This window comes from Nemorincola caseinilytica (assembly GCF_039540515.1).
In the GTDB taxonomy this organism is placed as follows: Bacteria; Bacteroidota; Bacteroidia; order Chitinophagales; family Chitinophagaceae; genus Nemorincola; species Nemorincola caseinilytica.
This window is the reverse complement of record NZ_BAABFA010000014.1, coordinates 57,672-141,266: the sequence shown is the minus strand read 5'-3', so window position 1 is coordinate 141,266 and position 83,595 is coordinate 57,672. Positions and strand designations below refer to the sequence as shown.

The 83,595-nt window shown below is 48.0% G+C and carries 69 protein-coding genes and 1 tRNA gene (1 of these 70 cut by a window edge); 24 read left to right on the top strand and 46 right to left on the bottom strand.

Annotated features, from left to right (window positions below; genetic code table 11):
- The first annotated feature begins 241 nt into the window (after positions 1 to 241).
- The gene (gene pcaF / locus ABD843_RS11195; RefSeq protein ID WP_345083078.1) at positions 242 to 1,447 is read left to right on the top strand and encodes a 3-oxoadipyl-CoA thiolase; all 1,206 of its coding nucleotides are present in this window, start codon (positions 242 to 244) and stop codon (positions 1,445 to 1,447) included.
- Positions 1,448 to 1,449: 2 nt separating this feature from the next.
- On the opposite strand, the gene ABD843_RS11190 is transcribed toward pcaF, so the two are convergent.
- On the bottom strand, positions 1,450 to 2,424 hold the full coding sequence (locus ABD843_RS11190; RefSeq protein WP_345083075.1) for an endonuclease/exonuclease/phosphatase family protein: 975 nt from the start codon (positions 2,422 to 2,424) through the stop codon (positions 1,450 to 1,452).
- 76 nt (positions 2,425 to 2,500) lie between these two features.
- Here ABD843_RS11190 and ABD843_RS11185 point away from each other — a divergent pair, with 76 nt between their 5' ends.
- Positions 2,501 to 3,019, top strand: coding sequence for a DinB family protein (locus ABD843_RS11185; RefSeq protein ID WP_345083072.1), 519 nt, complete (start codon positions 2,501 to 2,503; stop codon positions 3,017 to 3,019).
- An 83-nt stretch (positions 3,020 to 3,102) separates the two neighbouring features.
- On the opposite strand, the gene ABD843_RS16450 is transcribed toward ABD843_RS11185, so the two are convergent.
- A complete protein-coding gene (locus ABD843_RS16450) occupies positions 3,103 to 5,583 on the bottom strand; it encodes a DUF7948 domain-containing protein (protein WP_345083069.1) in 2,481 nt (826 codons plus the stop codon).
- 333 nt (positions 5,584 to 5,916) lie between these two features.
- A complete protein-coding gene (locus tag ABD843_RS11175) occupies positions 5,917 to 8,376 on the bottom strand; it encodes a PIG-L family deacetylase (RefSeq protein ID WP_345083066.1) in 2,460 nt (819 codons plus the stop codon).
- A gap of 127 nt (positions 8,377 to 8,503) precedes the next feature.
- On the opposite strand from ABD843_RS11175, the gene asnB reads away from it, so the two are divergent.
- Positions 8,504 to 10,342: an asparagine synthase (glutamine-hydrolyzing) gene (gene asnB / locus ABD843_RS11170; protein ID WP_345083063.1), complete on the top strand. Its 1,839-nt coding sequence runs from the start codon at positions 8,504 to 8,506 to the stop codon at positions 10,340 to 10,342.
- Between the two features lie 3 nt (positions 10,343 to 10,345).
- Here asnB and ABD843_RS11165 read toward each other — a convergent pair whose 3' ends face one another.
- The 7 genes from ABD843_RS11165 to ABD843_RS11135 form a co-directional block, all read right to left on the bottom strand.
- A complete protein-coding gene (locus ABD843_RS11165) occupies positions 10,346 to 11,275 on the bottom strand; it encodes a DUF5777 family beta-barrel protein (RefSeq protein WP_345083060.1) in 930 nt (309 codons plus the stop codon).
- A gap of 73 nt (positions 11,276 to 11,348) precedes the next feature.
- Positions 11,349 to 11,909, bottom strand: coding sequence for a YceI family protein (locus tag ABD843_RS11160; protein WP_345083057.1), 561 nt, complete (start codon positions 11,907 to 11,909; stop codon positions 11,349 to 11,351).
- 30 nt (positions 11,910 to 11,939) lie between these two features.
- The gene (locus ABD843_RS11155; protein ID WP_345083054.1) at positions 11,940 to 12,311 is read right to left on the bottom strand and encodes a hypothetical protein; all 372 of its coding nucleotides are present in this window, start codon (positions 12,309 to 12,311) and stop codon (positions 11,940 to 11,942) included.
- A 29-nt stretch (positions 12,312 to 12,340) separates the two neighbouring features.
- Positions 12,341 to 12,730 (bottom strand): OB-fold protein, encoded by a 390-nt coding sequence (locus ABD843_RS11150; protein WP_345083051.1) that lies wholly within the window; start codon positions 12,728 to 12,730, stop codon positions 12,341 to 12,343.
- Positions 12,731 to 12,771: 41 nt separating this feature from the next.
- Positions 12,772 to 13,203: a hydroxyphenylacetyl-CoA thioesterase PaaI gene (gene paaI, locus ABD843_RS11145; RefSeq protein ID WP_345083048.1), complete on the bottom strand. Its 432-nt coding sequence runs from the start codon at positions 13,201 to 13,203 to the stop codon at positions 12,772 to 12,774.
- 411 nt (positions 13,204 to 13,614) lie between these two features.
- A complete protein-coding gene (locus ABD843_RS11140; RefSeq protein ID WP_345083045.1) occupies positions 13,615 to 16,680 on the bottom strand; it encodes a T9SS type B sorting domain-containing protein in 3,066 nt (1,021 codons plus the stop codon).
- A 245-nt stretch (positions 16,681 to 16,925) separates the two neighbouring features.
- On the bottom strand, positions 16,926 to 18,980 hold the full coding sequence (locus ABD843_RS11135; RefSeq protein WP_345083042.1) for a M13 family metallopeptidase: 2,055 nt from the start codon (positions 18,978 to 18,980) through the stop codon (positions 16,926 to 16,928).
- Positions 18,981 to 19,148: 168 nt separating this feature from the next.
- Between ABD843_RS11135 and ABD843_RS11130 the strand changes: the two genes are divergently transcribed.
- Both ABD843_RS11130 and ABD843_RS11125 read left to right on the top strand, forming a co-directional pair.
- Positions 19,149 to 20,159, top strand: coding sequence for a metal-dependent hydrolase (locus ABD843_RS11130; RefSeq protein WP_345083039.1), 1,011 nt, complete (start codon positions 19,149 to 19,151; stop codon positions 20,157 to 20,159).
- Between the two features lie 47 nt (positions 20,160 to 20,206).
- Positions 20,207 to 21,946 (top strand): hypothetical protein, encoded by a 1,740-nt coding sequence (locus ABD843_RS11125; RefSeq protein WP_345083036.1) that lies wholly within the window; start codon positions 20,207 to 20,209, stop codon positions 21,944 to 21,946.
- A gap of 15 nt (positions 21,947 to 21,961) precedes the next feature.
- Here the strand turns inward: ABD843_RS11125 and ABD843_RS11120 are convergent, their stop codons facing one another.
- From ABD843_RS11120 to ABD843_RS11065, 12 genes are all read right to left on the bottom strand, one after another.
- Positions 21,962 to 22,801: a carboxylesterase family protein gene (locus tag ABD843_RS11120; RefSeq protein WP_345083033.1), complete on the bottom strand. Its 840-nt coding sequence runs from the start codon at positions 22,799 to 22,801 to the stop codon at positions 21,962 to 21,964.
- A gap of 113 nt (positions 22,802 to 22,914) precedes the next feature.
- On the bottom strand, positions 22,915 to 23,388 hold the full coding sequence (locus ABD843_RS11115; protein WP_345083030.1) for a DinB family protein: 474 nt from the start codon (positions 23,386 to 23,388) through the stop codon (positions 22,915 to 22,917).
- Between the two features lie 73 nt (positions 23,389 to 23,461).
- Positions 23,462 to 24,016 carry a DUF4256 domain-containing protein gene (locus tag ABD843_RS11110; RefSeq protein ID WP_345083027.1) on the bottom strand — a complete coding sequence of 185 codons (555 nt, stop codon included), beginning with the start codon at positions 24,014 to 24,016 and terminating at the stop codon, positions 23,462 to 23,464.
- Between the two features lie 72 nt (positions 24,017 to 24,088).
- Positions 24,089 to 24,670 carry a YdeI/OmpD-associated family protein gene (locus tag ABD843_RS11105; RefSeq protein ID WP_345083024.1) on the bottom strand — a complete coding sequence of 194 codons (582 nt, stop codon included), beginning with the start codon at positions 24,668 to 24,670 and terminating at the stop codon, positions 24,089 to 24,091.
- A gap of 37 nt (positions 24,671 to 24,707) precedes the next feature.
- Positions 24,708 to 25,091, bottom strand: a complete 384-nt coding sequence (locus ABD843_RS11100) for a DoxX family protein (RefSeq protein WP_345083021.1) — start codon at positions 25,089 to 25,091, stop codon at positions 24,708 to 24,710.
- Positions 25,088 to 25,564 (bottom strand): SRPBCC family protein, encoded by a 477-nt coding sequence (locus ABD843_RS11095; RefSeq protein ID WP_345083018.1) that lies wholly within the window; start codon positions 25,562 to 25,564, stop codon positions 25,088 to 25,090. Before ABD843_RS11095 ends, ABD843_RS11100 begins: the two co-directional genes overlap by 4 nt.
- A gap of 3 nt (positions 25,565 to 25,567) precedes the next feature.
- Positions 25,568 to 25,888 (bottom strand): ArsR/SmtB family transcription factor, encoded by a 321-nt coding sequence (locus tag ABD843_RS11090; RefSeq protein WP_345083015.1) that lies wholly within the window; start codon positions 25,886 to 25,888, stop codon positions 25,568 to 25,570.
- Positions 25,889 to 26,904: 1,016 nt separating this feature from the next.
- The gene (locus tag ABD843_RS11085; RefSeq protein WP_345083012.1) at positions 26,905 to 28,107 is read right to left on the bottom strand and encodes a UvrD-helicase domain-containing protein; all 1,203 of its coding nucleotides are present in this window, start codon (positions 28,105 to 28,107) and stop codon (positions 26,905 to 26,907) included.
- Entirely contained in the window at positions 28,088 to 29,092 is a 1,005-nt protein-coding gene (locus ABD843_RS11080) for an ATP-dependent nuclease (protein WP_486348211.1), read from the bottom strand. Before ABD843_RS11080 ends, ABD843_RS11085 begins: the two co-directional genes overlap by 20 nt.
- Before the next feature lie 34 nt (positions 29,093 to 29,126).
- Positions 29,127 to 29,990 (bottom strand): AAA family ATPase, encoded by an 864-nt coding sequence (locus tag ABD843_RS11075; RefSeq protein ID WP_345083009.1) that lies wholly within the window; start codon positions 29,988 to 29,990, stop codon positions 29,127 to 29,129.
- Positions 29,991 to 30,030: 40 nt separating this feature from the next.
- Positions 30,031 to 31,356, bottom strand: a complete 1,326-nt coding sequence (locus ABD843_RS11070; RefSeq protein WP_345083007.1) for a hypothetical protein — start codon at positions 31,354 to 31,356, stop codon at positions 30,031 to 30,033.
- Positions 31,357 to 31,521: 165 nt separating this feature from the next.
- Positions 31,522 to 32,373 carry a hypothetical protein gene (locus ABD843_RS11065; protein WP_345083005.1) on the bottom strand — a complete coding sequence of 284 codons (852 nt, stop codon included), beginning with the start codon at positions 32,371 to 32,373 and terminating at the stop codon, positions 31,522 to 31,524.
- A gap of 247 nt (positions 32,374 to 32,620) precedes the next feature.
- Between ABD843_RS11065 and ABD843_RS11060 the strand changes: the two genes are divergently transcribed.
- Both ABD843_RS11060 and ABD843_RS11055 read left to right on the top strand, forming a co-directional pair.
- Positions 32,621 to 34,237 (top strand): PDDEXK nuclease domain-containing protein, encoded by a 1,617-nt coding sequence (locus ABD843_RS11060; protein WP_345083003.1) that lies wholly within the window; start codon positions 32,621 to 32,623, stop codon positions 34,235 to 34,237.
- A gap of 246 nt (positions 34,238 to 34,483) precedes the next feature.
- Complete coding sequence (locus ABD843_RS11055) at positions 34,484 to 35,557, top strand: hypothetical protein (protein ID WP_345083000.1); 1,074 nt, start codon at positions 34,484 to 34,486, stop codon at positions 35,555 to 35,557.
- Between the two features lie 33 nt (positions 35,558 to 35,590).
- Here the strand turns inward: ABD843_RS11055 and ABD843_RS11050 are convergent, their stop codons facing one another.
- The 4 genes from ABD843_RS11050 to ABD843_RS11035 are packed head-to-tail and all read right to left on the bottom strand — an operon-like array spanning position 35,591 to position 43,211.
- Positions 35,591 to 36,907, bottom strand: coding sequence for an McrC family protein (locus ABD843_RS11050; RefSeq protein WP_345082997.1), 1,317 nt, complete (start codon positions 36,905 to 36,907; stop codon positions 35,591 to 35,593).
- The gene (locus ABD843_RS11045) at positions 36,904 to 39,291 is read right to left on the bottom strand and encodes an AAA family ATPase (RefSeq protein WP_345082994.1); all 2,388 of its coding nucleotides are present in this window, start codon (positions 39,289 to 39,291) and stop codon (positions 36,904 to 36,906) included. Before ABD843_RS11045 ends, ABD843_RS11050 begins: the two co-directional genes overlap by 4 nt.
- A gap of 34 nt (positions 39,292 to 39,325) precedes the next feature.
- Positions 39,326 to 42,235, bottom strand: a complete 2,910-nt coding sequence (locus ABD843_RS11040) for a type I restriction endonuclease subunit R (RefSeq protein ID WP_345082991.1) — start codon at positions 42,233 to 42,235, stop codon at positions 39,326 to 39,328.
- A gap of 49 nt (positions 42,236 to 42,284) precedes the next feature.
- On the bottom strand, positions 42,285 to 43,211 hold the full coding sequence (locus ABD843_RS11035; protein ID WP_345082988.1) for a tyrosine-type recombinase/integrase: 927 nt from the start codon (positions 43,209 to 43,211) through the stop codon (positions 42,285 to 42,287).
- Between the two features lie 73 nt (positions 43,212 to 43,284).
- Here ABD843_RS11035 and ABD843_RS11030 point away from each other — a divergent pair, with 73 nt between their 5' ends.
- Positions 43,285 to 44,463: a restriction endonuclease subunit S gene (locus tag ABD843_RS11030; protein ID WP_345082985.1), complete on the top strand. Its 1,179-nt coding sequence runs from the start codon at positions 43,285 to 43,287 to the stop codon at positions 44,461 to 44,463.
- On the opposite strand, the gene ABD843_RS11025 is transcribed toward ABD843_RS11030, so the two are convergent.
- From ABD843_RS11025 to ABD843_RS10990, 8 genes are all read right to left on the bottom strand, one after another.
- Complete coding sequence (locus ABD843_RS11025) at positions 44,456 to 45,037, bottom strand: restriction endonuclease subunit S (protein WP_345083081.1); 582 nt, start codon at positions 45,035 to 45,037, stop codon at positions 44,456 to 44,458. The two genes, ABD843_RS11030 and ABD843_RS11025, sit on opposite strands and share 8 nt — an antisense overlap.
- A 15-nt stretch (positions 45,038 to 45,052) precedes the next feature.
- Positions 45,053 to 46,282, bottom strand: coding sequence for a restriction endonuclease subunit S (locus ABD843_RS11020; protein WP_345082982.1), 1,230 nt, complete (start codon positions 46,280 to 46,282; stop codon positions 45,053 to 45,055).
- A 47-nt stretch (positions 46,283 to 46,329) separates the two neighbouring features.
- Complete coding sequence (locus ABD843_RS11015) at positions 46,330 to 47,898, bottom strand: type I restriction-modification system subunit M (RefSeq protein ID WP_345082979.1); 1,569 nt, start codon at positions 47,896 to 47,898, stop codon at positions 46,330 to 46,332.
- Between the two features lie 466 nt (positions 47,899 to 48,364).
- Complete coding sequence (locus tag ABD843_RS11010; RefSeq protein WP_345082976.1) at positions 48,365 to 49,093, bottom strand: phospholipase D-like domain-containing protein; 729 nt, start codon at positions 49,091 to 49,093, stop codon at positions 48,365 to 48,367.
- A 42-nt stretch (positions 49,094 to 49,135) separates the two neighbouring features.
- The gene (locus ABD843_RS11005; RefSeq protein WP_345082973.1) at positions 49,136 to 49,468 is read right to left on the bottom strand and encodes a hypothetical protein; all 333 of its coding nucleotides are present in this window, start codon (positions 49,466 to 49,468) and stop codon (positions 49,136 to 49,138) included.
- 53 nt (positions 49,469 to 49,521) lie between these two features.
- On the bottom strand, positions 49,522 to 51,606 hold the full coding sequence (locus ABD843_RS11000) for an AAA family ATPase (protein WP_345082970.1): 2,085 nt from the start codon (positions 51,604 to 51,606) through the stop codon (positions 49,522 to 49,524).
- Positions 51,593 to 52,063, bottom strand: a complete 471-nt coding sequence (locus ABD843_RS10995; RefSeq protein ID WP_345082967.1) for a hypothetical protein — start codon at positions 52,061 to 52,063, stop codon at positions 51,593 to 51,595. Before ABD843_RS10995 ends, ABD843_RS11000 begins: the two co-directional genes overlap by 14 nt.
- The gene (locus ABD843_RS10990) at positions 52,044 to 52,928 is read right to left on the bottom strand and encodes a hypothetical protein (protein WP_345082964.1); all 885 of its coding nucleotides are present in this window, start codon (positions 52,926 to 52,928) and stop codon (positions 52,044 to 52,046) included. Before ABD843_RS10990 ends, ABD843_RS10995 begins: the two co-directional genes overlap by 20 nt.
- A gap of 696 nt (positions 52,929 to 53,624) precedes the next feature.
- Between ABD843_RS10990 and ABD843_RS10985 the strand changes: the two genes are divergently transcribed.
- Positions 53,625 to 54,365 carry a recombinase family protein gene (locus ABD843_RS10985; RefSeq protein WP_345082961.1) on the top strand — a complete coding sequence of 247 codons (741 nt, stop codon included), beginning with the start codon at positions 53,625 to 53,627 and terminating at the stop codon, positions 54,363 to 54,365.
- Positions 54,366 to 54,415: 50 nt separating this feature from the next.
- Complete coding sequence (locus ABD843_RS10980) at positions 54,416 to 54,832, top strand: hypothetical protein (protein WP_345082958.1); 417 nt, start codon at positions 54,416 to 54,418, stop codon at positions 54,830 to 54,832.
- Positions 54,833 to 55,186: 354 nt separating this feature from the next.
- Here ABD843_RS10980 and ABD843_RS10975 read toward each other — a convergent pair.
- Positions 55,187 to 55,261 (bottom strand) — tRNA-Arg (locus ABD843_RS10975).
- Positions 55,262 to 55,433: 172 nt separating this feature from the next.
- Here ABD843_RS10975 and ABD843_RS10970 point away from each other — a divergent pair.
- The 4 genes from ABD843_RS10970 to ABD843_RS10955 all read left to right on the top strand — a co-directional run bounded on the left by ABD843_RS10970 (position 55,434) and on the right by ABD843_RS10955 (position 60,094).
- Entirely contained in the window at positions 55,434 to 56,015 is a 582-nt protein-coding gene (locus tag ABD843_RS10970; RefSeq protein WP_345082955.1) for an LOG family protein, read from the top strand.
- 176 nt (positions 56,016 to 56,191) lie between these two features.
- Complete coding sequence (gene glmM / locus ABD843_RS10965; protein WP_345082952.1) at positions 56,192 to 57,586, top strand: phosphoglucosamine mutase; 1,395 nt, start codon at positions 56,192 to 56,194, stop codon at positions 57,584 to 57,586.
- Between the two features lie 42 nt (positions 57,587 to 57,628).
- Positions 57,629 to 58,189 (top strand): hypothetical protein, encoded by a 561-nt coding sequence (locus ABD843_RS10960; RefSeq protein ID WP_345082949.1) that lies wholly within the window; start codon positions 57,629 to 57,631, stop codon positions 58,187 to 58,189.
- A 105-nt stretch (positions 58,190 to 58,294) separates the two neighbouring features.
- Entirely contained in the window at positions 58,295 to 60,094 is a 1,800-nt protein-coding gene (locus ABD843_RS10955; protein WP_345082946.1) for an ABC transporter ATP-binding protein, read from the top strand.
- Position 60,095: 1 nt separating this feature from the next.
- On the opposite strand, the gene ABD843_RS10950 is transcribed toward ABD843_RS10955, so the two are convergent.
- The 3 genes from ABD843_RS10950 to ABD843_RS10940 are packed head-to-tail and all read right to left on the bottom strand — an operon-like array spanning position 60,096 to position 62,497.
- On the bottom strand, positions 60,096 to 60,464 hold the full coding sequence (locus tag ABD843_RS10950) for an SxtJ family membrane protein (protein WP_345082943.1): 369 nt from the start codon (positions 60,462 to 60,464) through the stop codon (positions 60,096 to 60,098).
- 1 nt (position 60,465) lies between these two features.
- Entirely contained in the window at positions 60,466 to 60,615 is a 150-nt protein-coding gene (locus tag ABD843_RS10945) for a DUF5989 family protein (RefSeq protein ID WP_345082941.1), read from the bottom strand.
- Between the two features lie 10 nt (positions 60,616 to 60,625).
- Positions 60,626 to 62,497 (bottom strand): carbamoyltransferase family protein, encoded by a 1,872-nt coding sequence (locus ABD843_RS10940; RefSeq protein ID WP_345082938.1) that lies wholly within the window; start codon positions 62,495 to 62,497, stop codon positions 60,626 to 60,628.
- Between the two features lie 128 nt (positions 62,498 to 62,625).
- Here ABD843_RS10940 and ABD843_RS10935 point away from each other — a divergent pair, with 128 nt between their 5' ends.
- The 4 genes from ABD843_RS10935 (at position 62,626) to ABD843_RS10920 (ending at position 65,513) form a co-directional block, all read left to right on the top strand.
- Positions 62,626 to 63,579 (top strand): UDP-3-O-(3-hydroxymyristoyl)glucosamine N-acyltransferase, encoded by a 954-nt coding sequence (locus ABD843_RS10935; RefSeq protein WP_345082935.1) that lies wholly within the window; start codon positions 62,626 to 62,628, stop codon positions 63,577 to 63,579.
- A 12-nt stretch (positions 63,580 to 63,591) separates the two neighbouring features.
- Entirely contained in the window at positions 63,592 to 64,149 is a 558-nt protein-coding gene (locus ABD843_RS10930; RefSeq protein WP_345082932.1) for a GNAT family N-acetyltransferase, read from the top strand.
- 128 nt (positions 64,150 to 64,277) lie between these two features.
- Positions 64,278 to 64,460 carry a hypothetical protein gene (locus ABD843_RS10925; protein ID WP_345082928.1) on the top strand — a complete coding sequence of 61 codons (183 nt, stop codon included), beginning with the start codon at positions 64,278 to 64,280 and terminating at the stop codon, positions 64,458 to 64,460.
- Between the two features lie 102 nt (positions 64,461 to 64,562).
- Positions 64,563 to 65,513, top strand: coding sequence for a glycosyltransferase family 2 protein (locus ABD843_RS10920; RefSeq protein ID WP_345082924.1), 951 nt, complete (start codon positions 64,563 to 64,565; stop codon positions 65,511 to 65,513).
- Between the two features lie 3 nt (positions 65,514 to 65,516).
- Here the strand turns inward: ABD843_RS10920 and crcB are convergent, their stop codons facing one another.
- The 3 genes from crcB to ABD843_RS10905 form a co-directional block, all read right to left on the bottom strand.
- Positions 65,517 to 65,891: a fluoride efflux transporter CrcB gene (gene crcB, locus ABD843_RS10915; protein WP_345082920.1), complete on the bottom strand. Its 375-nt coding sequence runs from the start codon at positions 65,889 to 65,891 to the stop codon at positions 65,517 to 65,519.
- A 199-nt stretch (positions 65,892 to 66,090) separates the two neighbouring features.
- A complete protein-coding gene (locus ABD843_RS10910; protein WP_345082917.1) occupies positions 66,091 to 68,868 on the bottom strand; it encodes a T9SS type B sorting domain-containing protein in 2,778 nt (925 codons plus the stop codon).
- Positions 68,869 to 69,123: 255 nt separating this feature from the next.
- On the bottom strand, positions 69,124 to 71,073 hold the full coding sequence (locus ABD843_RS10905) for an NHL domain-containing protein (protein WP_345082914.1): 1,950 nt from the start codon (positions 71,071 to 71,073) through the stop codon (positions 69,124 to 69,126).
- A 141-nt stretch (positions 71,074 to 71,214) separates the two neighbouring features.
- Between ABD843_RS10905 and ABD843_RS10900 the strand changes: the two genes are divergently transcribed.
- Both ABD843_RS10900 and ABD843_RS10895 read left to right on the top strand, forming a co-directional pair.
- Positions 71,215 to 72,753, top strand: a complete 1,539-nt coding sequence (locus tag ABD843_RS10900; protein WP_345082911.1) for an acyl-CoA carboxylase subunit beta — start codon at positions 71,215 to 71,217, stop codon at positions 72,751 to 72,753.
- 393 nt (positions 72,754 to 73,146) lie between these two features.
- Complete coding sequence (locus tag ABD843_RS10895; RefSeq protein ID WP_345082908.1) at positions 73,147 to 73,989, top strand: UbiA prenyltransferase family protein; 843 nt, start codon at positions 73,147 to 73,149, stop codon at positions 73,987 to 73,989.
- 69 nt (positions 73,990 to 74,058) lie between these two features.
- On the opposite strand, the gene ABD843_RS10890 is transcribed toward ABD843_RS10895, so the two are convergent.
- Complete coding sequence (locus tag ABD843_RS10890) at positions 74,059 to 75,225, bottom strand: proline dehydrogenase family protein (protein WP_345082905.1); 1,167 nt, start codon at positions 75,223 to 75,225, stop codon at positions 74,059 to 74,061.
- A 204-nt stretch (positions 75,226 to 75,429) separates the two neighbouring features.
- On the opposite strand from ABD843_RS10890, the gene ABD843_RS10885 reads away from it, so the two are divergent.
- Positions 75,430 to 76,251: an MORN repeat-containing protein gene (locus tag ABD843_RS10885; RefSeq protein WP_345082902.1), complete on the top strand. Its 822-nt coding sequence runs from the start codon at positions 75,430 to 75,432 to the stop codon at positions 76,249 to 76,251.
- 7 nt (positions 76,252 to 76,258) lie between these two features.
- Here ABD843_RS10885 and ABD843_RS10880 read toward each other — a convergent pair whose 3' ends face one another.
- Positions 76,259 to 77,164, bottom strand: coding sequence for a 1-aminocyclopropane-1-carboxylate deaminase/D-cysteine desulfhydrase (locus tag ABD843_RS10880; protein WP_345082899.1), 906 nt, complete (start codon positions 77,162 to 77,164; stop codon positions 76,259 to 76,261).
- Positions 77,148 to 78,035: a GTPase Era gene (era, locus tag ABD843_RS10875; RefSeq protein WP_345082897.1), complete on the bottom strand. Its 888-nt coding sequence runs from the start codon at positions 78,033 to 78,035 to the stop codon at positions 77,148 to 77,150. Before era ends, ABD843_RS10880 begins: the two co-directional genes overlap by 17 nt.
- A gap of 146 nt (positions 78,036 to 78,181) precedes the next feature.
- Here era and ABD843_RS10870 point away from each other — a divergent pair, with 146 nt between their 5' ends.
- On the top strand, positions 78,182 to 79,219 hold the full coding sequence (locus ABD843_RS10870; protein WP_345082894.1) for a hypothetical protein: 1,038 nt from the start codon (positions 78,182 to 78,184) through the stop codon (positions 79,217 to 79,219).
- 143 nt (positions 79,220 to 79,362) lie between these two features.
- On the top strand, positions 79,363 to 80,334 hold the full coding sequence (locus tag ABD843_RS10865) for a hypothetical protein (protein WP_345082891.1): 972 nt from the start codon (positions 79,363 to 79,365) through the stop codon (positions 80,332 to 80,334).
- A 4-nt stretch (positions 80,335 to 80,338) separates the two neighbouring features.
- Here ABD843_RS10865 and ABD843_RS10860 read toward each other — a convergent pair whose 3' ends face one another.
- Entirely contained in the window at positions 80,339 to 81,271 is a 933-nt protein-coding gene (locus ABD843_RS10860) for a cation diffusion facilitator family transporter (RefSeq protein WP_345082888.1), read from the bottom strand.
- Positions 81,272 to 81,356: 85 nt separating this feature from the next.
- The gene (locus ABD843_RS10855; protein WP_345082885.1) at positions 81,357 to 81,878 is read right to left on the bottom strand and encodes a gamma carbonic anhydrase family protein; all 522 of its coding nucleotides are present in this window, start codon (positions 81,876 to 81,878) and stop codon (positions 81,357 to 81,359) included.
- A gap of 176 nt (positions 81,879 to 82,054) precedes the next feature.
- Here ABD843_RS10855 and gcvP point away from each other — a divergent pair, with 176 nt between their 5' ends.
- Positions 82,055 to 83,595, top strand: the 5' portion of a protein-coding gene (gene gcvP / locus ABD843_RS10850; RefSeq protein ID WP_345082883.1) for an aminomethyl-transferring glycine dehydrogenase. It continues 1,333 nt past the right edge of the window; the window shows 1,541 of its 2,874 coding nt (coding positions 1–1,541); it begins with the start codon at positions 82,055 to 82,057; its stop codon lies off the right edge, out of view.

Genomic DNA, 83,595 nt, shown 5'->3' with positions numbered 1-83,595 from the left:
GACGGGGTATAAGATCACCAAACTAAAATTCGCTCTAGACCTCGAAGAGGAATTAATAAAAGAAATAGTACTCCTGTGTGGAGGGGATCCAACAAAGATGAATAAATCACCATAACGACTTTCGAACACTTATGGTCTGCGACCGGCCGAAATACATTATCGCATTACCTCATTATCGTATTATCGCATTACCCTATTCCCCCATTACCGCATTTTCGAATTGTCACATTACCTTTACTTTATGAAAGATGCATTCATAGTAGATGGGGTGCGTACCCCTATAGGCAGCATAAAAGGCGCACTGTCCGGCATCCGTGCCGATGACATGGCCGCATTGGTGATAAAAGAGCTTGCGGCCCGCAACCCGCACATACCCGCCGATGCTATAGACGATGTGATACTGGGCTGTCACAACCAGGCCGGCGAAGACAATCGCAATGTGGCGCGTATGGCCCTGCTGCTGGCAGGCATACCGTGGAGCGTACCCGGCGAGACCGTCAACAGGCTGTGCGCATCCGGCATGTCGGCTGTTATCAATGCCGCACGCGCCATCAAGGCCGGCGATGGCGATGTGTTCATAGCCGGTGGCATGGAGCATATGACCCGCAGCCCATGGGTCATATCCAAGACCTCGCAGCCCTTCGGCGGCGATGCCCAGATGTTCGATAGCAGCTTTGGCTGGCGCTTCGTGAACCCCAAGATGCACGAGCTCTACGGCACCGACCCCATGGGCATCACTGCCGAGAACCTTGTAGATATGTACAACATCAGCCGCGAAGACCAGGACCTCTTTGCCTACCGCTCGCAAATGAAGGCCGCTGCCGCGCAAGAGGCCGGCCGCCTGGCCGAAGAGATAGTGGCCGTGCCCATACCACAGAAAAAGGGCGAGCCCACCATGGTCTCAAAGGACGAGTTCATGAAACCCACCACCACCGTTGATAAGCTGGCACAGCTAAAGCCTTCCTTCCGCAAGAATGGTACCGTTACCGCGGGCAATGCCGCCGGCCTCAATGATGGCGCCGCTGCGCTCTATGTACTTTCAGGCGATGCTGTAAGCAAATATGGCGCTACCCCCAAAGCAAGGATAGTAAGCTCTGCCATAGTAGGTGTAGAGCCCCGCATCATGGGTATAGGCCCTGTGGGCGCTACGCAAAAGGCACTGGCAAAAGCAGGCCTCACTCTTGCCGATATCGACATCATAGAGATAAACGAGGCCTTCGCCGCGCAAAGCCTTGCCTGCACCCGCCAGCTGGGCCTCGATGATAACGACCCCCGTGTCAATCCCAATGGCGGCGCCATAGCTCTGGGTCATCCGCTGGGTATGACGGGCGCACGCATCACTTACTCTGCCGCGCTGCAATTGCAAAAGACCGGCGCACGCTACGCGCTGGCCACCATGTGTATAGGTCTGGGTCAGGGCTATGCTGTAGTGCTGGAGCGTGTATAGTTTCACTTTTTATACAGGTACAGCACCACGGGGAAATGGTCGCTGTACCCATTCACCCATCTGTGCGATATGAAGGAACGCTTTGGTGTTCCTTCATATCCTTTTAACCTGCTCTGCAGGAAGGGCGGCCTGTATATCCCGGCCCCTGCATACCGCATACCGCCCGATACCATTACCTGGTCGAAAAGGTTCCATTGCCCCATATAGGCCTCTGTCCCCTCACCCCTGGCATACATTGCCGCAAAGGGATTATACAACGTCTCGTTCCTAATACCCGACAGCGAGGCGGCCACACCCAGCACTTTGCTTATACTGCTGTCGGCGGGGTTATCGTTCAGGTCGCCCATCACTATTATATGCGCACCCGGCCTTTCCTGCCATATAGTGGTCATAGCATCTCTGCACACCTTAGCTGCTGCGGCACGCCTCCCGGCGCTCTGTCCATCCGCTCCCCTGCGCGATGGCCAATGGTTCACCAGCACATGCACCGTATCGCCCGCCAGCACACCCTGCACATATAGTATATCGCGCGTTCTGCCACTATCCAGCGGTACATGCAGCGGCTCGCTCTCTATCACCACAAAGCGTATCGGGTCATACAGCAAGGCCACATCCACACCACGCGCATCGGGTCCGTCATACCATTGATAGCTGTAACCCTTTCCTGCTATCTCCGGCTGCTGCACCAGGTCGTTCAGCACAGTGTTGTTCTCTATCTCGGCCAGCCCTATCAGCACAGGCCCTTCTTCTCCGCCCATGCTTTGCAGCACTATGGCCATGTTATGCAGTTTTTGCAGGTACATCCGCCGGGTATACTGGTATTTACCCCATGGGGTGAACTCATCATCATCGCGCAGTGGGTCATCAACAGTGTCGAAGAAATTCTCGCAATTGTAGAACACGATGGCCATCTTTTCCTGCGATGGCCCACCTGCACAGCCACACATCAGGCAACTGACATATAATAAGATGATCAAAATATTAAGCCGGAACATGTCTTTTGTTTTCCTTCGGCAAAAATGCTTACTTTCACAAAAATAATATCTATTACAAATGTCTGTTAACGAACAACTCGTAGCCGAATTAAGGCAGGAAGCCGCGAACACGCGCAAACTGCTGGAACGCGTACCCCTTGATGATGCCGACTGGAGGCCACATCCCAGGTCTATGCCCATAGGCAGGCTGGCCACCCATGTAGCCGAGATACCCGGCTGGACAGCAATGACCCTCCTCACCGATGAACTGGACCTTTCCAAATTCAACGAACGCAGAAAAGTGAACACCACCGAAGACCTGCTGGCCATACACGATGAGCATGTGGCACAGGCCATATCTGTACTGGAGAATTTCGATGAGAGCCGGTATAAAGATATGTGGTCGCTGCGCACAGGTGGCCATGTACATCTTACCCTGCCCAAACATACCGTATTACGCACGTTCGCCTTCAGCCATCTATACCATCACCGCGCACAGTTGGGCGTATACCTGCGCCTGCTGGATATAGCCATACCCGGCATGTATGGCCCCACTGCCGATGAGATAGCAGAGCGCATGGCAAAAGCGACGGCCTGACATCTCCGCATAGACACCACCATATAACGAGAGAGCCGACCCCGAAGGGCCGGCTCTTATTGTATCCACAAAATACTCTTTCGTTATTCTTTTCTGAACCTCACTACCTGCTCATACCCCTCCGGCGACCGCAACCGCAGGAAATATATACCGGGTGCAATGTCGTTCAGCATCACCTGCTCATGCACATTGCCCGCATGTACCGCTGTCTTATCGCTCAGCAGTACCCTGCCGGCAATGTCTGTCACAGTATAGGCAGCTATACCGGTCCTGTTGCCCAATGAGCCCTGCAGGGTAAAGCTGCCGTTATTGGGGTTGGGGAACAGACCTATTTGCATCTTACCCGCATTGTTATTGGTATGGTTCACAAGAGTAGGTACGGTAGTAGTATCTTCAGGTATGGATGATGTATCAGGGTCGGAGAACTTCTCCAGGAAGCCCTGGTAATCGAAGGCGCCACCACCACCGGTAGGCTGCAGTGCGCCGGGTGTAGCTATGCTATCGTGGCTGGATGTTCGTCCGCAAACGAACACGGCATCGCCAAGGCAGGAAAGCCCCCTGGGTTCATCGGCCTGGTCGCCGCCCAGGTAACTGCACCACTTACGCTCGCCTATATGGTTGAATTTGGCCAGGAAACCATCGCCATCACCACCGCCATAAACGGTCTGCCACGCAGTATCCGATGCTATGTTGCTGGTACTGAAGGTCACACCTGTCACATATATATTGGCAGAATCGTCTGTGGTTATCCTGCTTTTCTCGGCTTTCTCGTCCTGTGCGCCACCTATGTAGGTGCCCCACATACGGAAACCTATCTCGGGGTGGAACTTCACCAGGAAGGCATCCATCATACCGCCTCTCGTGGGCTGGAAGGCCGAAGGCGTACTGATATTGTCATTACTGTTGGTATGACCAAAGAGATATATATTCTTGAAGATATCGCAGGTAACACTACCTACGGTCTCAGAACCCGCACCGCCATAATAGGTCACCCACGAGCGGGCACCATTAGCAAAGAACTTGGCCAGTACCGCATCGCTGCCGCCACCGCCATATGCCGTTTGGTGGGCAAATGCAGTAGAATGGCCCGATGTGCTACTGGTCCAGCCGGTAAGGTATATCACATACCCATCGTTGCAGGAAGCTCCGTTCCACTCAGGGCCACCGGTACCATAGTAGGTGCCCCACTGCTTCACACCCATAGTATCGAACTGCACTATATACCAGTCGAAACCACCGGCCAGGTTGGGCTGGTGGCCGGCAGGTGTACCGATGTTGGTAGGCTCGTTAGAGTCGCCCGATACATATACAAATCCGCCCAGGTCGCATGATACCGACCAGGGAAAGTTAGAACCCGGACCACCTATGTATGTACCCCATACGCGTGTACCATCGGGCAGGAACTTCACCAGGAAACCATCAGAGGGCCCGCCGCCATATACAGGCTGTGCGCTGCCGGGTGTAGATATGCCGGCTGCACTGGGTGCCAGGCCGCACATGTATACCATACCGTTCACATCGCATGCTACACCTGTGCCATAGTCTCCATCATTACCGCCATAGTAGGTGGCCCATTGCCTTATGCCGCTGCTATCGAACTTCACAAGGTATGCATCGGTGAACCCGGCGAATGAGTACATGAACGAACCCACGGTAGCTATACTGCCCACAGCATCGGAATAGGTAAGGCCGCATGCATACAGGCTGGCAGAATCGAAAGCCTCTATATCGTAGAACTGGGTGTTAGTGGCAGTGCTGGGCCCGTAATAGGTGCCCCATATCAGCTCGGGGTCTATCAGCACGGCCTCTTTCATACCATGCAGGTCATAAGTAAGCACATCGCCGTTCAGCTTGTAGGCAGAGCGTACGGTCTTCCCATCTGCTGCATAGCATACGGGCGCCTTCTCGGTGATGGTGCCCATAGGCGTAGTGGCCACAAGGTTACCCTCTTCGGTCATACGCAAGCTTGTATGGCCTTTGTAGCGCAGCTTTATCTGCGAGGCATCACCCATGCTGCCTACCACGAATTCGTGCTCCAGTTTGTTGCCATTCACATATATCACCCAGTCTATATCGGGGTATACGTTCTTATACGTCACTTTGTCGTAGGAATAGGCCCTTATACCTTCCGCAGGGCAGCCTGCTGTATAGTAGTTCTCATAATAGGCCTGTTTCTTGCCCGCTACCGGTGCCGATATACGCGCGCCCACCAGCTCTACATCCATCCTGTAGGTATGTATCTGTGCCTTGAAGGACTCTGTATAGCGGTCATCGTTGGGGTCTTTGCTTTGCCCTTCCGGTTTGGGAGTACCCGGCCTGTTGCCATTTATCACCTCCGTTCTTGAGAACTGGTAATGCAACTGCCCATCGCCCACGAACACATTCATATCGCCGGCCGGCAGCACGAACTGTATATCTTTCCGGGGATGACCTTCCTGGTCTTTTATCTGCCCCTTGTTCTCTATGAAGGACAGCGAATGGTGGGTACGTACAGGTTCTACCCTGGCGTTAACGGTCAACCCGACCGATAAGAGCAGCGCAGCTAAGGTAAATGCTTGTTTCATGGACTACAATGAACTATTTGCTTGTGGGGTCAAAAAAAACATGTTGCCATTACCGGTAAAGCATGGCTACATCGGGTCAAATTAACTGATCGTAGCCTATTTTCCAAAAAAAAGAGGCGCCATAGGCGCCCTCTTTATGTATCATTCTATCATTACCTGTGCCATTTTCGTTGCTCGTTATTTGTAATGATATACTTATCAATTGCTTGCATTACTGTGTCGCCCGGTCTTCATCTACGTTCGCCGGAAAAGAAAAATGTTATTCCATATCCGCTCCGCTACACCTGCCATACACACATGTGCAACTTACAGTTAAAGAACATTCCGCATATCTTACTTCCCTACGCTTATCATGTTCATCAGCAGCTTTGTGGCGCCCTTCTTACCTGCAGGCAACTGCCGCGAGAACGAAAGCGATGTATACACATAATGCCCCTTACCTGTCTTTGCGTACAATGTACTACCCGCAAGTGGTTGTTCGCCCTGGTCGTTCATAGAGAAGATGGTGGTGTACCTGCCATCCCATTCTGCTGGGAAGTACAAGCCGCGCTCCTGCACCCAGCCATTCATGTCCTCGGTGGTTATCTTGTTGGGGTAGGTGAGTAACCTGTGGTCGGCAGCGGTAAAGGTCACTGCAGCATCTTCTTCCGTCACCCTTTTCGAAGACAGGGAGAACGGATAGGGGCCCAGCTTGCTTGTGGCCAGGTCTTGCAGGGTATTGTACTGCATCACCAGCGTACCACCGTTCTCGGCATATTGCAGCAGCATGGGTTGCCATTGTGCCATTCGTTTCTCGGCATTGGCAGCGCGTATGCCTGTTATTATGGCGTCGTACTTCATAAGCCCCTGTACCGATGCAAAGTCGCTCTCCTTCAGTATCTCCACTTCCAGTCCTGCCTGGCGCAGTATGGTTGGTATATTATCGCCTGCGCCCTCTACATAGCCTATTTTCTTAGCGGTACACTTCCAACTGGGCTGCAGCACTGTGGCCACAGGGTTAGAGAAATATTGCAATGCCGGCAGGTGATCGTACTGTACCAGGTGCAGCGTGGCAGAGTTAGGCGTGGCCAGCATAGGCACCAGGTGGTGATCCTTGCCTGCCAGTTCCTTGCGTGCGGCTATCCTTACGGGTATCAGCGTATCCGCTCCCTTGCGCAGCGAAAACCCCTGCAGTTCCATCAGTGCTCCCGGTACGGCATCCGATACCACGCTCAGGTAGGCGCTCTTTATATCGTTGTATGCATGTACGCGTATAGCGCCGGTAGCGCTGCCATCGGGCGCTGCTATCAGCAGCTCATTACTGAAGGCCACAGTACCATCGGGCACTATGCGCAGTTGCTCCACCACATCGCCCTTCACTGGATCCAGCTTCTTGTACGATAGTGGCACCTGTATACTGAACTCCTCTCCCGACACCTGCAGTTTTACTGTAGCATACAGCCGGTTCGGTGTTTCGGGCAGGCCGGCCACAGTATCGGCAGGCATGTAGTAGTGTGCATCATCGGTACCGGCGCGCTCCATCCAGTAGGGCTGTGTCACAGGGGCATTGGCCGGGATAGTGATACTATGATCGAAGGTATAGAGCGTATCTCCCGCCAGGCGCAGGCTCATGGTACTATCGCTGCCGCCCCATTGTATACCGGTCACTACTATGTTCGATGCGGCTGTACGCGCTATCATACGCATGGCAAAGGGCACTGTCTCGCCCCTTACTGCCTGTGGCTGCCTGGTGGTCAGTTCTGCCATCACGCCTGCGCAGTGCAGTATGGCCTTGTCTATTTCCTGCAGTTTCTGCCCACGCCAGTATTCGTCCTTTACCTGTGTTATCTTCTTGCGCACGGCCAGCAGTGCGGGTATACTGGCCTCGGGCCGCTGAAAGCTGAACTGCTGTTCTATCCTGGCCAGGTCATCGCCTATATCGGCACGGCCCACACGTCCCCAGGTGATGTCTATACCATCGAAAAGAGAAGTAGTACACGCATCACCCGCTACCAGTTTGAAGTATTCTGTCTGCACACCCGGCACCGATGGTGTGCCTGCGCCCTGGCTCTTGTGTATGCTGCGGCTCTGCCCTGCCAGCTCGCCCACGCCCATACCCAGCGCAGGTACATACTGCCCTACCTGCAGCTTGAACTGGTCTTCCGATATAGTGCTCCTGGTACCGAACTTGAACGAATTGAACAACAATCGCTTTGGCTGCCATGCGCCATAATATCTCAGTTGCTCGGGATACTTGCTCTTATCGCCTGCGGCCTTGTATGCCAGCTCGGCTATTATGGCCGATGCTGCATGCTGCCCATGGCCTGCCATAGTATCGGGCGGGAAACGGCATATCACCACATCGGGGCGAAAACGGCGTATCACCTGCACAGCATCGCCGGTCAGCACATCCTGCCTCCAGTGCCGAAAGGTCTCCTCATGTGTCTTGGAGAACCCGAAATCCACGGCACGGGTAAAGAACTGCTCTGCACCATCCAGCTTGCGCGCCTCTATCAGCTCGTGCGTGCGTATGAGGCCTAGTGCCGCGCCCTGCTCGCTGCCCAGCAGGTTCTGCCCGCCATCACCGCGCGTCAGCGACAGGTAGGCGGTGCGCATATGCCTGTCGTTCACCAGGTATGCCAGCAGGCGTGTGTTCTCATCATCGGGGTGCGCTGCCACATACAGCACATTGGTAAGGTTGCGCAGTTGCGCTATCTCGTGGTATATAGTGGCCGATGATGCGGGTCGCAGTTGCTGCGCATTGGCGGCGGCAGAAAATAAAAATAATGTAACAAAAGATCGGAACCTGTTCATATCGTATACTTGGTTTGGTCTCACGGCACGGGCCGGTGCCAAAAGTACATAGGATCGGGCTAATAAGTTTGGCCGTTAGCCCGCAAACGACTACTTTCGGCCACCAAGACGAAAGTTAGAAATAGTTATGTGTGGTATAGCCGGGTATATAGGAAACAGCAGGGAAGAAGGACTGGCATTCGCCAATAGGGCAGACCGCCTGATGATACACAGGGGGCCCGATGACAGCGGTGTATTTAGTGACGAGCATGTGGCGCTCATACACCGCAGGCTGTCCATCATAGAGCTGTCGCCGCTGGGGCACCAGCCCATGACCTCCTCCTGCGGACGCTACACCATAGTTTTCAACGGAGAGATATACAACCACCGCGAGCTGCGCACACGCTTTCTGCCGCAGCATCCCTTCCGTGGCCATTCCGATACTGAGACCATCATAGAGCTCTTCCGCATCATGCAGCACAAGATGCTGGATGAGATGGTAGGTATGTGGGCCATCATTATTTGGGATAAGCAACAGCAACAGGCATTCGTGAGCCGCGATCGCTACGGGCAGAAACCCGTATATGTACGGCACATAAAGGACGCATGGTTCATCAGCAGCGAAATGAAGCCGCTGCTCAACGATGGCGAACGCACCCCTGGCGATGCCACCGCCGTGGTAGAATACCTGGCCATGGGCAATTACGGCCACCTCGGCGCACATACTTTCTTCCGCGACATACGCCACTTTCCCCAAGGCAGCTATGCATGGGTAAAGCCCGGCCAGCCCGAACTGAACGCACAAACATACTGGCGCCTGCCCGATATACCGGCTAAGGACAAACGCCCCTTCGACGATATAGCTAAAAAAGAACTGCACGACCGCATAGTAGAGGGCGTGCTGTCGCAAACACTGGCCGATGTACCCATTGGCATCACACTCTCGGGTGGCATAGATTCTTCTATCATAGCGGGTGTGCTGGCCAAACATTCCGACAAGGACATACATGTCTTCACTGCGCAGGCTGAGGGTAGTAAATACGACGAGTCGCGGTATGTGAATGCGGTGATAGATATGAACAAGAAGGGCAACTTCATTGTTCATCGCCGCAACCTGGGCCAGCTGGTAGTAAAGGACGATCTTACCCGCTTCCTGCGTATACAGGAAGAACCCTTTGGCGACCCCTCCATCATGGCGCATGGCTTTCTAATGGGTATGGCCGCCGATGCCGGCATAAAGGTGATACTGAACGGCCAGGGCGCCGATGAGCTTTTCTTCGGCTACAACAACATGGCACAGGCCATACTGCTGCAGCAACTGCGTGCGCTAAGGCTGGGCAAGTTCCGCGAGAACCTGGACAAGATGAAGCTGGGACGCACCTATATGCTGCGTACTATACTGAAGGCATTCGCACCCGGGCTGGAGGCCGACCTCCGCAACCGTTCGCGCATCAAACGCAGAGCGGTGGTACGGCCAGAGCTGGTGACCAGAGCCGATGACAGCCTTATAGCACATTACGACTACAGCAATCCCTACGATGTATGGTGCGAAAGCCTGTACGGTGTAGCCTTGCCCCACCTTGTTCATTACGACGACCGCAATGGCATGTCGCGAAGCATAGAGGGCCGTATGCCCTTCCTCGACCACCGCATAGCCGAATACCTGGCTACCATACACCCCGATGACTTCCTGAAACATGGTATGCGCAAGTACCTGCTGCGCGTGGCATGCAGAGAATACCTGCCCGATGAGGTGTACCATCGCACCGACAAGATAGGGTTTTATACACCGCTGGTAGATGCCCTCTATCGCGATGAAGTATGGGTAAAGGAACAAATGGCCGCCAATACATTGCTCACACCGGCATTGAATACAGAACTCGTACAGCGGCTCACTGCCCGCACGCTCGATGTGCCTTCTGCACTATACATATGGCGCAGCATATCGGTGCTGCTATGGGCACAGCAGTTCCATGTACAGTTGTAAGGTCTACCATTTATCGGCAGCGCCCTTCTTGAATTCCTTAGGTCTCACCACCGTGAACACCCTGGAGATATTGAACCCGAAGTGCAGGTGTCCCTTCGTCCAGGTATCTGTGGTCTGGTTTATGAACACACGCTCCGTCATACCGTTAGAGTTGGTAAAGAACAGTTGGAACACATGCCCACCCGTCTCTATATCGGCCCCTACCGATAAGCTATTGTATGTTGTGGCGCCTGCTGCCAGCATATCGGCATTGTTGATGCGGTAATAGTATTCGGCGGTTATGGCCACTCGCCTGCTTACCTTGTAACGACCGCCCACACCTACAGAGAACATGGTATTATCGTCTTTAGAGCTGTCCACAAGGTTCATATGCACCACGCCGGGCATTAGCTGCAGCGACAACTTGCTGTTGAACTTGCGCGCTATCAGCACCTGGTGTACAAAACCCATACGGTTAGTGAACAGGAAATCCATTCCGGGCGGCAGTGCAGGCGCCTTATCGCCACGCAGCCCCATACCGGCCATATAAGAAAGCGATATGGGCATACCTTCCGCTTTCTGCGACAGCAGTTTTACTTTCAGAAAACCGTCATTCGTTTTGCCCAGCGTATTGTGGCCTATACCCACCATCAGCCAGCGGGTCACACCATAGTCCAGCCCTATGCGGGTGGTGGCGTTGTCTATCCCAAAGAAGTTCTCCATGCCATCGCTTACCCGCCCGAAGCGGTGCAGTATCCTGAAGTCCAGCACACCATGTGCCAGGTTCTCTACCGTACTGCTGTTTATGATGCGTGTGGCCTTGAAGGTGGCTGTTACAGGTTCTTTCTTCTTCGTTGCGGCACTGTCGTTCATGTCGTCCATAAAACCGCCCTGGCCGAACGATGTAACATAGGTACACAGCAGTGCAACAGAAAGTATAGATGCTTTACGCATAATGTGTTTTGAGTGTAGTTATTATTTTGCCGGATGGCTGCCGGCCGGTCTCATACATGCTTGTATCTCCTGGTCACTTACGCACCACGTTCAGGGCGCTCTCTATCGTCACTACGGCTTCCTTGGCTACCTTGTCGGCCACTACCGAGGGTACGTTTATCTTATGGTCTGCCAGTCTTACATTGAATTTCGCGCTCATTACCAGCTGCCCTCTCTTTACGGTCACTGTGCCGGGCACACTCACCTCCTTCGTCACACCGTGTATGGTCAGTTTCCCGCTTACCTTCACATTGTATGTACCATCATTGTTGGTGTTCACATCTGCTATATTGCTCACCATACCGTCGAACTCCGCCCTCGGGTATTTGTCGCTCTCCATGTAGTTCTCATTGAAGTGCTCCTGCATCAGCGCACGCTCGAATTTGAAGCTCTTCACCGGCACCTGGAAACCCAGCCTGCCTGTAGCCTTATCCAGCTTGCTGGCTACCTCATTGTTCACTGCCTCTATCTTCTCCGGCGATCCTGCAGCCGTAGCGTTGAACGATACATGGGCTGTACGGGCCATATACACCTGTGCCCTGGTAGCTGTGCCGACGCCTGCCAGCAGGCATGCTATTAGCATTATTCTTTTCATGGTCTTGCTGTTTATGTCCATTGATGGGTATCAGTTATTAAGTGCGCCCTGGTTCATCCAGCGGGTCATTTTATCTATCTCGCATTGCGATAATTTGGGCAGGTCCTTTGGCATGGCCGAAAAGCCCGACATCCACTTCACGCTGCCCAGTATACGACCGTTCAGCATTGCCGGCTGCACGCCCGCATGTGTGGTGAAGTTATATCCACCCGATGCGGTCGCCGCATCATGGCAACCCGAGGTATTACATTTGCTATCGAGTATCGGCTTTATATCCCCGGCAAAGGCAACAGTGGTCGTATCGCATACCACCGTACCCTTCGGGTATAGTTCTTCATACTTGTCGTTATAGCAGCCTGTTGCTATCATAGCTATTGCCGCTACTGCCAGTATCTTCCTCATCTATCGAAGTGTTTTTTAGATACGCTCTTCTATTCTTTTATGATGCAATCGGTCAGCGACACGCCCAGCATACCATTGCCCGAGCAGAACCCCTTTATCGTCAGCGTCTGGCCCTTGCTTGTCTGTATACCCTTTTCGCGCAGGGCACATTGTACGTCATTGTCCAGTATCACCATCAGGCCGCCATCCTGGTTCTGCTCTGTTTCCGTTACACTGCCGGTCACTTCTATTACTTTGTTCAGGTACAGTGTGTTGGCCTGTGCTTCATTGTTCGTATATGCCTGCGCCAGTGCCTGTGCCGTCACTTCTATACCCTTTTTATTATCTACGGTAGCATGTGGTTTGTACCACAAATATATACCTGTACCTACACCGATCAGTACCAGCGCCAAAACAGCCAATATTATCTTCCTTGCCATCTCCTTACCTGATGCTTATGATTTTTTTATACTCTGCCTCATTATGTGGCCGGGCTATCATCACATACCATTTTCCCGGTGCGGTAGGCCGTGCCTTTGAACAGTGCCACTACTTCTTGCCGCTCATTTACAACAGTGATGTCATAGAAGCCTGTTCTGTTGCCATTGTGTATCTCTCTGGCCTCTACCGTCATCACCTCGTCCGCCGTGGCGGTACGCACAAAACTGATGCTCACATCCAGCGCCACACTGAGTCTGCCATGCGAGTTGCATGCAAAGGCAAAGGCGCTGTCGGCAGCCGAGAACAGGATACCGCCATGCGCTATACCAAAACCGTTCAGCATCTCCTGCCGTATCACAAAGTGCAGGCGGCAATACCCTTCTTTATACTCATCAACAATGATGCCAAGCCATTCGCTGAACCGATCTTTATCAAGCATTGTGTTCAGCACCTGCTGAGGCGTGTTATCCATACATCAAATGTAAGCCCGAAATGTATACATAAAAAGAGTGGCCCATACCACAGCGCCTTGCACATCACTGGTCACAAAGGCTACCTGCATACGTCCACAACTTACTGTGTATCAATTGTACGCAGCACAGTATTCAAAATAAAAAGAGCGTGTTTTACCACGCTCTTTTTTTCATTTCGGCCCTTGATTTGAAAAAAAAGAACCTTACCCCTTGTTGAAACGAAACTCTTAAAAATGAGTTTGAATATCTTATCTCTTCATGTAGATACTATCTGCCAAATAGAGAACGTCACAAATTTAATTAACTTTTTTGATTTAACCAACAATTAACAGGTCATTTACATTTTTCCCTACATCTAAAGAACAGGCCCTGTATAGTACAGGGCCTGTCACTTCAAGTATATCGGTACACTATCTTATTAGTGTCACTTCTCCTTTTATTACCTGGTTATGATCGTGACCGGGACGGGCTACTATTATCGAGTAGTGATAAGTGCCTATGTCACATGGCTTGCCTTCGAAAGTACCATCCCAAGACAGTTCTTTGTTGTTGGTGTAGAACACCTGTTGTCCCCAGCGGTTGTACACCCTCATCTCTACCATTGTATGATATATGGAACCTACAGGACGGAACACATCGTTCAGGCCATCGCCGTTCGGCGTAAAGCCGCTTGGTATGAATTCTGTCTGCGAGCTATCTACTATTACCGTTACATATGCTGTATCGCGGCAGCCGTAGAAGTCCATACCATATACCGTGTATGTGGTAGTAACGGTAGGCGTAGCTACAGGGTTGTTGATGTTCGGGTTGGTGAGGCTGCCATCGTTAGGCGCCCACTGGTAGAACAGTGTATTCTCTGCATTCAGCTGTACGCTCTGGCCGTAGTAGATCTTCGTGTCATCTGTCACGTTCAGTATCTGCTTGGGCAGTGTAGAGTTCAGGGTCATCACATGTGTAGCCACGCAACCCTCATGCTGCATAGTAGCCGTGATGGTATAGGTGAAGCTACCTACAGCATCGAACACAGGTTCTTTTATTGTCGATGAGCTCAGGCCTATAGCCGGTGTCCATACATAGTCATAGTCATACCCGGGATCTACTGTCTCACTGCGTATATCAAGCCACAGTGGCATTGGCATAGACAGGCAGAACGAGCTATCCTTTATAGAGTGTATGTACGGCTGCAGCACATAGGCAGTTTTGGTAACCGATGCGGGACAACCTATAAGGTCCACAACATCCAGTGTCACATCATATACACCCTCGCTGGCAAAGGTATAGGTAGCAGGGCTGCCGTTCGTATTATCTGTATGTCCGCCTTCATATGTCCACATATGGCTAGACAGACCGGCAGGAGCACTGCTATTGGTAGACGATGACAGGTCTGTTATAGCCAGGGGCGTACCGTTACATATCGTATCATCCACAAAGTCGAAGTCGGCAGTTACAGTATGGGTCATGTCCACTACCTCGGTATGAGTGCTCTTACAGCCGTTAGAGCTGGTAGCCGTAAGCGTTACTGTATGCACCCCATTGTTCGGGTTGTAGACATGCATGCCGGGCTCTTTGTCGAAACTCTTGCTGCCATCACCGAACGACCATTCGAATGTAGCGCCATGTACCGATGTATTGTCAACGAATACCGTGTCATTCGGACAGCCGGGATGCCTTACGAAGTCGAAGTCGGCAACAGGGCCGGGTTTTACAAGCACCGAGTCAGAGCTCTTACAACCATGGGTAGTGGTCACAGTTACAGCATAGTATCCCTGCAGCGACGAGTCGAACGGACTGACAGCCGGATTTGGTAACGTTGAGGTGAATCCTCCCGGGCCCGACCAAGACCATGCGTTCACCACAGAGTCTGTCGATACCGATAGTGTCAGCGGGTCTACTATAGGTGCGCAATCCGGTTGGTTGCTTGCTACAGTTGGGTCTGCGGGCAGGTATACCTGCACTGTAGTGGTAGATGTATCGGGTACGCCTCCCACCGTCTTTATCACAGTGTACACGCCAGAGTGTGCCGGAGTAGCACCTAGTATAGTGTGCGACTGCGTAGTAGCGAATACGGTAGTGAACGGTGCAGGGCCATACCACTGGTATGTAGCGCCCAGCGAATCGCCCGGTGCGTTCAGGAATATGGTATCACCAAGGCAGGGGTTATTGCTGGTAGCAGAATTACAGGTGAGTATGGTAAGGTAGAACACCTTGTTATGACATGAATACATACCCGTAGCGCTATCCGTACCTGTGATGGTGTAGGTGATCATAGGAGGCAGACCACCGGCCGATATGGTAACATGCGTACCTGTAGTAGCCGAAAGACCTGTGCCGGGAGACCATGTCCACTTGCTCCAGCTCCAGCTCCTTGTATCCGCATTCAGCAGGTCTACGTTGATGGAAGTGAGGCCGGGAAACTGGCAGAAGTCGAAAGTATCATAGTTGGGAGTAGGAGGAGCCCATGATATTTTGGGAACGCCGTTCACCACTATCTGCGGATCGGGGAATGCGCTGTCTATACCCAGATTGCCATTGAATATGTAGGCGTAAGAAAGCACTGTGCTGTCACCTGCAGGTATAGAGCCCAGGTTGTAGGTCAGTTCTATCGCTATGTCACCATCCGATGTAGCACCTACAGGGCCGTAAGTACCACCGCCATAGGTGCCTGCCCATACACTGGCCAGGTCTGCACCTGATGGCATAGGCCAGCCGCCATATATACCGCACCTTGCACGGCAGTCTTTGGTACCCAGAGACATGTAAGAAGCTGTACCTGTAGCACCGCGCGATGATACCAGCACCCTGTGACGGGCATCTTCGTTCTGGTGTACTATCTGGTTGGTGGTCCAGAAGCCGCCGCCGGGCCATGTCTGGTCGTTATCGGGGTCGCAGGAACGCATATAATATACAGGGCCTGTAGCTGCTGCGCCGGTATTGCGCAGTACAGTGGTCACTATCACAGCAGAGCCGCCCAGGTCCACGCTGGTGGTCTGGCGTATGGCCAGGTTGCCGCCACCGCTGGTAAAGGTACCGTCCCATACACCCAGGGCCACACCACCTGCACTTGAATATGCGGTATGGTTACCGGTCATAGTTGCACCGCCTACGTTGGTAAAAGTACCACCGCAGTTCTGGAACGCCTGTGAGCGGGCAGTACCTATCTGTATCTCCCAACCCTCGAACGGAGAACCGGGATAAGTATAATCACCCATGAACACAGGTGCACCTGTAGCCCAGCCGTCATGACCATAATCGTATGTCTCGGCCAGGTTGGTACCCGTTGGTGGAGCGCCTGCAGTACTGTGCCTATGGTAAGAGCCCGGGATAGCGCCATTGCCATTACATGCACCAAAAGAAGCGTTCCTGTTCATCCCAATATCCAGGAATGTACCCTGTACAAAGCAGTTGGTACCCACTATCTGTGCGTAAGCCGAATTTGTAAGAGCCAGTACGAAACCTATGGTCAAGATGCGTAGCAAATGTTTTTTCATATGCATTTAACGATTTACTGATCTAAAAATAATGTTTATCACTATCAAATCATAATATTCTCGTAAAAAACAGAGAACATGGTGGGCATATCCGGTAACATAGACAGCATACTTTTCATTCTGGGTTGGCTATGGAATAAATATATTATTTCTTCATTTAAAAAGAAGAACGGCCGGCGTTCTTCGTAAGACCACCGGCCGTTCATATATTACCTTTATAGCGGCGGTAACTATTACCACACCATAGCACGCTCGTTCTCAGCACGGTACATTTTGTCGCCCGGCTTTACATTGAACGCCTTGTACCAAGCCTCCATATTGCTTACAGGCACATTGCACCTGAACTCGTTGGGCGAGTGAGGGTCTGTTTTCAGCCTCTGGGCCATTTCTTCGGGCCTTGTATTGGCACGCCATACCTGTGCCCAGCTCAGGAAGAAGCGCTGGTCGGGGGTAAGGCCGTCTATTTTCTCATTGCCCTGGCCCTGTTTGGTCTTCTTGAAGGCCTCATAAGCTATACTGATGCCACCCAGGTCGGCAAGGTTCTCGCCCTCTGTCAGCTGCCCGTTTATGTGGGTGCTGTCCAGCGCGGCTATATTGCCATACATGGTCACTACCACATTGGCCTTGGTAGTAAAGTTGGTCGAGTCTTCCGATGTCCACCAGTTGCTCAGGTTGCCATCGGCATTGTAAAGACGGCCCTGGTCGTCAAAGCCATGGGTCATTTCATGGCCTATCACGCCACCTATACCACCATAGTTCACTGCATCATCGGCATTCTCGTCAAAGAAAGGATACTGCAGTATGCCCGCAGGGAACACTATCTCGTTGAAGGCAGGGTTGTAGTATGCGTTCACTGTAGGAGGGGTCATCTGCCATTCGGTCCTGTCCACTGGTTTGCCCAGCCGCGATATATTATAGTTATATCCCCACTGAGACGATGCGATGATATTTGCCACATAGTCATTACCATTTATGGATAATGCGCTATAATCCTTCCACTTATCAGGATATCCTATCTTCTTCATAAAGCCGTTCAGCTTCACCATGGCCTTCTGCTTGGTCTCGTTGCTCATCCAGTCCAGGCGCTGTATGCGCTCTGCATAGGTCTGCTGCAGGTTACCCACCAGCTCCAGCATGCGCTTCTTGGCCTCTGGTTTGAAGGTGCGGTCCACATACATCTGGCCCAGCAGTTCGCCTATGCTGCCATCTACCAGTTGCAGTACACGCTTCCAGCGTACTTCCTGTGCCTTCTGGCCACGCATGCTGCGGCCGTAGAACGCAAAACGGGTAGTATCGAACTGGGCGCTCAGGAAAGAGGCCATATCGTTCACCGTATGGTACTTCAGGTATACTTTCCATGTTTCCAGCGCGGTAGCCTTCAGTTGCTTCGACAGTTGTACGAAGAATGCAGGCATACCTACTATTATAGAGTCCTGTCCGGTCACCTTCAGGTTCTGCAGCAGGCCCTTCCACTCTATACCGGGGGTCAGCTTGTTGATGCCGTCTATGCTGAACTTGTTGTACAGCTTATATGGGTCGCGCATATCCACACGCGTCATAGATGCACCTGCCAGTGCCAGCTCCAGCTTGTATATATCGGCGCCGTTCTTTTTGGCCGTGGTAGCATCCTGCCCCATCAGCGTCAGCATTTTCACTATATACTCCTGGTAGGCGTTGCGTATGGCGGTAGTGCGCTCGTCCTTGTCAAAGTAGTACTCCTTGCCGGGCATACCCAGGCCACCCTGGCCGAACTGGCATATCTGGCTCGTAACGTTCTTATCATCGGGCGATACCCCGAAGCCGAACACCTGGCCTATGCCCTGTGTATGCATCAGGGCTACCTCTGCCAGCAGCGCATTCGGGTCGCTTATAGCGTCTATGCGCCTCATTATACCGTTCAGCGGGGTAAGGCCTGCCTCTTCTATGGCCATGCTATCCATACCCGTACGGTAGAAGTCGCCCACCATCTGCGCTGCACTACCCTTTGCAGCGCCTTTTACGCCGGCAGCAGAGTCCAGCAGCTTGTGCAGTACCTCGTTATTGTTCTCGTCCAGCTCGTTAAAGCTGCCCCAGCGCGTTTTCGACTCGGGTATAGGGTTGTTCTTCAGCCATGCGCCATTGGCATACATAAAGAAGTTCTCTCCCGGTGCCACAGTGGTATCCATATTGGCCGGATCCAGCAGTTTGCGAGATGGAGCGGCGGCGGTACCTGCCTCCTCACCTTTTTGTCCGCAGGATGCCATCGCCAGAACGGCGATACCTGCGATCAACTTGCTTTTCAGTTGCATATAATTTATCATTTATTTTTACAAGGCGGTAAAAGTACAACGATATTACATATCGAACACCATATATGTCTTCGAAAATAGTGTGATATACCGGGGGAATTCTATATGCTCCCTGCAGCGCATTTTATCATTCTGCTGGCATTTTACTTTTTAATTTTGAGGCAGGGTATGGATTCGCTTACGCACATAGTACTGGGGGCCTGCGCCGGCGAGTTGCTGGCAGGTAAACGATTAGGCAAAAAAGCGCTCGTGATAGGCGCCATAGCCAACAGCCTGCCCGATATAGATTTCGTCACCTCCTTCTTCATGCCCCTCACCTCCGACCTCCTCGCTCACAGGGGGTTCACCCATTCTCTATTGTTCACGGCCATTGTAGCGCCATTGCTGTCGCTTGCCAGTATGCGGCTGTTCAAGACCGCGGGCATGACCTTCGGCCGATGGCTGCTGCTATGGGGCTCGCAAATGCTCACGCACATCTTTCTCGATGCCTTCAATGCATATGGTACCGGCTGGTTCGAGCCCTTCAGCCACTACAGGGTATCGTTCAATACCATGTTCGTGGCCGATCCCCTCTTTACCCTCTGGCCCGCCATAGCCATGATACTGCTGACCATCAGGAAGAATACCCATACCCGCCGCCGGGCATGGGCAGGCACAGCGCTCACCCTTAGCAGCATATACCTGCTGTGGGGCGTGGCCGCAAAGCAAATAGTAGATAGCCACTGCAAAAAAGAACTGGTGCGCAATGGCATCACACCCGAAGGCTACTTCAGCACGCCTACCCCGCTCAATAACCTGCTGTGGTATGTAGTGGCCAAGGCCGATTCGGGTTTCTACATCGGGTACCGCTCCATCCTTGATAGCAGGGGAGACATGCGGTTCCGCTATTCATGCGCCAATGCATCCCTGCTGAACGCCGCCACCGCCACTGATGACATAGAACGCCTGAAACGGTTCTCACAGGGCTTCTATACTGCACAACTGGTACACGACACCCTCATCTTCAACGACCTTCGTTTTGGCGAGGTGATAGGCTGGGCCGATAGTACGCCCAGTTGTGTTTTCTACTACTACCCTCAACTACCACATGCCAATGAGCTGGTGGTGCAGCGTGGCCGCTTCGCAAAATGGGATGCCAATGCACTGCGTACTTTCGTCAGAAGGATACGCGGCATATGACCTTATCTCGCAGCCTTATTGAACAAAAAGTATGATCTTCACGCCACATGAGGTCGTCTGCCACACATCCGGGTAACGGGAAAGGTATCACCATAGCATCCGGCCGGGTGCTTACAAGTTGTGCCTATGTTGTGGCCATTCTGCTACTCCTATCCGCTACCGGGTTCTGCCTATTCTACCTGCTTTCCGGGTACGAGGAATTGGCCCGCTGGTATCTCGCCCTTGGTAATTGCTTCTACAATAGCGCCAGTTGGACAAGCCGCTTCTTCACACCTGCGGTAAAAGCCACAGGCAATGCTTTGGCTATAGCAGGCACTATCCTATCTATCCTTGGTATAGTATACACAGTAGTACGCTGGAGGCGCACCCGTTCTATGCCGACACAGCAGATACGCATAGACCTCTCCGGCTGGGGTTGGTATTGTGGCATTACCGCCATAGCGCTGGCAGCAGGCCTGTGGCAGTGGCAAATGATGCCTCCCGCCTATGACGAGATATTCTCGGCCGTGAATGCGTCAGCTATGCACCCTTTCCGCACCCTATCCTACTATATGCTGCCCAACAACCATATCCTGTTCAATGTACTGAACGGCCTGCTCTTTGGCTGGCATCAACACCTGGTAGGCACAGGGCGCGTGCTGTCGCTACTGGCATATGTGGGTATATCGCTCACCTGCTTCCGCTGGCTATACGGACTTATGAACAGCCGTCCATTTGCATTCATAGCCACTCTTTGCATCATGTTCCAGTTCGCCACATGGGGCATGAGCGCGCAGGCCCGCGGCTACGAATGCCAGTTGCTGTGTGGCTGGCTGGCATTCGCTTCGCTGTATGCCTTCGTACAGCGCCAGCGCGGCACCTATATGCGCATCAATGCACTTGCAAACCTTGCCGGTTATGCCCTTATACCGTCATGGTCCTATTGCTACATGGCGCAGTTACTTTTCGTAGCGCCCTACCTGCTATGGAACAGGCACATGGCCCTGCGCTACATGCGGTACCAGGCGGCCACACTGGCTTGTGTCTTCCTGTTCTACCTGCCTGCGCTCTGCTTCTCGGGCAAGGCCGCCCTTACCGGAAACAAGTATGTGCGCCCTGCACACATGTCTGCCTTCCTGCCCCAATTCGCAGGGCTGGGCAAAAATTTCATCAGCCACTGCTTCTCCGGCCTGGCAGCAGAGGGTAGCATACTTAGCTATATACTATTTGCCATGCCATTATTGCTGCTGTTCACAGGCAGAAAGATGGACCGCCTGGTCACCGGCTTTTATGTGGCCATATGGGCAGGCTACCTGGTAGTGAGCCTGCTGGTGAGGCATACTCCCTTCCACCGCACACTGATAGTGCAGTTCAGTATCAGCATGGGTATCGTGGCATATACATGCTTCGTAATGGCAGGTATCATCAGTACCTATGCGCGGCGTATACGAATGACGGTGATGATATTGCTCTTTGCGATCCCCATGCTATCCTTTAGCATATACGAACTTCGCTACGACCGCAACAATGTCAACTTCGGCCTGTATGGAAATGATGTGAACGGCATACACAACGGCATCACCCGCGATCTGGGCATCATACCCGCAGGCAGCACCATAGCTTTCTCCGAAGAAAGTTTCTATTGCTACTACCATTGCCATCGGCTGGGGTATAAGGCCAGCCGGTGCGCCACCGGTACCGAAGAGTACTACATAAAACGTACCGACGAGCCATTGCCTCCATCTATGGCGGCCTACTCATTGCTGCAGAACATCTACGACGACCACCAGGTATATAAAAGAAACTGACCGGCCTACCTTATGTCACCTCCCCTTGGGGGAGGCCGGGAGGGGCTTCTCCCACTGGAACAACCACTGCGGCAGGTATTCTCCTATTACCGATGTAGTGAAGATATCTTCATGCCCCGCCTTGTCGAACTCCCACATGGTGGTAAGGCTCTTATCTCCCATCTCTTTATAGAACTGCCTGTCGCTGGCTATATTGTTCACATCATCGGCATTGCCGTGTATCAGCCATATGGGTATATGCCGCAGCGTCTCCATATTATCGAACTGGGGAATACACGATATAGGTACTGCCGCCGCAAAAAGCTCCGGCCACTGCGACAGGATATTCATAGTAGTAGAGCCACCCATAGAATAACCTACCAGGTATATACGCCTGTCATCTATCCCCGGCAGGCGCTTTAAAGAATCAAGTAAATTCAGCAATGGCTGCATGCATGCTTGCCCGGCCGAAGCAAGTACACCACGTTGCTTATTCATCGCGTAATTCGATGACCGTGAGAGGAACTGGGGTGCCAACACATAGGCAGGGTATTTCTGCCGCACTTCGGGAGTTGCCCACATATTGGCCATAACTCCCATGTGCTTCCTGTTGTCATTGCCCACTGCGCCCGACCCATGCAGCACAACTACCAGCGGGTATTTCTTACTCTTATCGCCCTGCGGCCGCAACAGGCGATACTGTATCACATGTCCGTTCTTCCCCTTATAGGCTCCCGCTTCGAACAGGTCGGTATTCACCGCCTTTATGCTACGCGCCAGCCGCAGCAGGCCTGTGGTATCGGTACCCTGCCTCACCATCTTGTGCTCATGGTGCTGTGCCTTGGTATATACCGGCGATACTACAGCAAATAACATCGCCAGCATTGTGGACCGAAGGGCCGACGGCCTTTTCACACATCTCATATGGGTGGTATCAGGGGGTCAAAATATTGTTCCTATCAATGGTGTCTGAACGAAGGTACCTATCATCATTGCGCCTCCTCGTTCAGTATCTTTTTTATCAGCGTTATCTGGCCCAGGTGGTAGTGCGTATGCTCTACCAGCCCCAGCAGGTTGCGCAGGTAAATTCCGTACTTCTCCTGCACGAATATCTCTTCCAGCCTGCTATCGGGCAATTGCTCTATCATGGCGGCCAGCGTCTCGGCCTCATTCCATGTCTTGTCCAGCATTTTTTGCCAGTCCGCTGCCGATGCTATGGGCGGGTGCGCAAAGCTGTATTCATCCTTGGCCTCCAGCATCCGTCCATGCAGTACACCCAGTATGGCCTCTACATAGTAGTTAATATGGAACACCAGCGTGGCTATGGTATTGAATGAATGCACCTTCGTGGTGGCCTGCTGCCAGGTCACACCGTCCAGCACGGCCTTCAGGTTCACACAGGTCCAGTTGCCACCAAAGTGTACATCCCTCAGGTGCTTCGCTATTTGCTTCGTGTATTCCATAGGTACAGTGTTCGGTCAAATATAAGTAAGATAGCAGTACATCTGTTTCATTCGCACTACTCCCGCTTACCCACTATACCGTCAAACTACCCCTGAACCCACGCGCAGCATAGTAAGACTCTGCGCCATTGTGGTAGAGAAAAACAGTATCGTACCTGCGGTCGCAGAAGAGCGCTCCGCCCAGCTCCCTTATGGCATCGGGCGTCACCACCCAGCTCGATGTCTTCATATCGAACTCGCCCAATTCCTGCAGCTTCCTGTATTCTTCCTCTGTCAGCATTTCTATACCCATATCATATGCCATGTCCATAGCGCTGTCCTTCGGCTTGTGTTCTTTGCGTGCATTCAGGGCATCGCGGTCATAGCATAGGCTTCTGCGGCCCTTTGGGCTCTCAGCTGCGCAGTCATAAAATACATACTCGCCCGTCTTCTTGTCATACCCTACCACATCGGGTTCACCACCTGTCTCTTCCATCTCGCTCAGCGCCCACATTTTTCTTTCATTCGCCTCCAGTCGTTCCTGCACCTTGGCCCATGCAATGCCTTTATGGCGGCCCACGTTCTTCTCAAAACGTGCTTTTAATGTTCGCAGCAGTTGTTCTTTCTGCTCCTGTGTTAGCTTTTTCATCTTGTTCTATTTTAACTGAGTGTATCCTGTCACTCATCACCAATTCATAATTCATAATTCATAATTCATCATTCATTCATCATCCATCCCCTTCCCATCCAGTATGTGCGGTATGTACTTCTGCACCCTGGCCTCCCGTGTCTTTACCTGCTTGCCCGATGAGATGTGGAGCATATATGCCCGCTGCCGTCCCGGGGTCAATGCATGGAAGGCAGCTTTAAGATCCGCATCCTTATCCAGCTCGCGCTGCAGTTCCTCCGGCATATCGAATTCCGCTGTCTTCTTCAGTGCTACCTTCAGGCCTGCCTGCTCCACTTTTATGGCCTCGCGTATATATTCCTTTATCGCGGGCGCCAGCTTCTTTATCTCTTTTACATTGGTAAAACGCATCTGCCGCGCGGCCTGTACATTCTTTGTCTGTTGTATCAGTATGCCATCAGGATCGGGCATAAGGGCACCTTTGAAGAACAGCAGCGCACAATACTCTTTGAAAGCGTGTATCAGCACTACATTGCCCTTCTGCCGGGTGTAGCAGGGGCAGCCCCATTTCAGTTCTTCCTCCAGCCCGCTATCCAGCGCTATCTTTCTCAGCGCTCTTAGTTCTTCCTGCCATTGCGTGGCCTTGTCGAAGAAGAAATTCACCTTGGCATTCATATCAACTCGTTCAGTTTCCTATAAAGTTATGGATACACTACCGTGCGGCCTGCACCATTTTTTTGTCTGCCGGCCTAAAGTACCACGATGTAGCTATAAGTGCCATCAGTAGTACCGAGGGAAATATCTCGCTTGCCGGACCACCCACTATCAGGTGCGAAAAGAATGCGCCAGACATGGTGAAGAAAAAACCCGCATAGGCCCATTCTTTCAGCAGTGGCAGCCTGGGCATCAGCACTACTATCACTCCCAGCATCTTCCATACGCCTATTATGGTCATCAGGTACAGGGGGTACCCAAGGTGGGTAAAAAGCTGTACCTCTTCCTTCACACCCAGTAGCTGCACTATACCGCTCGATACCATACCCAGCGACATCCACACGGTGGCTATCCAATAAATGATCTTGTTTCTTTTTGTCATAGTGTATCATTTTTTAGTTTGGTCAAAATATCCTGTATCCTGTTATGCGCCATGTTTATACCCTGGGCAAAGGGTAGCTGCAATATCTGGTCGCGCTCTGCTACCGACCGGTATACCACATGCATCCTCAGCCTGCTGCTATCTTCCGTCACCGGCTCGAACGCGTAGAACTCCAACTGCACCCCAAATGGCGTACCCTCCATTTCAAATGTCCTTACTATACGCTCATTGGGTACGAACTCATGTATCACCCCGCTGAAATTGTGCTTGTTGCCCCGTGGGTCGGTGGTCTCGTATTGATAGCTGCCGTGCCGCCTGCTTTCCAGCTTCAGCACTTTGGTACCCATCCACTGTTCCACTATATCGGCCTCGGCATACGCCCTGAAGAGCAGCGCCACCGGCAGCTCAAAGTCCCGGGTCATGGTCAGGTCCTGTTTGCCGTCCTCGGCATGTATCCTGGTCTTGCGTTCCATGCTCTATTTGTTTTTATATCGCTTCATTATCGCTTCCAGTTTGTCAAAGCGTTCCTCCCACATCTGGCGGAAGGGTTCTATGAAATCGGCTACTTCTTTCATTTTCTTAGCATTAAAGTGATAATAGATCTCCCTTCCCTGCTGCTCCTGTTCCAGCAGCTCGCATTCGGTAAGTATCTGCAAATGTTTTGATACCGTAGGCCGTGCCGTATCGAAGTTGGCAGCTATGGCCCCCGCCGTCATAGACTGCGAGGCCACCAGCAGTAGTATGGCCCGCCGTGTAGGGTCTGCTATGGCCTGGAAAACATCCCGTCTCAGGTTCATTAATGTAGCTATTTGACTACAAATATAAATGTAGTTATTTGACTACGCAAAAAAATAGTGAAGACCTTGCAGGGAAGATAAGGGATCCGAACTCGATAAGTGGCAGTTTAGCCTCTCTCACTGGTCCAAGGGTCTCCCTTGGACCCAACAAAAAACGCAAGCGTCTCGCTTGCGTTAGTAGAGTGGACAGGGGAACTGTCGAACCAAATCTTTGAAGATTTAGTAAAAATATACAATATTTCAGTGAGGCTTAGGATTTAACGAGCCAGTGCATTTACTCATGGAATTTTGCGGTCAGAATGACTAATTGCAGAATATTACTCTCCATCCCCGTCTTTCCAAGGCGGGAATGTTGTCACCTAGCCTATCTCGACAGATTGCCAAGCTAACTAGGTGCGTTGCACGAGACAAACCGACATACATCAATTTTGCAGCTTCCTTTGGCCCTACAGCCCGCAAATCGGTTGCAGAAGTCCCAAGTAGTTGTGCCATACATTTTTGCGATTCATATGACCTATAGTAAGTCTCCATGTAAAGAGTGGCAGCATGCGTTTGACCCTTTACGGAATGGACTGTATCTATTTCTATTGAAAGCCCTTCGTAACTGTATATGTTTCGAACCTGGTCATTGTTTTCAATGGGCTCGTTCAAGCCTAAAACATTAGAATCTATAAAGGTTCTGCAATCTTCGGTTATTTCAGCTTGTCCACTTATCGAAAGAATAAAATTGGGCAAAAATACTCGTGCAGCAAGATGTGCATCGTGTATTCGCCCCTTTAATATTAATAAACACCAGCGATACAAGTTAAGTTTAAATTCGTCAGATGCTTGTCGATTGTGACGCTTTAGCATCGACAAAAAGGAACTAATTGTATAGTCTCGTGTGCCATCCAAAACTCCTTCAAAGCGCATTGCTTTCAAAATTCCGTTCAAAAATACTCACACGAACGCCGTTAAATGTGGTCTGACTTCTATCGTAAAATGAAAAATAACTTAGAAGATTACTGTGATCAATTTTACCAACTTTCAATTCTCTGTTGTATTGTGGAAAGTAGTGTGGCAAAAAACAAATTACCGCCCTCAGCAGGCTTTGCAACCCATGCTATGGCTTTAATTGGATGCGTAAATCTACTGGGCAAAGTTTCATCATCTTGGTATTGTCTTACCAATCGGCCAAATGTTGGTAGTACCGAATCTTGCCTATTAGCATCAAATACCAATAAGTGTGGTGGAAGTACAGAATTAAAATGACCTACAATTTCAGTGTCGGTGTGGACACCGAATGGCCGCACTATATTTGCGACCTGTGGAGAAAGCCTGTGACTGCCTCTTATTGTTAATGAATTTTCGCGCGCAACCCAATCTACAGCACCCCTTCCTGAACCTGAATATATAGACTGATTTACATCGCCAATTCGTTGATAAATCGGCTGATTATTGTCCGAATAAAATACTCGTTCTAGAAGTTCAAATTGGTGCGCCTCCATGTCCTGCATTTCATCAACAAAAACGAACTTAAATCGATTTTTAAGCAATGTTACTATTTGTGGAAACTCGCGTAAATATTTCTTAGCGAGGTAATAGGCATCATCAAAATGCAAATATCCTCTGCTAAAAAGGTTAGATTTCATCGATCGTAAATTAGCATAGGTAGGGGTCGCATTCCCAACTGGAAAGTCGTCCGGTCTCCCAAACAGACCCTTTACAAGCTCGTCATTTTCGGTGAAGCGAAGCTCGCGTTTGATTTCGTCTCCATTATGTTGCCGGTCGAGCCAATTACGTGTTCCGAGTGGCAATGCAAATCGGGAGGCTTTCTCGTCATAGATTTCATTGTCAATTCGTATCGGTTTGTGGCCGTACATCCGCACATAGTAAGGTATCGCGAGAAACTCATCTACAAATGATTGTATGGTACCGATAAAATTGGGATAGTTAAATATCTTAGTACAGTGCCGCTTTAACCTATTTTTTATTTCATCAACAGCAATATTGGTATGAGAAATTACTACGAGGCCTTTGCCATTTTCAAATGGCATTCTCTTGTCCAAGATTAATAACTTAGCAAGTAGAACAGTGGTTTTTCCTGAGCCCGGAACTGCCTGTAAATCGCTTGTTACCAGATTGCGAATAAAGTTTCTCCGCTCATCGTCGAAATGAGCCCCTGCAGGCAGTAATATATTTTCGGCCATTACTATCTCCTCATCCGATATTGGCTGCATAGCGTATTGCGTCTAATAGATATTTAATCGAACCTTCGGTATCAAGTTCCTGAATCAAATTATCTTCATTCAGGCATTTAGCAAAGTTCTGAGCAATAACTGCCTTTGAAATCTTTTTTTCAGCTACCTCGATGTTATTCTCGCCAGTTAAAATATGGTTCATGATTGCATAAGCAATATCTAACTCCGACTCTTCCCAATTATTAAAATGTTCATCAATTCTATCAATTGCACCAGTATATCCGTCTAGATCAGCTACGCCATCGTCTTCCTTTTCTTCTCTTAATGCCATTAAAACAGCTTTATAAAATAGTTTTCGCAGTTTCGCAGATCGGGCAATACAATATTCAAGGGTCCAGTACGGGGAAATAAACCCTCTTATATTCTGTTCAGTAAATTTTTCGGTTTTTGTTTGAACTTCTTCTATTCGTTTTCTTTCGATTTCTTCGGCGGTTAACTGTATTACTCGAAATCCACCTTCGGGCAGTCGCTCTTTCCGGGTTGGTGAGGCTTCAAATGGTTTTACATCCACATCATTTATTACGGATACGCGTGTATTCAGGTATGGCTCATGATTTCGCAAAAGAATTTTGCTATAACGTAGAAAAGCTGTGCTCCCAACTGTAACCACAGACACTCCTGCTTTTGTTAGGTCAATCCCTATTTTTCTTGCCAATGCGGGAATAATTTGTTCTTCGGCCCAACCCTCAACTAATATTATCCCAGAAGCAAAGAAAAGATTGGCCTTTGTGACATCAAGGAATCTTTCGAGAAAAAAATAGTCTGTGTTTCTAAGCTTAGTATTTCCCTCTCCCAAAGAAAAAGCATTTGAGTCTTGACATACAATCAAACTTCGCAGCCGCACCTTTGACGCAATATTTGGACTATGTGTAGTAAAGATAAGCTGTATGCCGGCCTCCTCCGCTTCTTTGTCTAGTGTTTCCATTACTTGTAGCTGAGTTTGAGGATGAAGATGAGCCTCAATCTCCTCAAAAAGACCTAGGCGTATACCTGTCCAATCAGTTTTTTTGTAAGTGTAACAGCTCCGAGGCGATCACAAGGATATTATGACTTCCCAATCCCAAGTTAATACCGTCGTGAAAGAGGAGGCATAAAGATTCAAGAATAGCTCTTAAAGAGCTGTCGTTCATCGAAAATTTAGACTTTTTGTTTGCGAACTTTTCTAAGTAGTGGTCAATCCTGCTTTTCAATTGCAATCCTCTCTGGTCAAGATGTTGCGTGTCGTCAGGATTGAGACCTTCGAAATAGTTCTTTATCCCCTTGTTTAACCCTTTAACAGATGAAACAAACTCATGCTCTCTTAGTCCTGGTTCGAATGCTTCATGAGACAGCAGAATCTGCGAAAGACGAGAGTTGCGTTTCGGGGTCAGTTCAGATTTTGCGTCTCTTAACGGGCGTAGGTAGGTAACCTTCAAATAGGCTTTTGCCTCCGCGCTTAGTGTGCGCCCATCCCTATCTGTCCCTGCTTTAATGTCAAATGGTAAAATACGATCACCGACACGTTCTGCTTCTAAAAAAAGACAAAGATGTGGCCGCAAGGCTTCTCCCTCTCCAATCCAACTTAACCATTCGATAAAGTTTTTACCTTCTTCATCATTTAATTCATCAAACAGAAGTTCTATTTTTAGTTTATTTTGGTTTGAATAGAAATCTTCGTGCTCCAGCTTAATCCATTCTCCGCTATGTGTATAGGTTACTAACTTTATCGCGTCAACAATTGCAGATTTACCAGAGTCGTTCTGTCCAACGAGTAAATTGATGCCTTTGACAAAGTTGACAGTAATATTGGGATTCCCAGCGTCCAGCGGTAAATCACATCCAAATTTTCTGAAGTTCCACAGTCGTAATTGCTTTAAGTACATAGCTCGTTTATTTTAAGACCTTAAATAAAAACGCTTGCCGTTAAAAAGGTTCCGAATCGTTAATTTCATCCATAATAGACCTTTCGTTTTCTTCCTTGTCTGTCTTGACTGCAAGAATAAGCGATTTACCAGTGCTCATTATTTCTTTAACCAACTCTTCAATTAGCGCGCTTTCACTTGGAGTTGAACCTACCCAAGCATTTTTTACCAAAAAAGCAAAGTCTGTATTATTTATCTTTCTACCAACATTAAAGTAGCCCACTCTTCTCCCTCCCTTTGGTCCGACTAAATCTTCGTCCCTTTCAAGAAACCTCCAATGGTCAAGGGTAAAATACATTCCTGGCGATAGTCCGATACTGTCAGGTTCCATGGTAATTCTTGGACACAATTTTATAAAAAACGGGTTACCGGAAAGTCTATATTCATGCCGATTTTGCGCACCCCCTTTTTTCTTTATGTGTTCAAGCATTTTATCCATTCTAGCGATCTCTTCTGTAAGTTGCGTGTTAGGAAGTCGGTATATAAAATCTTCTTCACTGGTATCCTTCTCCATCATTTTATATTGTACTAGAACGAAAGAATTATATGTTCCGTTGTAATAAATTAGATCAGCGCCAGTCTGTTTCTCAAGCTCCAATCGGTTGGCAAGTAGCACATCGAGCTTAATTCTTTCATCTTCAAACGTAGCGCCACCAGTAAGAAGTGGTCGCACGAATTCCAATCCCGGAAAGGACTGTAAGTCGTTCGCAATAACTTGATCTTCGCGCAGATATGCCGATGGTAATCCTTCAAGGAAAGACTTCGGAGTATTTGATGTTTCAGGTGTCCATTCAAGTAACGGTTTTCTGTCAATACCTGCCAGTTGAAGTGCTGTATTTACGGCCTCTTTTTGTGACGCAAGCGCTGCTAGCTTATCCTCTCCCAAATTCTGAATAGTCTCAGATCTTCGTGGACTAAATCGGCGTAGCATTCCATCTACGTTTGGGTCGATTGCGACTATCAGATCATACAAGCTTGTAAAACTCTTTGGCGGCAATATGCCTCCATGTTCGATAACATATGCAATATGCTTATGGACACGGGATGATGCTCGGGAAAGTAATTCTTGAAAGGCAATTTGGCGATTGATTGTGCGAATGTCACTTAATTTCAGCTTACGCAAATCTGTACCTGCACGAATGCCGCCTGTTCCGAATGCCATATGAGTAATCTTGTTTTCTTCGCCTTCGATGAACACGACAATAGGAGCTGATCTACTTCCTTTGAAATCCGGCACTGGCTCGGAAAACCAGTGCGAGCTTTCGGCATAATGTAGAAAAGTACTTCTTCGTGAAGGTTGCAATTTTAAAATATAACCTTGGGTCATAGAATTTCGATCAAATTGAAATATGGTAATCTGTTATTGTTTTTTTCCGGATGCCTTGCAATCCCTAGTTTTGCTGTCTTATAAACTTTTTAATAGATTTCAGTTGTTTAAAGATTGCAGTGAAATGAAATATCCTAGAGGTGCGATCATTCAGTTCTCGAAGCCTTATTTATATTCTTTACCCTTTCTACTCCTAAATAATCCGGGACTAAATCTATCATAATACTGTCCCGATAAAGTGTAATGCGAAAATTCTTTCAACCACTGCCATTTGTCAACTTCGCTTCTTCCTATTAACTTCTCGATATTTCTTTCAATGATTGATAAAAACACTTCGATAAGTTCAGACCTTTCCTCAATAAGTTTTCCGTTTACCTGTTCTACAAACCCAAAAAATAATTCATCAACAATCGAATAATTGAACGGGTGTAAAAAGCTTCTTCCTGTAGTGTCGTGAACAAACATGTATTGATAATAATGTTGTTCGCCGAAGCCTTTTTGTACTAGATTATCAATTAAGTCTTGATGTATTAGAATAAGCGGATGATTTGCCTTTTTTGATTCAAGTAAATAGGCATCCACTAAAGCTTTGGAGAAGATAATTTTATCGTCGGAATAGTGCCAGCCTTGAGTTATTCCTCCCCGACACAAAAAGCCGGCCTTTAAAAGCGTGTTGCAAAAGGCTTGAATCCAAACATAGAAGGCTACAAAGTTTTGCTTATAATCCTTTTCACCATTATCAAATTCCAATGGGATGGAAAAACAAAAGCAATCTGAAAAACTTTTCACCTGAAATTCCTTATACCAAAAAGCATAGGGATGATTATGAATAGCCTTTCTTTCTTCCAGAAGCTTGGTTGCGCTTGCAATCGCATCCTTGACTACTTTAAGTGTTTCTCCCTTACCACCATCCTCCACTATCATCTGTGAGAAACCAAGAATGTCTACAAATGCGACAAATGATTCTTTCGTTTTATATTCTTGTGCGTTGTTGTCCTCAATTTTGTTTACAGTCATATGTTTAATTGATCGGCTTCAAATATACATCTAAAATAATATTTAGTGTATTATAAGTACCTTTAAAAAAGGCGTGCATTTCTCTACACGCGCATTGTAAACGTTGACCAGTGAATATTGAAACAAATCTTTGAAGGCTTAATCAAATTTATGAAGTGCCTGTAGAGTATAAACTCTAAATTGCAGATTATGTAATTGGTAGACGTACTAGGATTTTAGAAAGAAAAACGTAAAAAATGATTAAAATATGAAGCCGGGATTTTCAAAATATTCTGAGATTATCGAGCTACTGAAACATAAAATCAGGCAGGCGCGGATACAAGCTGTTATCACCGTAAACGCCCAGATGCTAAATATTTATTGGGAAATTGGTGATACTATTGCTAAACAAGAGCAGGAAGAAGGATGGGGTAAAAAAATCGTAGAAACGCTTGCGAAAGACCTGAAAGCTGAATTTCCTGAAATGAAAGGGTTTTCACCACGAAATATTCGATATATGCGCGATTTCGCACTTGCGTATCCTGATTTTCCAATTTTGCAAGCACCACCTGCAAAATCTGAGATCAATGAACACATGAATAATATTTTAATTTTGCAGGCCGGACTTGCAAAATTAACATGGTATCACCACGTCACCCTTTTAGACAAGGTAAAAGACCTAAAGGAACGGCAGTTTTATATCGATCAAACGGCTAAAAACGGATGGAGTCGAGATGTTATGGTGCATCAGATTGAAAGTGGCCTGTACAAGAGGCAAGGACAGATTACCAGCAATTTCAAGCATACGATAGCGCCTAATCAGTCTGAGCTGGTTCAGCAGCTTTTTAAAGATCCATACAAATTTGACTTTATCTATCTCGGGCAGCAGGCTAAAGAGCGAGACCTAGAAGATGCACTTACTAATCAGCTGACGAAGTTCCTAATTGAGCTGGGACAATGGTTTGCATTTATGGGTCGGCAATATCGTGTAATGGTAGGAGATAAAGAGTATTTCTATGACTTGCTATTTTACCACACCCGCCTGAAGAGATACATCGTTATCGAGTTGAAAATAGATGAGTTCAAGCCGGAATATAAAGGTAAGATGGAGTATTATCTTACTATAGCAGATGAACAATTGAAGTCCGCCACGGATGACCCTAGCATCGGGTTGATATTATGTAAAACAAAAGACGGATTAGTCGCTGAATATGCTCTTAGGGACAGTAGCAAACCGATAGGCATTGCAGAATATAACCTTAGCGAGAGCCTGCCGGAGAATATTAAGGGAGAACTACCTTCAATTGAAGAGCTGGAGATTGAAATAGAGAAAGGATACGATGAGTTAAAAAGTCCTGCCGAAAAACGTCTTGAAGCACTAAAAAACAAAATCTCTCAGATTTCGGGCAAAGAAATAATGCAAACTGCTACTACCCCCATTCTTTTTGAGATAATTGATAGTAGCATTATTCCAATGTACCAGTCGATTATTGACCGAATGGATCAATTTACTGATATGTTTGTTTCTCGGTCCTATAACTGGCAGGGTAAAAACAAGCAGATGGAAACATTCGACCAAATGGCAGAAGAATGGAAAAATGAAGAATTTCTAAAAAGCAATTACGACTTCTACTTTTCTTACCATTTGAATGGATTTAAAAAAGCAGGTACTGAAGCATTTAGTTCCGGATTTCAGCTAAATTTTAGGATTGACACTTACTGGTATGGTTTCACCCTTATTAATTACAACAACCAACAACCATTTATAAAAAAATTATACAACGAGCAGTTAAGTAAAGAAGACATCAATCAGATCACCGATACAATATCTGAATTTGTCATCGACAACATTGAAAGGAATTTAGAAAGAATGTCGGACTTGTAATTGGTGTCTATTAAAACGGAGTATGCCTCAAAGCCTAATTGAGATTCAAAATTAGACCTAGAAAATAAAGTGGGATTTTGATAATCCATTGTAAGAACCCTTACCGAATGCGGAGTCCTGAATTTATACTCTGAGTTATTTTGACGACTAGAAGTAGATTCAATATGCGATTGGTAAGACTTTGCCGAACTATTTCCATCCAATTAGTAGTTTTAGCGATATACAACAAATGGCTAACTACTTAAAATGAAGCAAGTAACAATCTCGAGAAAAGATCTTTACGACTTGGTATGGAAAGAGCCGATGAAAACTCTCGCTCGAAAGTACAACGTGTCGGATGCCGGTTTGAGAAATATATGCAACAATATGAGCATACCGTTTCCGAAAGCTGGTCATTGGGAGAAAATAAAGTGGGGTAAACCGGTCACTATTACACCGCTTGATGAGAAATCTTCCGGTCAACAAAATGTAACATTGTTAGAAAGAGATGCGACAAATGATAATAACGAAGTTCTTAGTGAACTAGAAATTCTAAAGCGTGAAATAGAAAATGACAGTCGTTTATCGCTTACAGTACCAGGGAAACTAAATTCTCCAGACAAGCTCATAATACAAGCTAAAGAGAGCTTAACCAACAAGCCACACAAAGACTACTATACGGGAATGGTCTCCACAGGCAGAGACGAACTTGCGATAACCGTATCACCAGAATTTGTCAGCCAAGCGCTGAGATTTGTGGATACAATAATGAAAGCCTTTCAAGCAAGGGGACACGACGTTTTTATTAAATACGGAGAGACGCTCGTAGTTGTAAACGGCGAAGAGTTTAGGATATGCTTTCGTGAACGTGCGAAGCGGATTCCGACGGGAGATAAATGGAGAAGCACAGAATTAAAAGCGTCGGGAATATTATATTTCAAAGCTCACCGACTGCTTTTTCAAAAAGAATGGGATAACAAAAAAGTTCCAATTGAAAATCAAATTTCCACTATTATTGCTTGTATAGAAATTGAAGCAGAACGGCGACGTCAGGAAATGGAATTCCATCGCAAGATGCGGAAGGAGCGTGAGGAAAAAGAGCAAGTACTAAGAGAAATTGAACAAAAAAAAGAAAAAGAATTAGCCGACTTTAAAGCGGTTGCTCAAGAGGCGCAACAATGGCATAATATGACTGTTTTGCGAAATTACCTTGACGTAATTGAAGAAAGCTACCGCAGATTAAATACTTTATCTGAAGAGCGATTAGAGTGGTTAAGTTGGGTGCGTAGAATGGCTGATAAGTCCGACCCGATATTATTCAGGATAAATCGCGACCAGTAACAGCACTAATTAAAAATGTAGCAGTAATGACATCTATTGGAAAATGGGATGGAGAGATTGAATTCGATTGATAATTTGACCGTCTGCTTTGGAAATATCCTTAAAGGTTATGTTGATACTCCGCACACCGATTCCAATATCGTCTGACAACATGGCGGAAGGTATCTTGAAATCAGTTGGAGAATTTAAGGCAGTCGAAACATGCGGATAGAGTAGGAGCACATCTTTACAATTGCGTCTCAATGCGTAGCTAACCATCTGATATAGGTCATTTTGGCTTACCCCATTTTTTAGGGTGCCGTCAGTATATCTGATTTTATATTTTGTGTCAATAATAAGTTGCTTGTTGATGTAAATGTCGTTCCTAATCTGGAATACCTTCTGTCCTTGGTTTAACGCAAGAAAGTCAATGCTTTGGCTTTGCACGCTTAATGTCGGCCATTTGTCTACAATGAACCCAAAAATAAAATCCTCGAAGATGTACTCCATCGGTACGAGGAAACAGAAATTCCGGCTGTTCTCAGATTCCATATCAATGACTTGATTGGAAAGATACATCCTGCATAAATCAAGTATTTGTCGGTGCTCATCGTAGAGCGGATTAAGTCGAATTTTATCGCAGTCACTTGCCGAACAACGTATGTCGGAAACATCGTCAAGCAAAAACAGTACTTCATTCAGTTTTTCTCTGTTTAAGGAATTTTGACTAATGGCTAGAAGTCGCCGAGAAACATATTTGACAATGCGGTTGAACAGATTGTCGTATATTAACGGTTGGTGATCGCAATAGAATTTTTGCCATTTGCCGGTTGACAGATTATGCTTGATATAATTGTCGAACGACAAATGGCCTTTGAGAAACACCGTCTCTTCTTCAATGCTCTGATAAGCTTGAAAGGGTTGTCGCGATAAAACCTCCTCTGCATAATTGGCAAAAATACAAATCAGCAATTCAAGATAATCATCGAATTGCAACTTCGAGACATCTGCAAATGCAAATGGGAATTTGATTTTGCGGCAATACATAAGCCAGTAGAGAAGGTTGAGTTGCCATTTGCCGGGATTGCCGCCGACATCATCGGCGAATATCTTGGGATAGACTTCAATCCTGATATCACCATGCTGGACGACCCCCACATAATTACGCGCTGAAATCCTGCCATCTACAGTAAAATCGAAGAAGCGTTGTTTCTGTATCTGTTCTTCCTGCCTTTCCTCATCAGTCACCTCATCCGAATGCGCGACATAACGGTTCCGGTTTTGCCAAGCCCCTGCAAGGTATCGGACAAATTCCTCCCTCCTTTCCTTCGATACATCAAAGGGACTGTCGTGCCATTCGAATAGTCTCATTCCGCAATGACTTGAAAATTATCCTTTATGTCTGTTACCTTTGTCACAATGCCTGCTTCCGTCAAAATCTTCTTCACGGTATCTGCGTTGTTCTGACAGTATTCGTATATTAGAGGAATAATCTTGGCGTTTAAAATCCGCGTCTGATCTCCCTCCTGGCTGTTGATAAAGAAAGCATGGCCGATAAAGAAGTCGGGATTTTTCCGCCAGTTATAAATTGCACCGTTCAACTTTTCCAGTACAGTCGCCCACCACGCACCGCCTGTATATTCAGGATAGAGAGCCTTGAATTCAAAACGCCTCCGCAGGGCGATATCCAAAAGCGCAATAGAGCGGTCTGCCGTGTTCATGGTGCCAATGATATAAAGATTTGATGGCACGCAGAATTTTTGGTTTGAATACGGGAGCTCAATCCACATTTCGTTATCTGCCCCGATTCTCTTGTCCTCCTCTAGCAGGGTTATCAACTCGCCGAATACCGCAGAAATATTCGCCCTGTTTATCTCATCGATGAACAAGGCAAACTGCTTGTCAGGCGCATTTCTTGCGTCTTCAAACTTGGCGTATCGTTTTGCGTCGCTGTCATTGTAGCAGTCTTCGAATGACGCATAGCCGACAAGCTTCAAAGCCTCAAGGCAACTATTGTAGAAAATGCCTTTTTTCAGTTCAAATTGCAGGTCGCTGCCTAGTTCTCCAAGTCTGCTGTTAGCAAGCAATGGCTTAATGCCTTCTATAAAATCTTCGTAGCTGTATTTCTGGTGAAAAGTGATGAAATTATATCTCGTCTTCGCAACTACCGCAGTCGGGGGCGTTACAGCCGGATTGGACGCGAGATCCAAAAGTTCCTGCCCGAGAATATCGGCAAGATCATCTTTCTTGTCGGCAATGATTTCCCATTTGCTTCCTTCTGCCTTGTGAAATATCTGGTTTTGCCTCCGATACTTGACATGCGTTTGGGTTGACTGGTCATCCGCATAGGACTGAAGCTCGTTCCATGCGAGATTGTTGGGCTTCGTCTTGTTATTTGGATTTACTTTTGCTTTTACCAAAGCGTGCTCAACAATATCTTTAACAGACAATGGCTCCCTTGCCGTTCCGACAACTGCAGCAATGATTTCCCACAACGAATAATCAGACACTTTTTGACGAAGCAGTTCTTGTGGCGATTGGGTTACGCCCTGGTCGGTAAAATACCTTACCTTGTAATCATTCAGCTTATAGGTCTTGCCCGTGCCGGGAGGACCGTAAAGAATTGTATTTAAGAACAAATCAATTTGCGTTGCCATTGGCTTCGATTTATTGTCAATGAGACTAAGTAATGCTTTATATTGTTTTTTTGTGGCCGTGAAGTTGGTGCCTCGATTGCCTACGTTCATGTCTTTAAGGTCGGGCATGTCCTTTATGTTTTCCCAGAGAATTGGCCGGGTCGTCAGGTCGTATATAGGTTGAAGTCCCGCTTTCATCGACGGCCCGTTGGCCGCACTCTTCCATAGATAATCATCGGGGGCTTTATCCCACATGGCAGGCGGTGAGGTCACACGGGCAAGGACATAACAACCTGCCTTTTTCCCCGTCATCCATAGTATGACCTTGTCGCCTGTCTTGATTTTGTCTTTGTGGGCGGAGACGGTCCAGTTTGTCATGACCTGTTCTTTCATTGCCCGTTCAAGATCGTATTCAACCGGATTGCCCTGAAATATCCAGTAGTTTGCAAATCTATCGTTCCAGAGGCCAATCGCCTTGTCCTTTATTGCTTTTTGTTGCACTTCGCAAATGCCCTGAACAAGCTCATAACTAAAGATGTCATCGGGTTCCAGTTCGTACCATTCGCCTTTGGCGACATTGACAAAATCTTCAAATTCAATCTCGTAATCTTCAAACTCATCTTGCCATTCGGGCAATTCAGTTACGCGCCGGGGCTGTTCAATGACTTTCATAATGGCATAAACAGTATGCCCTGTCGTGATAATGACGAGATCGCCGGGTCTATGTTTGCCATTGACGCCTATTACAATTGAGTTTGTTTTAACCAAATCGTAAAAATCAGGCGCACCCTTGCCCCATTTGGTGCCGAGCTTCCAGACACGGCCCGTCAGCGGAATTTCTGGCACGGCTGGTGTCTTTGTTTCGCCTTTTGGCAAAACCAAAAAGTCGTATTTTCTCAGAAAATTATTGGTCGGGTCTCCCCCGCTGTAGGGCCATTCTTTTGTGCCATTTGCTAACAGGTTAGCATACCTCATTACTTCCTTCGGCGGATAAGGGACATCATCGATTAGTACTTCATACGTCGTCGAAGGTTTAAGGACTATATTTTCATCCTTAATTTTTTTGATCGCATCGAGGATGTGTTGTCTGGTAATGCGGGTGTAGTCTATATCTGACATTCTAAATGATCTCTAGAGATTCAAAATTTAGGTTTTAGGAAACTATACCATTCACAAACGTATCAACGAACGCAACAATTTTGGCTAGAATCCGGTCGCCTATCTTTTTACGTTGAAGCAAGGTCGGTTTGTCGCCGTCAATAAGGTCAAGGACCTCATCTCTAAGTGGTTCTCGCTCTGCAAATAGGTAGTCTTCTATGGTTTTTTCAGTTCGTTCAGGATTTAGGTTTTCTTCCTGTATTAACTGATTAAATGCTTTTTGCTGCTCAATATTCCAGAACTTCTCAAACTCCTGCGGTATTGCTTCATTATCATCAATAACAGGAAGATTTTCCTTAATAAACTTTTCAATAAGCTCTCTTTTACTTCTGAGATTAGCCTCCGTGTTAAGTAAGTTAAATATCTCTTTCTCCGTCTGACTTACATCACTCTGAACCTTCGATTTCAGTTTGATTAATAGCTGTATGATGTACGTAACATTGATCTCATCCCGGTGAATTAACTCAAGTTCAAAATCTACATCGTCTAAAATTGACACTTTTTCTTTTTGGTTGTCGCCTTTAACCTTCTGCCACAGATCAAGGTATTTGCTTTTATAGTCTTCGAAAAGCTGCTCACTCATTGCAAGGTCTTCCCATTTAAAATCTGAAAAAGCCGTAAGGATGTTCTTTATACGCATTTGCTCCCTAAACGCCTTAATAAAAGCCAGCTCATCCTCCTCGGTTTTCAAGTCATTTACGCTATTAACGGTTGGAGTAATTTTCAGAAGTTCTATAAAGGCATCGTTGAACTTTTTTGCATATTCTTCATACGGCTTCATTATAATAACCTCAATAGCATCCTTGTTGCTGAATAAGGTTATCGCATCATCAGTAACATTTTTCAGATTTCGGAACACTACAATATTACCCTGACTCTTCTTTTCGTCTAGAATCCTATTCGTACGCGAATAAGCCTGTATTAGTCCGTGATGCTTTAAGTTCTTGTCCACATAAAGAGTACTCACTTTTTTAGCATCAAAGCCGGTTAGAAACATATTCACTACCAGCAGTATATCGATACGATTATCCTGATTTTCAGGAGACCTTTCCCTTTCCTTAAGCTTCTTGGAAATGTCGTTGTAGTAGTTGTAAAATGTCTCACTGTCCTTGGTGGAAAATTTTGTGCCATACATTACATTGTAATGGCCGATATACTCATCTAGTTTTTCCCTGCTGTGGGCGGCCAAGCCGTATAGTGCTCTGGGCTCTTCAACAACTGACAGTTCCTCCGACAGCAATCCATTTGCATCTGCATCATCTTCGTTTGACACGTAACTAAAAATTGTAGCTACCCTAAGGTCATGTTTTCCTTCTACTTTTTTCCGTTGAAACAGATCGTAGTATTTTATCAACGTTTCCACGCTACTCACGCAGAACATTGCACTATATTCTTTGGAATGAGTTTTCCGGTTGTGGTTGGCAATGATATAGTCGGTGATCATTTCCAATCGCTTGGGCGACTCCATTAGCTCTTTCGTGTCAATATCCTCTACCTCAATATCTATCTCAGTTGCGCTGTCTTTACGCTTATACCTGCCAACATATTCAACCGAGAACTTTAAGACGTTTTCATCCCTTATAGCATCGGTAATAACGTATTTATGCAAGCACTCGCCAAACAGTTCTTTCGTCGTCCGTTTACCAAGGTCATTTTTTACGGCATTGTCTTTGAAAATGGGAGTGCCGGTAAAGCCAAACATCTGTATGTCGTTAAAGAAGGATTTTATCCTATTGTGCGTTTCACCGAACTGCGAACGATGACATTCGTCGAAAATGAACACAATACGCTTATCTTTTAATTCAGCCATTTTACTCTCGTACTTCAGCTTGCTGATGGCGGTATTCAATTTCTGAATGGTAGTAACTATGAGTTTTGTGTTCTTTGCCTCTCCCTTCTTGTCTTTGTAAGTGCCTAAAAACTGCTTAACAAGGTTGCTGGTGTTATCCGTACCATCAATGCACCCTTCGCTAAAACTGTTGAATTCCTTTGTAGTCTGGTAATCCAGATCCTTTCTGTCGACAACGAATACAACTTTGTGAACCTCCGGCAGGTTCATTAATATCTGGCTGGCCTTGAACGACGTGAGTGTTTTGCCGGAACCTGTGGTATGCCAGATGTATCCGTTCTTATTACTATTTTTCACTCGATCTATCAGGGCTTCAACTGCATAGTATTGATATGGGCGCAGCACCATAAGCACCTTACTACTTTCATTAAGCACGATATACTTGCATATCATCTTGCTAATGTGACAAGGCTCCAGGAAGTCGCTGGTAAATCCGTTGAGAATATTTGTGAGGCGTTTATTCTCTTTGTCAGTCCAGTAGAATGTCTGTTTGAATGACTGATTTCTATTGTTGGCGTAAAATTTCGTATTCACGCCATTGCTGATGATAAATATCTGAATATACTGAAACAGTGCAGAGTTGGCTCCGAATGAATGTCGCTGATAACGGTTGATTTGGTTGAATGCTTCTTTCAACTCCAGCCCCCGACGTTTCAATTCTATCTGAACTGATGGCAGCCCATTAATAAGTAAAGTAACATCGTAACGGTTCTTGTAAGTACCATCCATTGTTACCTGATGTGTCACCTGAAATTGATTCTGACACCAGTGTTCGGTATTGATAAATTCAAAATACAGGTTATCGCCATTGTCTTTTAAAACATGTTGCCGCTCCCGAAGTGTTTTTGCCTTTTCAAAAACAGAACCTTTATTCAAAATGTTGAGTACACGGTCAAATTCGGCTGTGCTGAACCTGATATTATTATGTTTTTCTAACTGACTTTTTAGATTCGAGATCAGTTCTTTCTCGTCTTTTATCAATACTAATTGGTAGCCCAACTTCTGCAGTTGACCTACCAATTGTTCTTCAAGTATGAGTTCGGGTTGTTTCGCCATAGGAGGTCTAAAAGTAATAATATTATTCCTAAAGACATGTGACGCACAGCTATTTTAGCCCCTTAAACATCTGATCTATAGCCTTTTTCTTTTGTTCCAGATTAGGATGCACGTACAGGTTCAGCGTTGTACTAATATTGGAATGCCCTAACAGCACGCTTACTGTCTTATAGTCACATTTGCTCTCAATACATCGGGTGGCAAAACTATGTCTCAATCCATGGAATTTGATTCGGGGTAAACCAAGGTCAACGATCATTTTCTGGTAGTACACTCTATAGGTTCTCGGCTCTGTAGGCTTAAGCTCGTTTGTCAGAACAAAAAAAGCACCATTCACTATTTTTTTGATCGGTTTTAGCATTTTTATGAGATCTCTGTTCATGGGTACTTCCCTGGCAGAATTTTTGGTTTTAGGCGAGTCGATTATCACTTCGGTTTTATTGCCTGTATCATTGAGGCTGTAAATGCGCTGCAATGTGCGTCTTATGTGTATGGTGCCATTTTCCACGTCTATATCGTCCCATGTCAAAGCGCACACCTCGCCGATCCGCATACCGGTACAAAGACACAGATAAACACCCAAATTCCTGAAAGTAAAATGCTGCTCTATGTGCTGCATCATTTTCCTATGCTGCGCTTTACTTAGCACCTCAATGCCTTGTTTTGTATGGTCTGTTGGGAACTGAATGTCGAACTGGCACTTTGAAAGCCAATTGTTCTTTACTCCAAACTTGAGCACCATTTTTAGTACAATAAGCATATCCTTTATTGTTTTCTGACTTATTCCCTGCTCCAATTTCCGATTGACAAATGCCTGGACTTCCGTCTCCTCAATTGCCATGTTATTACCGAATGCCGGTGCAATATGGTTTTTAAGCAGTAGAGAATATGCCGACATACTCGACCTTTTGACATAGTTAGTTTTTTCTTTTTTCCAGAGTGTGATGATCTCTTCAATTGTCTTTTGTGTGTTCATAATTGTTTTTTTTAGAATGAACCCAAAAGAACTCAGCAATCCTTAGGGAAGGGCAATTATTAAGGTTCCAAATTTGAGATTTCCCGGGTTTAAGGACAAGTGGAAGGAAAAAGCAATTGAAAATATGGCTGAAATTTCTTCTGGTGGTACACCTAGTCGCACAAATGCATCCTATTGGAATGGAAATATTCCTTGGGTCTCAACGTCTTTAATTGATTTTAATATTATTCATTATACAGACGAAAGGATTACAGAAGAGGGGTTAAAAAAATCGTCAGCGAAATTATTTCCGAAGGGATCATTACTGATGGCAATGTATGGTCAAGGAAAAACACGGGGTAAAGTTGCAGTTCTTGGTATAGAAGCCAGTACCAATCAAGCTTGCGCATCAATAATACCGAATAGCAATTATATAGATTCTCTATTCCTATTTCAAAACCTTTCTAAACGATATGAGGAAATAAGAGAATTGAGTAATCAAGGTGGCCAACAGAATTTAAGTGGAACTATAATTAAGGGCATCAGGGTAAAATTCCCGACTTTGCCTGAGCAGAAAAAGATAGCGGCCTTTTTAACTTTGATTGATGAACGTATAGAAACCCAAAACAAAATAATTGAGAAATTAGAATCTCTTAGTAAAGCATTTAAGGTTAACGTTTTCAATAGACGTTTGCAGTTTAAAGATGACGATGGTAACGACTTTGCAGATTGGAATTGGAAATTGGGAAATACGCTTTTCGAGAATGTTTCAGATAAAAATCATAATTCAGATCTTCCTATTTTAGCTATTACTCAGGAACATGGGGCAATACCCAGACACATGATTGACTATAATATTTCTGTCAGTGATAAAAGTATTGAAAGCTATAAAGTTGTGCAAAAGGGAGATTTCATTATTAGTTTGAGGTCGTTTCAAGGAGGTATTGAATTTTCTAATTATGAAGGGATTTGCAGCCCGGCTTATATAGTATTGCGCCCGATAAGAGAAGTTAACCCTAATTTCTTCAGACTGTATTTTAAAACGACCGGCTATATAAAACGGCTGACAAGAAATCTTGAAGGCATCAGGGACGGCAAAATGATAAGCTTTAAATATTTTTCGGAAGTAACTCTACCAACGCCTTCCATTGAAGAACAAACAAAAATTACAAATTTCCTATCCTTTATCGAAAGGAAAATTGAAACAGAAAGAAACGTATTAGCGAGGTACGAAAATCAGAAATACTATTTGTTGCAAACTATGTTTATATAAAAAGGCTTGCTAAAAGATACTTTTTTTGACTCAGGTATTTTTTCAGAATTATCCTTTCGTTTTCAATTTTCTCGGAAATAACAGATAGGAAGCTGGCAATTTTAGTTTGTTCTTCAATGGAAGGTACGGGAATTTCAATTTTTGAATATTTGCTTATCCAGTGTCTCTCATGACCTCCAATAATATAATTGATTGATTTCATGGCCTCAAAAACGTAGTAAATATTTACACCTTTCTTAGGCAGTAATATTTTCATTGCTGATGATTTGGCTTTGAAGGGAAAGTTCACAAATTTTATGTCCGTTGTGAAGTCATCAAATATTATCACAGGCAAGCCACAAGAAAATATGCCATGAGTTTCATTTGTATATCCTAAAATAAATGTCTTACCCGCGGTTAAAACGGGTGTAACATAATCATCATCATATTCAATACTATTTACTAAATATTTTGTTGGTTGCTCGTAATCCAACAAGTCGTCTAATTCTTTCTCCTCCCAATCAGGAAAATCGTTCCCATCTTCATTTTTAAACCGAAGTTTTTCCCCAAAAAGATTTTCATTAAGTGCTTTAATTAACGACTCGTAATCCTAAATGAAAAGTTCTTTTAGTATATATATTTTCTGAGCATTGTATTTATCTAAAATCATTTTTTCAATAGTTAGCTTTTGGGTTATTACATTAAGCAACTCAGCCGTTTTTCTACAGTCAGTTTCATTAATAGGCAAGTACAATTGTTTCATTAAAAATCCTTGATTACTGATATTGATTGTGTTCTTAGCACCTTTCTGGACCAAGCTATGTAGGTAGTTGTTTGCATTTATTGGATTTAGAAAGTAGTAGTGGAGTATGTTACCTATCCAGCGATTTATAGGTTTATATACGCCATAAAGAGGAGAAACAGATACTTTGTCCGGAACAAAACTCTGCTTGATTATACCATACGGAAATTCACCGGTTGGACTTTTGGTATACACTATATCTCCTTCGTGTACAACATTATAATTGCTCGTATTTTTTGCTGCAAATGATCTTCCCAGATATTCAATTTGATTGACAACTCCGACACTAACCGACACAGAATGTACAGGATAATTTTCTTTATTCTTTTCGGTTCGCTCTAAAAGCACCTCATGCAAAAATGCCTTTCTCCAGTTGGAGCTAGTTTTTGCATGTTTTTCAATCGTAGAGATTGTCCCGCTGATTAACAACTTCAAATCCTCAATTATTTTGTTTTGGGTTTCTATTCTTTTGTCTAATATTGATAAAAAAACAACTATCTTATTTTGTTCATCAAGGGTTGGCAAAATTATTTCTAGTGTTTTCAAATCGGAATTGTACACATTACTGATACTTACTCCCTTTGCTAAGGAAGAAATTGTTTTCTTTAATCTATGATTGATGTAGTATGCTACATATAGTTGAGAATAAATATTAGCCTTTGCTGGCTTCAGAACGTTAATTGTTCTGCCGATTGCTACGTCTTTAACTGTCAACGCTGAAGCTGAACCAATATCTGTAGGGTCTTCACCTGCCGATGGAATCAAAATTTCATCACCTTCACTGAATAACAACTCTGATCTATTAAGGTTAGTTTTATTAATAACCTCCGTAATAATTTCACCATACATATGGTATAACTCCCCGTATCTCACACAGGGTATTTCGAATTCGGAAGATGCTTCACTTTGTTTTATGTTCTTTCCTGTGGAAAAAACGAAAATATCTTTGAAAAGGTGTTTTTTAAAATTTTGCTTACCCGCAAACTCCGGAAATCTCAAATTTGGAACATTTGCTTCCTTCTTATTCTTTTTTGCCATTTTCTTACAATTTGTCTTTGTGATCTAACATTAAGGATTGTGAATGGCTAAAAAACTAACCCTAGCTCTTTAAAATAAACATCAATTTCTTTGTCCAGCTCCGCACGTTTTGCTTCCAGTGCTTTTATATCCTTCATTATAGCATAAATGTCTATTTCTTCCTCTTCTTCATAGGTGTCAACATAGCGAGGTATATTCAAATTATAGTCGTTGTCGGCTATCTCCTTAATAGATGCCAAATGGCTATATTTTTCGATAACCGATCTGTTCCTAAATGTGTCTACGAGCTTGTTGATATGAGATTCCCGCAAAATATTTTGTGTTTTCACTTTCTCAAAATCGTTGCTGGCATCTATGAAGAGAATATCATCCGGGTTTTCGCGGCATTTCTTGAATACTAAAATGCAAGTAGGGATGCTTGTGCCATAGAATATGTTTGGCGGCAAACCTATAACGGCGTCCAGAAAGTTTTTATTCTCGATCAAATATCTGCGGATGTGTTGTTCGGCACCACCACGAAAAAGAACTCCATGCGGCAGTACTACCGCCATAGCACCATTTTCAGCCAAATGATATACCATGTGCTGCACAAAAGCAAAGTCTGCCTTGCTTGCCGGGGCCAATTTGCCATACTGGCTAAACCGGTCATCCGTCATGAAGATAGGGTTTGCAGTCCATTGGGCAGAAAACGGAGGATTGGCAACAATAGCTTCAAACTGTTTATCCAGGTGCTGCGGATGTTCCAACGTATCCTCTTGCTTTATATCAAACTTGCGATAATGAACACCGTGTAATATCATGTTCATGCGGGCAAGGTTATAAGTAGTACGGTTCATTTCCTGCCCGTAGAAGTTACTTACCTCTTTTACCTCTTTTGCTACCCGCAGAAGTAACGAGCCTGAACCGCATGTGGGGTCATAAACGGATTTAAGTTTGTTTTTGCCGGTAGTCACGAGTTTAGCAAGAACCATACTTACTTCCTGAGGGGTGTAGAATTCACCGGCCTTTTTTCCTGCTCCGCTTGCAAATTGCCCAATCAGATATTCGTAGGCATCACCTAATACGTCCAGTTCGGTTTGCTCCAGCCGGAAGTCGATCTTATCAAGATGGGACAGCACCTTTGCTATGATCTCGTTTCTTGCTTCAGGTGTCTTTCCGAGCTTTGTGCTATTCAGGTCCATATCCTCGAAGAGATTATCAAAATCTTCTTCGCTTTCTGTACCCATCGTGCTAAGCTGGATATTCGTCAATATCTTTTGAAGGTCTTCGAGAATAAAGCTGCTTCTGCCTTGTTCTTTTTCTCCCATTCCTCTTTTTGCCACTTCACTGAACAACTCTGACGGTTTTAGAAAGTAGCCCAACTTTTCTAACGTATGATCCCTAATCGCTTCACAATATTCTTTGCCTTCTGTAGTATTTTCGTTGATCGACTTAAAAGTGATTTTATCCTCTTTAAGAATGGAATCAGCATAAATTTCCATTTTTTCAGATAGATATTTATAGAAGATAAAACCCAGGATATAATCTCTGAACTCGTCCGCATTCATTTTTCCACGAAGAGTATTCGCAATATTCCACAGTTGTTGCTCCAGGTTCCGTTTTTGGTCTTCGCTCATTAATAAATTATTTTTGAGTAATCCTCAAATTTACATTTTATAGTCCGGCTATTGAAGTAATCGGGGCAATCTCCATTCATTTGCTTAATTGCAACCTAATTTCCTTACTGTTTCGTCATTGTTTTGAGGGTTTTTGATCACTTTTAAGCGAATTATCCTGCTTTCATAGCCAGACTACAGGCGTAAAGCATATGGAATCCAATTGAATTTAACTGGAATCTAAATCTATTCTAATAGGCAGGCGAATGTCGGCGATGATCTGCGATTGTAATCGGAATTGGAGCTAAATAGAGAGCAAACAGAAATGAGTTGTTTTTGACTTGTCCTTGTATCGTCTTTGGTAATTGGCTATATGCTAATTAGATTGGAAAGTTCATTGACCAGCAATGCCAACCCGTTTTTACAGTACAAATATTCTTGTTCAAAAGAATCAAACTGCGAATCTTTAGCTTGATATAAGCAAATTCTATTTCCTGTATGCCAATAAAGTCGATATCCTTTTTAACGCCGTTTCTAATGCGTGCTTCTTTTCGTTTCGCTGATTCTGGAGTTTAGAATAGGCGTCGAAACAAACTGTTGCAAACCCATATTCATTTGAAAACAACATACTGGGTAATGGGAAGTCAGTAGCGGATAGTCGGTTTTCGCTTAGTGAAAACTGCGTTTGAGGATATTCCTGTAACAGCACACTATGCCAACCTTGTAAAAACTCCGAATAAGTCTCGGGTTCAGATACTGTGATTATTGATTCCGGCTGCTTAAATAATCTAAATTGTTGGGATGCATTAATTATTGATCTTACTTCTTTCAGGCACTTGTCGTACGATACAGAATCTTCAGTTTTTGATAAGAACACCCCCATTTCCCTGTTGTTGGCTTCGGAGTAGTTATATAAATTCATGGAAGCGATCATTGCACCATATTCATTCAGATAACATTTTGCATGAAGATCTGATTTGAAATATACGCTGCAATCTAAATCTAGTAACAGTCTTTCGTCAACTGAAGAAATTTTCTGCCGGTCTCTACAGATTATTGTGGTTGGCACCCCACGTTTGGTTGCTTCATACAACCGTTCATATAGCGTTTTGGAAAATTGCAGATAAGGCGTAACTATATAAAGGAATGAGTTGGCATCAATAAAGATTTCCTCCAGTTTTGATGAAATGCCTCTGGTTGTAAGAAATGTTGCCATTTGCTAAAATAAAATGAAGGTGACTTTTGTCAATGGTCGAAATTACTCACCAACTGTAGTTGCTGAGGCTTTGGACAGTTTATAGTGATGGAAGAGACAGAAACTCTGAACAGTATTTAATAGTCTGTTTGCATCTAACAACGACAAGCTTTCATCAGTTTGCATTGTTATAGTCGCGTACCAGATACAATTCGGATAAGCCCCTTCAACATCCTCGGAAGATTCAGTTAATTTCCCCTTGGGAAGAGATAAGCTTTCAGACAAAGCATTGCAATGCTTAATAAAAAGCGCAATTCCCGGTAAGCTAGATGGATCAACTTCTCTAGAAGATTCTTCCCCAGCTGTTTCTATTTGAATTGAAAGATTTAACAACATGATTTTTGCGATTTAAAAAAAATGATAGGCGCTGAAATATTAATACCGAACATTTACAATGTGGGGGCATTTGCATCAATTCGAGTAATAAACAACTCGCCAGTGTGCGCGAAATCGATGATATTCACATTTGTTAATCCACTTGTAGCTTCTTTAAAGTCTTCTTGTGAGTTTTGAAAAGAAGCCAATACTATTGTCTGTTGCTCCTTATAAGTTTCTAATTGACTTAAGAAAGCTTTGAAATTTCCAGTAGCGGCGGATTGCTGTTGTGGTTCATCAAATATAAGAGTTTCAAAGTGATTTCCGCCGCTGTTGATTGAAGTGTCTAGTAACGCGGTGTAGTAAGCCCATTGCGCTCGAATAAAATCACTTGCCGATGATTCAAACCTAATATCGACTTGCTTATTTAGTCCATTGGGGAGTGGAACTTCGTACACAGGCAAGTATCGTTCCAAGGAAATAGATATGTTACTTATCTGCTTTGAGGTAAAATTAAATTTGCCCAACAGTGCTTTGAAATAATTGGTGAAGTTTTCCAATTTTCTAACATCGGTTGTTGATAAGTAATTGCCCGAGAATCTCGCCATAGCACCTTTTTCTGCAGCAAATTCGGATGCAACCTTGTATAAATCATTCATGAGAAGTTCAAACTCTTCTCTGAGTTTATATACAAAATTGAGTTCTCGTTCCAAGATGACTTTTCTTTCAATAATTTCTTCTGAAGGAAGGCGATCATCACTTATCAAAGAGCGTTTTAACGCTCTGATTTTAGCGCGGTTAGTTTGGATAGCTGTTTCTAGTGCATGAGCCTTATTTTCATCACCAGCAATTTGACTCCTTATGTTTGCAATAAAAGCTTCGATCATTTTACGCTGAGCCTGCAAGTAGTTGATGTTTTCATCAATTCTCATAGGCACTACCTCAACATGTTCGTGTAAAAGTGTGTCGTTAATTGGTTGATTACATGTTGGGCATAATCCAGTATTACTTTTTAGATCAAATTCTAATCCAATTTTTTGGAGTTTTTCAGCATCCTTATTTTTACGAAGATCTTCATCAACGTTTTTTTGTTGAGCAAGATACTGTCGCAATGTTTCCTTATTCTGGCTTAACTGCGAACTAATATTGTCAGATAATATTTCGTATCTGTCGGTATGGAATTTCAGGCTGTCTATTTCTTCTTCTATCTTTTTTAGATTGTCATTAATAGGTGTCTTCAGTTGAGCAGTAACTTCTTTTAATTCTATACTTAGAACGGCAATAAGTTCGCCAATGAGAAAAGATTTTTCTGCACGTAAAAATCGCAAGTAGGGTTTACTTTCCTTTGTCAAAATTTCGGGAGCATGCGGAAGTCCAACGACTTCAGCGCCCCCTCTCCTTGCTAAAGCTGAAACTTTCATCGATACTTCAGTCCAGTTATCAGATATTCGCTTTATTCGATTTTGAATTTCCTGACGTGAGGCAGCAGCTTCAAAGACATCAAAAGCTAGGATGTATTCGAAGACTTTTGCTGCCGCGTCTCTGACTCCATAGTAGGGCATATTAGCATAGAAATCTGACCATCCAGCTTTTTGTTCAATAAAATGTGCCGAGGCTAATAATGGCAAGAACATCTTAACCCTTCGTCCTTCCTGATTAATAATTTCAGGTAGATGTGCTCCAATGAAGTCCTCAAGATATTTATGAAATCCTACCTCATCGCTCGACGCACCTCCTTTGTCATGAACATACATAGGCAGTCGCTCGTAAGTTCCATCTGGTTCAGTTAACAATGGGCCTAGAAAAACCTCGACAGCTTGAGGTTTAATCTTATCGTTTAAAATAAATCGCTTGCTCGTGATACTCCTTGAGCCATTTGAAAATTGCAGATAAATTTCAGACTGAACAACTGTATTTTCAATTGGGTGGGAAATAATTTCCTTAACAATGGATTTGAATACCGACTGCAGAGCTTTATCATTTTTGCTGCCTAGAATTTCCTCAAACCCCAATCCGTATAGAAGTGCTCCAAAAAGAGAACTTTTACCAGACGTATTATTTGCCCTAACAATATTAAGTCCTTTTTTGAAGGGCAGAGTTCGGCCAAAAACTCCATTGTTGGTGTGTATTATTGCCTTTATGGCCTCAATTCTTATCATGTTGCTGTTCAGTTAGCTTGTTGATAAAGTCTTCTGTTACTTTTTGTTTACCGATGTAAGTCAGAAACAGTTTCTCTCTAGTAAGTATCTCACTATCCTTTTTCAGTTTTTTACCAAAGCTTACGCCTTTCTCGGTCAATTGATATTTATCCTCGTACATAGTTATCAACCCCTCTGCAACTGCATATTTGAGCGCCTTATTTAATGCTGGCTCAACTGCCCATGAAATAATTTTGCTTGTATCCTTCATGATAAATGCCATCCGGACATAGGCCATATTCGTTTCTGATTTCAAAGCCCAGATTAACAGATGTAGCTTGTTTAACGAGGATTTGTTACCTCGACAAGCAATATCAAGAATAAGCACGATCAGTCCAATTTTATATAGTGGACGATAATCCGGGCTTAGTGGAATTGCCCTCTCTCTAAAACTCCCCTTAATTGTTGGTGATTTCATCAATGCTCTCTTCAAAGTAAATAGGACATGTCATTATCCAAAACGCGATGCAGTAGTTCTTTAATCTAACCACAGTGGATTCATCCAGATAAGGAAATGATGTCCGTATCTTATCTTCCATGTAGCTTTTAATTTCTTCTAAGAATGGGCTAGGGTCAACATTAGTTAAAAGACATTTCTCTTGTAGTTCGGATGCAACACTAGCCATGAGCTCAGTAAATCGCTGATGATTTTCGGGCTGTGAACTTCGCCATTTTCTTAATATTGATTCGCCATTTAGGTAGTGTCTGGCTTGTTCATTAGTGAGAATGTTGACAGCTTTGTCAGCATCTTTCTTTTTATTTAATGAGCGTATGATAATTTCATTTTTAGAAATCGCATTTTCTACAAGAGGAATTTGAGTATCCTTCCATGCTACAAGTTTATTCTCACTTGTTTCGTCTGCATCAGGTTGAAGGGATAGCTTCTTGTCTGTTTGATTAAAATACTCCCCAATTTCAAGGGCATAATCATCACATTCGTGAACTAGCACATTGAAATCACTGTCTATAAAGGGCAAATTCCAAGATTTAACTAAGTCTCGTTTAGTATTGCAGTGTGGGATTAAATCGTGATGCCCCATTTTGGGTGTAATAAGAGTCCAAGTTGTCAGCTTAGTGCCTCCCAAAAGGTTTACCAGTTCTGCCTCGTTGATTTTCAATTTATTGATGTCAGCAGTAATTTTATCTCTTTGTCTTTCATAGAGCTTTTTATTATCTTCATTAGTTTCTGGACAGAAACACTGAAATGTTAGGCCATCTTTCGTGAAGCCCTCTATACCAAAATCCCCTGGAGTGGCCGGGACCCTTTGATAGCCTGCTTGCATGTATTTACGTTTCAATATAATTTGAAACATATTTTCCCAAGTACTACCATTAAAACTTCCATAGCTAGTTATAAACATTTTGCTTCAATTAAATAGTTCTAACGCACAATAGATTTTTAACTGCGAAAGATATAAAATTTATACTTTATACAGTTAGGTCATTCCTTAAAACAAAAAAATCTGTGGATAATCGTGGACATACGGGGATTCTGGTGGAAAAACTGTCCTCTTTGGCCCAAACAGGGAACCTTCACTTTAACCGCAACCATACATTTATTAAAACGAACAGCCGAGAATAGTAAGCGTTACCAATTTTCGCAACTATTGGTATAGGTTGCCCGAAAGCGGTAAGCAGCTTTTCCGGCCATTGTATGTTTGCTTTAAAAACCTAAAAAGTATGGTAGATACATCGTGAATTACATTCCTGAAAACAAGACATCGATTATGAAACGGCAAAAGACAGATCAAAAGCATGAAGAAAAAGAATAACGTAAATTCGTATGAGAGGACACACGACATTACACCGGAAGATGTGCGCCGGTTTGAGAAATTCAGGCATTATACCGATGACCAGGTAGCAGCTTTGATCGATACGATCAAGAAGTATTCCCGGTTTATTTATAATGTGATTTCTAAAAGTCGGAATTCTGGCAAGAAAATTGCATTAAACATTGATAATCAAGATATTAAAGCGACATGAGCGACATAAATCTCTTCAAAACCTTTGCCAAAGGCACAAGTAAAACAAAAGCTAAGGGAAACAACTGTGTTATTTATACCCGTGTCTCTACGAAAGAGCAAGCGGATAACAACCTAAGTCTGGACACACAGAAGAAAGCTTGTGAAATGTTTGCTAAAAAGGGCAACCTGCAAATCTTGAGTTACTATGGCGGGACCTATGAAAGCGCCAAGACAGATGAGCGCAAGGAGTTCAACAACATGTTGTCATTCCTGAAGAAGAGCCGGGAGAAAATATCGCACATCATTGTTTACAGCGTTGATAGGTTCAGCCGTTCAGGTGCAAATGCCATTTATATAGCCGAGCAATTGAAAAAGCAGGGTATAATGGTTTGTTCCGTAACGCAACCTACGGATGCGTCAACTGCCAGTGGCAGCTTGCAACAGAATATTCAATTCATCTTTAGTGAGTACGAAAACCAGCAAAGAAGGGAAAAGTGTATGGCAGGCGTGAAGGAAATGCTCCTACGCGGCGAATGGCCAACTGCACCTCCAATTGGCTACGACATCATCAAAACCAACGGTAAGCGTTCAATAGTACTCAATAAGGATGGAAAGCTACTTAAAAAGGCATTTTACTGGAAAGCGAATGAAAAGGTGTCAAGCGAAGAAATAATCAAACGATTAGCTGCACAAGGGTTAAAGATCAGCAACCAGCGCATCTCAGCTTTCTTTCGCAATCCTTCTATTGTGGCCTAATGGTTCACACTGCATTGGACGGACAGGTTATTGAGGGTAATCATGAGAAAATGATCTCTAAAGAAATGTTCCTGGAGGTGAATGGCCTTATGGCGGAACGTAAACAAGGATACCAAGTCAATTCGGAGATAGACGATGTTGCGCTCAAGCAATTTTACAAGTGTGAAAGCTGTGGTCGTTTTCTAAGAGGGTATAAGGCATACAAGAACCAGAAGTATTACTATAAGTGCAACACGAAGGGATGTGGCTGCAATAGAAAGGCAGAAGAGCTTCATCGGAAATTTCAGAACGTTATCTCTAAATATTGCTTTGGCGTGGATGAAGAAACCATGTCTTTAGTCAGGGAACAAATTATAGCGGAATACAATCGGCAGAATGACCAGAAGGACGACACACTTAAGGTGATAGAAGAACAACTATCAGCCGTCGATAAGAAGCTGGAACGGCTAGAAGAACGCTATGTTTAGAGGAGATATCCCAAGAAATGTTTCAGAAATTCAAGGTCAAATTTCTGGAGGAAAGGGCTAAAATAGACGAGCAGAAGTCAAAAGTAGGAATAAGGGTGTCGAACCTTGAGGAATGTATAGATGCAGCTTTCAGGCTTGCGCCGAAACTCGCTCTGGCATGGGATTACGCCGATTATTCAGACCGGCACTTACTGCAATTTTTGGTTTTTCCTGAGGGAATATATTATGATCGAAAAACAGACGGGTGTCGAACCGGAAAAGTAAATATGGCCTTCGGCTACATTGCCCACGCGGCAACGGTTTTAGAGGAAAATAATAAGGGGAACTGTGGTGATAAACCGCAGTTCCCCTCTCTGGTAGTCTCGACAGGAATCGAACCTGTATCAAAAGTTTAGGAAACTTCTATTCTATCCATTGAACTACGAGACCAGAACATACCGTTCCGTACGTTGGAGGTGCAAAAGTAAGGGTATCGTTCCTCATTACAAATAGGTAGCCGCAAAATACATGTATCATTAAAGTATGGTTAGATCTGCCGGCCGCCATATTGCCTGCTGGTGCTCATTCATTACATTTGATCCTTCATCAAAATACCTGCCCCATGCAAAATATAGCTGTATTCTGTGGCTCTTCAGAGGGTTATAACGAGCTCTACCGCGAGACCGCCTTCGATCTCGGCGCCATGCTGGCCTCCCGCGGCATAGGTATAGTATATGGTGGCGCCAAAGTAGGCCTCATGGGCGCCGTGGCCGAGGCCGCACTGCAGCAGGGCGGCAGGGTCACGGGTGTCATACCCCGTTTCCTGGAACATAAGGAGATAGTGCACGACGGCCTTACTAAGCTCATATCGGTAGATACCATGCACGAGCGCAAGCTGCAGATGAACCGCCTGTGCGATGGGGTCATAGCCCTGCCCGGTGGCTGGGGCACTATGGAAGAGCTTTTCGAGATGCTCACCTGGGGCCAGCTGGGCCTGCACCGCAAACCCATAGGCCTGCTCAATATCAATGGCTTTTACGATGCCCTCCTGGCCCTGTGCAGCAATATGGTGCAGGAGGGCTTCCTGGATGAATGTGTGAATACCTCCCTGCTTGCCAGCCCCTCGGCCGATGAGCTGCTGGACATGATGGAGCGCTACACCCCGCCACCGGTACCCAAATGGCTCACCGAGCGTACTACCTGATGCGTGGCAGCGCCCTCCCGGGTATATGCCACACGCTACAAACATATTCATCATGTATTCTTATCTTGGCATCAATGGTAAAGCTATAATTATCAGGTAATTCTGTAACCATTTGTCAATAACTATATAACGATCCAACTCCCGAAATCCTTATCTTCGCATAGAGAAGTATCACCATGGCTTTAATTCGATCCATTTCAGGCATACGCGGCACCATTGGCGGGGTACCCGGTAAAAGCCTTACCCCGATAGATATCGTCAAATTCACCACTGCTTACGGTGCATGGATAGCACAGCAGGGCGACAATAAAAAGATAATCATAGGCCGTGATGGCCGTATATCTGGCGGCATGGTGCGCGACCTCGTGGCCGCTACCCTGCAGGGCATAGGTTGTACAGTTGTAGACCTGGGCCTCAGCACCACACCTACGGTAGAGATGGCCGTGAAAATGGAAGATGCCGCAGGCGGTATCATCATCACTGCCAGCCACAACCCCAAAGAGTGGAATGCGCTGAAACTGCTGAACAAGGATGGCGAGTTCATAGACGCTGCCGCCGGCCAGTGGATACTCGACTTCGCAGAGCAGGGCGATATCCGCTATGCCGAGGTGAACAAGCTGGGCGTCCTCACTCACAACGATACCTATATACAGCAGCACATAGACATTATACTGCGCCACCCCCTGGTGGATGTAGAAGCTATACGCAAAAAGAATTTCAAAGTAGTGGTAGATGCTGTCAACTCTACCGGCGCCATATCGGTACCACCCCTCCTCAAGGCCCTTGGCGTGCAGGAAGTACTGGTGATAAACGAAGAGGTGACGGGCAAGTTCGCACACAACCCCGAGCCGCTGCCAGAGAACCTTATAGAGCTTTGCGCCACGGTAAAGAAGCAGAACGCATCGCTGGGTATAGCCATAGACCCCGATGTGGACAGGCTTTGCTTCGTATGTGAGGATGGCAGCCTCTTTGGCGAAGAGTATACCCTCGTAGCCATTGCCGACTATATACTGTCTCAGAAAAAGGGCAATACGGTCTCCAACCTCTCATCTACCCGCGCCCTGCGCGATGTGACCGAGAAACACGGCGGCCAGTACTACCCCAGCGCAGTAGGCGAGGTGAACGTGGTACGCAAGATGAAGGAGGTGAACGCAGTGATAGGTGGTGAAGGTAATGGAGGCGTCATAGTGCCCGAACTGCACTATGGCCGTGATGCGCTTATAGGTATAGGCCTCTTCCTTACACATCTTGCCCGGTCGGGCAAGACCACCAAGGCGCTACGCAGTACCTATCCCGATTATTTTATATCGAAGAACAAGATAGAGCTGGACGAGGACGTGAACGTGAAGCATATCTTCGAGCAGATAAAGGCAAAATACAAGAAGCAGCCCATCAATACAGAAGATGGCCTGCGCATAGACTTCGATAACGATTGGGTACACCTCCGCACATCCAATACAGAGCCTATCATACGCATCTACTCCGAAAGTGGTTCAGAGACCACGGCCAATAATATAGCCAAGCGCATTATGGCCGATATACGCGAGATGATGCTGATGAAGGCCGAGTAAAGGGAGGAGCATTACATACGGGACCTTAAAACCATGCCTGCTATGAAAAACACGGCAGAGATAACGAATGATGGGGCATGCGTGTACCTGGATAGCGCCATTCGGCCGGACAGAACGGTCAGAATATCCTTGTTGTTTGCCAATATCTTCGCCTTCGCTATATATGGTCTTATAGTATATTCGGTATGGGGCGAGGGGTTGCCCCGGCTTTCTCTTTTTGCCATATATATCTTTTTGCCGCTCTTCTATGCCATCACCCTGGGGAGGCTCACTCTTTGGAACCTCTTCGGCCGCGAGTTCGTCATCATCAATACCAAAAGCCTCTCTTACCGCCGCAACTACGGCTTTTTCACAACCCAGCTAAAGGTATTGCCCTTCAAAGACCTGCACTATACCATAAAAGAGCGCGGCCAGCGCTCCGGCGTAGACAGTGGCACCCTCCAGTTCGCCCACCACAACGAACAGGGGCTTTCGGTCAATCTTTTTACTACCTCTGTAGTACTACCCATCAAACGCCTGCAGGAGCTTACAGAGCAGGTGCGTTTCATCTTTGCCCTGGAGCGTATCTCTGACCCCGAGTACGATGTGATACATCTCAATTGACCACTTCCCATACTATTCCACGGTCACAAGCGTTATACCCAGGGCGTTCCGTCCACAATTCTAACATATCCCTATGGGTATTAAGCGTAATTTTGCCGCACCGTAATGAAAAGAATATCAAGGCTGTTAGCATACCTCGCAGACCAAAAAGGCAAGATCGCGCTATACTTCACTGCAAATCTGCTGGGCATTCCCTTCGGATTGGCCACCATGATCATGGTAGGCCCCGTACTGCAGGTATTGTTCCAGGCCGCGCCACCGGCAAAGAATGCGGTATCGGGTCCTGCTGATATAGCCATAAACTACATCAACGACATTGTATTGCGCCACGACCGGCTCACAGCGCTCACATATGTATGCATTGCCGTAGTGCTGCTTACCCTGCTAAAGAATGTCTTCCTTTACCTGGCAGTATACATCCTCAATCCCATTCGCAATAATATCCTTCGCAAGCTGCGCACCGATCTCTTCGACAAGACCATGTCGCTGCCCATTGGCTTCTTTACCGAAGAGCGCAAAGGCGACCTCATGTCGCGCATGACCAACGACATCAACGAGGTAGAGCTTTCCATCATGAGCGTGCTGGAGGTATTCATTCGCGAGCCGCTTTCCATCATTTTTTATATCTCCTATATGGTGTGGGTCAATTATCAGCTCACACTGGTACTGCTTGTGTTCCTGCCCGTGGCAGGTTTCATCATTGGGCGCATCAGCAAGTCGCTGCGCCGGTCTTCCAATGCAGCACAAGAGCACCTGGGCAATATGATGGGTGTGATAGACGAATCGCTGGCAGGCATGCGCGTTATCAAAGCCTTCGGAGCCGAGACGCACCAGCGCCTACGCTTCACCCGGCTCAATAATATGCTCTTCCGCACACGCAACTTTATAGCTGCGCGAAAAGAACTTGCCTCCCCCATGTCCGAAACGATGGGCATTATAGTGGCCGCCGTCATCCTCTGGCTGGGGGGCCGTATGGTATTTGCCGGCACAGGCTTCACCGGGCCGGTATTCATTACTTATATAGGCGCCTTCTGGATGCTCATAGCGCCTTTCAAAAATCTCTCCGGTGCGTTCAGCAATGTACAGAAAGGTACCGCTGCACTAGACCGTATAGAGCACCTGCTCTCTGTACCCAACACCATCACGGAGAAAGCCAATGCAAAGCACCTGCCCGCCTTCGATAACAACATTACCCTCCGCAATGTGCATTTCGCCTATGGCGAGCGTACCGTGCTGCAGGACATAGACCTTACTATACCCAAGGGCAAGACCGTGGCCCTCGTAGGTTCCTCAGGTGCCGGCAAATCTACCCTTGCCGATCTCATACCCCGCTTTCACGATGTGACAAGTGGCGAGATACTGATAGACGGCACAGACATCCGCGACTGCAAGATCGACGACCTGCGCCGCCTCATAGGTGTCGTAAGCCAGGATCCCATCCTCTTCAACGATACGCTCTACAACAACATCACCCTCGGTACCGGTGGCGCTACCAAAGAGCGCGTGGAAGAGGCCGCACGCATAGCCCATGCCGATAAATTCATACTGCAGAAAAGCGAAGGCTATGATACCGTGGCCGGCGACCGTGGTGCACGCCTCAGTGGTGGCGAGCGCCAGCGCATCACCATAGCCCGTGCAGTGCTGAAGAACCCGCCCATCCTCATACTCGATGAGGCCACCTCATCTCTCGATACCGAGAGCGAGCGCCTGGTACAGGAAGCCATCAATAAGCTGATGCAGAACCGTACCTGCATTGTCATAGCGCATCGCCTTTCTACAGTGCAGCATGCCGATGAGATAATAGTGCTGGAGAAAGGCCGCATAGCCGAGCGTGGCACACATGCCACCCTGCTGGCCGCCAATGGTATCTATAAAAAGCTGGTAGAGATGCAGCAGGTAAAATAGCCTACCACGGCTGCTCGAAAGACACCTTATCGAACTCCTTATTGCATTCCTTAAAGGTGCTTTTATCCCTGTTCTTCAACCTCAGCGGATCCTTACCACCCATGCGCGACAGCAACGCTATAGGTAGCAATACCAGGTAGAACACCGCCGTCAGCAATGCATTGGGCATTATCTTCCCTAGCACACCTGCCAGTTGCATCCATACCCACTCTATCTTCCTGCTAAGGTAGGGCGACAGAACACCCACACATCCCACTACAACCGCCGTTACCAGCGCCCACTGCATTCCGGACATGACGTATACCACCAGCAGCCCTACAGTTATAGTAAGTATGGCCCTGGCTGTTTCTTGTTTCGTGTTCTTTACCATATCAGAACAATGTATAAATGAATGGCGCTATAGCCGAGCCTCCGCCAAATACCAGTATCACACCCAGCAGCAGCAATACTGCTATCATCGGTGCCAGCCAGTACTTTTTGCGTGCTCTCATAAAGAGCCATATGTCTTTCAGAAACTCCATTTGCCAGCGTTTATATAGTTGCTATCATACTTTTCCATTTGTCCTTATTGTCCCTTTCGGGCTGCTCGCTTTTCAGGTATACATATTCGTTCATCACCAGCACATCCATATCAGTGGCCATAAAACAGCGGTACGCATCGTAGGGCGTACACACCACCGGTTCGTCCCGCACATTGAAGCTCGTGTTCACCAGCAACCCGTATCCCGTTAGTTGCTTAAAGGCGTTTATCAGTTGCCGGTACCTTTCGTTCGTACCCCTATGCACCGTCTGTATCCTTGCCGACCCATCCACATGCGTCACCGCCTGTATATCGCTGCGCTTTTGGTACAGTTTATCCCACAGCGGCAGCCCATGAAAGCCCTCCGGCAGCGGTACACACCTATCTCTCCTTACCTGTGCCACCATCAGCATATAGGACGAATCCGTCTCCAGCTCAAAGTACTCTGTGGCATCCTCTACCAGCACCGCCGGCGCGAACGGCCTGAAGCCCTCCCTGTTTTTTATCCTTAGGTTCAGCCGCTTTTGCATTTCCGGATCGCGGGCATCTGCAAGTATGCTGCGGTTGCCCAGTGCCCTCGGCCCATATTCCATTCGCCCCTGGTACCAGCCTACTACTTCTCCATTGGCCAGTCTCGCCGCTACATCAGCGGTCAGGTTCTCAAAGTTATCATAGCGTTTGTATACAGCCCTCTCTCTCCTGTTCATCTGCATCACCTCCTTATCGCTATACTGCGGCCCCAGGTAGCTGCCGTTCATCTGGTCGTTCACACCATCGGCCATGCGTGGCTCCTCATAGTACATATGTGCTGCTGCCAGCGCAGCGCCCAATGCACCACCTGCATCGCCCGCCGCGGGCTGCACATATATCTTGCTGAATATCCCCTCTCGCAGCAGCTTGCCATTGGCCACACAGTTCAGCGCCACACCACCTGCCATGCATAGGTCGTCAGCTCCTGTTATTCTCTTTACCTCTCGGGCCATCTTTATCACTATCTCCTCTGTCACCGTTTGTATGGCCAGGGCCAGGTCGCAATGGTGTTGCTCTATGGCCGCATCTTCCTCCCTCCTGGGAAATCCGAATAGGCGCTCCCATTCATCCTCTCTGGCCATACGCAGGCCGGTGGCATAGCTAAAATACCCCTGGTCCATCCATACCGATCCATCTTCCTTTACATCCACCAGCCGCTTCTTTATCGTATCCATGTACTGCACCGTGCGCTCTGCTCCCGGGTCGCCATAGGGCGCCAGCCCCATCAGCTTGTACTCTCCACCATTCACCGCAAAGCCCAGGTAGTAGGTAAATGCGCTGTACAGCAACCCCACCGAGTGCGGGAACTCCATTTCTCTCACTATGCGTATCCTGTTCCCTTCTCCCACGCCTATCGATGCCGTACACCATTCGCCCACCCCATCTATGGTCAGTATGGCCGCTCGTTCGTAGGGCGATGGAAAGAATGCACTGGCCGCATGAGACAAATGATGCTCTGTGAACAGTAGCTTTAGCTGCTTCCTGTCATAAGGCTCTACCTCCTCCAGCCCATCGCGAATGAGCTTCTTCAGAAATATCTTTTCCCTTAGCCATACCGGTATCGCCCTCAGGAAGGACAACAGCCCCCTTGGTGCAAAGGCATAGTAGGTCTGCAGCAGCCGCTCCAATTTCAGCAGCGGTTTATCGTAGAATACCACTGCATCCAGTTCATCTATCCTCAGCCCTGCCTCTTCCAGGCAGTACCGTATGGCGTTCGCAGGAAATGCCGCCGTATGTTTCTCGCGCGTAAAGCGCTCTTCCTGGGCAGCGGCTATTATTCGCCCGCCCACGGTCAGCGCCGCTGCCGAGTCGTGATAGAAACACGAAATACCCAGAATCTTCCTTTCCTGCATACTGCCTAATAACAGCCAACATTACAAAATACCCCGCAAAACACAAGCCTGCAACCTAAAAGAGACCACCCGGGTACTGTCCATAAACCCCCATACTATTGTACTTTTGCCGCAAACAAGCATTTTTTATGAAGTTCGAGCGACCCGTAACCGTGCAGTGGCTGGCAGAATTCACCGGGGCAAAACTGGCTGGCGATATCACACAGCAGGCCACTGGCATCAACGAGATACACAAGGTAGAGGCTGGCGATATATCTTTTGTCGACTTCGAGAAATACTACAATGCCTGCCTGCATTCGGCGGCTACTATCATCATCATCAACAAAGAGGTGCCCTGCCCTCCCGGCAAGACCCTCCTCATCACCGACGATCCCTTTAGCGCCTATGTACGGATCGTAAAACATTTCCGCCCCTTCGAGCCTGCCAGCAAAATGATCAGCGATTCTGCCACTATAGGTGAGGGTACGCACATACAGCCCGGGGTGTTCATAGGCCATCATGTCACCATTGGCCGCAATTGCCTCATTCACCCCAATGTCACTATCTACGATCATTCGGTCATAGGCGACAATGTCATCATTCACGCAGGCTGTATCATAGGCGCCGATGCCTTCTACTTCAAGCGTCGCCGCGACCGCGAACTGCAGTACGATAAGCTGGAAAGCTGCGGCCGTGTCATCATTCACAACGATGTAGAGATAGGCGCAGGCACTACCATAGACAAGGGCGTGAGCGGCGACACCATCATAGGTGCAGGCACCAAGCTCGATAATCATATACACATCGGCCATGGCGCCATCATAGGGCGCAATTGCCTCTTTGCTGCACAGGTGGGCATAGGTGGCAAGGCCATCATAGAGGATGAGGTGATACTGTGGGGCCAGGTAGGTGTCAGCAAAGACCTCACCATAGGCAAGGGCGCCGTGGTGATGGCGCAGAGCGGTGTACCCTCCGGCCTGGAAGGCGGCAAGACCTATTTCGGGTCTCCCGTAGGCGAGGCGAAACCCAAAATGCGCGAGCTGGCATGGATCAAACGTATACCCGAGCTTTGGGAAAAAGTATACGGCAACAAAACGCTCTAAACCCTCACCCCTGTGACCTCCATAACCGTAGACGATAACCTGCTGCTGCGCAGCTATACCCCCGACGATGCCGGGGCGCTCTTTGCGGCCATAGATAGCCAGAGGCAACATTTGAGCCCATGGCTTGGCTGGGTGGCCGCTACAACAAAGCCCGAGCATTCCACCGAATTCATTCAGCGCTCACAAATGCAGATGCGCGACCAGGAAGCTCTGCCGCTGGGCATATTCTATAATGGCGCCATCATAGGCGGCACAGGCATGTACAACTGGCAGCACGATATAAAGCGCGCCCAGGTAGGGTACTGGATAGGCCGCGAGCATGAGGGCCGCGGCATTGTTACCCGTTCTCTCGCCGCCCTGCTCGATCATTTGTTCACCCGTGCCGGCCTCAATAAGGTAGAGATACACTACATACCCACCAACAAACGCAGCGGCCGCGTAGCAGAGCGGCTGGGCTTTCGTATAGAGGGTATCATTCGCAAGGGAGTCATGAACAATGGCGCCCCCGAAGACCTGGTGGTCACCGGCCTGCTGAAGCACGAATGGCGCAACCCTTTCTCCCAGGGATGATATGGCGTGTGAACACCCTATGACCACTTAAATACCGACCCATCACACTTATGTGTACACCCCAAAAGAAAATCGGCCGCAGACTACCTGCATATTAAATAATAAAGTATTTTGCATAGCATATAGATATGAAGAACTTATTCACGCTACTGTTGGCCCTAGTGGTGCTTGTCAGCATCAGCAGTTGCGGCCGTACCATATACAGGGGAAAATATCTGAAGAGCGGTAAATATACCAATGCCAAAGAGCGTTACCATTTCTGGCACAAGCATGGCGCCAAGCCGCGCAAGCATTATGGCGGCTACTGGTAACAGCCCTTGCCTCATTGCACTGTCTTATAGAAATGTTGATCTTCTAATGTCTCTATACGTCAGCTCCCCGATGATAGTAAATTCATGTATTTTAGCACCCTCATGCATCCCTGCCTTTCTATAGTCATACCGCTTTTCAACGAAGAGGAATCCCTGCCCGAGCTAGTGGAATGGATAGACAGAGTATGCAGTGCGCACAGCTATACCTACGAGGTCATAATGGTAGACGATGGCAGTACCGACCGTAGCTGGTCCGTGGTCAGGCAATTGTCTCAGCAATACCCCTCTGTTCGCGGTATACGCTTCCAGCGCAACTATGGCAAGAGTCCCGCGCTATATATGGGTTTTCGTGCTGCCGAGGGCGATGTGGTGATAACCATGGATGCCGACCTGCAGGACAGCCCCGACGAGATACCCGAGCTATACGATATGGTAAAGGGAGAGGAAGGCTACGACCTCGTTAGTGGCTGGAAAAAAGTACGCTACGACAATGCCCTTACCAAGAACCTTCCCTCCAAGCTATACAATGCCGTGAACCGCAGCATGACCGGCATAAAGCTGCACGATATGAACTGCGGCCTGAAAGCCTACAAACGCAAGGTGATAAAGAGCATAGAGGTATATGGCGAGATGCACCGCTTCATACCCGTACTGGCAAAGCATGCAGGCTTCAAGAAGATAGGCGAGAAGGTGGTACAGCACCGCCCGCGCAAGTATGGCACTTCCAAGTTCGGCTGGGAGCGTTTCATAAACGGCTTCCTCGATCTGCTCACCATACAGTTCACCAGCCGCTTCGGCAAAAAACCCATGCACTTCTTTGGCGTATTGGGAGCATTCACCTTCCTGGCCGGTTTCGTATTCGTTGTCATGCTCATTATAGATAAGCTGCGCTTCGGTGCCGATTTCGGTCTCACCAACAAGCCTGCTTTCTACATAGCCCTTACATCTATGATAATGGGTACACTCTTCTTCCTTTCAGGCTTTGTGGCCGAACTGGTAGTGCGCAATGCCGCCGACCGCAATCATTATATAGTAGAGGAAGAGACCAATTAGATATTACCTGGCGGCCAGCATCATACCCAGCCTGCACGCCAGCAGGCCCACTACCACGCTCGATACGGCATATAGCATTGCTACCATCCATTTGCCGCTCTGCAGCAGGTTCACGTTCTCCAGCGCAAAGGCCGAGAAGGTAGTGAACCCTCCGCAAAATCCCGTAGCCAGTAGCAGCATACCACCCTCTGCCGACGGCCATGTGCTGCGCCCCGCCATACCGAACAGCACACCTATTACCAGCGAGCCCACCACATTTATACTAAAGGTAGCCACGGGAAATGGAGTTGCTATCACCCGCGCCAGCAGGTGACCGGCCAGGTACCTGCATATGCTGCCGGCCGCTCCTCCCAGTCCTACATACAATAGTGGTTTCATACTTGCTCTGATCTGTTTACAGAACGCTAATTTAATAACTGGTCATTGAGTTTCCATTGCTGATCTTATCAAAGCGTGAGTTTTCTCGAACGCTCCTCCCCTCGCGGGAGCCTGCCTGCCGGTAGGCAGGGCCGGGAGGGGTTAAAAAAAGACCGGCCATTGATCAATGGCCGGTCTCTGTACAATTCTATCTTCATTCTTACCTTATCAGCGTCACATTGCCTTTGTAGGTCTTGTTCAGGCCATTGGGCAGTGCTACTATTATCTGGTAAGTATAGGTACCTATATCTGCAGGCCTGTTCTGCCACATACCATCCCAGCCCACTTCTTTGTTGGCCGTCTGGAAGACACACTCACCCCACCTGTTGTACACGCGGAAGTCCACCAGCTTCTGGGCATCCAGCCTTACTATGCGGAACACATCGTTCTTGCCATCGCCATTAGGCGTAAAGCCGCTCGGTACGAACTGGTCTGTCTCTACATCTACATACACCAGTATATTGGCAGTTGCAAGGCATCCCCACAGGTTCATCACCTGCACCGTATACATGGTCACAGAGTCGGTAGGGGTCACTATCGGGTTGTTGATGTTCGGGTTGTTTATTGTACCATCAGCAGGGCTCCAGTAGTAGTACACACCACCACCTACGCTCAGTTGCAGGCTGCCACCCAGCTTCACCGACAGCGGGCCGTTCGGCAGGTCGGTAATGGTGAGCGGCGGATGCGAACGTATCACCACAGGCATTGTCACCTGGCAACCGTTCACATGATCTTCGAACGGAGCAGTGCTCGCCGTAGCGCCCAGCGAATAGTTACCTATACCCGAGAACATCGGGTCGGCTATGTCATAACGGGTCAGGTTGCCACCACTAGGCGTCTGTGTCCAGCTATACGATACAGGGTATTCGTTACCGTTCGGGAAATGCGCCATTACCCACAGTGGCATAGGCTCTTTCAGGCACACATCCGTATCGCTTACGTTGGTCCTTGCTGCCAGTTCTATTATCTCCATTCCCTGGGTAGCTGATTCCACGCAGCCCAGCTCATCGGTAGCGGTCAGTGTGGCCGTGTAGTGGCCACCTACATTATAATTTTCATATGTAGGCGATGCTGTATTATCTGTACCACCCTCTCCGAACTGCCAGAAGTAATTAGATGGCAGTGCGCTATTGGTAGTATTTGTGAACACCACTTTCTCACCTGCGCACACAGTATCGCGGTCTGTAGTGAACGATGGCACCAGGTGGTGGTCAAAGGTCACAGGGAGTGTGTACGTCATGGCACATGCCGGGTTGTGATAGTTGGTGGTATTATACGTCAGCGCCACTACATACGAGCCTGTATACTTGTTCGGCTGCGGGTTCTGATGCGTATTGTACACATGGAACAGGCGGGTGCTGTCCAGCGAGCCCGAGGGGTATTCATAGTTCCAGTAAGAATAGTAACCTGCAGGTGTGGTGGTATTGGTCACATATACCGTATCGCCAAAGCAACCCAGGCCCGTAGTGAGCGTGAACGATGGCATATACGGCGGTGGATCCGTGAGCACCACCGTAGGCCAGTTGGCCGTACACAGGCCCACTGTAGCCGCTATACCTGTATAGTTACCTGCACCCAGTCCCGTTATCAGGAAGGTGCTGTCGCCTGCTACCACACCGGTCACGGTATGGGGCGTACCATTATTGTAGTATACAGATACCGGCTTCAGCGGTGTAAGCCCGAACAGTTTTATCGATCCGTCGAACTTACCACATACCGTGGGGTGGGTCACCACTACATTCGATATCGCCAGTACCGGCGTCACCAATGTTATAGGGCCTACCTGGTTACTGGGGCAATCGCCCACTTTCACATATATCCAGTCATATGTAGCGCCGCACAGGTTATCCAGCACTATGGTGCTATCCAGCGCAGCAGAGTCTACATAGGGCGGCTGCGCCACACCGTTTATAGAATGGAATACAGTATCTACCTGGTGAGGGTTCACGCCGTGCAGTGTTATGGTGCCATCACATTTGCCACACTCCGTAGGGTGTGTGTAGGTCACATTGTTGATGTTGGGTATACCACCTATGGCTGTAGCCGGCAGTACATGTATATAGGCCTTGGTAGTATCGTTGCAACCCAGTGCTGCTGCCATGTAGGTAGTAGGCACTGTGGGGCTCACCGTCAGGTATGGGCCTGTGCCCAGGTATGCACCTGTAGTGCTGTCGTACCAGTATATGGCCGATGTAGCATATGGCAGGGGAGTATAAGTGATAGGCGCTACAGTATAAGTGGGACCTGCGGGAGTAAAGCGCCATGCCTCTGGCGGAGCGATAACTGTCCACGATGGGTTCCAGTCGCGGCCGGGGGCCACTGTGGCCACGGTACCTGCTGCGTTGTGTACACCTGTTATGGCGCGGCCGCTGTTCCATGCACAGGCTGTCTTATGTGCTGTATGTACTTCTATGATGTTGCTGGTCTCGTAAATGATGATCTGTGTGGTGGTCCACTCTGCAGTACATGAATACATGCGTGTGCCGCACCAGGTCACCGCGAACTTCCTGTTGGGCGCCACACCTGTAGAGGTGCGGGTTATAGATCCACCCGCGCTGATGAGAATATCGCACCATGGGCCGCATATAGCATTGCGCATGTTGGCGTTGCCCAGCAGCTGCGCCGTTATAGACCATGGGCAGTAGGCGCCAGCCAGTGTAGCGTCGAAATTCAGTACACCGTTCGATCCTATGACCAGCTGTGTATAGTTGGTACCATAGAAGTTGAACGTGAACCCTATCGGGAACAGGCCAGAGTAAGCATCATCAGCCGTTATACCGGTACCAGTAGGCAGTGTACCCGTTATAGAGGCATGCAACACATGGTTCAGACAGTTGCCCGTATCTGTTATCGTAAGCTGGCCATAAGATGTTGTGGTGAACAAGAGCGAAAGGGCGATACAAAGCCTTGTTACCTTCTTCAGAATACTGTTCTTCATAAAAATATCCTCTTATAAAATTTTCTCTTACCTACCACTTTATCCTTCTTACACACGGGTATTTCAGCAGGTCTGTCATTATAGACGATGCATTGGGGCAAAAAGTTGGGTCGATCCAGCCACTAAATTACAAATAATTTACCTTTTATTTATAGAAAGGTAACAAAAGGACACACTTATGTATTTATAAATTTACGCTATTGGCCTATAGCCGGCGAAAATTAACAGTAGCACACCTCTTGTATAGCTTATCGACTATTCTATTATAAGCTTTTTCATTATTTTTTCGCCTTCTACATTAACACATAGCATATATATGCCCTGTGGCAACCGAAGGTCTACCGGTGTCTCTTTGTTCACCGCGGCATCAAAAGCCCATACGGCCCTCCCGGTCACATCCAGCACCTCGGCGCGTACGCGCTCATTCGTAGCCGCTGCTATGTAGAGGGTAAAGGTTCCCGCGCTGGGGTTGGGCATTATCTTTACTGCGTTAGCGCCTTTTTCTACTTTGGCTACGCTGTTCACACATGGTACGGTAGCTATCACGGTCATGGTCTTTGTAACATAGGTAGTACCGCACTGGTTGCCCACACCATAAGAGATGGTCACAGTACCTGCAGCCACACCTGTTACACCGCCTGCAGATGATACAGTGGCCTTGGCAGTGTTGCTGCTGCTCCATGTACCACCGGTCACCGATGGGGTCAGGGTCACTGTCTGTGTGGGGCATACCGAGTCCGGGCCGCTCAGCGTACCCGGGCTGGGCATCGGTATCACAGTGGCATTCACGGTTATCGTATCAGAATAGGTGCCGTCCGTCACTTTTACCGAGAACACATCTGGTCCGGTATAGCCTATAGATGGTGCATAGGTCATGCCCACGGGGGTCACCGTACTGCCTGTAGATGGTGCCGAATAGGTGGCTACCAGCGTACCATGCGCAGGCAGCACTACAGGGCTCCAACTCAGGGTCTGGGCTACGTCTATATCATCTACCCTCAGTGCGGTATCTATAGTTGTGAACTCTGTAGGACAAATAATGACACTGGTGCTGGCGCCCAGGGTAAAATAGGGCTCATTGCCTATTTTCACCTTGCGTACACGGTTGTTGCCATTGTCGCTGATGAAGATATCTCCGCCTGCGATGGCCACACCCGTAGGGTGGTCCAGGCGTGCGGCATCGGCCAGGCCTCCGTCTCCGCTAAAGCCCGCTGTACCTATACCGGCCAGCGTATATATCAGGCCCGATGTGTTCACTTTCCGTATCACATTGTTGTTCCAGTCGCTTATATACAGGTTACCCGGGCCATCCACGGTTATGGCCTGCGGATAGTATACCCTTGCAGCCGTAGCAGGACCGCCATCGCCGGCATAGCCATATACAGGCGGGGGCACTGTACCTGCCACCACACCCACATAGGTGCTTATGATGCCCGTAGTGCCATTTATCTTGCGCACGCGGTTGTTACCGTTATCGGCTATATATACATTACCTGCAGCATCGCAGGCCACATCGGTAGGCTCGTTCAGCTTGGCAGCCGTAGCTATGCCGCCATCACCGGCAGCGCCTACGCCTATCAGGCCATTACCGCATATAGTGGTTATGAGCCCCGTGGTCATGTCTATGGTGCGTATGCGGTGGTTCTGCTGGTCGGCTATCAGCAGGCGGCCTGTGGTAGGATGTATCGCCAGCCCCGTGGGATTACCCAGGTTGGCCGCCGTAGCCAGGCCACCATCACCGCCAAAGGATGGCACACTGCCGGCCACGCCCGCTATAGTGGTTATGATACCCGTAGTGCTGATCTTGCGTATGATGTTGTTACCAAAATCGCAGAAGTACAGATTGCCCGCTGCATCAAAGGTCATGCCGCATGGCCATTTTACACGCGCCGCTGTTGCGGGCCCACCGTCATCTACCGAAAAATAGCCGCCAAAACCCGTACCGCATATGGTGGTGATGACACCTGTAGCGGCCGTCACCTTGCGTATACGGTGGTTCTCATAGTCTGCTATGTATACATTGCCTGCCGCATCGCATGCCACCGACTTCGGTGCCTGCAGTTTTGCTGCGGTAGCGGGTCCAAGGTCGCCGCCAAAGGCAGCGGTGCCGTCTCCGGCATAGGTGCTTATTACCTGTCCATACACGGCATGTGCCATGCCGAAAGCGAATATCGTGCTAAGAAGTACGCGGAATGTCCTTTTCAACTTTTTCTGATTTCTGCTAAAAATATGTACATTTTTTTATTTCATCAAAAAACATGCCATCATCCTTTTCCCCCGGCAGCTCATACACCGGGTCATATGCAGTGGCTGCGCTTGCAAAAATTGTTTAGGTTTGCCCTCATTATGAATAAAACAGCCTTACTGAAAGAAAAGACACAGCAGGCCATGCTGGGCGGCGGCGCCAAACGCATAGAGGCCCAACACAAAAAAGGCAAATTATCGGCCCGCGAACGCCTTCAGCTCCTGCTCGACGAGGGCTCGTTCGAGGAGATAGGTATGCTGGTCACTCACCGTTCCCGCGACTTCGGCATGGAAAAGGAGATATATCCCGGCGATGGCGTGGTCACAGGTTATGGCACCGTGAATGGCAGGCTGGTATACGTTTACTCGCAGGATTTCACGGTTTTTGGCGGCAGCCTCTCCGAGACCCATGCCGAGAAGATAGTGAAGATAATGGACCTCGCCATGCAGAATGGCGCACCCGTCATAGGCCTTAACGATAGCGGCGGCGCCCGTATACAGGAGGGTGTCGTTTCCCTTGGCGGCTATGCCGATATATTCTATCGCAATGTGCAGGCATCTGGTGTAGTACCGCAGATATCGGCCATCCTGGGCCCCTGCGCAGGTGGTGCGGTATACTCTCCCGCCATCACCGACTTCATCCTCATGGCCGAGAACACCTCTTATATGTTCGTCACCGGCCCCAACGTGGTAAAGACCGTCACCCACGAGACAGTTACCAGCGAAGAGCTGGGCGGTGCACATACACATGCCGCCAGGTCGGGCGTTACACACTTTGCCTGTGCCAACGAGGTAGAGGCCATAAATAACATCAAGCGCCTGCTCAGCTACATGCCGCAGAACTGCGAGGAAGATGCGCCCCGCTACGCCTACGAGCCTGCCGATGAGCGCAGGTCCACCCTCAACAGCATCATACCTGCCAACCCCAACCAGCCTTACGATATAAAGGATGTGATAACCGAAGTGGCGGATACCGACAGCTTTATGGAGGTACACAAGGACTGGGCCGAGAACATAGTAGTAGGTTTTGCCCGCATGGGTGGCCGCAGCATAGGTATAGTGGCCAATCAGCCCGCCTACCTGGCCGGTGTGCTCGACATCAATTCCAGCCGCAAGGGCGCACGTTTCGTGCGTTTCTGCGATGCCTTCAACATACCGCTGCTGGTACTGGTAGATGTACCCGGCTTCCTGCCCGGCACTGACCAGGAGTGGAACGGCATCATCATCAATGGCGCCAAGCTGCTCTATGCCCTCAGTGAGGCTACTGTACCCAAGGTCACTGTCATCACCCGCAAGGCATATGGCGGCGCATACGATGTGATGAACTCTAAGCACATAGGCGCCGACCTGAACTATGCATGGCCTACGGCCGAGATAGCGGTAATGGGCGCAAAGGGCGCGGCAGAGATCATCTTCAAAAAGGAGATATCAGAGGCCGCAGACCCCGAGGCGAAACTACGAGAGAAAGAGGCCGAGTATACCGATAAGTTCGCCAACCCTTATGGGGCTGCTGCAAGGGGCTACATAGATGAGGTGATAATGCCTGAGGATACCCGTACCAAGCTTATACGCGGCTTCAGGATGCTGGAGAACAAAGTAGTGAAGATGCCAAAGCGCAAGCATGGCAACATACCACTATGATGCATGGGAATGACCACACTTTGGGCAGGGATGTGCAACACGCACATCCCTGTTGTTTTGTGTGGCAAATGCCATGGAGATCACGACGGCGTAAATAAACAGCAAGATCAGGAACGTCTTTTTCATACACACGATATTTACTGGGTCTACGGTCAGCATTTACATAGGGTCACAGGGTCTGGATCCACAGGTAAAAGGGATATAGGAGACAGGGCATATAGGCAAAATAGGTCGGGTCATAGGAACGTAGGATCTGTAGGTCTCTTTGACGGTAACACTACCAATACAATTATTGTGCCAACATTTTATAGTTTCCTTCACATTCCTGACTATGGTATGTATATACTGGCATTGGCAGTCCCGCCTTGGCGCTGCAACACTTATTTTTGCATAGTGAAGTGGCTATCGCATTTTGCCAACATTATAGTATCTGCCAGCTTGTTCACCGCATGCTGTGCGCTGGGGCTGTGTATGGCCACCGAGCAGCTCATTGCTCCCGGTAGCCTGCAGCTCATCACACCATTGCATGGCATCATTGTGGGCAGTACGCTTGTGGTGTACGATCTGCCGCGCCTCATACCCCGGCCCTATGGCAGGCCGCGCCCTCATCAGCCATTGAAGAAATGGTACATTTTTTTCTTCTGTACCGGTGTGCTGCTCACAGGCCTTTCCCTGTTGTGGCTACCGCTAAAGATGATACTGCTCTGCGCCATCATGGGTATGTTCGCCTTTGCCTACTTCCTGCCGGCATTGCCGGGCCGGCGTAAGCGCCTGCGCGATTTCGGGCTGCTGAAGATACTGGTGCTCACATCGGTATGGACCATCGCTACCACCGCATTACCCATGATGCTGTATGGTGCCGAGCCTATGCACTATCCCTTTGAGTTCGCACTGCGTTTCGTGCTCGTATTCGTTCTCTGTGTCCTCTTCGATCTGCAGGATATCCCTACCGACATCAGCTACAACATAGCCACCCTACCCCATCGCCTCGGCGAAAGAAGGTCTTACTTGCTTGTGTATGTTTCTCTGGCTGTTTTCGTTGCGCTCAGTGTGGCGCAGTATGTACGTTATCCGCTCATGCCGCAGCGGTCGCTGGCGGCACTGCTCACTGCAGTAGCTACCATATGGGTGGCCCTCTATGTACGCCGCCGCCCCGACAGGGCCATATTCATAGCCCTTACCGATGGCATGATGCTGCTTTATGCTGTATTGGTATTATTGCCCATTCCCGGGTAGCGCTTCCCGCACTGTTTCTTCGTACTCAATTTCATCTCTCACCCCTTGGGGGAGGGTCGGGGTGGGTCTTTACAGCCCCCTTCTTTTTATCTCCTGGTTTATCAGCGAAAGCTCTCTGCCGGTCTGCCCGGCCACAGAGGTGTTCTCCTGTGCGCGGCGCATCAGGTAGGGTACCACATCTTTTACGGGGCCATATGGTAGATACTTGGCCACATTATAACCACTGCCCGCCAGGTTGAAGGATATATTGTCGCTCATGCCATATAGCTGCGAAAAATACACCCTGTCCGATCCCGCAGCTATGCTGTGGCTGTCCATATATTGTGCGGCCTTCATGCAGCTTGCCTCGTTGTGCGTGCCTATGAATACCGCTACCTCGTGCAGGTGTTCCAGGCAGTAATGTACCGCCTCGTCATAGTCCTTGTCCGTTGCTTCCTTGCTCGGTTGTATAGGCGATGGGTAGCCCTTCTCTACCGCGCGTGCGCGCTCTTTTTCCATATAGGCGCCGCGTACCAGCTTGGCGCCCAGTATATAGCCTTTGTCCTTTGCTCTCTGGTGCGATACCTTCAGGAACTCCAGCCTGTCGTGCCTGTATAGCTGAAAGGTGTTGAACACCACTGCCCTTGCCCTGTTGTACTTTTCCATCATGGCATCGGTCAACTCGTCCACCGGCTTTTGTATCCAGCTTTCCTCGGCATCTACCAGTACCATTATGCCTGCCTCTGCTGCGGCCGCACATATGGCATCTATGCGCTTATACACACGGTCCCACGCGGCCTTGCCGCTATCCGACAGTGGTACGCCTGCATGCACTTTCTCCAGCATGGCAAAGTAGGCAAAGCCCGTCACCTTTATGCTTATGAAGGGTATGTTCTTATTTGCAGCAGCATATTTTATCGCCTTTATGAATTCGGGTACTGCCTTGTCAAAGTCCTCTTCGCTCTCCTTGCCCTCTACACCATAGTCCAGTATGGTGCCCACTCCATACTTGCCCAGCATGGCTGCGGTCTTACCCGCCTCTTCCATGGTCTCACCCCCACAGAACTGGTCGAACAGGGTGGACTTTATCAGCCCCTTCACAGGCAGGTTCCACGATATGGCGAACTTAGTAAGCGCCATACCCACACTGGTAAGCGCCTGCGAGCCCATAGACGAGAAAAGGAATCTCGCCTTCTTCAGCTCTTCATTGTTGCGGTACCTGAATGCGATCTCTGTATTGTTGAATTCGGGGAGCATATCCTAAAAATTATCCTTCTGCCATCTATATCATATGGCATGGCACGGAGGTGCGCAAAGGTAACACCTATTGCGATACCGTAAAATGGCGGGCAATATAGATGTTAAAATATCTCGCTATGACCCTCCCCTTCCCGGTATGTAAACGTCTATTTGATTAACTTTACGCATCGGCCTGTACAAAGAACAGGCCTTTGAATTATTATGAGGTCACTGGTATTGTGGTTCCTGCCTGCATTCATAATGTGCCTGTCGGCGCCAGCCATGGCACAGGTAGAGAAAGGCACTTACAAATACGACGGCCCCATGGTGAATGGGAAAAAGTCGGGCAATGGCACATGCATATGGCCCAATGGCGATAAGTATGTGGGCGACTTCCTGAACGATACCATGAACGGCCAGGGCATAATGTATTATGCCGATAGCAATAGATATGAGGGTGCATGGAAAAATGGCATGCAGAATGGCAAAGGCACTTTCTTCTGGAAGAGCGGCGACCGCTACGAGGGCGATTTCGTGAACGACCATATGCATGGCAAAGGCGTATGCTACTGGACCAACGATGAGCGCTACGAGGGCGACTATGTGAACGACGACCGCACAGGCGAGGGCACTTACTACTGGCCTAATGGCGATAAGTATGTAGGCCTCTTCAATAAGAATATGCGCGATGGCCATGGCGTGTACTACTACGAGAACGGCGCCCGCTACGAAGGGCCATGGGTAAAGGACAAAAAGAACGGCAATGGCCAGTTCTACTGGGGCAATGGCGACAAATACGATGGCCACTTCGAGAACGACATGCGCAATGGCTTCGGCAACTATTTCATCATATCGCGCAAGGCAAAGAACACTATAAAGTATTGCCCCCGCGCCAAGAAGTATGTGGGGCAGTGGCAGGATGGCCTGAAGCACGGCCGCGGCAGTGTGTACAACAAGAAGAACAAGCTCATTTTCCAGGGCCGTTTCGAGGAAGATAAGCCCAAGGGCCGCTACCCCAGCAAGAAACCCAAGACCAAGAAATAAGAAAATATCAGACCGTATACACCAACTGCTCCTGTACCGACACATTGCCCTGCAGCCCGCCGGAATGGATGCACAATATCCTGTCGCAGGAAGAGAAGTGGTTATCGTCCATCAGCCCCCGTAGCCGGTACATCATCTTGCCGGTATATACCACATCCAGCGGCACCTGGTTCTCTGCATAGAATTCGTTCATGAACCGCAGCAGCTCCTCGTTCCATTTCCCAAAGCCGCCAAAGGCGGTATCAGCTATCAGGTCCCAGGTCTGCGCCATGTTCGCCGGCGTATGTGCTGCCACATAGTGCCGCTGCTCTTCGGTCTGCTTCATGGGTACAAAGCCCAGTATATGCTGTGTCGCATCCAGCTTGCTGCGCAGGCCTGCCATGGTAGTGCCGGTACCTACTGCCAGTGCTACATGCGAATAGCTCTTGTCCACAAATCGTGTCAGCAGTCCTGCCCCTGCACGGCCCAGCTCATTCGCGCCACCTTCGGGCACTATATATATCTCGTCAAAGTGCTGCACCATCTGTTCGGCCCACTCGGGCTGGTGGCGGTTGGTATAGTCCTCCCTCGTTACAAAGATGAGTTCCATACCATACTCGCGGCACTCCTGTAGCGTGGGTGTCAGCTGCTCCTGCCTGCCGCGCACTATCCCCACGCTCTTCAGCCCGAATTCTTTTGCCGCAAAGGCCGTAGCCACCAGGTGGTTCGAGAAAGCGCCGCCAAAGGTCACTATCGTCTTCCGCTCATGGTCTCTTGCCCAGCCCAGGTTCAGCCGCAGCTTGTACCACTTATTGCCCGATACCACAGGGTGCAGCAGGTCTAGCCGCAGCATATCCAGCGCGGCCACCTTACCCTTGTACCATACTTTGTTCAGGGGCTGTATCACAGCCCTGCGCTCATCCATTATAGCCATACTCGCGCAGGTAGTTCTCGTTATCGCGCCATTTGGGCCTCACCTTCACAAAAAGCTCCAGGTGTACCTTCTTCTGCAGAAATTCTTCTATTTCCTTGCGCGCGTTTATGCCCAGTTGTTTTATCATGCTGCCGCCCTTGCCTATCAGTATTATTTTCTGCGTCTCGCGGCTCACTATTATCTCGGCCTTTATCACGTTCAGGGTCGGCTTCTCCTCGAACGATTGTATGATCACCGCTGTATGATACGGTATCTCCTCCTCGTACAGCGCGTATATCTGCTCCCGTATCATCTCTGCCACAAAGAAGCGCTCGTTCCTGTCCGATATGCTGTCGTCCGGGTAAAAGGGCATGCCCTCCGGCAGCGCCTTTAGTACCAGGGGCATTATCTTGTCGGTGCCCTTGCCCTTCCTGGCCGATATGGGCAGTACCTCCCAGCCCGGGTAGCGCTCCTTGTACTGCTTTACTATACCATCTATGGCGCCCTTATCCTTCATGGCATCGGTCTTGTTCAGCAGCAGTATCGCCGGCACCTTTAGCTTCAGGCTGTTGGTTATGATCTCCAGTTCCTCGGCAGGCAGGTTTATGTCGTGTACCAGTATGGCCACATCCACATCCTCCAGGGCGCTCTTCACCTGCAGCATCATTTTCTGGTGCAGCTTGTATTTGGGCTCTATGATGCCCGGCGTGTCCGAGAACACTACCTGGTAGCCCGGCTCGCTCAGTATGCCCAGTATACGGTGGCGCGTCGTTTGCACCTTGGGCGATACTATCACCAGCCGCTCGCCCAGCAGCAGGTTCAGCAGGGTCGATTTCCCCGCGTTCGGCGCCCCGAATATATTAACAAAACCCGACCTGTAACTCTCTGCCATAGCATGCAAAAGTAATATCATTTACACAGCATTGGCCATCTCCTCCCCTTGGGGAGGATGGGAGGGGCTTTTTTGCCATATTATCAAACATAATGCTTTATATTTACGTCATACTCCAATAACCGAACATTCAAACACATTACTTCATGAGATCTGTTTACAGTATCCTTATCCTTGCTGCCATAGCCCTTATCGGCACCCAGGCCTGCCAAAAGACCAAGAACACCAATAATACAGGTGTCCTTTCCGATGCATCATCGTCTATGCCTGCATCGGCACCGCCCTCATATGGCGGCAATGGCTCCGGGCTCAACAAGCTCTTCAGGGAACTGCGCTACAGGCCCGAGACGAAATGTATAACCGCAGGCAAGCTACAGACCATCACCTTCGGCAAAGGCACCCGCCTCACCTTCTACCCCAATTCGTTCAAAGACGGCGCAGGCCGCACCATCACCTCGGGCACCGTATGCCTGGAGGTGATAGAAATGCCCAAACCCGGCGACATGATAGCGAACCGCGCTACCACCATATCGGCCGGCAATACCATACTCACCAGCGGCGGACAGGTACATATCAAAGCCACTAAGGGCGGCGAGACCGTTTACGCACGCAAATACGGCATAGCCTTCAAGCAGGCCGCATCATCTATGCAGCCAATGGCCCTGTACTACGGCAATACCAACAATACCGACTCCCTGGTGATATGGGGTGGTTCCAGCAGTGTGACAGGTGCTTTCGAGCCCGGCACTACCGATACCCTGCCTCCGCCACCCGGCGATACCACAGGCGGCTACGGTCTCGGCTTCTGGTACCAATTCGATTCCTGCACCGATTTCAACTGGATCAACTGTGACTATTTCTATGCTACTACTGCCGCCAAAACACAGGTAAAAGTAATAGTGGCCGATACAGGTGCTAATGGCAGCAACACACAGGTATTCATGGCCATACCTGCTATCAACGCAGCACTGCCGCTCTACTACCAGAGTGGCGCACCCCTTACCTACAAGACCGCAGACATACCCGAGGGCCTCACCGCCAGCGTGGTCGTCATCATGAAGAAGAACATGCAGTATTATTACTCAGAAACATTGGCATTCCTCATCACCACACAGTTCAATATAGTGGCATACCCTATGCCGCAAACGATAGGCTACATACAAGGCAGACTGGCAGCGCTCTAACTTAGACCATCCGCATACCCTACCCTATACTTTTTATGCCCCGGCATAGAACAGGTATTTTATTGCCCATACTTTAACGCTTAAAAGATCATTTTATGAAACGCGCCCTTCCTCTTCTGATGATTCTTATCGGTCTCATTATCATGAGCTCCTCTTCGTGCCGTAAAAAGTATGAGTCACCTGGTACCATACAGCCCACTACCGTCAACCCTTTCTCGCCACCACCATCGGCCACTACCGCCAGGGACCAGCTGAACGCCCTGTTCCAGGATCTGCGCTATACACCCGAGGTCAAATGCGTGACCGCAGGCATAGCACAGACCGTCACCTTCTCCGGGGGCACTGTACTCACTCTCTACCCCAATTCTTTCAAAGACGGCAGCGGCCTCCCCATCACCAGCGGCACCATATGCATATCTCTTATAGAAATGTACAAGCCCGGCGATATGATATCTAACCGCGCTACCACCGTAGCTACAGCAGGTATACTGCACAGCGGCGGCCAGGTATACATCACTGCCACACACAATGGCCAGCGGGTAAATGCCAACAAATATGGAATAGCTTTCCGGCAAAATGCCGGCTCTACAGCCACTATGTTCCTGTACTCCGGCAGCTCCACCACTGCCGACCCGCTTGTGACCTGGGGTGCGCCCGATACTGCGGTAGGTGCAGTGGCCAAAGCTACCGACACCGGCTTTGGCGGGGGTGAAGGCTTCTATTTCGTGTTCGATTCATGCAGCGATATGGGCTGGACAAACTGCGATGCACTGGCCGACAGGACCTCTCCGCGTACCACCGTAAGGGTGACACCCGATGATACGCTCGTAGGTCGTTCTTCTACACATTGCCTCATTGTGCTGCACGACATCAACTCGGTAGTACCCTTCGATGAATACATCACCTCATCGCATACCTTCGACCTCAGCAGTTCCTTTGGCCACCAGGTACCCATCGGCATGTCTGCCAGCATAGTGGTCATCAATACCCGCGCCAATGGCGACATATACTACTATCAGAAAGACGGTCTAACTATCTCCGATGGCATGAGCCTAAATGTGACCCTCACCAAAATATCGAAAGAACAGTTGAAAGTGAATTTAGCCTCCCTGTAACCTCTCAGCAATCCTTATCCTCACACGGCACCCTCGGCGATTCCAGCTCTATCGTAGCATGGTGTATATTATGGTGGTGAAGCTGGTGCTTTATATCGTGCACCAGCTTCATCTTTTCTTCAAAAGATAGTTTGTCGCTCAGTGTCAGGTGGGTCGTCAGCGCATTCTGCGTAGTGCTCATGGCCCATATGTGTGTATGGTACATCTCCTCTACCCCCGGTACGGCCAGCACCAACCGTTTTATCTCTTCGGGGGTCACATTATGCGGTACAGCATCCAGCGCCATACGCAGGCTGTCCGTCAGCAGGCCCCATGTACCTACCAGTATCACCACCAGCACCACCAGGCTCACGGCCCCGTCCAGCCAGTACAGCCCGGTATATTTTATGGCCACACCCGCTATCACCACCCCTACCGATACAAGCGCATCTGTCAGCAGGTGCAGGTAGGCGCCTTTCGTGTTCAGGTCGTGCTCCTTGCTGCGAAAAAAGAACATAGCGCTGCCCAGGTTCACCACTATGCCCACACCGGCCACTATGGCCACCAGCCCGCCGTCCAGCGGCCGCGGGTGCTGCAGGCGCATTACCGCCTCAAAACCCAGCACACCTATGGCTATCAGCAGCACCACGGCATTCACCAGCGCTGCCAGCACAGTGGTCTTCTTATATCCGTATGTAAAAGAATGAGTAGGTGGCCTCCGCGCCAGCCTGTAGGCCAGCAGCGACAGCAGCAAGCTGGCCACATCGCTCAGGTTATGCCCCGCGTCCGATAGCAGCGCCACCGATCCTGTATACAGCCCCACACCCGCCTGCGCCACCACAAAGGCCGCATTCAGCACTATGCCCCACACAAATGCACGCCCTATATGTGCCGTATGGTGGTGCCCATGGCTATGTCCATGCCCCGAATGCCCATGACTATGTGAATGATCGTGCATATACGCCGCTGCTATGTACCAAAACTACACAAAAACACGCTAGAGCGATATAGCAGGCATCATGGCCATCAAGGCATCCTACGGATCATGGTTCGGTTTTGAACCACGAGCTATACATCAGGTAGTTGTTCGCTATGCGTTCTACCTCTCCTTTCAGTAATTCCTGGCTTATATCTTTCACCTTCTTTGCAGGCACCCCTGCGAACACACTGCCGGCCGGCACCTTTGTACCTTCCAGCACCACGGCCCCGGCAGCTATTATGCTGTTGGCGCCTATCTCGCAGTTGTCCATTACTATGGCGCCCATGCCTATCAGTACATTGTCGGCCACCTTGCAACCGTGTACTATGGCATTATGGCCTATCGATACATTATTGCCTATATCCACCGTCGTTTTCTGGTAGGTACAGTGTATGCACGCCCCATCCTGCACATTCACCTTGCTGCCCATGCGAATGCTGTTCACATCGCCACGCACCACGGCATTGAACCACACACTGCAATCTTCCCCCATCACCACATCTCCGGCAATGGTGGCATTCGGCGCTACGAAACAGCTATCCGGTATCTGTGGGGCTATCCCCTTTACAGGCAATACATATGACATAGATCACTATTTACTTAATTAAGGAAGGAACGAAGATATTACTATCATGGCCAGTGCACGTCAAATATAAAGATATGACCATGCGACCGAGTGTTGTACGTCTTATTCATCAATATATTTTTATCTTTGCATCCCTTTTATAACGTTCGATTCTCTCAAATAACCGATACAGTATTATGGATCTTTTTTCAGCGCAGAGCGCAGAGTTCATAGGCCGCCACATAGGCCCCAACGAACATGACACAAAAGAAATGCTCAAGACCATAGGTGTGAGCAGCATGGACGAGCTCATTGGCCGCACAGTGCCACAGGCCATACGCATGGATCACAACCTGCGTATCCCCTCTGGCATCAGCGAGGCCGAATACCTCTCGCAGCTAAAAGAAACATCGCTGAAGAACACGGTGTGCAAGACCTACATAGGCCAGGGCTACTATGATACACACACCCCCAGCGTCATACTCCGCAATATCTTCGAGAACCCAGGATGGTATACGCAGTACACCCCCTACCAGGCCGAGATAAGCCAGGGCCGCCTGGAAAGCCTGCTCAACTACCAGACAATGGTAAGCGACCTTACCGGCCTGCCCATCTCTAATGCTTCCCTGCTGGATGAGGCCACTGCCGCTGCCGAGGCCATGAACATGTTCTTCCACATAGGTAACAAGGACGTTCAGGCCGCCGACCGCAAAAAGTTCTTCATAGACAACGACGTATTCCCACAGACAAAGGATGTGGTAGTTACCCGCGCCATACCACTGGGTATAGAGGTGGTATATGGCGACTACCGCACTACCACGTTCGATGCTACCTACTTCGGCGCCCTGCTGCAGTACCCCAACGACAAGGGTAGTGTAGAAGACTACCGCGGCTTCATAACCGCCGTTCACGCTGCGGGTGCATATGTGGCCATGGCCACAGACCTGCTGGCGCTTACCCTGCTTACCTCTCCCGGCGAGCTGGGCGCTGATGCTGCCGTAGGTTCTGCACAGCGCTTCGGTGTGCCGCTAGGCTTCGGTGGCCCGCACGCGGCCTTCTTTGCCGTTAAGGAAGACTTCAAGCGCCAGATACCCGGCCGCCTCATAGGTGTCAGCATCGATGCGTCGGGCAACCGCGCCCTGCGCATGGCCCTCGGCACCCGCGAGCAGCACATCAAGCGCGAAAAGGCTACTTCCAACATCTGCACCGCACAGGCCCTGCTGGCCAATATGGCCGCTATGTATGCCGTATATCATGGCCCCGATGGCCTTACCAATATAGCCAAGCGTGTGGCCGTACTGGCACAGGTGCTCAGCGATGCGCTGGCCGCCGGTGGCCTCAAGCTGCACAGCAAGAGCTTCTTCGACACCATCTCTGTTACCGTTGCCGATAGCGATGCCGTACGCCAGAGGGCCGAGGCTCGCCACATCAACTTCCGCTACCATACCGACAACAGCATAGGTATCTCTCTCGATGAGACCACCACTCCTTCCGATGTGCTGGACATCATACATGTGATACTCGATACCGATGAGCCTGTTGCCATCACTATAGACGAGAATTTCGCGCTTACACACATACCTACTGCCCTCACACGCACCAGCGAGTTCCTCACGCACCAGGTGTTCAACTCGCATCACTCTGAGTCGCAGATGATGCGCTACATCAAAATGCTCGAGAACAAGGACCTCAGCCTCAATACCAGCATGATATCGCTCGGCAGTTGCACCATGAAGCT

Coding starts and splice junctions, on each gene's coding strand:
- ABD843_RS11105 (WP_345083024.1), bottom strand. CDS start 24,670: ATGAATGCCAAGGTGAATTTCTTCTTCGACAAGGCCACGCAATGGCAG.
- ABD843_RS11010 (WP_345082976.1), bottom strand. CDS start 49,093: ATGGCAACATTTCTTACAACCAGAGGCATTTCATCAAAACTGGAGGAA.
- ABD843_RS10995 (WP_345082967.1), bottom strand. CDS start 52,063: ATGAAATCACCAACAATTAAGGGGAGTTTTAGAGAGAGGGCAATTCCA.
- ABD843_RS10925 (WP_345082928.1), top strand. CDS start 64,278: ATGAAGAACTTATTCACGCTACTGTTGGCCCTAGTGGTGCTTGTCAGC.
- ABD843_RS11185 (WP_345083072.1), top strand. CDS start 2,501: ATGTCTGTTAACGAACAACTCGTAGCCGAATTAAGGCAGGAAGCCGCG.
- ABD843_RS11160 (WP_345083057.1), bottom strand. CDS start 11,909: ATGAAAAGAATAATGCTAATAGCATGCCTGCTGGCAGGCGTCGGCACA.
- ABD843_RS11090 (WP_345083015.1), bottom strand. CDS start 25,888: ATGAACCTGAGACGGGATGTTTTCCAGGCCATAGCAGACCCTACACGG.
- ABD843_RS11015 (WP_345082979.1), bottom strand. CDS start 47,898: ATGAGCGAAGACCAAAAACGGAACCTGGAGCAACAACTGTGGAATATT.
- ABD843_RS10955 (WP_345082946.1), top strand. CDS start 58,295: ATGAAAAGAATATCAAGGCTGTTAGCATACCTCGCAGACCAAAAAGGC.
- ABD843_RS11155 (WP_345083054.1), bottom strand. CDS start 12,311: ATGAGGAAGATACTGGCAGTAGCGGCAATAGCTATGATAGCAACAGGC.
- ABD843_RS11005 (WP_345082973.1), bottom strand. CDS start 49,468: ATGTTGTTAAATCTTTCAATTCAAATAGAAACAGCTGGGGAAGAATCT.
- ABD843_RS11175 (WP_345083066.1), bottom strand. CDS start 8,376: ATGAACAGGTTCCGATCTTTTGTTACATTATTTTTATTTTCTGCCGCC.
- ABD843_RS11125 (WP_345083036.1), top strand. CDS start 20,207: ATGAGGTCGTCTGCCACACATCCGGGTAACGGGAAAGGTATCACCATA.
- ABD843_RS10910 (WP_345082917.1), bottom strand. CDS start 68,868: ATGAAGAACAGTATTCTGAAGAAGGTAACAAGGCTTTGTATCGCCCTT.
- ABD843_RS11070 (WP_345083007.1), bottom strand. CDS start 31,356: ATGACCCAAGGTTATATTTTAAAATTGCAACCTTCACGAAGAAGTACT.
- ABD843_RS10900 (WP_345082911.1), top strand. CDS start 71,215: ATGAATAAAACAGCCTTACTGAAAGAAAAGACACAGCAGGCCATGCTG.
- ABD843_RS10985 (WP_345082961.1), top strand. CDS start 53,625: ATGAGCGACATAAATCTCTTCAAAACCTTTGCCAAAGGCACAAGTAAA.
- ABD843_RS10940 (WP_345082938.1), bottom strand. CDS start 62,497: ATGCAGGAAAGGAAGATTCTGGGTATTTCGTGTTTCTATCACGACTCG.
- ABD843_RS11150 (WP_345083051.1), bottom strand. CDS start 12,730: ATGGCAAGGAAGATAATATTGGCTGTTTTGGCGCTGGTACTGATCGGT.
- era (WP_345082897.1), bottom strand. CDS start 78,035: ATGGCAGAGAGTTACAGGTCGGGTTTTGTTAATATATTCGGGGCGCCG.
- ABD843_RS11135 (WP_345083042.1), bottom strand. CDS start 18,980: ATGCAACTGAAAAGCAAGTTGATCGCAGGTATCGCCGTTCTGGCGATG.
- ABD843_RS10970 (WP_345082955.1), top strand. CDS start 55,434: ATGCAAAATATAGCTGTATTCTGTGGCTCTTCAGAGGGTTATAACGAG.
- ABD843_RS10890 (WP_345082905.1), bottom strand. CDS start 75,225: ATGCTCCCCGAATTCAACAATACAGAGATCGCATTCAGGTACCGCAAC.
- ABD843_RS11075 (WP_345083009.1), bottom strand. CDS start 29,990: ATGTACTTAAAGCAATTACGACTGTGGAACTTCAGAAAATTTGGATGT.
- ABD843_RS11045 (WP_345082994.1), bottom strand. CDS start 39,291: ATGTCAGATATAGACTACACCCGCATTACCAGACAACACATCCTCGAT.
- ABD843_RS10960 (WP_345082949.1), top strand. CDS start 57,629: ATGAAAAACACGGCAGAGATAACGAATGATGGGGCATGCGTGTACCTG.
- ABD843_RS11095 (WP_345083018.1), bottom strand. CDS start 25,564: ATGGAACGCAAGACCAGGATACATGCCGAGGACGGCAAACAGGACCTG.
- ABD843_RS11100 (WP_345083021.1), bottom strand. CDS start 25,091: ATGACAAAAAGAAACAAGATCATTTATTGGATAGCCACCGTGTGGATG.
- glmM (WP_345082952.1), top strand. CDS start 56,192: ATGGCTTTAATTCGATCCATTTCAGGCATACGCGGCACCATTGGCGGG.
- ABD843_RS11060 (WP_345083003.1), top strand. CDS start 32,621: ATGAAGCCGGGATTTTCAAAATATTCTGAGATTATCGAGCTACTGAAA.
- pcaF (WP_345083078.1), top strand. CDS start 242: ATGAAAGATGCATTCATAGTAGATGGGGTGCGTACCCCTATAGGCAGC.
- ABD843_RS11050 (WP_345082997.1), bottom strand. CDS start 36,907: ATGAGACTATTCGAATGGCACGACAGTCCCTTTGATGTATCGAAGGAA.
- ABD843_RS11035 (WP_345082988.1), bottom strand. CDS start 43,211: ATGAACACACAAAAGACAATTGAAGAGATCATCACACTCTGGAAAAAA.
- ABD843_RS10980 (WP_345082958.1), top strand. CDS start 54,416: ATGATCTCTAAAGAAATGTTCCTGGAGGTGAATGGCCTTATGGCGGAA.
- ABD843_RS11165 (WP_345083060.1), bottom strand. CDS start 11,275: ATGCGTAAAGCATCTATACTTTCTGTTGCACTGCTGTGTACCTATGTT.
- ABD843_RS11120 (WP_345083033.1), bottom strand. CDS start 22,801: ATGTTATTTGCTGTAGTATCGCCGGTATATACCAAGGCACAGCACCAT.
- ABD843_RS16450 (WP_345083069.1), bottom strand. CDS start 5,583: ATGAAACAAGCATTTACCTTAGCTGCGCTGCTCTTATCGGTCGGGTTG.
- ABD843_RS10880 (WP_345082899.1), bottom strand. CDS start 77,164: ATGGCTATAATGGATGAGCGCAGGGCTGTGATACAGCCCCTGAACAAA.
- ABD843_RS10945 (WP_345082941.1), bottom strand. CDS start 60,615: ATGGAGTTTCTGAAAGACATATGGCTCTTTATGAGAGCACGCAAAAAG.
- ABD843_RS11110 (WP_345083027.1), bottom strand. CDS start 24,016: ATGAAAAAGCTAACACAGGAGCAGAAAGAACAACTGCTGCGAACATTA.
- ABD843_RS10935 (WP_345082935.1), top strand. CDS start 62,626: ATGAAGTTCGAGCGACCCGTAACCGTGCAGTGGCTGGCAGAATTCACC.
- ABD843_RS10950 (WP_345082943.1), bottom strand. CDS start 60,464: ATGGTAAAGAACACGAAACAAGAAACAGCCAGGGCCATACTTACTATA.
- ABD843_RS10920 (WP_345082924.1), top strand. CDS start 64,563: ATGCATCCCTGCCTTTCTATAGTCATACCGCTTTTCAACGAAGAGGAA.
- ABD843_RS10860 (WP_345082888.1), bottom strand. CDS start 81,271: ATGCACGATCATTCACATAGTCATGGGCATTCGGGGCATGGACATAGC.
- ABD843_RS10865 (WP_345082891.1), top strand. CDS start 79,363: ATGAGCTCCTCTTCGTGCCGTAAAAAGTATGAGTCACCTGGTACCATA.
- ABD843_RS10870 (WP_345082894.1), top strand. CDS start 78,182: ATGAGATCTGTTTACAGTATCCTTATCCTTGCTGCCATAGCCCTTATC.
- ABD843_RS11065 (WP_345083005.1), bottom strand. CDS start 32,373: ATGACTGTAAACAAAATTGAGGACAACAACGCACAAGAATATAAAACG.
- ABD843_RS11085 (WP_345083012.1), bottom strand. CDS start 28,107: ATGCAGCCAATATCGGATGAGGAGATAGTAATGGCCGAAAATATATTA.
- ABD843_RS10990 (WP_345082964.1), bottom strand. CDS start 52,928: ATGCAAGCAGGCTATCAAAGGGTCCCGGCCACTCCAGGGGATTTTGGT.
- ABD843_RS11115 (WP_345083030.1), bottom strand. CDS start 23,388: ATGGAATACACGAAGCAAATAGCGAAGCACCTGAGGGATGTACACTTT.
- paaI (WP_345083048.1), bottom strand. CDS start 13,203: ATGGATAACACGCCTCAGCAGGTGCTGAACACAATGCTTGATAAAGAT.
- ABD843_RS11000 (WP_345082970.1), bottom strand. CDS start 51,606: ATGATAAGAATTGAGGCCATAAAGGCAATAATACACACCAACAATGGA.
- ABD843_RS11130 (WP_345083039.1), top strand. CDS start 19,149: ATGGATTCGCTTACGCACATAGTACTGGGGGCCTGCGCCGGCGAGTTG.
- ABD843_RS10855 (WP_345082885.1), bottom strand. CDS start 81,878: ATGTCATATGTATTGCCTGTAAAGGGGATAGCCCCACAGATACCGGAT.
- ABD843_RS11040 (WP_345082991.1), bottom strand. CDS start 42,235: ATGGCGAAACAACCCGAACTCATACTTGAAGAACAATTGGTAGGTCAA.
- ABD843_RS10885 (WP_345082902.1), top strand. CDS start 75,430: ATGAGGTCACTGGTATTGTGGTTCCTGCCTGCATTCATAATGTGCCTG.
- crcB (WP_345082920.1), bottom strand. CDS start 65,891: ATGAAACCACTATTGTATGTAGGACTGGGAGGAGCGGCCGGCAGCATA.
- ABD843_RS11020 (WP_345082982.1), bottom strand. CDS start 46,282: ATGGCAAAAAAGAATAAGAAGGAAGCAAATGTTCCAAATTTGAGATTT.
- ABD843_RS11055 (WP_345083000.1), top strand. CDS start 34,484: ATGAAGCAAGTAACAATCTCGAGAAAAGATCTTTACGACTTGGTATGG.
- asnB (WP_345083063.1), top strand. CDS start 8,504: ATGTGTGGTATAGCCGGGTATATAGGAAACAGCAGGGAAGAAGGACTG.